At 67.2% G+C, this 113,701-nt stretch carries 105 protein-coding genes and 3 pseudogenes (1 of these 108 running past the window's edge); 55 read left to right on the plus strand and 53 right to left on the minus strand.

Going from position 1 to position 113,701, the window contains the following annotated elements; genetic code table 11:
* Positions 1–77 precede the first annotated feature (77 nt).
* Entirely contained in the window at positions 78–980 is a 903-nt protein-coding gene (locus G3I17_RS08700) for a helix-turn-helix transcriptional regulator (protein ID WP_164595415.1), read from the minus strand.
* 324 nt (positions 981–1,304) lie between these two features.
* Complete coding sequence (locus G3I17_RS08705) at positions 1,305–2,054, minus strand: class F sortase (RefSeq protein ID WP_164595416.1); 750 nt, start codon at positions 2,052–2,054, stop codon at positions 1,305–1,307.
* Between the two features lie 123 nt (positions 2,055–2,177).
* Here G3I17_RS08705 and G3I17_RS40565 point away from each other — a divergent pair, with 123 nt between their 5' ends.
* Together G3I17_RS40565 and G3I17_RS40570 are read left to right on the plus strand one after the other, a co-directional pair.
* Positions 2,178–2,912, plus strand: coding sequence for a hypothetical protein (locus G3I17_RS40565; protein WP_239062323.1), 735 nt, complete (start codon positions 2,178–2,180; stop codon positions 2,910–2,912).
* A 138-nt stretch (positions 2,913–3,050) separates the two neighbouring features.
* The gene (locus G3I17_RS40570) at positions 3,051–3,356 is read left to right on the plus strand and encodes a hypothetical protein (RefSeq protein ID WP_164595161.1); all 306 of its coding nucleotides are present in this window, start codon (positions 3,051–3,053) and stop codon (positions 3,354–3,356) included.
* Between the two features lie 380 nt (positions 3,357–3,736).
* On the opposite strand, the gene G3I17_RS08720 is transcribed toward G3I17_RS40570, so the two are convergent.
* On the minus strand, positions 3,737–4,420 hold the full coding sequence (locus tag G3I17_RS08720; protein WP_164595417.1) for a response regulator transcription factor: 684 nt from the start codon (positions 4,418–4,420) through the stop codon (positions 3,737–3,739).
* Positions 4,417–5,148: a HAMP domain-containing sensor histidine kinase gene (locus G3I17_RS08725; RefSeq protein ID WP_164595418.1), complete on the minus strand. Its 732-nt coding sequence runs from the start codon at positions 5,146–5,148 to the stop codon at positions 4,417–4,419. The genes G3I17_RS08720 and G3I17_RS08725 overlap by 4 nt, the downstream gene beginning before the upstream one ends.
* Positions 5,149–5,312: 164 nt before the next feature.
* On the opposite strand from G3I17_RS08725, the gene G3I17_RS08730 reads away from it, so the two are divergent.
* Positions 5,313–5,708, plus strand: coding sequence for a response regulator (locus G3I17_RS08730; RefSeq protein WP_164595419.1), 396 nt, complete (start codon positions 5,313–5,315; stop codon positions 5,706–5,708).
* Here G3I17_RS08730 and G3I17_RS08735 read toward each other — a convergent pair whose 3' ends face one another.
* The gene (locus tag G3I17_RS08735; RefSeq protein WP_164595420.1) at positions 5,709–6,989 is read right to left on the minus strand and encodes an ATP-binding protein; all 1,281 of its coding nucleotides are present in this window, start codon (positions 6,987–6,989) and stop codon (positions 5,709–5,711) included.
* A 211-nt stretch (positions 6,990–7,200) separates the two neighbouring features.
* Here G3I17_RS08735 and G3I17_RS08740 point away from each other — a divergent pair, with 211 nt between their 5' ends.
* From G3I17_RS08740 to G3I17_RS08765, 6 genes are all read left to right on the plus strand, one after another.
* Positions 7,201–7,749: a hypothetical protein gene (locus tag G3I17_RS08740; RefSeq protein WP_164595421.1), complete on the plus strand. Its 549-nt coding sequence runs from the start codon at positions 7,201–7,203 to the stop codon at positions 7,747–7,749.
* 89 nt (positions 7,750–7,838) lie between these two features.
* Positions 7,839–8,351, plus strand: a complete 513-nt coding sequence (locus tag G3I17_RS08745) for a hypothetical protein (RefSeq protein ID WP_164595422.1) — start codon at positions 7,839–7,841, stop codon at positions 8,349–8,351.
* Positions 8,351–10,747 carry a LamG domain-containing protein gene (locus G3I17_RS08750; protein ID WP_164595423.1) on the plus strand — a complete coding sequence of 799 codons (2,397 nt, stop codon included), beginning with the start codon at positions 8,351–8,353 and terminating at the stop codon, positions 10,745–10,747. The genes G3I17_RS08745 and G3I17_RS08750 overlap by 1 nt, the downstream gene beginning before the upstream one ends.
* Before the next feature lie 292 nt (positions 10,748–11,039).
* Positions 11,040–11,591, plus strand: coding sequence for a hypothetical protein (locus tag G3I17_RS08755; protein ID WP_164595424.1), 552 nt, complete (start codon positions 11,040–11,042; stop codon positions 11,589–11,591).
* 3 nt (positions 11,592–11,594) lie between these two features.
* Positions 11,595–12,617 carry an NAD-dependent epimerase/dehydratase family protein gene (locus G3I17_RS08760; protein ID WP_164595425.1) on the plus strand — a complete coding sequence of 341 codons (1,023 nt, stop codon included), beginning with the start codon at positions 11,595–11,597 and terminating at the stop codon, positions 12,615–12,617.
* Positions 12,617–14,689, plus strand: a complete 2,073-nt coding sequence (locus tag G3I17_RS08765; protein WP_164595426.1) for an SIR2 family protein — start codon at positions 12,617–12,619, stop codon at positions 14,687–14,689. Before G3I17_RS08760 ends, G3I17_RS08765 begins: the two co-directional genes overlap by 1 nt.
* 88 nt (positions 14,690–14,777) lie before the next feature.
* On the opposite strand, the gene G3I17_RS08770 is transcribed toward G3I17_RS08765, so the two are convergent.
* A complete protein-coding gene (locus tag G3I17_RS08770) occupies positions 14,778–15,587 on the minus strand; it encodes a hypothetical protein (RefSeq protein WP_164595427.1) in 810 nt (269 codons plus the stop codon).
* Positions 15,588–16,156: 569 nt separating this feature from the next.
* Here G3I17_RS08770 and G3I17_RS08775 point away from each other — a divergent pair.
* Both G3I17_RS08775 and G3I17_RS08780 read left to right on the plus strand, forming a co-directional pair.
* On the plus strand, positions 16,157–16,846 hold the full coding sequence (locus G3I17_RS08775; protein ID WP_343238241.1) for a response regulator transcription factor: 690 nt from the start codon (positions 16,157–16,159) through the stop codon (positions 16,844–16,846).
* Between the two features lie 301 nt (positions 16,847–17,147).
* Positions 17,148–17,417: an SDR family NAD(P)-dependent oxidoreductase gene (locus G3I17_RS08780; protein ID WP_164595429.1), complete on the plus strand. Its 270-nt coding sequence runs from the start codon at positions 17,148–17,150 to the stop codon at positions 17,415–17,417.
* Here the strand turns inward: G3I17_RS08780 and G3I17_RS08785 are convergent.
* Positions 17,414–17,995, minus strand: a complete 582-nt coding sequence (locus G3I17_RS08785; RefSeq protein ID WP_164595430.1) for a TetR/AcrR family transcriptional regulator — start codon at positions 17,993–17,995, stop codon at positions 17,414–17,416. The two genes, G3I17_RS08780 and G3I17_RS08785, sit on opposite strands and share 4 nt — an antisense overlap.
* An 83-nt stretch (positions 17,996–18,078) precedes the next feature.
* Here G3I17_RS08785 and G3I17_RS08790 point away from each other — a divergent pair, with 83 nt between their 5' ends.
* Positions 18,079–18,963, plus strand: coding sequence for a dienelactone hydrolase family protein (locus tag G3I17_RS08790; RefSeq protein ID WP_164595431.1), 885 nt, complete (start codon positions 18,079–18,081; stop codon positions 18,961–18,963).
* Position 18,964: 1 nt separating this feature from the next.
* On the plus strand, positions 18,965–19,399 hold the full coding sequence (locus tag G3I17_RS08795) for a nitroreductase/quinone reductase family protein (protein ID WP_164595432.1): 435 nt from the start codon (positions 18,965–18,967) through the stop codon (positions 19,397–19,399).
* Between the two features lie 12 nt (positions 19,400–19,411).
* Here the strand turns inward: G3I17_RS08795 and G3I17_RS08800 are convergent, their stop codons facing one another.
* Entirely contained in the window at positions 19,412–20,218 is an 807-nt protein-coding gene (locus tag G3I17_RS08800; RefSeq protein WP_343238250.1) for an EamA family transporter, read from the minus strand.
* Between the two features lie 56 nt (positions 20,219–20,274).
* On the opposite strand from G3I17_RS08800, the pseudogene G3I17_RS40575 reads away from it, so the two are divergent.
* Positions 20,275–20,427 (plus strand): annotated as a pseudogene (locus tag G3I17_RS40575) (LysR family transcriptional regulator); the annotation flags it as partial.
* A 58-nt stretch (positions 20,428–20,485) separates the two neighbouring features.
* On the opposite strand, the gene G3I17_RS08810 reads toward G3I17_RS40575, so the two are convergent.
* Genes G3I17_RS08810 through G3I17_RS08830 form a run of 5 tightly spaced genes read right to left on the minus strand, consistent with a single transcriptional unit; the run spans position 20,486 to position 27,450 of the window.
* Positions 20,486–21,007, minus strand: coding sequence for a gamma carbonic anhydrase family protein (locus tag G3I17_RS08810; RefSeq protein ID WP_164595434.1), 522 nt, complete (start codon positions 21,005–21,007; stop codon positions 20,486–20,488).
* Between the two features lie 10 nt (positions 21,008–21,017).
* Entirely contained in the window at positions 21,018–22,241 is a 1,224-nt protein-coding gene (locus G3I17_RS08815) for an MFS transporter (protein ID WP_164595435.1), read from the minus strand.
* Positions 22,238–23,605, minus strand: a complete 1,368-nt coding sequence (locus tag G3I17_RS08820) for a GH1 family beta-glucosidase (RefSeq protein ID WP_164595436.1) — start codon at positions 23,603–23,605, stop codon at positions 22,238–22,240. Before G3I17_RS08820 ends, G3I17_RS08815 begins: the two co-directional genes overlap by 4 nt.
* Positions 23,595–24,236, minus strand: a complete 642-nt coding sequence (locus G3I17_RS42035; protein WP_164595437.1) for a heavy metal-binding domain-containing protein — start codon at positions 24,234–24,236, stop codon at positions 23,595–23,597. The genes G3I17_RS08820 and G3I17_RS42035 overlap by 11 nt, the downstream gene beginning before the upstream one ends.
* A 7-nt stretch (positions 24,237–24,243) precedes the next feature.
* Complete coding sequence (locus G3I17_RS08830) at positions 24,244–27,450, minus strand: penicillin acylase family protein (RefSeq protein WP_164595438.1); 3,207 nt, start codon at positions 27,448–27,450, stop codon at positions 24,244–24,246.
* Between the two features lie 143 nt (positions 27,451–27,593).
* Between G3I17_RS08830 and G3I17_RS08835 the strand changes: the two genes are divergently transcribed.
* Positions 27,594–28,184 (plus strand): TetR/AcrR family transcriptional regulator, encoded by a 591-nt coding sequence (locus G3I17_RS08835; protein ID WP_164595439.1) that lies wholly within the window; start codon positions 27,594–27,596, stop codon positions 28,182–28,184.
* On the opposite strand, the gene G3I17_RS08840 is transcribed toward G3I17_RS08835, so the two are convergent.
* Complete coding sequence (locus G3I17_RS08840; RefSeq protein ID WP_164595440.1) at positions 28,181–28,894, minus strand: neutral zinc metallopeptidase; 714 nt, start codon at positions 28,892–28,894, stop codon at positions 28,181–28,183. The two genes, G3I17_RS08835 and G3I17_RS08840, sit on opposite strands and share 4 nt — an antisense overlap.
* Positions 28,895–29,284: 390 nt before the next feature.
* On the opposite strand from G3I17_RS08840, the gene G3I17_RS08845 reads away from it, so the two are divergent.
* Complete coding sequence (locus G3I17_RS08845) at positions 29,285–30,400, plus strand: aminotransferase class V-fold PLP-dependent enzyme (protein ID WP_203589909.1); 1,116 nt, start codon at positions 29,285–29,287, stop codon at positions 30,398–30,400.
* A gap of 381 nt (positions 30,401–30,781) precedes the next feature.
* Here the strand turns inward: G3I17_RS08845 and G3I17_RS40580 are convergent.
* Positions 30,782–31,864 (minus strand): annotated as a pseudogene (locus G3I17_RS40580) (DEAD/DEAH box helicase); the annotation flags it as partial.
* Between the two features lie 1,020 nt (positions 31,865–32,884).
* On the opposite strand from G3I17_RS40580, the gene soxR reads away from it, so the two are divergent.
* From soxR to G3I17_RS08870, 4 genes are all read left to right on the plus strand, one after another.
* On the plus strand, positions 32,885–33,361 hold the full coding sequence (gene soxR / locus G3I17_RS08855; RefSeq protein WP_164595442.1) for a redox-sensitive transcriptional activator SoxR: 477 nt from the start codon (positions 32,885–32,887) through the stop codon (positions 33,359–33,361).
* A gap of 153 nt (positions 33,362–33,514) precedes the next feature.
* Entirely contained in the window at positions 33,515–34,174 is a 660-nt protein-coding gene (snpA, locus tag G3I17_RS08860) for a snapalysin (RefSeq protein WP_164595443.1), read from the plus strand.
* A gap of 148 nt (positions 34,175–34,322) precedes the next feature.
* Positions 34,323–35,159, plus strand: a complete 837-nt coding sequence (locus G3I17_RS08865) for an arylamine N-acetyltransferase (protein ID WP_164595444.1) — start codon at positions 34,323–34,325, stop codon at positions 35,157–35,159.
* 164 nt (positions 35,160–35,323) lie between these two features.
* Positions 35,324–37,216 (plus strand): HNH endonuclease signature motif containing protein, encoded by a 1,893-nt coding sequence (locus G3I17_RS08870; RefSeq protein WP_164595445.1) that lies wholly within the window; start codon positions 35,324–35,326, stop codon positions 37,214–37,216.
* Positions 37,217–37,234: 18 nt separating this feature from the next.
* On the opposite strand, the pseudogene G3I17_RS08875 reads toward G3I17_RS08870, so the two are convergent.
* Both G3I17_RS08875 and G3I17_RS08880 read right to left on the minus strand, forming a co-directional pair.
* Positions 37,235–37,529 (minus strand): annotated as a pseudogene (locus G3I17_RS08875) (transposase); the annotation flags it as partial.
* A gap of 153 nt (positions 37,530–37,682) precedes the next feature.
* Positions 37,683–38,705, minus strand: a complete 1,023-nt coding sequence (locus tag G3I17_RS08880; protein ID WP_164595446.1) for a LacI family DNA-binding transcriptional regulator — start codon at positions 38,703–38,705, stop codon at positions 37,683–37,685.
* Between the two features lie 223 nt (positions 38,706–38,928).
* Here G3I17_RS08880 and ugpC point away from each other — a divergent pair, with 223 nt between their 5' ends.
* Positions 38,929–40,008, plus strand: a complete 1,080-nt coding sequence (ugpC, locus tag G3I17_RS08885) for a sn-glycerol-3-phosphate ABC transporter ATP-binding protein UgpC (RefSeq protein WP_164595447.1) — start codon at positions 38,929–38,931, stop codon at positions 40,006–40,008.
* Between the two features lie 71 nt (positions 40,009–40,079).
* Here the strand turns inward: ugpC and G3I17_RS08890 are convergent, their stop codons facing one another.
* Positions 40,080–41,084: a glycosyltransferase family 2 protein gene (locus G3I17_RS08890; protein WP_164595448.1), complete on the minus strand. Its 1,005-nt coding sequence runs from the start codon at positions 41,082–41,084 to the stop codon at positions 40,080–40,082.
* Positions 41,085–41,172: 88 nt separating this feature from the next.
* Between G3I17_RS08890 and G3I17_RS08895 the strand changes: the two genes are divergently transcribed.
* Positions 41,173–43,677, plus strand: coding sequence for a YfhO family protein (locus G3I17_RS08895; RefSeq protein ID WP_164595449.1), 2,505 nt, complete (start codon positions 41,173–41,175; stop codon positions 43,675–43,677).
* Here G3I17_RS08895 and G3I17_RS08900 read toward each other — a convergent pair.
* Together G3I17_RS08900 and G3I17_RS08905 are read right to left on the minus strand one after the other, a co-directional pair.
* A complete protein-coding gene (locus tag G3I17_RS08900) occupies positions 43,670–44,653 on the minus strand; it encodes an ABC transporter permease subunit (RefSeq protein ID WP_164595450.1) in 984 nt (327 codons plus the stop codon). The genes G3I17_RS08895 and G3I17_RS08900 overlap by 8 nt on opposite strands.
* Positions 44,650–45,594 carry an ATP-binding cassette domain-containing protein gene (locus tag G3I17_RS08905; RefSeq protein ID WP_164595451.1) on the minus strand — a complete coding sequence of 315 codons (945 nt, stop codon included), beginning with the start codon at positions 45,592–45,594 and terminating at the stop codon, positions 44,650–44,652. The genes G3I17_RS08900 and G3I17_RS08905 overlap by 4 nt, the downstream gene beginning before the upstream one ends.
* Before the next feature lie 167 nt (positions 45,595–45,761).
* Here G3I17_RS08905 and G3I17_RS08910 point away from each other — a divergent pair, with 167 nt between their 5' ends.
* The 5 genes from G3I17_RS08910 (at position 45,762) to G3I17_RS08930 (ending at position 49,968) form a co-directional block, all read left to right on the plus strand.
* Entirely contained in the window at positions 45,762–46,082 is a 321-nt protein-coding gene (locus tag G3I17_RS08910) for a DUF1348 family protein (RefSeq protein ID WP_164595452.1), read from the plus strand.
* Between the two features lie 143 nt (positions 46,083–46,225).
* Entirely contained in the window at positions 46,226–46,507 is a 282-nt protein-coding gene (locus tag G3I17_RS08915) for a metal-sensitive transcriptional regulator (RefSeq protein ID WP_164595617.1), read from the plus strand.
* A gap of 37 nt (positions 46,508–46,544) precedes the next feature.
* A complete protein-coding gene (locus G3I17_RS08920) occupies positions 46,545–46,763 on the plus strand; it encodes a heavy-metal-associated domain-containing protein (protein WP_164595453.1) in 219 nt (72 codons plus the stop codon).
* On the plus strand, positions 46,760–47,716 hold the full coding sequence (locus G3I17_RS08925; protein WP_164595454.1) for a hypothetical protein: 957 nt from the start codon (positions 46,760–46,762) through the stop codon (positions 47,714–47,716). Before G3I17_RS08920 ends, G3I17_RS08925 begins: the two co-directional genes overlap by 4 nt.
* Positions 47,717–47,730: 14 nt before the next feature.
* The gene (locus tag G3I17_RS08930) at positions 47,731–49,968 is read left to right on the plus strand and encodes a heavy metal translocating P-type ATPase (protein WP_164595455.1); all 2,238 of its coding nucleotides are present in this window, start codon (positions 47,731–47,733) and stop codon (positions 49,966–49,968) included.
* A 133-nt stretch (positions 49,969–50,101) separates the two neighbouring features.
* Here the strand turns inward: G3I17_RS08930 and G3I17_RS08935 are convergent, their stop codons facing one another.
* From G3I17_RS08935 to G3I17_RS08955, 5 genes are all read right to left on the minus strand, one after another.
* Positions 50,102–51,658, minus strand: a complete 1,557-nt coding sequence (locus G3I17_RS08935; protein WP_164595456.1) for a glycoside hydrolase family 13 protein — start codon at positions 51,656–51,658, stop codon at positions 50,102–50,104.
* 28 nt (positions 51,659–51,686) lie between these two features.
* Positions 51,687–52,661: a carbohydrate ABC transporter permease gene (locus G3I17_RS08940; RefSeq protein ID WP_164595457.1), complete on the minus strand. Its 975-nt coding sequence runs from the start codon at positions 52,659–52,661 to the stop codon at positions 51,687–51,689.
* Positions 52,658–53,587, minus strand: coding sequence for a sugar ABC transporter permease (locus G3I17_RS08945; RefSeq protein ID WP_164595458.1), 930 nt, complete (start codon positions 53,585–53,587; stop codon positions 52,658–52,660). Before G3I17_RS08945 ends, G3I17_RS08940 begins: the two co-directional genes overlap by 4 nt.
* Positions 53,587–54,969 carry an extracellular solute-binding protein gene (locus G3I17_RS08950; RefSeq protein WP_164595459.1) on the minus strand — a complete coding sequence of 461 codons (1,383 nt, stop codon included), beginning with the start codon at positions 54,967–54,969 and terminating at the stop codon, positions 53,587–53,589. The genes G3I17_RS08945 and G3I17_RS08950 overlap by 1 nt, the downstream gene beginning before the upstream one ends.
* Before the next feature lie 249 nt (positions 54,970–55,218).
* On the minus strand, positions 55,219–56,223 hold the full coding sequence (locus G3I17_RS08955; RefSeq protein WP_164595460.1) for a LacI family DNA-binding transcriptional regulator: 1,005 nt from the start codon (positions 56,221–56,223) through the stop codon (positions 55,219–55,221).
* Between the two features lie 130 nt (positions 56,224–56,353).
* Between G3I17_RS08955 and G3I17_RS08960 the strand changes: the two genes are divergently transcribed.
* From G3I17_RS08960 to G3I17_RS08970, 3 genes are all read left to right on the plus strand, one after another.
* Positions 56,354–57,598, plus strand: coding sequence for a DUF4032 domain-containing protein (locus tag G3I17_RS08960; RefSeq protein ID WP_164595461.1), 1,245 nt, complete (start codon positions 56,354–56,356; stop codon positions 57,596–57,598).
* 61 nt (positions 57,599–57,659) lie between these two features.
* The gene (locus G3I17_RS08965) at positions 57,660–58,154 is read left to right on the plus strand and encodes a SigE family RNA polymerase sigma factor (protein WP_164595462.1); all 495 of its coding nucleotides are present in this window, start codon (positions 57,660–57,662) and stop codon (positions 58,152–58,154) included.
* Positions 58,151–59,239: a hypothetical protein gene (locus G3I17_RS08970; protein WP_164595463.1), complete on the plus strand. Its 1,089-nt coding sequence runs from the start codon at positions 58,151–58,153 to the stop codon at positions 59,237–59,239. Before G3I17_RS08965 ends, G3I17_RS08970 begins: the two co-directional genes overlap by 4 nt.
* Before the next feature lie 26 nt (positions 59,240–59,265).
* Here G3I17_RS08970 and G3I17_RS08975 read toward each other — a convergent pair whose 3' ends face one another.
* From G3I17_RS08975 to G3I17_RS08990, 4 genes are all read right to left on the minus strand, one after another.
* The gene (locus tag G3I17_RS08975) at positions 59,266–59,664 is read right to left on the minus strand and encodes a type II toxin-antitoxin system VapC family toxin (protein WP_164595464.1); all 399 of its coding nucleotides are present in this window, start codon (positions 59,662–59,664) and stop codon (positions 59,266–59,268) included.
* Positions 59,664–59,936 carry a type II toxin-antitoxin system prevent-host-death family antitoxin gene (locus tag G3I17_RS08980; protein ID WP_203589913.1) on the minus strand — a complete coding sequence of 91 codons (273 nt, stop codon included), beginning with the start codon at positions 59,934–59,936 and terminating at the stop codon, positions 59,664–59,666. Before G3I17_RS08980 ends, G3I17_RS08975 begins: the two co-directional genes overlap by 1 nt.
* Positions 59,937–60,049: 113 nt before the next feature.
* Positions 60,050–60,817, minus strand: coding sequence for an SDR family NAD(P)-dependent oxidoreductase (locus G3I17_RS08985; protein WP_164595466.1), 768 nt, complete (start codon positions 60,815–60,817; stop codon positions 60,050–60,052).
* Positions 60,818–61,966: an acyl-CoA dehydrogenase family protein gene (locus G3I17_RS08990; protein WP_164595467.1), complete on the minus strand. Its 1,149-nt coding sequence runs from the start codon at positions 61,964–61,966 to the stop codon at positions 60,818–60,820.
* Between the two features lie 85 nt (positions 61,967–62,051).
* On the opposite strand from G3I17_RS08990, the gene G3I17_RS08995 reads away from it, so the two are divergent.
* From G3I17_RS08995 to G3I17_RS09015, 5 genes are all read left to right on the plus strand, one after another.
* Positions 62,052–62,636 (plus strand): TetR/AcrR family transcriptional regulator, encoded by a 585-nt coding sequence (locus G3I17_RS08995; RefSeq protein WP_164595468.1) that lies wholly within the window; start codon positions 62,052–62,054, stop codon positions 62,634–62,636.
* A 58-nt stretch (positions 62,637–62,694) separates the two neighbouring features.
* Positions 62,695–63,573 (plus strand): S1 family peptidase, encoded by an 879-nt coding sequence (locus tag G3I17_RS09000; RefSeq protein ID WP_203589914.1) that lies wholly within the window; start codon positions 62,695–62,697, stop codon positions 63,571–63,573.
* Between the two features lie 43 nt (positions 63,574–63,616).
* Positions 63,617–65,275, plus strand: coding sequence for an alkaline phosphatase D family protein (locus G3I17_RS09005; protein WP_164595469.1), 1,659 nt, complete (start codon positions 63,617–63,619; stop codon positions 65,273–65,275).
* A 143-nt stretch (positions 65,276–65,418) separates the two neighbouring features.
* Entirely contained in the window at positions 65,419–66,303 is an 885-nt protein-coding gene (locus G3I17_RS09010) for a S1 family peptidase (RefSeq protein ID WP_343238242.1), read from the plus strand.
* Positions 66,304–66,525: 222 nt separating this feature from the next.
* Positions 66,526–67,392, plus strand: coding sequence for a S1 family peptidase (locus tag G3I17_RS09015; RefSeq protein WP_164595471.1), 867 nt, complete (start codon positions 66,526–66,528; stop codon positions 67,390–67,392).
* A gap of 58 nt (positions 67,393–67,450) precedes the next feature.
* Here the strand turns inward: G3I17_RS09015 and rlmB are convergent, their stop codons facing one another.
* Positions 67,451–68,383, minus strand: a complete 933-nt coding sequence (gene rlmB / locus G3I17_RS09020) for a 23S rRNA (guanosine(2251)-2'-O)-methyltransferase RlmB (protein WP_343238251.1) — start codon at positions 68,381–68,383, stop codon at positions 67,451–67,453.
* A 31-nt stretch (positions 68,384–68,414) separates the two neighbouring features.
* Complete coding sequence (gene cysS / locus G3I17_RS09025; RefSeq protein WP_164595473.1) at positions 68,415–69,848, minus strand: cysteine--tRNA ligase; 1,434 nt, start codon at positions 69,846–69,848, stop codon at positions 68,415–68,417.
* Between the two features lie 174 nt (positions 69,849–70,022).
* On the opposite strand from cysS, the gene G3I17_RS09030 reads away from it, so the two are divergent.
* The 3 genes from G3I17_RS09030 to G3I17_RS09040 all read left to right on the plus strand — a co-directional run bounded on the left by G3I17_RS09030 (position 70,023) and on the right by G3I17_RS09040 (position 72,453).
* On the plus strand, positions 70,023–70,853 hold the full coding sequence (locus G3I17_RS09030; RefSeq protein WP_343238243.1) for a lysozyme: 831 nt from the start codon (positions 70,023–70,025) through the stop codon (positions 70,851–70,853).
* Between the two features lie 32 nt (positions 70,854–70,885).
* Positions 70,886–71,098, plus strand: coding sequence for a GNAT family N-acetyltransferase (locus G3I17_RS09035; RefSeq protein WP_203589916.1), 213 nt, complete (start codon positions 70,886–70,888; stop codon positions 71,096–71,098).
* Positions 71,099–71,166: 68 nt separating this feature from the next.
* Entirely contained in the window at positions 71,167–72,453 is a 1,287-nt protein-coding gene (locus tag G3I17_RS09040) for a peptidase C39 family protein (protein ID WP_164595474.1), read from the plus strand.
* Between the two features lie 71 nt (positions 72,454–72,524).
* Here the strand turns inward: G3I17_RS09040 and G3I17_RS09045 are convergent, their stop codons facing one another.
* Positions 72,525–74,195: a DUF2207 domain-containing protein gene (locus tag G3I17_RS09045; RefSeq protein ID WP_164595475.1), complete on the minus strand. Its 1,671-nt coding sequence runs from the start codon at positions 74,193–74,195 to the stop codon at positions 72,525–72,527.
* A 331-nt stretch (positions 74,196–74,526) separates the two neighbouring features.
* Between G3I17_RS09045 and G3I17_RS42040 the strand changes: the two genes are divergently transcribed.
* On the plus strand, positions 74,527–75,654 hold the full coding sequence (locus G3I17_RS42040; protein WP_164595476.1) for a neutral zinc metallopeptidase: 1,128 nt from the start codon (positions 74,527–74,529) through the stop codon (positions 75,652–75,654).
* Positions 75,655–76,362: 708 nt separating this feature from the next.
* The gene (locus tag G3I17_RS41565; protein WP_164595477.1) at positions 76,363–77,280 is read left to right on the plus strand and encodes a neutral zinc metallopeptidase; all 918 of its coding nucleotides are present in this window, start codon (positions 76,363–76,365) and stop codon (positions 77,278–77,280) included.
* A gap of 63 nt (positions 77,281–77,343) precedes the next feature.
* Here G3I17_RS41565 and G3I17_RS09060 read toward each other — a convergent pair whose 3' ends face one another.
* On the minus strand, positions 77,344–79,029 hold the full coding sequence (locus G3I17_RS09060) for a DUF2207 domain-containing protein (protein WP_164595478.1): 1,686 nt from the start codon (positions 79,027–79,029) through the stop codon (positions 77,344–77,346).
* 67 nt (positions 79,030–79,096) lie between these two features.
* Here G3I17_RS09060 and G3I17_RS09065 point away from each other — a divergent pair, with 67 nt between their 5' ends.
* From G3I17_RS09065 to G3I17_RS09085, 5 genes are all read left to right on the plus strand, one after another.
* Complete coding sequence (locus G3I17_RS09065) at positions 79,097–80,227, plus strand: neutral zinc metallopeptidase (protein ID WP_164595479.1); 1,131 nt, start codon at positions 79,097–79,099, stop codon at positions 80,225–80,227.
* Positions 80,228–80,438: 211 nt separating this feature from the next.
* Positions 80,439–81,188, plus strand: a complete 750-nt coding sequence (locus tag G3I17_RS09070; protein ID WP_203589917.1) for a type IV toxin-antitoxin system AbiEi family antitoxin domain-containing protein — start codon at positions 80,439–80,441, stop codon at positions 81,186–81,188.
* Positions 81,185–82,105 carry a nucleotidyl transferase AbiEii/AbiGii toxin family protein gene (locus G3I17_RS09075; protein ID WP_164595480.1) on the plus strand — a complete coding sequence of 307 codons (921 nt, stop codon included), beginning with the start codon at positions 81,185–81,187 and terminating at the stop codon, positions 82,103–82,105. The genes G3I17_RS09070 and G3I17_RS09075 overlap by 4 nt, the downstream gene beginning before the upstream one ends.
* Positions 82,106–82,280: 175 nt before the next feature.
* Positions 82,281–86,249 carry a Pls/PosA family non-ribosomal peptide synthetase gene (locus G3I17_RS09080; protein ID WP_164595481.1) on the plus strand — a complete coding sequence of 1,323 codons (3,969 nt, stop codon included), beginning with the start codon at positions 82,281–82,283 and terminating at the stop codon, positions 86,247–86,249.
* Complete coding sequence (locus G3I17_RS09085) at positions 86,249–87,595, plus strand: M1 family metallopeptidase (RefSeq protein ID WP_164595482.1); 1,347 nt, start codon at positions 86,249–86,251, stop codon at positions 87,593–87,595. Before G3I17_RS09080 ends, G3I17_RS09085 begins: the two co-directional genes overlap by 1 nt.
* Positions 87,596–87,611: 16 nt before the next feature.
* On the opposite strand, the gene G3I17_RS09090 is transcribed toward G3I17_RS09085, so the two are convergent.
* The 4 genes from G3I17_RS09090 to G3I17_RS09105 all read right to left on the minus strand — a co-directional run bounded on the left by G3I17_RS09090 (position 87,612) and on the right by G3I17_RS09105 (position 90,420).
* Positions 87,612–88,484, minus strand: coding sequence for a LysR family transcriptional regulator (locus G3I17_RS09090; RefSeq protein WP_164595483.1), 873 nt, complete (start codon positions 88,482–88,484; stop codon positions 87,612–87,614).
* 228 nt (positions 88,485–88,712) lie between these two features.
* Positions 88,713–89,183 (minus strand): 2-C-methyl-D-erythritol 2,4-cyclodiphosphate synthase, encoded by a 471-nt coding sequence (gene ispF / locus G3I17_RS09095; protein ID WP_164595484.1) that lies wholly within the window; start codon positions 89,181–89,183, stop codon positions 88,713–88,715.
* A complete protein-coding gene (gene ispD, locus G3I17_RS09100) occupies positions 89,180–89,875 on the minus strand; it encodes a 2-C-methyl-D-erythritol 4-phosphate cytidylyltransferase (protein ID WP_164595485.1) in 696 nt (231 codons plus the stop codon). The genes ispF and ispD overlap by 4 nt, the downstream gene beginning before the upstream one ends.
* Before the next feature lie 59 nt (positions 89,876–89,934).
* Positions 89,935–90,420: a CarD family transcriptional regulator gene (locus tag G3I17_RS09105; protein ID WP_164595486.1), complete on the minus strand. Its 486-nt coding sequence runs from the start codon at positions 90,418–90,420 to the stop codon at positions 89,935–89,937.
* Positions 90,421–90,675: 255 nt separating this feature from the next.
* Between G3I17_RS09105 and G3I17_RS09110 the strand changes: the two genes are divergently transcribed.
* Positions 90,676–91,215: a copper chaperone PCu(A)C gene (locus G3I17_RS09110; RefSeq protein WP_164595487.1), complete on the plus strand. Its 540-nt coding sequence runs from the start codon at positions 90,676–90,678 to the stop codon at positions 91,213–91,215.
* Positions 91,216–91,311: 96 nt separating this feature from the next.
* Here the strand turns inward: G3I17_RS09110 and G3I17_RS09115 are convergent, their stop codons facing one another.
* On the minus strand, positions 91,312–92,319 hold the full coding sequence (locus G3I17_RS09115) for an iron-siderophore ABC transporter substrate-binding protein (RefSeq protein ID WP_164595488.1): 1,008 nt from the start codon (positions 92,317–92,319) through the stop codon (positions 91,312–91,314).
* A gap of 120 nt (positions 92,320–92,439) precedes the next feature.
* Between G3I17_RS09115 and G3I17_RS09120 the strand changes: the two genes are divergently transcribed.
* From G3I17_RS09120 to G3I17_RS09130, 3 genes are all read left to right on the plus strand, one after another.
* A complete protein-coding gene (locus G3I17_RS09120) occupies positions 92,440–93,033 on the plus strand; it encodes a helix-turn-helix domain-containing protein (RefSeq protein ID WP_203589919.1) in 594 nt (197 codons plus the stop codon).
* Positions 93,034–93,104: 71 nt separating this feature from the next.
* Complete coding sequence (locus G3I17_RS09125; protein ID WP_164595489.1) at positions 93,105–93,398, plus strand: metalloregulator ArsR/SmtB family transcription factor; 294 nt, start codon at positions 93,105–93,107, stop codon at positions 93,396–93,398.
* Positions 93,395–93,781, plus strand: coding sequence for a VOC family protein (locus tag G3I17_RS09130; protein WP_164595490.1), 387 nt, complete (start codon positions 93,395–93,397; stop codon positions 93,779–93,781). Before G3I17_RS09125 ends, G3I17_RS09130 begins: the two co-directional genes overlap by 4 nt.
* 53 nt (positions 93,782–93,834) lie before the next feature.
* On the opposite strand, the gene G3I17_RS09135 is transcribed toward G3I17_RS09130, so the two are convergent.
* Together G3I17_RS09135 and G3I17_RS09140 are read right to left on the minus strand one after the other, a co-directional pair.
* The gene (locus G3I17_RS09135) at positions 93,835–94,512 is read right to left on the minus strand and encodes a response regulator transcription factor (RefSeq protein ID WP_132189066.1); all 678 of its coding nucleotides are present in this window, start codon (positions 94,510–94,512) and stop codon (positions 93,835–93,837) included.
* Positions 94,509–95,732, minus strand: a complete 1,224-nt coding sequence (locus tag G3I17_RS09140) for an ATP-binding protein (protein WP_164595491.1) — start codon at positions 95,730–95,732, stop codon at positions 94,509–94,511. Before G3I17_RS09140 ends, G3I17_RS09135 begins: the two co-directional genes overlap by 4 nt.
* A 207-nt stretch (positions 95,733–95,939) precedes the next feature.
* Here G3I17_RS09140 and phoU point away from each other — a divergent pair, with 207 nt between their 5' ends.
* Positions 95,940–96,650 (plus strand): phosphate signaling complex protein PhoU, encoded by a 711-nt coding sequence (phoU, locus tag G3I17_RS09145; protein WP_164595492.1) that lies wholly within the window; start codon positions 95,940–95,942, stop codon positions 96,648–96,650.
* A gap of 59 nt (positions 96,651–96,709) precedes the next feature.
* On the opposite strand, the gene G3I17_RS09150 is transcribed toward phoU, so the two are convergent.
* The 5 genes from G3I17_RS09150 to G3I17_RS09170 are packed head-to-tail and all read right to left on the minus strand — an operon-like array spanning position 96,710 to position 102,543.
* The gene (locus tag G3I17_RS09150) at positions 96,710–99,106 is read right to left on the minus strand and encodes an XRE family transcriptional regulator (protein ID WP_164595493.1); all 2,397 of its coding nucleotides are present in this window, start codon (positions 99,104–99,106) and stop codon (positions 96,710–96,712) included.
* A gap of 5 nt (positions 99,107–99,111) precedes the next feature.
* A complete protein-coding gene (locus G3I17_RS09155) occupies positions 99,112–99,858 on the minus strand; it encodes a phosphoglyceromutase (protein ID WP_164595494.1) in 747 nt (248 codons plus the stop codon).
* A gap of 9 nt (positions 99,859–99,867) precedes the next feature.
* Positions 99,868–100,356 carry a YbjN domain-containing protein gene (locus G3I17_RS09160; RefSeq protein ID WP_164595495.1) on the minus strand — a complete coding sequence of 163 codons (489 nt, stop codon included), beginning with the start codon at positions 100,354–100,356 and terminating at the stop codon, positions 99,868–99,870.
* On the minus strand, positions 100,353–101,603 hold the full coding sequence (gene mshA / locus G3I17_RS09165; RefSeq protein WP_203589968.1) for a D-inositol-3-phosphate glycosyltransferase: 1,251 nt from the start codon (positions 101,601–101,603) through the stop codon (positions 100,353–100,355). Before mshA ends, G3I17_RS09160 begins: the two co-directional genes overlap by 4 nt.
* 46 nt (positions 101,604–101,649) lie before the next feature.
* Positions 101,650–102,543: a helix-turn-helix transcriptional regulator gene (locus G3I17_RS09170; protein ID WP_164595497.1), complete on the minus strand. Its 894-nt coding sequence runs from the start codon at positions 102,541–102,543 to the stop codon at positions 101,650–101,652.
* A 144-nt stretch (positions 102,544–102,687) separates the two neighbouring features.
* Between G3I17_RS09170 and G3I17_RS09175 the strand changes: the two genes are divergently transcribed.
* Positions 102,688–103,464, plus strand: coding sequence for an SDR family oxidoreductase (locus tag G3I17_RS09175; protein ID WP_164595498.1), 777 nt, complete (start codon positions 102,688–102,690; stop codon positions 103,462–103,464).
* Positions 103,465–103,509: 45 nt separating this feature from the next.
* A complete protein-coding gene (locus tag G3I17_RS09180) occupies positions 103,510–104,256 on the plus strand; it encodes an SDR family NAD(P)-dependent oxidoreductase (protein WP_164595499.1) in 747 nt (248 codons plus the stop codon).
* 6 nt (positions 104,257–104,262) lie between these two features.
* Here G3I17_RS09180 and G3I17_RS39745 read toward each other — a convergent pair whose 3' ends face one another.
* The 3 genes from G3I17_RS39745 to G3I17_RS09195 all read right to left on the minus strand — a co-directional run bounded on the left by G3I17_RS39745 (position 104,263) and on the right by G3I17_RS09195 (position 106,260).
* A complete protein-coding gene (locus tag G3I17_RS39745) occupies positions 104,263–104,607 on the minus strand; it encodes a hypothetical protein (RefSeq protein ID WP_343238244.1) in 345 nt (114 codons plus the stop codon).
* A 304-nt stretch (positions 104,608–104,911) separates the two neighbouring features.
* Positions 104,912–105,502 carry a type IV toxin-antitoxin system AbiEi family antitoxin domain-containing protein gene (locus G3I17_RS09190; RefSeq protein WP_164595500.1) on the minus strand — a complete coding sequence of 197 codons (591 nt, stop codon included), beginning with the start codon at positions 105,500–105,502 and terminating at the stop codon, positions 104,912–104,914.
* 122 nt (positions 105,503–105,624) lie between these two features.
* Complete coding sequence (locus G3I17_RS09195) at positions 105,625–106,260, minus strand: TetR/AcrR family transcriptional regulator (protein ID WP_164595501.1); 636 nt, start codon at positions 106,258–106,260, stop codon at positions 105,625–105,627.
* Positions 106,261–106,551: 291 nt separating this feature from the next.
* Between G3I17_RS09195 and typA the strand changes: the two genes are divergently transcribed.
* The 3 genes from typA (at position 106,552) to G3I17_RS09210 (ending at position 110,215) form a co-directional block, all read left to right on the plus strand.
* Positions 106,552–108,414 (plus strand): translational GTPase TypA, encoded by a 1,863-nt coding sequence (gene typA, locus G3I17_RS09200; protein WP_164595502.1) that lies wholly within the window; start codon positions 106,552–106,554, stop codon positions 108,412–108,414.
* Between the two features lie 138 nt (positions 108,415–108,552).
* Complete coding sequence (locus G3I17_RS09205) at positions 108,553–109,131, plus strand: L,D-transpeptidase (protein ID WP_164595503.1); 579 nt, start codon at positions 108,553–108,555, stop codon at positions 109,129–109,131.
* Between the two features lie 223 nt (positions 109,132–109,354).
* Positions 109,355–110,215, plus strand: a complete 861-nt coding sequence (locus G3I17_RS09210) for a L,D-transpeptidase family protein (RefSeq protein ID WP_164595504.1) — start codon at positions 109,355–109,357, stop codon at positions 110,213–110,215.
* An 11-nt stretch (positions 110,216–110,226) separates the two neighbouring features.
* Here the strand turns inward: G3I17_RS09210 and G3I17_RS09215 are convergent, their stop codons facing one another.
* The 5 genes from G3I17_RS09215 to tgmB all read right to left on the minus strand — a co-directional run.
* Positions 110,227–110,580 (minus strand): DUF2516 family protein, encoded by a 354-nt coding sequence (locus G3I17_RS09215; RefSeq protein ID WP_164595505.1) that lies wholly within the window; start codon positions 110,578–110,580, stop codon positions 110,227–110,229.
* A 90-nt stretch (positions 110,581–110,670) separates the two neighbouring features.
* Positions 110,671–111,204, minus strand: a complete 534-nt coding sequence (locus G3I17_RS09220; RefSeq protein WP_164595506.1) for a hypothetical protein — start codon at positions 111,202–111,204, stop codon at positions 110,671–110,673.
* Positions 111,205–111,241: 37 nt separating this feature from the next.
* On the minus strand, positions 111,242–111,712 hold the full coding sequence (locus G3I17_RS09225; RefSeq protein WP_164595507.1) for a helix-turn-helix transcriptional regulator: 471 nt from the start codon (positions 111,710–111,712) through the stop codon (positions 111,242–111,244).
* 193 nt (positions 111,713–111,905) lie between these two features.
* Entirely contained in the window at positions 111,906–113,030 is a 1,125-nt protein-coding gene (locus G3I17_RS09230) for a methyltransferase domain-containing protein (RefSeq protein ID WP_164595508.1), read from the minus strand.
* Positions 113,027–113,701, minus strand: partial view of an ATP-grasp ribosomal peptide maturase gene (tgmB, locus tag G3I17_RS09235; protein WP_164595509.1) — the 3' portion only. It continues 288 nt past the right edge of the window; the window shows 675 of its 963 coding nt (coding positions 289–963); its start codon lies beyond the right edge, outside the window; the stop codon is at positions 113,027–113,029. Before tgmB ends, G3I17_RS09230 begins: the two co-directional genes overlap by 4 nt.

Below are 113,701 nucleotides of genomic sequence, written 5' to 3' on the forward strand. Positions count from 1 at the left end.
GCGGCGCGCCTGAGCTGTTCCGCAGCAGTGGCACCTCCTCGAGCGCCTCGGGCTCGAGGAGGTGCTGCCGTGCCGGCTCAGATCCAGCCCCGACGGCTCGCCTGGATGGCCAGCTGGAATCGGCTGTGGGCGCCGAGCACCTCTTCGAGACGAGCGATCCGCCGGCCGACCGTGCGAGCGCTCACGCACAGGTCGCGAGCGATCGCCTCGTCGGTGAGACCGGCCGCCAGGTAGGACAGCAGTTGCTGCTCATCCGAACCCGGACTCCCGAACGCGTCGACCACCTGAGACTCCGCTGACAGGGGCACGCCCATCTGCCAGAAGACGTCGAAGAGGCCGACCAAGGAGTCGAGCAGGCCGGACTCGTGGACGATGATGAGTGACCGCCGGGCCCCTTTCTGGCCCGGAACCGACAACAACGCACGTTTGTCGTCGTACAGCATGAGGTTGAGCGGCACCTGGGCGAAGACGCGCGCCTGCTCGCCGACCGCGATGCACTGATGAACTGCGGCAAGCCCTTCGAAGTCCTCGAGAACCGATACGCCGTACAGTCCGCGTGCTCGCACGCCGCGTTCCATGGCCGCAAAGAATCCGATCGCCACGCCGGGCCGCGGGATCTCCATCCCGGTCTGGACCTTCCGCGGCGAGACGGGGCCGATGCACAAACCGTCGACGGTCGAGGCGGTGTCATCCATCAGCTTGGCCTCAACCGCCGTGCACCGCGCCTCGTCCGCGATGACCTCCACAAAGCTCGAGCGGTCGCCGGCTTCGCTCCAGATGTCAGCAAAAACCGAGGCGATCTGGCGAGTGGCGTCAGCAGCCCTCGCATGCTCAGCCGCCACCTGCTCCAACGGAATCCGCGGAGCGACTGCCTCGATCCCCCCGTCACTCACTTCGAGTAGACCGATGGCAGCCAGCGCCTTCACCTCGTCCGCAGCAGCGGCGCAGTCCATACCGGCACGCTCGGCCAGGACCTCCAAGCTCGTCCTCCCGCCCACGACGGCCGCACGGTAAAGCGGCTCCGCGGCAGCCGAGAGAAAGGGCGCTGAGGACAATTCCATCTCGCCGTCTTACCACTTCTTGCGCCCACTGCGCGAGCACCAGAAACCCTAACCCCCAAGGGCTCGCCTCGCAGTCACCAAGACCACACGTGCCGTAACCGCAGGTCCCACGAGCGATCCCTCGGCCGAGGGGTTGGTAGTCGCGGGTGGGGTCAAGGGCGAGCTCGCGGAAGAGTTTCTCCGGCGGCTGCGTCTCCTGACCATCGCCTACGGTCAATAGAACGCTCCAGCCTTGGGTAGGGATCAGGTGATCAGGTCGGCGAAGACCACGAGGTTGGCCTCGTATTTGTTTGATGCGTCGTCCAGGCCGCCACAGGTGATCACGCGCAATCCGGCGTGGTCGAGATCGCCGTACACCGCGGCTGTGGGGAAGGCCGACTTGGGAAACTGTCTGACTCTGGTCACCCGGAACACGGCCACCGAACGGTCCTGGCGAGTGATGACGATGCTGTCGCCCGGTCTAACCAACGCCAGCCGGGCGAAGACGCCCGCCCGCCCGGACCAGCGGACGTGTCCGGCGATGACGGCTGGCCCCTTCTCACCTGGCGTGGGGCCGCCGGTGAACCAGCCGGCCGGGAAACCGTTCGGCGGGACCTGCAGGTTGCCGTTGCGCTTGATGCCGAGGCGCATCAGGCCTGAGTCCACCCCGATCGCTGGGATCGCGACCCCGACCGGGGTGGACTTCCGCATCGGTGCCGACGGACCGCGACCCTGGCCAGGGGGTGGCTGGGACGCTTCGTCGGACGGCTCCGAGCGGAGTACTGGGCTGGACTTGCGGGGCGGAGTGGTGGTCTTTGGGGTGAGCACCGTCGACGTGATCACTGTGGTCGGCGCGGCGGTTCCGCTTGGTGCGACGTCGGCCGAGGTCGGTCCGGGCTGAGTCGCCCCCGTGTCCGACCCACTGGTGCACCCGGCCACAGCCAAGGCGGTCGCGACGAGCAGAACCGCTGCGCCGGTCTTCATGGCGTGCCAGCCGCTATCCAGCCGAACCACGGGACGATGGGAGTCTCGATCAGATACATCGAATCACCAGAGGCATCCCCCGTACCCACGGGACCTTCCGGAGTGCGAGTGACCTGCGGAGGTCTGGGCGTTGGTGGCGGCATGGTCGGAGGCGTGGTCGGAGGAGTGGTTGGCGGCGTGGTCGGAGGCGTGGTCGGAGGAGTGGTTGGCGGCGTGGTCGGAGGCGTCGTTGGCGGCGTCGTCGGAGGCGTGGTTGGCGGCGTGGTCGGAGGCGTGGTTGGCGGCGTCGTCGGAGGCGTCGTTGGCGGCGTCGTCGGAGGCGTCGTTGGCGGCGTCGTCGGAGGCGTGGTTGGCGGCGTCGTCGGAGGCGTGGTTGGCGGCGTCGTCGGAGGCGTCGTTGGCGGCGTCGTCGGAGGCGTGGTTGGCGGCGTCGTCGGAGGCGTCGTCGGCGGCGTCGTCGGAGGCGTCGTCGGAGGCGTCGTCGGCGGCGTCGTCGGAGGCGTGGTTGGCGGCGTCGTCGGAGGCGTGGTTGGCGGCGGCGTCGTTGGTGGGGTGGGGCTGCAGGATGGTTTGGTGATGGTGTTGGTGTCGAGGGTGACGGACCCGTTGCGGGCCAGCATCCGGCCGACGGCTGTGGCGCCCGTGTCCATGGTGATGGACGTCAACGCCAGGATGGTCCCGCGGAAGCTGGTCGCCGTACCGATTGTCGCCGAGCTGCCCACCTGCCAGAACACGTTGCAGGATTGGGCTCCGTTGGTCAGCACCACGCTGCTGCTGGTCGCAGTGGTGAGCGTGGATCCTGCCTGGAACACGAAGACCGCTCCCGCGTCGCCTTCAGCGTCCAGGGTCAGTGCTCCGGTCAAGCCGATCGAGGAAGCCGAGTTGTAGACCCCTTGGGTCAACGTCTTGCCGCCCAGGTCGTCGGTGATCGGCGTCGGCGGCTTCTCCCCCGCGGCGACGTTGTAGGCGGTGACCAGATCGTCCTTCGCGCCCTGCGTCACGTTGTCCCCGGCGTGGTTCGTTCCCGTGATCGTCATCGTTGCGGTGCCGGTGATCGCCGGATTCGGAAAACTGCCGATGTCTCCGGTCAGGACGGTGGGTCCGGTGTTGGTGATTCCTGCCCCCGCGAGGACCACGAAGCTCTCGGCGGTACCCAGCGGCACCACCACGGCCGCCGCCGAGGCGGTCTCCCCGGTTGCCAGTAGGCCGGCCGAAGAGACGGCGAATGCAGCCGCCACCGCCAGCATGCTCAGACGTAGTCGAGCGGCTACCGGTGAGGGCCTGGAAGGCTTCATGAGTGACTCATCTTCATCCTTCGATCAAGCCGCGTGACCCAAAACTGATCACCACGACTGGTTGCGCTGCAGTCAGCGCTTTCGCAAAGGAGGCTCTGCGTCACATGTACGACGGTCCTGTCAGTTGGGGCTCGATCGAGAGCCCAGCAGGATTTCGTCGGCAGTCCGCCGCCAGCAGCAGGTCCGTTCCGGCCTACCGCGAGCAGACAGCGTGTTCGCACCTCGTCCGACCGGCGGCGGCTCCGAAGGCCTTTCTACGCCGATCACAATTCGTTACTGACTGTGACGTTAGGTGAGGGATCACCCTCTGTCAATGGCCAGGTGCATGCCGCAGTCAACCAATCCGAACCAGTTGCCGCGGTCAACTACCCGGGGGGCCGATCGGTTCGCGGAGGATCGGCGAGGACACCCGGTTGCTCAAGCAGGGCGGCGGAAGCGGTAGCCGAAGCCGCGGACGGACTCGATCTGCGAAAGCGTCGAATCCTCCGATTCGAGTTTCCGCCGGAGTCGAAGTACTGCGAACTTCACTCGTTCCAGGCCGAGCCCGCTGGGGTCGTCCCACACCTGGGCGAGCAACTGGGTCGGGTTCAGGATCGAGCCCCGGTGCCGGACCAGCACGGCCAGCAGGCGGAACTCCGTCGGTGTCAGTCGCACGTCGTGATCGTCCATCCGTACCGATCGCTGCTGTGGATCGATCCGCAGCCGGCCGTCGTCGTAGACCTCGATCGCCCACGTCGGCGGCGACGTCCGGCGCAGCAGAGCCTCCAGTCGCGCCACCAGTTCGTTGTTGCCGAACGGCTTGGTGAGGTAGTCGTCGGCTCCGGCCCGCAGCCCGCGGACCTTGTCCGCCTCCTGCCCATGTCCGCTGAGGATGAGGATCGGCAGGTCGCTGATGTCGCGGACCCGCTCGAGCACCTGCCAGCCGTCCAAACCCCGTAGCCCGATATCCAGCACCAGGAGGTCAGGGCGCAGGGAGTGCACTGCCCGCAGACCCGCCCGCCCGTCTTCGACGTGGTCGACCTCGTAACCTGACCGGCGAAGTAGGACACAGAGCGCGAGTCCGATGTCGGCATCGTCCTCGATCACCAGAACGTGGTTCATCGCCGCTCAGCCAGTCGCCGCCACGGCAGCCACACGCTGATCGTGGTGCCGCCGCTCGTGTTGTCGGCCTGGATAGTGCCTCCATGACTCTCGGCGATCGCCCGGCTCAGTGCCAGCCCGAGACCAGTCGCGGATGTACCTGTCGCCGGGCGACTGGAGGCTTGATAGAAGGCGGTGAAAAGTTGGTCCAGCTCAACCTCGGAGTATCCGGGGCCGGAGTCGGAGACCTCGACCCGCCAGCCGGTGGCCGCCGGCACGGCGCGGAGTACCACCGTGTCGCCTGGAACGGCGGCCTCGAGCCTGTTGACGACGAGACTGGTCAGAAGTCGGTGCAGGAGGACCCGATCACAGCTGGTGCGCGGTCCATCGACATCCTCGCCCCGCAAGGTGATCGCCGCGGATCGGGAGCGAGGTTGCTGCTCCGCCACGACCGTCCGCACCAACTCAGGGATCGAGACGAGCACCAGGTCCAACTGCGATTCGCCTGACTCAAGCCCGGCGATGAGAGCCAACTCGTCGATGACGGCGAGCATGCGATCACTGGTACGCCGGATGATCTCGGCGAACTGGCGATGCTCCTCGGTCAGCACTCCCTCCTCGGCCTCGGTCAGGAAGCCGGAAAAGGCGATCAACGACGTCAGCGAGCCCCGCAATGCATGGCACACCGCGGCGACGAAGTCGTTTCCAGAAGCCGGGCTGCCGGGGCGTCCCAGCCGCGTTGTCGTCATCTGTCTCACCTGTCCGCTTGCGCCGGGCTGCGGCAGCTTAGATCACCAGGTACGACGCAGCAGGCCAGCGCCTCACTATAGTCGAGCTATCAGCAATGAGTCACCAGGTGCTCACCCTGGGTGAGAACTGTCTTGACAGCAAACCTCTGGATCAGGAGGAGTTCATGGCCGCAGCGGACGTCGTGCTCGTTGTCGACGACGACGCGGACATCCGGGAGGCGATCAGGCGGATCGTCGCCAAGTGCGGCTACTCGGCCCTCACTGCCTCCGACTCCCGGGCTGCCCTGCGCGCCGCGGATGCTGTCGACGGTCCGATCAGGTTGTTGCTCACCGATGTGTGGATGCCCGGAGACATCAGCGCGTCGACGTTGGCCGGACGACTTGCCGGCCGCTACCCGGACCTGCGCGTGGTCTACGTCTCTGGACTGTCGAAGGAGCTCGCGGTCGACAAGGGACTGGTCGGCGCGAACGCAAGCTTTCTGGAGAAACCATTCACCCCAGCTCGGTTGGTGGAAACGATCCGGGCCGCCCTCGGCGACAGCGGGACCGGCATCAGGTAGTCAGTTCGCCGCCGGCGCAGGCGCGTCCAGCACGGCACGGACCATCGTCAGCAATTCCGCCTGTGCGAACGGCTTCTCGATCAGGGCGACACCCGGCTGCAGGGTTCCTCGTGAGGTCAGCATCGGCTGTGCGTAGCCGGACATGTAGAGCACGCGGATGCCGGGCCGCAGGACGGAGACCTTGTCCGCAACGTCTTTGCCCAGCATTTGCGGCATGACGACATCGGTGAGAAGCAACTGGATCGGTTCGTCGGTGGTGCTCAGCAACTCCAGCGCGGTAAGACCGTCGGGAGCGGTCAGCACCCGATAACTGTTCCGCATGAGCACGCGGCGGGTGACCTCGCGCATGGCGTCCTCGTCCTCGATCACCAGGATGGTCTCGCCCCCACCGGAGGATCGGCCTGCGGACCGGGCCGGCGGGTCGGGATCTGCGGCCTCCCCATCGCCGGCCGGGACCGCCGTGGCCGGGACCAGCATGAAGAAGGTGGTGCCCTCCCCGGGCCGGGACATGATCTGCACGAACCCGTCCATCCGCATGATGATCCCGTAGACCGTCGCCAGCCCGAGACCCGAGCCCTCGCCCTTCGGCTTGGTGGTGAAGAACGGTTCGAAGGCGTGCTCGATCACGTCCTCCGACATGCCGCTGCCGTTGTCGCTCAGCCGGAGCCGGACGTACCGGCCCGGACTGAGGCCGGGGTGGTTCACCGCATAGGCCTTGTCCACAACGACATTCGCGGTGTCGATCCGCAGTACCCCACCATTCGGCATAGCGTCCCGGGCGTTGACCGCGAGATTGACCAGGACCTGCTCGATCTGACCGGGATCGGCCATCACCGGCCACAGATCCGGCGCCAGTCCGGCGACCAGGTCGATCTGCTCGTCCAGCGTCCGCTGGAGCAGATGCTCCACGTTGCTCACGACCGCATTGAGGGAGAGCACCCTGGGTCTGACCACCTCCCGGCGACCGAAGGTGAGGAGTTGATGGGTCAACCCTGCACCCCGTTCGGCGGCGCCCTGGATCTGCTGGAGGTCCTTCAAGGCCGCATCCCACCGACCCTGGTCGGTGCCGCGCACAGCCTTGATCTCTTCCTCGACGAAGGAGGCGTAGTTGAGGATCACGGAGAGAAGGTTGTTGAAGTCGTGTGCCACCCCGCCGGCGAGCTGCCCCAGGCTTTCCAGTCGTTGCGACTGGTGCGACCGGTTCTCGGCCTGCTCGCGCTCCGCCTGCGCTCTGAGTAACTCGCGTTCGGTCTGCGGTAGTTGTGTCGGCTGCTCGAGCATCGATATCACCCCCGTGTGACGACCTCTGCACTATAAGCAACCAGGCCGCTGGGGTACGGGCCGGCGCAGAGATGACACCCGTTCTGCAACCTGGCGGCACCGGCGGACGCACCACAGGAGCCGCAGCCTCAGGACCAGGCGGAACCGAGGCGCCTCCGCCCGATTCAGGTCTGCGCGACTCAGCGGCACTACCTGCACGAAGGAGAAACTCATGTTCAAGATCCTCAGGAAGAAGCGCGTTGCCATCCCCCTGGCCGTCTTCTCGGTACTCGCCGTCAGCAGTATCGCCTACGCGTTCTGGACCACCAGCGGCAACGGCGACGCGGCAGGCACCACCGGTACCGGCACCGCGATGACCATCGCCCAGAACGGCGTGGTCAGCGGTCTGACGCCGGGTAGCACGGCGCAGGCCGTCGACTACACGATCACCAACACCGCCGACACACCGCAGTACATCACCTCCGTGACGATCACGAAGACGAGCGTCAACTACCTCAACGCAGCCGGCGCGGGCACCGGAACCACTGCCGCCAACCATCCGGCCGGCGCGGTTGCCGTGGTGTGCACGACTGCCGACTTCACTTTGGTTCAGCCGAGCGCGGTAGGCCTCGATCTCCCCGCTGGCGATACCGCGTTCACCCGGGACGCCGGTACGACGTACCTGGGCAGGCTGAGCGGCACGGTCCAGATGCTCAACACCGCCTCGAACCAGGACGACTGCAAGAACACCACGATCAACCTCACCATCACCGCCGCCTGACGGCGGGAGTACCGCAGCCAGTGGGGGTTACAGGGCCACCCCACTGGCTGCTCGACAGCGACGTACCACCGATGAGACCGGGAGGAACCATGAGCAAGACATCCCAGCGACGGCACACTCGATGGATCGCCCTCCCGCTCGTCGCGCTGCTTGCCGCCATCGTTGCCCTCGGCACCCTCACGGCCGACGCCTTCTGGTCCGGGGCCGGTGCTGGGATTGCCGCCGGCAACGGCGGTACTGCGCTGTCGATGACCATGTCACCCGGTACGCCGGCCACCCAGCTCGCGCCGGGGAGTACTGCCGGGGTGGCGCTGACGATCACCAACCCGAACCTGTTCAGCGTCCGAATCAACCAACTGTCGTTGAACGTCGACGCCGGGACGGGCGGGTTCGCCGTCGACGCCGCGCATGCCGGATGTGCCGTCTCGACCCTCAGCTACACCCAGCAGACGAATGGCGGGGCCGGCTGGACTGTGCCGGCCAAGGTCGGTGCCGTGAACGGTTCGCTGCCGGTGACATTGGCTGCCGCGCTGACGATGAGTGCGGCCGCGGCGAATGCCTGCCAGGGGGCAGGATTCACCGTTTTCCTGCTGGCCGGCTGATGGCGCTCAACCCGGCGGCGCCCCGCACCTCCCGCTTCCGCAGATCAAGGCGGCTGGCCGCCGCCGTTGCGGCCGTCACCGTCCCTCTGGCGCTGGTCGCCGGCAACGCGGCGGCGTATTGGACGAGCAGCTCCAGCGCCGGCGCAGGCGGATCCGCGGCGACAACGGTGAACCAGGGGACTACACCCACCGCGGACGGTGTCGGGAACACGGTCACCGTCAACTGGGCCGCGAGCATCCTCGCGAACGGAACCGCGGTGGCGGACTACCTCGTCACCCGCTATGACATCGCGACCCACACTCCGCAACTCGTCTGCACGGTCACTGGCACGACCTGTACGGATTCAGCGGTACCAGCCGGGCAGTGGGTTTACGCGGTCACACCGCGCGTGGGTATCAACTGGCGCGGCCTCGAGAGTCCGATGAGCAACCAGGTCACCTCAGACCTCGTTGCGCCCACGAACGCCGTTACCGTCACTGTTGCCACGGGCAACGCCGCCCTGAGCGGCAGCTCGGTCTTCTACCGCGGTCTGGCCGCGGGCTCGTTCCGGCTGAGCAACGCGGTAGCCGACGCCGGGTCCGGGCCGGCCTCGAGCACGACGACGCCGCTTACCGCCGGCCCGACCTGGACCCATAGCTCGTCGACCGTTTCCACACCCGCCGGAGGCCCCTATCTCTCCAACCCGTTCGCCTGGCCGATCGCGACGACCAGTTCCCCCACCGAGGCCATCAGCGGTCGCGATGTCGCCGGTAATGCGACCACCCTGACGCTGACCTTCGTCGACGATTCCACCGCACCGACCGGTGGCACCCTCAGCCATCCGGCCGGATACCAGCCGGGCCGGTCCGTTCAGGTGTCGTTCACGTCGGCGACCGACGCTGGCGGGTCTGGCATCGCCAGCCGCCAACTCCAGCGTTCCGAAGCGGCTCTCAGCTCTGGCAGCTGCCCCTCCACGGGCAGCTACAGCGCCTTCGCCAATGTCGGCCCGGCCGACCCTACCTCCCCGTATGTCGACAGCCAGGTGACGGACGACACCTGTTACGCCTACCGCTACGTCAGTACCGACCTGGTGGGAAACCAGCAGACCGCCACGAACGCCAACGTCGCCATCATCAGCTACGCCGGGGCTGTCAGTACGACGGCCGGAGCTCTCAGCCATTGGCGTCTCGGCGAGAACACGACTGCGCTTGTCTCCGCTGACAGGTTCACCGCGACGACAGGTACTGAATTGTCAGCACACACCACCGACGCAACCTGGACCCGGGCGGACCCCAACACCGGAGTCATCACCAATCAAGGCCGGCTCCGGCAGAGCGGCGGCCTCTTCGGGGCGGCCAGCTATCACACCTCGGCCACTCCCTCGAGCCCCGACTACTCAGTGGAGGCCGACATCACCGCGAAGTCGCTGCCAACGGCTGACGACATCGGCATCACTGGCCGCGTCGGCGGCACCTCGGGCAGCACCTTCTACCTCGCCAGCTACCACCTCGGGCTCTTCGGCGCGGACGGGTGGCAGCTGAACCGGAGCGTCAACGGCGTTACCACCTCGTTGGGGAACGTCTCACAGACATTGGTCATCGGGCAGACCTACCGGCTCCGGCTGGACATGGTGGGGTCGACGATCCGCATGTTCGTCAACGGCGTCGTGATCGCCACGGCGACCGATTCGTCCATCACCTCCGCCGGCTGGGCGGGCGTCCGGCTCGGCTCGGGCACGTTCATCGGAGCGAGCGACACGACCGGTCTTCAGCTCGACAACTTCCAGGTGAATCTGTCGACCTATCCCCGCGCCGCGGACAGCCTGGGCACCAACACCGCCGACTACAAGAACGGCGTGAACTTCGGCGTGGCCGGAGCACTTGCCGGGAGCACCAACACTGCCGCCCGGTTCGACGGCCAAAACGACTTCGTGCAAGCGGCCGGGACGACGAACCTGCCGATCGGCGCCTCCGCGCGATCCGTGGAACTCTGGTTCAAGACCACGAGTTCGGCCAAGCAAGTGCTGTTCGACTACGGCACGCTGGCCGTGAACAAGAAGTTCTCCCTGATCCTGAACGCCGGCGGCGCCTCGATGATGGCCTGGGGATGGAGCACAGGCTCGGACAAGACATTCACATTGGCCGCCGCCGTCAACGACGGACTCTGGCACCACGTCGTCAAGACGTACGACGGTACCTCGATCACGCTCTACATCGATGGCGTGGCGCTGCCAGCACAGGCAGCTGTCAGAGCCACGGTGATGGACCCGTACGGCTTCTCCATCGGCGCTGCACTGAACACCTTGGACCCCAACTCTCCCAGCTACTTCGACGGCACGATCGACGAGGTCTCCTTCTACACAACGGCCCTGAACCAGACAACCGTCACCAACCACCACCAATTCGCCACCCCCTGACCGGACCTCTCCCTGCCAGGACACCGCCTGACGAAGCCTCCGGACACGATTCGGGCACTCCTAGGGCTCATGGTCCTCTGACGCTGACCGAACGTCCGGGCGTAGCCGAACGGGTCAGCAATCCTCTGCGGCGCCTACCAGGAGTCTTAAAGAATCATCGCGGCCATTCCCTGGAAACGCGAGCAGTAAACCCGCCGGCTCGTCGGCGAACGATCGCATCCCGGCCGGCATCGGCAGCCTGCTCTCGAATGCCTAGCTCGCATCGGGTCTCGATAGCGACTAGCCTCGACCCGTGGACTGCCTAGTCGCCTTCATTGCCTTGCCCGCCGGAAGTTACTGGGAAAAAAACAAGGATCTACTGGCTTTGGGCGTCTCCCTGCTGGCGCTGATCATTTCAATTGTGACCGCGCGGCAGAACGTCAATACGACCAAGGAGCTTTCCGAGGACGCCGCGTCACACGCCGAGCTGATGGCACGATCGGCGACCTACCAGCGCCTACACGAACTGTTGATAGATCCGATCGCAGCATCTGGGCGACGTAGATTATTCCAAGCCGCGCAGGAGAATCGGTTCCCGAAACTTGGCGAGGAAGGCTGGGATGAAATCAACTACTCGTTGGCGTTATATGACACATTGGCCGGTTACGTCCATCGCGGACATGTGGACCGCGAGCTCGTCCTGGATGCTTGGCATCATCCATTGGCGAATATCGCCGAACCAGTTCGAGCGTTTATGGCATTTCGCACCGATCATGGAATTGATCAACCTTGGGCGTATCTGATGCGATTACTCGGGGACGCCGAGCAGTTTTCTTGCAACTGCCCACCACCAACCAGGAGATGATCCGTGGCAGCGTCACCCCGTCAGGGCCAGCCGGTACGAGGCCACGTCGAACAGAAGGAGCGATCGGATTTGTCCGCCATTCTTATCCACGGCGCGGCCGGCTTCGTGGGAACGCGCCTGGTCCCGCAGTTTCTGGCACAAGACTCGCCTCACCTGATCCTCACCGACCGCCGGCCGATGGAAGGTTTCCCACCCGACTTGTTGGGTGGGAGCGCCGGAGAGATCGAGACCATTCAGGTGGATAGCATTTCTACGCTGAATGTAGGGAAGATCGACACCGCGATCATTCTGGCGGGTGAGACAAACGTCGATGAAGCACTGATCAACCCGAGCAGAGCATTCGAATCGAATGTGGCCATTGCAATAGATGCCGGCGAGTGGCTCCGCGCGAATCCTCACGCCCGGCTGATCTACGTGTCCTCAGATGAGGTATTGGGAGAGAGTTTCAAGCCGCTGGGCGAAGATGAGCCGAACCGGCCGAGCCAACCATATGCCGCATCCAAGGCTTGCGCCGAGACCATCCTGGAATGCTATCGCGACACCTACGGTCTGGATTTGGTGATCCTGCGGTCCTGCAACCTCGTTGGCGGCGAACAACGTGCCCCCAAGCTGATCCCTATCGCGGTCACCTGCATGATGAACAGCCGCGCTGTGCCTGTCTACGGTGCAGGGGATCAACTGCGCGAGTGGATGGCGGTCGACGACCTCTGCCGGGCACTCATCGTTCTTTCCGACCGCGAGAATGCCGACGCTGGTATCTACCAGGCGTCTTCCGGTGTCTGGCTCTCTGTCCTGCAAGTGATCGAACTGGTTGGCCGGGCGCTCGACGTCGAGCCCGGTCTCGACCATGTGGCCGACCGGCTGGTGCACGACCGTTCCTACGCCTCGGACTCGACCCGGTTGCGATCGGTCGGCTGGAAGCCGGAAGTGGAGGTCGCTGAAGCGATCACCGTGGCCGCACGCGAAATGGCGCGAGCCTTGTCTGAGGGAGAGGCGCTCGACCGGCCTGTTCCCACGGTGAGCTGATGCCAGGCACCCCGGCGTGGAATGCAACGCCCCACGGCAGGCGATCGATCAGCGAGGTAGCTGCTGCCATCAAGTCCCGAGATGGGGCATCCCGGCTGGTCCTATTGATAGGCGCCGGCGTCGACCAGGCTCTCAGCAGCCGGCCCGGTTGGACTGATCTGCTCGACGAGGTTGCGGGAGGTCCGGATGGCGCCACATTGGACAGGTCGCATCTGAAAGATGTCGCCAAACAGTGGCCGATGGAGGCCGCTGAGGCGATCCGGCTCACGCTCGGGCCGGTTGGCTACCGAGAGAACATCAGCAGAGCTATTCCAGCGCGCACAAATGAAGCGGTAGCTGAGACCGCGATCGCCCAGGCACTGACCGCGGTCGTATGCTCCGGCGTCCGGCTGATCGTCTCGCTGAACTACACCGACGACCTAGTGGCAGTGCTCCGCCTCAACCTGCCGGCACGGTTGACAGTGCGCGTCATCGACCGGACAGAGTTGCCCGCTTGGCGTCTGGGGCACCTGTTCGAGCCCGCAAGCGGCGAGGTGAATGTTGTCAAACTGCATGGCTCAATCGCCGCCACGGATGGTGTCAGCGGCTCCCCGGTCGTGCTGTCGCGATCGACTTATGACGCGGTTCTCACTTCGGACTCTCCGTATCGCAAGATCTTGTCTCGGCTCTTCGAGGACTACGTCGTCTTGTCGGTCGGCGTCTCTTGGAGCGATGTCGCACTCCGTGATGCCGCTGCGCAAGCGCGACGAGAATTGCCTGTCGCCCGCCCGATGCACTACGCGACTTTGCCACAGGAGGGAACGTCGAGAGACTGGTGGGAGCAGCGCGCGCTCACGGCGTCGTACGGCGTTCGGCCGCTGTACTACGACAAGTACCAGCAAGTCCCGGAGCTCCTCCAGTCGATCGCGGAGGTCGCGAGCGGCAAGCTGACGCCCGCACCAGGCGCGTCGCTGGAGATAGTGGCCTCCTGGCTTCGGCGAGTCGGGGACTACGAGTCCCGTCAGCAATCGATCTGGTTCGCCGAGGAGCCGACCGGCGTGCCGAATTGGAAGATTACGTCCGACGCAATTCTCCGCGCGTGCCGAGCTGAAGTGATCGACCCTGACACTTGGCTCAACTGTGCGCGGGTGGAGGGACATCTACGCCACTTCGTATGGTTCTGGTTACATCCGGCTGAGCGATCGGCGGCCCGGATGCGGGTGTGGAGCGCAATCGCGCGCAGCTGGCGCAGCCTGCCATCCGAGGCGCAGAAGGCATTCTGGGACGAGGAACGCCTGATCGGGTCGCTCGAATGGGACAACCGCGAGAGCGAGACTCCGGACCGCGCTGTGCTGGAATTCGCGTATGGCGCCCATGAAGTCATGGGTGCGGCTTCGCCGGAGCCAGCCGTCAGGGAATGGGCACAGCGGTTGGCCCAACTTGGCCGCCACGCTCCTCAGTCGATCGCTGCGAGGCGATCTCAGCTGGCCGGAATCGTTTGGTCGCAACCTCCGACACAGCGACTGCTCGAGGGGATGCAGGAAGCTTATTGGGAAGGAATGGAAGCAAAAGTCGCGCATGACCTGGCAGAGAACCGAATCAAGCTTGAAATCGTCAACCGGCCGGACACAACCCTCCGCGACTGGCCGGACAGCGTCCGCAGCGCACTTCATGAACAATGCGACCACGTCCGCGAGCTCGCGCGGGTAGCTGGATCGACGCGGAGGGAGGCTGGCGCGATCGTGCTCGGGTCCTTCTTCATCTCCCCCGACCGAGCCCAAAGTGATCTCATCGCTGCTTACCGCCGACTCACGGACCTGGGCGGCGGTCGATCCGAACCCACCGCGTCCTGGTCCGTGATCGTCGGCTTGATCGCCGCCGTATCCGATCAGGCTCGAGATGTGCCTTCAGAGCGGTTGCTGCCCAGCCTGTGCGAGTGGCTGCTGGACAAGTGCGGCAAGGTGCCGCTCGACGGATCGATTCTGACCACAGTTGAGCAAAACTACTCGGTCTTCTGGAGAACGTTCCATCCACGGGCCGCGGATCTCGCTGTCGAGGTCGCGCGTCTTCTGCAGGGGCGGGCGATCAACTGACTCCCCAGTCCGACCACAAGTCCAGCCAGGCTGGAGCGGCGGTCGAGGCGCCGCCCACGAGTGGGCGGCGCCTCAGGGGCTTAGACGATCAGGTGCCGGCGAGCGGGTAGATCAGCGGGAGGAGCTTGTAGTCGTCGGCGTTCGGGACCAGTGAGATGTATGTACCGGAGTACAGGCAACTGGATGTCGAGGTGTTGTGGTTGAGCGCCAGCGCGTGCCCCAGTTCGTGGCAGGCGACCGTGCGGTGTTCGGCGGCGGTCAGGGTGTAGCTGTCGTTGAGTTGGACTGAAACCGGGCCCTGGGTGCTCGGGGTCCATGTCGTCAGGCCGAGCCAGCCGGTACTTCCGTACGCGCCGTTGGCTACCGTGACGCAGTGGACGCCGCTCGGGCAGGCTGACGATCCGGACTTCCAGAACGAGTCGATGCCGGTTGCCCTGTTCCACTCGGTCACCGAAGCCACTACGGGCCAGGCGGATGTCGTGGAGTCCAGGAAGTAGACCTGCGGGTCCTTGTAGCTGCCGTAGTTCCACTGGTGGTCACACCATTGCCGGGCCGTTCCCTCGGTCAGGCAGGCCAGGGCCTTCGGCGGGGTGGACGTGTTGGGCTGACTGGACGGCGGTGTCTGGCCCTTGTTCAGCACTCCGGTGACGCCGTTGCTGCGGAGCTTTTCCCGCAACTGGTCCGGGGTGACGCCTTTGGCTGGGTCGTAGATGGTCACCGTCATGTTGCCCGCCCGGTCCTTGCCGGTGACGTAGACCGTGTCGTGATCGGAGTCCGTCGCCGCGGCGGCGGGGGCCGCGGCAGGTTCTACTGGCTGGGCGTTACTGCTGGTAGTCAGCGCGACGGCGGTCAGAACCCCGATCGCGCCGATGGCAGCAAAGCGTTTCGCTAGCCTCACGATTTCCCTCTCGATAGCGAATTGCGGTTCCCCTGAGTGATCGAACCGCTACCTCACCGCAACAGCGATGCCGGGATTTGGCTAGGTACGAAACGTTTGATCATCACCGTTCAGGCGTGAAATGCATCCACGGATCGAGACGGTCGATGAGACGGCCTGGCAGCGCGGTCACTATCAGTGCCCACCTGGCAAAGACCTAAACAGGCGCAGTCGCCTTGCCCCAGTCATCGGCAGTGACACGAACGACGGATCGACCGAAGCTCGCGCTGAAGTCGACCTCGACCTCGTCGGTGAAACAGCTACGGAAGAGCTCCCCGTCCCGAGAGTCGGTCCCCCGTCGCGTAGCGAAGCTGGGGGTAATGCCGGGAATTGATTCTTTGACTATGCGCCGAGGTGCATACCGCGGACAATTGACTGAAGCGTCAATGATTGTTGTGTTGTGCGTCACTGGGGCCGAGCGGTACGCGGGATGGCGCGCTGAGACGTGCGGCGGTCGGGGGAAAAGGAAGCGATACTCGGAATATGCGACTGCTGATCATGGAGCGGCCGGAGCTGGGGGAGCAGTATCGGTGCGAGTACTGATTGCGGGGGTGGATCCGGAGTTCCTGGCGAGTACTGCTCGCGATTTGCGGAGGTTGTCGATGGCTGTCGACGTCTGCGCGGACGGGGCGGCCGCGATGGAGCGCATCGGGCTGCACTCGTACGACGTGGTTGTGCTCGACAGCGACCTGCCGTCGACGCCGGCTGACGAGGTGGTCAGGAAGGTGGTCGCGTCCGGCGAAGGACCGCGACTGCTTTTGCTCACCCGGTCGGCGGAGGTGTCGGACCGGGTCGACGGGCTGGCGCTCGGCGCGGATGACGTGTTGTCCTGGCCGTTCGCGACCGTGGAGCTGGTGGCGCGGATCCAGGCGCTCGGACGCAGGTCGGCGCGGACGCTTCCACCGGTACGGACGTGGCAGGGCGTCGTTCTCGATCTGCCCAGGCACCAGGCCAGCCGCGAGGGCCGGTTCCTCCAGTTGTCGCCGAAGGAGTTCGCAGTACTGGACGTCCTGATGCGGTCCGCCGGGGTCGTGGTCAGTGCCGAGGAGTTGCTCGAGAAGGCTTGGGACGAGAATGCCGACCCGTTCACGAATGCGGTCCGCGTCACGATGATGACGCTGCGCCGAAAGCTCGGGAAGCCCGGTTTGATCGAGACGATTCCCGGAGTGGGATATCGATTGACGCACACGTCCGGACATTTAACGGCCAAGTTCGGTTAATGCGGGCCGGAGCTCGAACCTTCCGCCCCCGGAGGTCGATCCCCGGCCCGCCGAACGCAGTGACGTCACCACTCCTCAGATTCAACCCGATCACACCTATCGACGGCATCAAGGATTTCCCTTACGCCACCCTTATCCGTGCCATGAGATCCGGACAGGGTTAGCCAAGGCTGCGGGCCGCGCGCTCCGCGGCGTGACCGGACAACGCCTTCGCCATCAGGGCATCAAGTTGCTAAGCTGTCGAAGTACTTGATTTACTCAAGTACTTCGCTGTGCCACGCAGCCCACCCGAGGAGCAGCCATGTACGACCCGACCCTCATCTCCGGCCGAACAGCCCTGGTCACCGGGGCGTCGAGTGGCATCGGCGCGGAGTTCGCACGGCAACTCGCCGCCCGTGGAGCGAACCTCCTGCTCGTCGCGCGGTCGATCGACAAGCTGGACGCCTTGGCCGCAGACCTTCGAGCCCGGCATCAGATCGACACACCGGAGCGTTCCAGCCCGGTCCTTACATGGCGGCTCGGACCGCGAGCGCCGGGGCCGGGGCGTACTCGTGGAGCTGCCGGGAGTTAGTTGCTGAGGGCACCATCAAGGAGGGCGTTGAGATAGCGATCGGGGAGATCCGGGGCGTCGCGGTCGGGAGAGTGCCGGACGGCGAAGCCAACGCCGCAGAGCAGGAGCATCATGTCCGCAGCCGTGAGGGCAGGGTGGAGCCCGCCCTCGGCCGCGGTCCGTGCCAGGAGACCATTGAGCTCCTCCTGCAGTCTGTGCCGCAGGTGCTGGATGTCTGGCGTGGCTGGATCAGGGTCGATGGCAGCGGCAGCGAACGCGTCGTCCTGTAGGTACGCCGCAACAGCAGCTTTCAGGAAGACCCGTAACGCCTGCTCGGCGTCGGGTAGCGCGGCAGCCTCTTCAGCTTGCCGGATCAAGGACTCGAACTGATCTGCCGCCACCGCCTCGACCAGAGCCTCCGGGCTCGGGAAATGGCGGTACACGGTACCGACGCCGACGTCGGCCGCCTTCGCGACCGCGTTGAGCTGAATCGGCTTTCCTTCGTGCGCGAGCGCCCGCGCCGCCTCGACGATGTACCGCCGGTTGCGCGCGGCGTCCTTGCGGAGCACCGGCTGCGGGCTGCTGGGCACGTCCTTCATGAACTCACTCTAACCGGGACCGGTGGATAACCGGATCAGGCATCTATTCGGATAGCTCATCCGGTTATGGCTATAGTGGGGACATGAGTACGACGTCAGAGGTCACGGTGTCACCCGAATCGGTAACGGTCGACGGCCGGACCCGCACGCTGACCGTGGTGCACCAGCAGCACGACCAGCAGGCCGGCGCCGGCAAGGCGCCGATCGTCCTCGTCTTCCACGGCTCCATGCAGAGCGCCGCCACGATTCGCTCGTTCACGGCGAACACCTTCGACCACATCGGGGCGAAGTCCGGGGCGGTGGTCGCCTATCTCGACGGACACAAGAAGCACTGGAACGACGCCCGGATCGTCAACACCTCCGCGGCCCGCGCCGATGGCATGGACGACGTCGCCTTCACCAAGGCCGCCATCGACCTCCTGGTACGCCGGTGCAACGGCGACAGCACCCAGGTCCACGCCATCGGATACTCCAATGGCGGCCAACTGGTGATCCGCCTGATCCACGAGATCCCGGCCGCGCTGGCCGGCGCCGCCATCTTGTCGGCGACCCAGTCCGTCCCGGACAACTTCGCCCCGGACTCCGCGCAGGAGCAGCCTGTGCCGGTCATGTTCGTGCACGGTACAAAAGATCCGATCGTCCCCTATGCCGGCGGGATGGCGAAGATGTACCGGTTCCGGCCTCGAGGACTCGGTTTGTCCGCCCAGGAAACGGCCGCGTACTACGCTCAACGCAACGGCATCACCACGGCACCCACCACGACCCCGGTGAGCACGGCCGGACCGACGCGAGTGGAACGCACCGACTACCGCCAGCCGGGCCACCAGCCAGTGACCCTCTACACCGTGCACGAGGGCGGTCACACCATCCCCGGACCCAGAACAGCCCACCCCCGCTTCCTGCTGGGCCCAACCGACCACACCCTCGACACCGCCCAGGCGATCGACGAGTTCTTCTATCGGAGTTGATATGCCCACCGATTTCGCTTTGAAAGCCATGAACGCAGTTCACCGCAGCCTCCTCAAGCTCACTGGCGGCCGGGCCGGCTGGCGAGCCTCGGACATGCCGGTACTGCAACTCACCACCATCGGCCGCAAGTCCGGCCAGCCGCGCTCGGTCATGCTCACGTCACCAATCCAGGAGGGCTCGACGCTAGTCGTCGTCGCCTCCCGCGGCGGAGACGACCGACACCCGGCATGGTTCCTCAACCTCCGCGACAACCCCCAGGTGGACGTGAGCTACCGGGGCGAACCCATCCGGCAGATGCAGGCCAGGGTGGCCACGGCGGAAGAGCGCGGTCGCTTGTGGCCGCTGGTTGTGGCGGACCACAAGAACTACGCCGGCTACCAGACCAAGACGGCGCGGGAAATTCCGCTCGTACTGCTTGAAGAACCGGCGAACTGAACGCATGACCCATCAGGCGTCGTAGCGCACTGCCACTGCGCTACGGAGGACGCTGAGGGTGTTGGCGGCGACGATCGCGGCGATCGCGAACCACTCGACCAGGCCGACTGTCTGGTCGAGGACGACCCAGCCGACCAGTACTGCGAGCAGCGGGTTGATGCTCATGAAGAGGCCGAAGAAGCCGGCGGGGACCCGGCGGAGGGCGATCAGGTCGACCAGGAAAGGGACGGCTGAGGAGAGGATGCCGGCTGCCACCGCGTAAGCGACGTACCGGAGTGACGGCTGGTGGTGCACCAGGATCCACAGGCCGACCGGGAGGTACGCGATGGCTGAGACCGTCGACGCAGCTGCCGCGCCCTGGGCAGATGGCAGGCGGGTGCCGAGGGTGCGGTTGAGCAGGATGTACGCCGCCCAGCAGGCGGCCGCGACGAGCCCGAACGCGATGCCGAGGTAGTCGGTGGTCGGTTGCGGCCTCATCAGTACGACGACGGCCGCGCCCGCGACGATCGCGCAGAACAGGTCGAGCTTTCGGCGCGAGACGGTCAAGGCAGCGGTCAGGGCGATGGCCAGCGGGCCCAGGAATTCCAGCGTGACCGCGAGGCCGAGCCCGATTCGGTCGATCGCCGTGTAGAGGGTGAGATTCATGACCGCGCAGACGGCAGCCAGCGCGACGACGGGCAACCACTCGCGACGGGTGAACGTCCGGAACCGTGGCCGGGTGATCCCCACCAGCAGGACCGCCGCCACCCACTGCCGCACGGCGACCACGCCGGCCGGTCCCAGCACCGGGAAGGCGAGTGATCCGGTGGCTGCACCCATCTGGCTCGACAAGGCGCTGCTCAACATCATCAACACCCCACCGGTACGTGACGGGGCTGCTGCATCGGACCAGCCGTACGATCGCGCTCACTCCGACGGGTGCCCAGCTCGTACCGCGGGCCAGGCGCCTGCTCGCCGAGATGGACGAACTGGTCCGCGAGGCGACCTCGGGGCACGCCCGGTTGCGGGTCGGCCATGCCTGGTCCGCGCGCTGGCCGAGGGCGTCTGCGATCTCGCCGTCGTCCGGATCACCGAGGTCTACCAGGCTTAGCCGACCTGCTCGATCGACGCTGCATGGCGGCGGGCCAGGTGGTGGTAGACGGTGGCGTTGTGGTCGACGAAGAGCTTGGCGGTGCCCTCCAGCGGGATGATCTTCTTGGCCGGGCTGCCCAGCGCAACGGATTCCGGCGGGATGACCGAGCCGGGCGTGACGGTGGCGCCGGCGGCGACCAGCGTGCGGGCGCCGATGACGGCACCGTCGAGCACGATCGCGCCGTTGCCGATCAGCGCCTGCTCGCCGACCGTGCAGTCGTGGACGAGGCATTGATGGCCGACGGTCGCGTTCTTGCCGACCTCGCAGATCCCGCTGCCGACGTGGATGACCGAGTTGTCCTGGATGTTGGCGCCCTCGCGGATGATCACCTGCCCGAGGTCGGCGCGGATCACCACGCCGTACCAGATCGAGGCGTCCTTCTCGACGATCACGTTGCCGACCAGGGTGGCGGTCGGCGCGATCCAGGCTTCCGGGTGCACGGTCGGGCTGACGCCCTCAAAGGAAAACAGCGGCATGGTCGCCAGACTAGGCGACGCCTCTGACCTTCTTCACCAGCACTGCGCCCGCGAGCGTCACCACTGCGGCCAGCGTATAGAGGACTGGATAGCCACCGAGCACCTTGACGACGGGCGCGGCGATGGCGGGGGCGATCACCTGGGGCAGGGAGTTGGCGATGTTGATGACGCCGAGGTCCTTCGCGCGGTCGCGGGCGCTCGGCAGCACCTCGGTGAGCAGCGCGAAATCGACGGACAGATAGACGCCGAAGCCGACGCCCAGGATCACCGCGCCGATGATGGCGGCGGTCCAGGTCGGCCAGATCCCGAGCACCATCGCGCCGACGGCCATCACCACGCCGGCCCAGGTGACGAAGACCTTCCGCTGGCCGAGACGGTCGGACCAGCTGCCGGACGAGACCGCGGTGAGGATCACGCACAGGCTGTAGATCGCGGTCAGAACCAGTACGCCGGTGTCGGGATCGCCGTAGCCGACCGCGTCCTGGAGGTAGAAGAACAGGTAGAGCGTGCCGAGCGCGTTGCCCAGGTTGAGCAGGAACCGGGTCAGCCAGGCCCAACCGAAGTCCGGGTACCTCCGTGGGCTGACCCAGAAGCTTTTCAGGAACTCCCGCCAGACGAGTGGGGGCTTCGACGGCAGGCGCTCGTCACCGCTGCGAACGACGTACGGGATGACCGAGAGCAGCAGGAACACCGCACACGCGAGGTAGCCAACGCCGACCCCTCCGACGACGGTGGCGAGCCCCACTCCGACCAGCGCGCCGAGCGTCTGGGCCAGCGCGACCCAACCGCCGACGGCGCCCCGCTGAACCTTCGGCACCCGATCCGGCACTACGGCGGTGATTGCCGCCAGCAACGCGTTGCAGAACAGTTGCACCAGGCACCAACCGACCACCATCACCGCGACGGTCGACGCCCCCGAAAGCACCAGCAACCCGGCCGCGCCACCCAGTGCGCCGCCGAACACCCAAGGCACCCGCCGCCCGAACCGCGAGCTGGTCCGATCCGACATGGCGCCCGCGACCGGGTTGGCCACCACCGAGACCGCGGCCCCGATCCCGGTCACCAACCCGAACACGAACTCCTTGTTGCCTCCAGCAACATTATCCGATTGCTTGGCCAGCAAGACCTGGATCGGCCCGAGAAACGTGGCGAACACGCCCACGTTGGCGAGCACGACCGCCGCAGTCCACCGCCCCCGGACCAGAACGGAAGGCTCACCAAGCGCGAGAGTCATGGCCGGTGCTTGGCGATCAGGTCGCGGTACCAGTGGTACGAGGCCTTGGGGGTGCGTTCGAGGGTCTCGTAGTCGACGTGGATCAGGCCGAAGCGCTGGGTGTAGCCGACCGACCATTCGAAGTTGTCGAGGAGGGACCACTGGAAGTAGCCGCGGACGTCCACTCCGTCGTCGATCGCCGACTTCAGTGAACGCAGGTAGCCGTCCAGATAGTCGATCCGGCGTTGGTCGGTGACCACTCCGTCGATCGGGCCGTCGTTGATCGCACAGCCGTTCTCGGTGATGTAGATGGGCGGCAACCGGTCGCCGTACCGGGCCTTGAGGGTGCGGAGGATCTCGCCGAAGGCATCCGGTACGACCGGCCAGCCGAAGTCCGTCTTGGTGAACTCGTCCATCGCGCGCGGCTCGAACGGCAGCCCCTCGGGGATCGGGATACCGTCCGTTGCCGCCGTGTCGGGGTTGCCCGTCGGAGCGCCGACCCGGGCCGGCGCATAGTGGTTGAGCCCGAACCAGTCGATCGGCGTGGAAATGATCTCCAGGTCCTCGGCGACCGGCCCGGGCATCCCGTCACCGATCCCCGACGGATACTCACCGAGCAGGATCGGGTCGACGAACATCCAGTTGATCAGGTTGTCGTAGAGCCCGGCCGCCTCGACATCCTCGGCACTGTCGCTGGCCGGCCAGGTCGGCGCGTGGTTCGACGCGATCCCGATGTTCGACGCGCCACCCGCCCGCAGAGCCTGTACTGCCCGGCCATGCGCCAGCAGCTGATGATGCGCCACCGGCAACGCCTCGAATCCGAGCTGCTTGCCCGGCGCATGCCCGCCCACGGCGTACCCGATCAGCGTGAGCACCATCGGCTCGTTGATCGTCATCCACAGCGGCACCCGATCCGCGAACCGCTCGGCCAGGATCGTCGCGTAGTCGGCGAACCGGTAGGTGATGTCCCGATTCAGCCAGCCACCCGCGTCCTCCAGCTCCTGCGGGGTGTCCCAGTGGAACAGGGTCGGCGCGGGCTTGATGCCAGCGGCAAGCAACTCGTCGATCAGCCGGTCGTAGAAGCCCAGCCCGGCCCCGTTCGCGAGCCCCTTGCCGGTCGGCTGCACGCGCGGCCAGGAGAACGAGAACCGGTAGACGTCGACCCCGAGCTCCTTCATCAGCCCGACGTCCTCGGCGTACCGGTGGTAGTGGTCGCACGCGACCGCCCCGGTGTCGCCGTTCACGATCCGGCCGGGCTCGGCGCAGAAGGTGTCCCAGGTCGAGGGCCCGCGACCACCTTCGGTCACGGCCCCTTCGATCTGGTACGCCGACGTCGACACGCCCCACAGGAAGTCGGGGCCGAAGGCAAGCGGCTCAGCTGTCATTGGCATCATCCTCATCGTCGGCGACTGTGTCCTGCGGTCGCGGCTTCTCCACCGGCCGGACGATGACGGCCGTCCCGTACGCCGCCACCTCGCTCATCGTCTGGGCGATCTCGTTGCAGTCGAAACGCATCGCCAGGATCGCGTTCGCGCCCATCTGCTGGGCCATCTGGCACATCCGCATCACCGCGACGTGCCGCGACTCGGCCAGCATCTGGGTGTACTCCGGCACCTCACCGCCACCCAGCGACCGGAAGCTGGCGGTGAAGTTCGACCCGAAGTCGCGGCTCCGCACGGTCAGCCCGAACACCTCGCCGAACACCTGCTCCGCCGTGTACCCGGGCAGGTCGTTCATCGTCGACACCAGCACCGGGTACGGCGAACCCTGCGGCGCCACCCGCGGCACGTTCTGCGGCTGCGGCGGCTGAGGTGGCTGCTGGTAGCCACCCTGCGGAGGCTGCCCATAGCCCTGCTGCGGCCCAGGCCCGGGGCCGTACCCCTGCGGCGGAGGCCCCTGCTGGTAACCGGGCTGCGGGGCATACCCCGGCGGCGGTCCCTGCTGGTACCCCTGCTGCGGGGGCGGCCCCTGCGGCGGGTAAGGCTGGTTCGGGTTCGGGGGATAATTCTGGCTCATGCGGTAATCATTGCCTGTAGACCTGCAGCTCATAAAGCGAGTACCCGTACGACGTCGCCCGCTTCGTCCCGGTGAGCCGCACATACCGCGCCTGCACCGGCGCGAACCGCGCCACGTCCTCCCCACCGTTCCCGGTGGCAGTCGCGTAGACCTGCTGCCAGTTCACGTTGTCCCGCGACACCTCGATCCGGTACGCCGACCCGTACGCCGCCTCCCACTGGAGCACCACCCGGCGTACCGTCTGCTCGTTACCCAGGTCGACCTTGAGCCACTGTGGATCCGACCAGTCGCTCGCCCACCGCGACCCCGGGTCCCCGTCGACAGCCTTGGCCGGCGGTGAGTTGTACGCCCCACGCTCGTAGCTGCTCGCGGTCGCCGTCTTCCCCACCGCCTGGTTGCTGACGTCATCCCCACGCCGCGCCGGGAACTCGATCACCTGCTGGTAGGTCGGCCGGTTGACCCACGCCATCCGGTCCTGGGTGATGCCACCCATCGGCTGATGCACGATCTGGTCCGCGCAGAACTGGTCACCCGCGGCGCAGTCGCCCGTCGCCGGGTACGTCGTCGCGGCCGGTACCTTTGTTGCTGCCAGCAAGGAATCCGCCAGCACCGACCGGCAGGTCGCCAGCGATCCGCCACCGCAGTACGTCACCGGCTGGGCCGTCTTCACCGGCTGAGCCCCCTTCATCGGGCCGAGCACCTTGCGCAGGTCCCGCTGGACGAATCCCCACCAGCCGTTCTGGAAGGCAGAGCCCTGGGCACTCGGCCGCTCGTCGATCTTCTGGGCATGGACGAGCGCGTTGTAGAGATCAGGCCCGAGCCCCTGGAACTCGGCCGGCACCAGCAACGGCCACCAGGCATCGAGAATCCGGATCGCCTCGGCATTGTCGTATGTCTTCGATGCCGCGTTGGGCGTCTTCCGATGGCTGCCGGCCGTCTGCCATGCCTGCAGTTTAGCGACCGCGTCAGCCACCACCGGATCCGTGATCGGCGCGCTCTTCAGCACCCGCAGCAGATACGGCAGTACCTGGTCGGCCCGCAGGTCGACCGTTGCGGCAGACTCCATCGCCTCGACCAGCTTGCCCCGGGTGAACTTCTGCCCGGAACCGATGACCGCCTTGATCCGATCGTCCAGCGGCTGACTGCGATAGACCGAGTTGTAGCCGAAGTTCCCATCAGCAGCCGAGAAACCCGGTGCCTGCTTGTTGTTCCAGCTCGTCAGGTAGTCCTGGTTGACCACCTGCGGATGCTGTGCCGCCGGCGTGTAGGTCGCCCGGTTGGTGTCCGGGTTCCAGCCCTGCCACTCGTAGGAGCTCCAGGTCGGCAGGTTCGGGTCAGCGCCGGCCGCGCGGACCGGGTTGTCGCCGGAGTTGAAGTACGCGATGTCGGTCTTGTCCGTGTAGAACCAGTTGAACGTGTAGCCGATGTTGCTCGCCGCGCTCTTGAAGTCCGCGGACGAGTGGATCTGATCCGGGTCGTTGAGCAACATGAACCCGAGCGCCGACCCCGCCTCGTTCCCGTACGTCGACCGGTTGCTGGTGAACAGTACGGGCTTACCTGCCACCGTGCCCCGATGCGTCACGATCCCGTACTTCGTTCGCTGGGCGACCAAGGTGTAAGAGCCCGCCGGTTCCGACGACCCCAGACTGGAGTACCACGCGTTGTGCCGTTCGAGCTTCTCGATCGGCGTGCACTGCCCCCGGAAGAGGTAGTGCGTCGAGGTCTTGCTCGGCGTACTCCCATCGGTTTCACACAGCGGTACGGCGTACGTGTCGGTGATGTCCTGGCCGGCCGACGTCGCGCTCCACGAGTAGTCGGCGCCGCGACCGATCAGCGTGTAGAAGTTGATGCCGGCGAAGGCGACACCGCGCGAGCTGATGCCCGGGCCTTGGAGTTCCTGGCGCATCAGGAGCTGCGGTGCGAAGTACGAGGTCTGCGGTCCGTAGACGGCGACCGGGTTGCCGCTCTCGGTGTACTGCCCGGAGACCATCAGGGCGTTCGACATGCCCTTGGGGCCGAAGCCTTCGGGGAAGACGCCGCCGTCGAAGATGCCCTTGAGCGCTTGCTGACCCTGAGCCTTGTTCGGTGGCTTGACGCCCGTACTGCTCTTGGGCTTCAGCGTCTTGGACGCGGCCGATCCGGTCTGGTCGACGACCTCCGGCTCCGGCGTCACCGACCCACGATCGGGCATCGCCCGGCCGGCCGGGTTCGCGCCGACAACCCCATAGGGGAAGGACGTCCCGTTGTGCACGGTGGTGTTCGCCTCGGGGTCGTTCTGGGAGCGGAACGACTCCCAGACCTTGGTGCCCTGGGCAACTCCGTACTTCGCCTGCGCCTCCAGCAACGCCAGCGCGGAAGCCATCTCGCCGCCACCACCGTTGCCGAAGATGCCGGCCACCACGGCTGCCGTGGCGACGACGTCGGTCACCTTCCAGGGTTGCGGTGTCGGTAGCCCGAGCGCGACATACTCCCCTGGATAAGCGATTCCGACCGTGTTGATGTAGTAGTTGACGCCGTCCACCCAGGCCTGGATGTCCTTCTGCATCTTCAGTCCGTTGGCGCCGTACAGTTCGTCGGCGTCGTCGAACTGCCTCTGCAGATCGGCCTCGGTGTACGGCGCCGTCCGCCAGAACTCCTGCTCGAACGCACGGTTCCCCGCCGCGCCGCCCGCGAACGGGGTCAGCTGGCCGCGGCCGAGGTGGCGGAAGACGTCCATCACGAAGAGCCGGTCCTGCGCACCGGCGTACCCGGCGCCGAACATCGTGCCCTCACGCGTGGTCCCGGTGATGTGCGGGATGCCGCGGGACTTGTCGCGCACGATCGTGACGTCGGCGCGTGGCTTGTAGGTGCTGGCGACATCGCCCGGCGCGACCCCGAAGGACGAGTCGTCGTAGTACGGGTCGAGGCCGTCGTCGGTGATGCCCTGGGAGTTCCAGACCAGCGACTCATAGGGTTTGACGGTGTCGCTGAAATGCGCGGGTCTGGTCCCGAAACCCTTGAACAGAAGGAGATCCGTGAAGGTCGCATTGCCGTTCTGTCCCGGTGGGACGATGTCGGCACACTGCCCGACGCAATAGTCGACCGGTGCGGCGGCAGCAGCAGCCGCCGGTTTTGCCTGACTGCTGCTGGACAGGCCTGCGGCCAGTACTGCGCTGACGGCGAGCGCGGCTGTCGTGGTACGGACAACGCGGGTGAGCTGTGCGGGGCGGCGCATCACGGGGTCCTCCCTAGTGCATCTTCTGAGTGATGACGGCAGGGATCGTCAAAAACTGAGAATGACTCACGAGTAGCATCAGGTCAAGGGTCTTGGACACTTGACCTACTCCACGTACCGTGAGAGCGATCGAAAGGAGTCCGATGGCCCGGGTACCAGCACAGGAGCGGCGTGCCGACCTCGTCCAGGCGGCGATCCAGGTCGCGACGCGGGAGGGGCTGGCCGCGACCACCACGCGCCGGATCGCGCAGGAACTCGGCATCTCGGTCGGGATCGTGCACTACTGCTTCCGGTCCAAGGAGGAGCTGCTGCACGAGGTGATCCGGGTGATCGCGGATGCCCAGGTGCTGGCGGCACGCTCGGCGATCATGCCTGGCGGCGATCTGGCGGCCAGCGTGCGGAATGCGTTCCTCGGCTTCTGGCATTTGGTCGAATCGACGCCTGAGGCGCAACTGCTGACGTACGAGCTGACGAGCTGGGCTTTGCGCAACGCGGAGACCGAGCCGCTGGCACGGGAGCAACGGGCGAGTCAGCTGGCCGGGATCGAGGCGATCCTGGCGGAGATCTCGGCGGCGACCGAGGTGGAGTGGAGAGTCCCGGCGGAGCGGCTGGCGCGGATGACGCTGGCGGTGACCGACGGGGTGACGCTCGGGTGGCTCGTCGATCGCGATACGGCGTCCGCAGTACAGACGCTGGAGACGTTCGCCGATCAGCTGCTGACGCTGGCGGTCTAGGCGACGACTGCCGGTTTGGCGGCGAAGGTGTTGCAGGCGGCGGGGTCGGCGGCGTCGAAGCCGGCCCGGGACCAGCGGCTGTGGTTGGTCTTGCTGCCGTGGGTGCGTTGCGGGTTCCACTCGTCGCCGCGGTTGCGGACGGTCCACTTCCACTTGAGCAGCCAGGAACCGCGAGCGGGGAAGAACTTCTTGTCGCCGCCCAGGTAGACGCCGCTCAGGCAGGACGCCTGCAGTTCACGCCGGCGACTCTCCTGCAACGCCAGGGCACTGTTGCTGAGGATCCCTTCCCGGGTGTGCGATGCCTGCAGGATGCCGACCATCGCCTGGACGTGATGCCCGTACTCGTGGGCGATCAGGAACGCCATCGTCGTCCGGGTCCACAGTGGGTCGTACGTCTTTTGGTTCTTCAGGTCGTAGTCGGCGCTCATGTAGATCGTGCCGTCGCAATAGACGGCGGTGCTGGTCAGATCGCAGTACGTGTTGGCGGAGCGGCCCGCGTACACGACCAGCTTGGGCGCCCGGAACGGGAACCCGGCCTTGAGGATCACCGGCTCCCAGGCCTTGTTGAGGCAGTCGAGGGTTTGGCTGTAGTACTGCTTGACTTTGGCCAGCGAGGTCGCCCGAGCCGTCGGCTCCTTGCAACGCGACGCAGGGATGGGGCCGACCTTGTAGAGCCTGCTCTGCAGAACGGTACGATTCTCGGTCGCCATCGGCGCCACGGTGGCAGTCGGCCCGGACGGCTCCGGCACTCCGGGGGGCGCGCTCGCTTCCGTACGACCAGTTGGCCCAGTAGTCGGAGTCCTGCCAGCGAGCCGACTCGGATCCTGATCAGCCAACCGCGCAGCAACCACCCCCGAAGCCGCAGCCAACACAAGCCCCAAGCAGATCACCACCACCCGCCCCCACCGCCGACTCCCCATCGCCAGACCATAGCCCGCCCACCCACCCCAAACCACCCATCACAACAACCTCCCTCCCCTCAAGCGCAACTCCCCCACCCCGCTTTCCTTCCCTTGAGTGGCACTTCCACAGAGGGTCGCAACTTTTAGTGACGAAGTCATGGCAGATCGATGCTGTGAGCCACTATGGTGAATCGCACCATGGGCACACATGAGCGGCATCGGTTGACCGAAGTCATCAACGCCAGGGGAACTTTCACACCGCTCGGGGTCTCCCGCAGCTCGGCCGGCGTGGCCGCCGCCGTCGCGGAGGCGCTCCCCGAGTTCTTCGTGATGGACGAGCTAGCCGACCGGGCCAGCGAGGCCCTCGCCCACGCGACCGGAGCTCAAGCCGGCACAGTCACCCACTGCACCTCAGCGGCGATCACACTGTCCGTCGCGGCCGCCATGGCCGGCACCAATCCCGAGCGGATCGCCGCGCTGCCCGATACCAGCGACATGCACAACCGCGTCGTACTACCAGCAGGCCACGTGGTCAGCTACGGCCAATCCATCCTGCAAGCCGTCCGCCTTGCGGGCGCCAGCGTCACGATCGCAGGCGATGAAACCCGTTGCGGCATTGACGATCTGGACGATGAGCTCGCCGGAGCCGACGTTGCCTGCCTACTCCTCGTCTCCTCGAGACTCGTCACCGGTGAGCCGCTCGACCTGACCGCCGCAGTACGGGCCGCGCACCGGCGAGGCGTCCCCGCGATCATCGACGGAGCAGCGCAGTTCCCCCGGACCGCGGACCTGCTCGCGACGGGAGCGGACGCAGTACTGGTCAGCGCGCAGAAGTATCTGGCCGCACCGACCGCCGGCCTGGTGGTCGGAACGCATCGGCTCGTACGGGCGGTTCGCGCGCAGGAGAAGGGAATCGGGCGCGCGATGAAGCCGACGAAGGAAGCGATCGTCGGCGTGCTCGCGGCACTCGAGGAGTGGCACGCGATGGACCGGGCCAAGTGGGAGGCCGACCAGGCCGCCAAGGTGACCGCGTTCGTCAGCGCGGCGAACGAGCTACCCGGGCTGACTGCCGAAGTACTGGTTGATCCCACTGGTCTGCCGTTGTCGCGGGCGCTGCTGAACGTCTCCGGCGGAATCGATGCCACAACCTTGGCCGGCGCCCTGGAGAACGGCATCCCGGCGATCTACGTCAGTACCGCGCAAAGCCTTGAAGGACAGCTCATCCTGGAGCTCGTCCCGCTCGATACCGACGACCTGGAGATCATCCTGACCCGGCTGGCAATGGAGCTACAAGCAACAGACAAGGCCGACTGACAACAAAACCCCCGGTGACCATGACGGCCACCGGGGGCTTGTCTTGGAACATCAGCGCTGGAAGGTCTTGCCACCCTCGTAGCGGTTGCCATCGGTACGGCGCGGGGCGCTGCTGGAGCGCTCCGGACGACGGCTGCCGCCGCTGCCACCGGTGCTGCTACTGCTGCTGCGGCCTTCGTAGCCGCCACGGCTGCCTTCGTAGCCACGGCCACCCGAAGAACGGCCGCCACCGCCGCCACCGAACCGCTTGCCACCCTTGTTGAAGCCACCGCTACCGCGGGTCGGCTTCGGGGCGGGCAGCTTGACCGGGTAGCCCGACGGCTTGGTGCCACCGGTCAGCTCGGTCATCAGGCCGTCACCCGGACGGGCGCGGACCGGCTCGGCCTCGACACCGGCCGACTCGGCCATCCGCATCATGCCCCGACGCTGGTGCGGCAGGAGAAGCGTGACGACGGCACCCTTGCCACCGGCGCGCGCAGTACGGCCGGCGCGGTGCAGGTAGTCCTTGTGCTCGGCCGGCGGGTCAGCCTGGACGACCAGGCCGACGTCGTCGACGTGGATACCGCGAGCCGCGACATCCGTGGCCACCAACACCGGTACCGAACCGTCCTTGAACTGGTCCAGGGTGCGGTTACGCGCGCCCTGGGTCAGGCCACCGTGCAGCGCCGCGGCCATCACGCCACGGTCGCGCAGCTGGGTGGCGACGCGGTCGGCGCCCAGCTTGGTGCGAACGAAGACGATGGTGCGGCCGTCGCGGCTGGCCAGCTCGGCCGTCAGCGACTGCTTGTGGCCGGGCTCGATCACGAGCAGGTGGTGCTCCATCGTGGAGACCGTGGCCTGGCCGGACTCGGTCGAGTGCGTGACCGGGTCCTTCAGGTAGGTCTTCACGATCTTGTCGACGTCGTTGTCCAGCGTCGCCGAGAACAGCAGCCGCTGACCGGAGGTCGGCGTCATGTCGAGCAGCGTGGTGACGGCGGGCATGAAGCCCATGTCGCACATGTGGTCGGCCTCGTCGAGGACGGCGATCTCGACCGCGCCCAGGTCGGCAGCGCCCTGCTCACACAGGTCGATCAACCGGCCGGGGGTGGCGATCAGCAGGTCGACGCCACGGCGCAGCGACTCGATCTGCTTCGGGTAGGGCAGCCCACCCGCGATCAGCTTGATGGTGACACCCATGACGTGGGCGAGCGGCTCGAGCGCGTCGTGCACCTGCATGGCGAGCTCACGGGTCGGCACCAGCACCATGCCACGCGGACGGCGCGACTCGGTGTGGCCACCGGCCAGCCGCATCAGCGTCGGCAGACCGAAGCCGAGCGTCTTGCCCGAACCGGTCTGACCGCGACCGAGCACGTCCTTACCGGCCAGCGCGTCCGGGATGGTCGCTTCCTGGATCGGGAACGGCGCGGTGATGCCGTCCTTGGCCATCCGCTGAACCAGGCGCGGCGCGAGGCCGAGCGCGGCGAAGCCATTGCCCTCGGCAACCTCGCCGAGGTCCTCCATCGGGTCGAACTTCCGCTCGGGGCGGTCGTAGGCACGGTCGCCACGGTCGTAGCTGCGGGCCGGACGGTCGCGGTCGAAACCACGGCTGTCCCGATCGCCACGATCGAAGCTACGCGCCGGACGGTCGTCGCGGGCCGGACGGTCGAAACCGCGGCTGTCCCGGTCGTTGCTCCGGAAGGCCGGCTTGTCCGACGAGCCCTGGTAGCTGCTCTTCGGGTACGACGACGTGCTGCGGCTGTCTGTGCCACGGCTGTCGGTGCTGCGGTTCTGCGAGTACGGCGCGCGCTCCGGGCGGGAGCTGCTCGTGCTCGTGCGCTCCGCGGCGCGGTAACCCTTCACCGGCGCGTCACGACGCTCGCCGCGGCTGCCGCGGTCGGAGTACTGGGAGGGGCCGCCGCGACGCTCGGGAGCGGGGGCAACCTTCTCCACCCGGGCTGAGCTGCGCTCGGTACCGGGGGTGTTCGGGGCGTCCAGCTCAGCGGCCATCCGCTCGCCGTACGACTGGGTCTGGAACTTCTTGTGCCGCGGCTTCTTCTGGCCATCGGCCTCGGAGCCTTCGGCGGGGACAAACTGGTCCTGGTGGTGCTGGGACACGCAATCTCTCTCTCAACGTCACGGACTGATGCCGGATCGGACCCGCACGCGAGCGCCGGCCAAATAATTTGGCCGGACTGAACCGTGCTGGGCAGGAGATAGGCATCGACCTGCGGGTGCTATCGCGGATTGCACCCATGTCGCCGGTGGTCCATCAGCGGGATGCTGAAACCGACGGGTCGGAGCGCCTGGGAAATGCTCTGGTGACGCGACTCGCGCACCGACGCCGAAAAGTATACCCCGAAACCAGCCCACCTCTTGACACGGCCGCCAGAACAGCCGTCGAGGCCGGCATCCACCCGCTCACCCAACGCCTGCGAAGACCCCCGTACGGGCCGCCCGAGCCTCAAGTGTCCTTCAGCTCTTGTGTGGCCGATCTAGGGTGAAGGTATGGCGGAGGACACCATTCCCAGCAAGGATCACTGGCTCGCTATCGGGGAGATCGCACATCGTTCCGGTGTCGCCGCGTCGGCCTTGCGGTTCTACGAGGACCAGGGCCTGATCGCCTCCCGGCGGACCGCCGGGAACCAGCGGCAGTACCTGCGCAGCACCTTGCGGCGGATCGCCTTCGTCCAGGCCGCGCAACGCGTCGGCCTCGCACTGGCCGAGATCAAGTCCGCACTGGATTCGTTGCCCGGCGACCGGACCCCGACCCGCGCCGACTGGAGCCGGCTGTCGAAGACCTGGCGCAGCCGCCTCGACGAGCGGATCTCCGAACTCGAGCGACTCCGCGACGACCTCGACGGCTGTATCGGCTGTGGCTGCCTGAGCCTGCAGCGCTGCAACCTCTACAACAAGGCCGACCGGCTGGCCGAGCGTGGACCGGGTGCCCGCATTCTGAACGTCGGCATACCCGGCGAGTTATGACTGACATACCGCCGGCATCGGTGAACGAGGGTTAACCCCTACCTTTTTCCCGATTTGGTGTGGATTTCCCGATCCCTTGGCAAGCTCCCGATCTGTAGCGATCAGTAATCCGCCGGTCGCTTTCCGCCACAGATCACGGAGTGAGGCCCTCCAATGTCGCATCGCCGTATCCTGACTTCCCTGGCCGGGCTGGCCGCAGCCGCCCTGGCCGTCCCTGCCTACGCCGCTGCTGCACCAGCCCCAGAGCCGGCCCAGGCAAGCCACGTTTCGACGTACACCGGCTCACCGCAGGACGAGGCCGCCACCAAGGCGTTCTACGACGCGGTGATGAAGTCGGCCCAGGCCAAGCAGGCCAAGGCCGGCAACAAGCTCGCCGCCGTCACCGTCACCTACGCGGTCGACGCCCCGACCTTCGCCTCCCAGATCTCCTCCAGTACGTCGATCTGGAACTCCTCGGTCAGCAACGTGACCCTGGTCGAAGGAAGCAACTACGACTTCTACTACACCGAGGGCAACGACTCGCGCGGCTCGTACGCGTCGACGGACGGCCACGGCAGCGGCTACATCTTCCTGGACTACGCCCAGGCGCAGCAGTACGACCCGACCCGGATCACGGCCCACGAGACCGGCCACGTACTCGGCCTGCCGGACCATTACTCGGGCCCCTGCACCGAACTGATGTCCGGCGGCGGCCCCGGCCCGTCCTGCACCAACCCCAACCCGGACGCCAACGAACGCGCCCAGGTCAACAACCTCTGGGCCAACGGCCTCACGAGCCTTGGCGAGAAGGCCGCGTTCCACACCTCCAAGTGAGATAACCCCCAGAGCCTCCGGCTCGGATTCGCCCGGCAGGGGACGAATCCGGGCCGGAGATCTTTGCGTAGTACGAGTCACCGCTCGACTGGACGCGTCCTACGATGAGTCCGGTCGGCCTCCGGGCAGGGACGACGGAGGAGGTCGAATGGAGATCGAGGCGGCGTTGGAGCGGCTCGGAGTCAGCGGACCGATGAGACCTGACCTGGCCAGTCTGCGGAAGCTGCATCACGCCTGGGCAACCGTCGTGCCTTACGAGAACCTCGACATCCAGCTGGGCCGGCCGCTGCCCCTGGCGCCCGAGGCGCTGGCCGACAAGATCATCAGCCGCCGCCGGGGTGGCTTCTGTTACGAGCTGAACCACGCGTTCGCGCTGCTGCTGGGCGCCATCGGTTTCGAGGTCTCGATCATCGAGGGCGCGGTCGACCGGGAACTCCGCGGTGAGTCGGCTTGGCGTAATCACATGCCACTGCTGGTGACCGCCGACGGTGAACAGTGGCTCACCGACGTGGGCCTCATGGACGGCTTCCTGCTACCGATCCGGCTACGGCCCGGAGCACACGTCGAGGGTCGCATGACCTATTCCCTGGAATACCTCGACGACGAGGTGTGGCGCCTGCACCACCGGCCGGACGGCGCCTTCACCACCTGCGACCTACGTTCGCGGCCGCTGGCAATCGAGGACTTCACCGAGGCATGCGACTGGCGAGCCACCGCACCGGAGTCCATGTTCGTCCAGACCCTGCTGGTAGCTCGCACAGCCGTCGACGAGGCCGCGATCCTGCGCTCCCGCACCCTCACCCGCACCGGGCCGGCGATTCCCGGCGGCAAGCAACACCGAGTGCTCGCCGACGCCGACGAGTTCGCCGCAGTACTGGCCGAGGAATTCACCCTGCCACTGACCGACCTCGACGTCCCCGCACTCTGGGACCGCGCCCTTCACCAGCACGAGCAGTGGCTCGCCGATCGCTCCATCGGCAGCTGACCTGCGTCCTACCGAACCCGTGCGCCGCCTCGGCGATCGGCGCATAGAAGTCGGAAGTGGCATATGCTCTGGCGACGTTTCAGGTGAATTTCTCCTTATAGGTAAGCGATATACCCCTGTCGCCGATTTGCGTCACCTGATCACGCTGCGTTAGAATCGAAGACATGTTCGAGGATGGCGTGACCGGGTTGGATGCGGCGGAGACGCTGGCCGCGACCGCGCGGGCGCAGGCCGAGGAGAACGAGGCCGGTGTCCAGCGGCTGCTGCTCGGGGTGCATTACGCCGATCTTCATCCGGACCCGGCGATGATCTCTGGCGACCAGTCCTGCCCTGGCGGGGAACGCGGCCTGTACTACGGCGGGCCGGGCTGCCCCGGCGTCGCCGAGTTCGCCGTCGCCGAGTTCGGTGTCGTGCTCGGGGTATCGACGGAATCGGCGGCGAAGAACATCGGCCAGGCGCTCGCCTTGCGTCATCGTCTGCCGCTGGTCTGGGACCGGGTCGTCAACCGCGAAGCCACACCGTGGAAAGCCCGCCAGGTCGCCACCGCCTGCGTAGAGCTGTCCGTGGACGCGGCGGCCATCGTCGACCAGCGCGTCGCCTCGATCGTCGACACTGTCGGGCCCGTCCAGCTCCGCAACATCATCAAGGCCGCCCTATGGGAAGCCGATCCTGAAGCAGCCCGCGAAGCCGCCGAACAGAAAGCCCGCGAACGCGGCGTCTGGACCGGCCGCAGCGACGACCACGGCACCACCACCGTGTTCGTGAAAGCCGCCACCGGCGACGTCATCCACTTCGACGCCACCCTCACCCAAATCGCCGACGCCCTCACCACCCTCGACGGCCCCGCCCCGCGCCAGCTCCAGCGAGCCAAAGCCTTCGGCATCCTCGCCGACCCCTCCCAGGCCCACCAACTCCTCCGCGTGATGCAGCACCTGGCCACAACCCAGCCCACAACCACCCCAGGCCACGAGCCCACCGACACACCCACCGACACCCCTGCAGCCTCGTCACCGGCCGGCCATCAGCCCCCGAACGACACTCCCGCAAGCGACGTACCGGCAAACCGGCACGCCTCAACCACGCCGCCCGCCCCCGCGGAACGTCCGGCGACTCCGCCCACTCCTGACCAGGTCCTGGACGATGATCTCCTCGACTGGCTCCGCGCCACCGCCCCGACCCCGACCGACGAGCCGCTCACGACCGACCTCCCCACCGATCCGGACTGGGCACCCGAACGCGACGCGACAGATCCAACGACCCCAGACGAGACCGAGACCGAGAATGCGGCCCCAGTCGACGAAACCACCCAGCACCACCGGCCGGCCGGCAACCCGCTCACGGCCAACAGACCCGACACAAACGCAAATGCTGGTGCTGACCACGATTGGCCACACCGCGATTTCCCGGCCGAACCACCATTCACGGGTGCCGGGGAAGCCGCGGCCGACCTCCACACCGGGACATACACCGGTATGGACGCTGCCGCGCGGAGTGATCTGACCGCGAAGCTGTCCGCGATCAAAGCGGCCGCCGATCGTTCTGACCGCGTCAACGGCATCAGACCGGCACAAACCAAGCTGTACGTCCACCTCACCGACGAGACCCTGCTCGCCGGTGGAGGAACCATGCGCGTCGAAGGATTCGGCCCCGTCTACGGCAAGCTCGCCGAACTCGTCGGCCACGACCGGATCATCATCCAGCCCGTCATCGATCTGCACGACCAGCTCAACACCAACGCCTACGAAATCCCCCGCCGACTCCGCGAACACATCAAACTCGCTTACCCAGTCGAACAGTTCCCCTACGGCCCCGCCGAAACAACTGATAGCACCGACCTCGACCACGTCATCCCCTACAACCCGTCCGGACCACCCGGGCAGACCAGCACCACCAACCTCAGACCCTTGCGCCGCCGAAGCCACCGCATCAAAACTCACGCCGGCTGGAAAGTCCACGCCCTCAACAGCAACGCCCTCGAATGGACCACCCCCCCACGGCTACAAATTCCACGTCGACCACACCGGAACCCACCCAGCACCTGTGATCTAGCCACATGAGTCGTGCGCTCGGAGGACGGCTCCGTAAATCTCGGCGAAATACCCGGAAATCTCATCAACCTCACCGAGACGCCGCTGCCGCTTCTTCACAAGCTGCGGCTCGAACGTGCTCTCGCGATCCCGAGGGACCGCGATCTCCACCTCGCCGGCCGCGTCCGAAACAACTGTCTTCATCCGGGTTCCGTGCCGCACATTCGCCGAATCACGATCCGGATCGGCCTGATTATTCTCATGCCCGAGATGCTCGGTCATTTCCTCGTTCAAGGCCGCCATCCGGGCCGGTCAGGGCCAAGCCCTGCTTCGGCGACAACTTCTGCCCCTGATTCTTGTCGCTCCTGCGTGCACTCACAGCATCGAATGTCATCACTCACAGCACCCATCCCGCCGGACCGGACTCGCGGCACCCACTCGGCCAGAGCGGACCTGGCGCACTATCTCTTCTGTTCTTGTAGTTGCCTTGCTCTTGCTACCGGTGGTGGGGGCCGGTGGTGTTGCGGACTACCAGTTCTGGGCGGAAGAGGAATTCTGTGTGGGGGGTGGTGTGGCCGCGGACTTCTTCCAGGAGGGCTTGTACTGCGGCCAGGCCCATGGCGTGGACGGGTTGGCGGACCGTGGTCATGGGTGGGTCGGTGAACTCCATCATGGGGGCGTCGTCGTAGCCGACTATCGAGATGTCGGTGGGGACGGAGAGGCCGCGTTGGCGGGCGGCCCGGATTACGCCTAGGGCCATCATGTCGGAGCCGCAGACGACCGCGCTGACGTCTACGTCGAGAAGGCGTTGGGCTGCTGCGTGGCCGCCTTCTACGCCGAACATGCTGAGTTGGACGAGGTCTTCCAGGTCGGCATCGGTCAAGCCCAGTTGGGCTTTCATCGCCGTGCGGTAGCCGGCCAGTTTGCGTTGGACGACGATGAAACGCTCCGGCCCGGAGGCGAAGCCGATGCGGCGGTGGCCGAGGGCAACCAAGTGCGAGACGGCCAGCTCCATCGCGGCGTACTCGTCGGAGGAGACGAAGGGCGCCTCCACCCCCGGCAGCCAGCCGTTCACGAAGACCACCGGCAGGTTGCGGTCGACCAGCGACTGGTACCGGGCGTGATCCGCGCCGGTGTCCGCGTGCAGGCCCGAGACGAAGATGATGCCGGAGACGCCGCGCTCGAGCAGCATCTCGACGTACTCCTCCTCGGTGGCACCCGAAGGTGACTGCGTGCACAGCACCGGGGTGAAACCGCGTTGGGACAGCGCCGACTCGATCACCTGGGCGAAGGCGGGGAAGATCGGGTTGATCAGCTCCGGCATCACCAGCCCGATCAGCCCGGCGGAGCGTCGCCGCAGCCGGGTCGGCCGTTCGAAGCCGAGTACGTCGAGGGCGGTCAGTACCGCCTGTCTGGTCTCCTCCGCGACCCCCGGTTTGCCGTTCAGCACCCGGGACACCGTCGCCTCGCTGACGCCGGCCTTGACCGCGATGTCCGCCAGCCTCGCTCTACTGCTCACCGCGGCACCATACCCACCGGTCGCTGAACTTGCAGCAAGATGTTGCAAGAAATTGCAGACGGAACCTGCGTGGAAGTGTCCACAAGGTGAACAGAACGGACAAGTCACACCCAGTACACCTTGTCAGGAGCTGCCTGCCAGGTGAGGATGGGCGCACCCCCGACTGGGGGCCTTTACTCGGATCGTCCGGCACGTTCCTGCCGGTGAAGGAAGGTACACAGTCATGGCTACTGTCTCGTTCAAGGCGGCGACCCGGGTCTACCCCGGTTCTGAGACGCCCGCCGTCGACAAGCTCAACCTCGAGATCGAGGACGGCGAGTTCATGGTCCTCGTCGGCCCGTCGGGTTGCGGCAAGTCGACCTCGCTCCGGATGCTCGCCGGCCTCGAAGAGGTCAACGAGGGTTCCATCTACATCGGTGACCGCGACGTCACCCACCGCCCGCCGAAAGAGCGGGACATCGCGATGGTGTTCCAGAACTACGCGCTGTACCCGCACATGTCGGTTGCGGACAACATGGGCTTCGCGCTGAAGATGCAGGGTGTCTCCAAGGAGGACCGCGCCAAGCGCGTGATGGAGGCCGCCAAGCTGCTCGGCCTGGAGGAGTACCTCGACCGCAAGCCGAAGGCCCTGTCCGGTGGACAGCGTCAGCGCGTCGCGATGGGCCGCGCCATCGTGCGTAACCCGCAGGTCTTCCTGATGGACGAGCCGCTGTCGAACCTCGACGCCAAGCTCCGGGTCCAGACCCGCACCCAGATCGCCGAGCTGCAGCAGCGCCTCGGCGTCACCACCGTCTACGTCACCCACGACCAGGTCGAGGCCATGACGATGGGCGACCGGGTCGCGGTGCTCAAGGACGGTCTGCTCCAGCAGGTCGACACCCCGCTGAACCTGTACGACAACCCGAAGAACCTGTTCGTAGCCGGCTTCATCGGCTCCCCGGCGATGAACCTGCTGACCGGCGACGTGGTCGACGGCGGCGTCAAGCTGGGCGACTACACGATCCCGGTCGGCCGCGACATCCTGGGCAAGGCCGGTAGCGACAAGACCGTCTCGATCGGCGTCCGCCCGGAGGCCTTCAAGGTCTCCGACAACGGCCTGCCGGTGAAGGTGGCCGTGATCGAGGAGCTCGGCGCTGACGCGTTCCTCTACGGCACCGCCGAGCACGACGGCAACCACCAGCAGATCGTGGCCAAGATCGGCGCTCGGATGAACGTCGAGAAGGGCTCGCTGATCCACCTGGAGGCCCAGACCGACAAGCTGCACCTCTTCTCGACCTCCACCGAGGAGCGCCTCACCGCCTGACCAGTACTACGTACGCCGGCCCCGGAGTGGTTCATCCACTCCGGGGCCGGCGTTTGTCTGTCAGAGGAGGCTCAGCCCCGGTCGAGCCGTACTTCGTCCGGGTGGCTCTGCAGGCGGTAGGTCGAGCTGGCCGCCCCACCCAGTACTACGCCTGGCGGAGTCAGGTTGCTCTCCTTGACCAGGTAGTGCGGGCGCTTCTTGGTCTCGTAGTAGATCCGCCCGATGTACTCGCCGATCACCCCGAGCATCACCATCTGCAGCCCACCGAGCCCGGTGATCGCGGCGATCAGCGTCACGTACCCGGGCATCTCCACGCCCTGCGTCGCCGCCACCACGATCACCCAGATCGCGTAGACCACGGCGACCGTGGTCAGCAGCATGCCGACGTAGATCGCGGCCCGCAACGGCTTGTTGTTGAACGACAGCAGGCCGTCCAGCCCGTACTCGAAGAGCTTGCGGAACGACCACCGGCTCCGGCCGCCCTCGCGCTGGACGTTCTCGTACTCGAAGATGATCGAGTCGAACCCGATCCATGCGAACAGCCCCTTGGAGAACCGGTTGTTCTCCTCCAGCTTCAGCAAACCGTCGACCGCGCGCCGCGAGATCAGCCGGAAGTCGCCGACGCCGTCCATCAGCTCGACATCGGCCCAGCGGTTGATCAGCCAGTAGTAGGTCCGGGCCAGAAACGTCCTGGTCGCGGGGTCGCCGGACCTGGTCCGGCGGGCGATCACCTGGTCGAAGCCGCGCGCGTGCAACTCGAGCATCCGGCCGATCAGCTCGGGCGGATGTTGGAGGTCGGCGTCCATCAGGATCACCGCGTCGCCACCGGCGTGCCGCAGACCGGCGAGCATCGCTGCTTCCTTGCCGAAGTTCCGGCTGAAGGACAGATAGCGCACGGCCGGATCCGCGATAGCGATCTCGGTCAGCGCGGCGAGCGTGCCGTCGTTACTGCCGTCGTCGACGTAGATGATCTCGTACGGCTCGTCGGTGCCGGCCAGCTCCCGGCTGACGGCCTGGTGGAACCGGGCGATCACGTCAGCCTCGTTGAAACAGGGGACCACCAGCGTCAACCGCATTGCACTCCAAGGAAGATCTGTGACCTGGCCAGGAGTGTAGCCTGGCCAGCGGTAGGGGGTGGGTACCATCATTTCCGGAGGGCGATCCTTGACGTCGGACAACCCGGCACCCAAGGTGCCCGAGGCAAGCAACACCGAGCCAAGCAGCACCGCGAGAAGGCCGGTACCAGCGCCGGAAGCCCTGGTCGCCGGAGCCGTGGCCGCGCTCGGCTTCATCGTCGCCGGGATGTTCCGGGGGACGTTCCCGTTCGGGGGCGCATCGCGCAGCACCAACGACCTCGGCGCCCAGTATGTCCCGTTCTTCGCGCACCTGTGGGACGTCCTGACCGGGAACGCCCAGGGCGACCTGCTGTTCAACTGGCAGAGCGGCTTCGGGGTCGGGTTCCTGGCCGACTACGGCATCGATCTCGGCAGCCCGCTGTCGCTCCTGGTGGTGTTGTTCCCGCGCGACGACATCGACCTCGCCGTCTTCGTCATCACCACGCTGAAGCTCGCGCTGGCGGCTGCGGCGATGGCCGCGCTCCTTCGCCGGATGCGGCCGGGTCCCTGGTGGCTGGCCGCGGTGCTCGGCGCGTCGTACGGGCTGTGTGGCTGGGCGATCGACGACGGCGCCTACGTCCCGATGTGGCTCGACGGGCTGATCGCGCTGCCGATGTTCTGCCTCGTCGGCGAATGGTCACTGAAACGCAAGCACCGGATCCTCAGCGTCGCGGTGATCGCCGTGTTCTGGGTGTCCAACTTCTACACCGCCTATATGGCGACGATCGCGGCCGGCCTCATCGTGCTGGTCCGCGTGCTGACCAGCGAGACCAGCTGGCTGGACCGGCTGCGCGGTCTGCTGCGCTACGCCCTCGCGTCCGTCCTCGGCCTCGCCCTGTCGGCGCCGATCCTGATCCCTCTCTTCAAGGCGAACAGCCTCGCCACCCCGTCCCCCTCGGGCACCTTCACCCCCGTCCCGCTGGAGAACTTCTTCTCACGCTTACTCCCGCTGTCCGAGGGCGTCGGCCGGGGCGCCAGCCTGTACGTCGGTACTGCGGCCCTGCTGCTGGCCGCGACGCTACCGTTCAACGGATCGGTCAGAGCCGTCACCCGGATCGCCTGGACGCTACTGGCCGTGCTCGTCGGCGCCTCGTTCCTGTGGAAGCCGACGCACGAGCTCTGGCACGGTTTCGATATCCCCAATGGCAGCCAGTACCGGCAGGGATTCGTGCTCTGCGCGATCCTGGTGATCGCCGCGTGGCTCTCGGTCGCCGACCGCGCGCCGAGCTGGATCGCGTTGACCGGTGGCACCGCACTCGTGGTCACGCTGGCGATCTACACGCAGCACAGCCCGTTGCTGACCAACGGCAGCATCATCGTCCTCAGCTGCTCAGGCGCCCTGATTCTCCTTGTCCTCCTGGCGATGCGGTACGCCGGGCGTCCGCGACTGGTCTCGCTCGTCGCCGCGGTGGTGGTGATCGGCGCAGTGGGCGTGGAGCTGGCCTGGACGGCGATCGTGGTCGACCAGCAACGCAACAAGTTCCTGACCGCATCGGCGCCGGCCTGGGGTGCCGAGCAGACCGACCGGGCCGACAAGGTGCACGCGGCAGCCGGTTGGCCGCAGTACCGGACCAATCCCGGGACAGCGCTGACGCCGAACGACCCGATCCTGCTGGGCGGGCAAGGGCCTGGGTACTACAGCAGCATTCTGCCGGCGAGCCTCAACCACACGCTGACTGATCTCGGCTTCGGCTGGGTGGGGTACGGCCGCGCCTCGCACGACCTCGACAACCCGGTCACGGATGCCATCTTCGCCATCGGCGCCAGGTTCGAGGACGGCACGATCAAGCGCACCGAGGTGCCCCCACTCGTCACCGTCCACCCCAAGCCGGCCGACGGCGCAGCGCAGCCGGACAGCGTTTTCGCCTTCCAGGAAAGGCTTCTGGGCGCCGACGTGTACGAGGTACCGGAGTACAAGGGGCGCCGGACGGCCGAGCCAGGTGTGGTCACGATGACCGCGCGGTGTGCGCCGGGCTCGACCGTCTATCTGAATCTTCCGCGAGCCTCCGGTGAGGCACGGGTCGGCCAAGACGCCGAGTGGCAGCCGCTGACGGCGTCGCGACGGCCGGGGATCACTACGAGCAGCGGGCTGTTGAAGATCGGGCAGACGCCGGCGAGTGGAGTAGCGGTCGCGGAGATCAAGATCCTCGCCGCCACCGGGCGGCTGCCGGTGACCGGCGCGATGGGTTGCCTCGACTCCGAGAAGCTGACGAAGGCCGTCGCCGCTCTGCGCGAGGCCGGTGCCACCGAGGTGAAGACCGGTGGGCATTCGATCGACGCGACGCTGAAGCCCGGTAGTACAGGGCTCGCGGTGGTCTCGGTACCGCGGATCGAAGGCTGGAGCTGCTCGGTCGATGGCGGCAAGAAGCAGGAGCCCACCGAGCTGGGCGGGCTCCTTGCCGTGCAGTTGCCCGGGCCGAGCCAGAAGATCAGCTGCAGCTTCCAGCCGCCAGGCCTGGGTATCGGCCTGGCAGCTGGTGGCGGCGCCTTCCTTATCACGCTCGGCCTCGCGCTGATTTCACTGCGGAGGCGCCGCAAAGCCTCGGCTAGTTGACATCGCGGCGCCGGAAGACCAGCGCGCCGAGCAGGACCAGCGCCACCGCGACGATGCTGAGGTACCAGGCGCCGTGCTCGAAGGACAGCGTCTTCGTGACCTGGTCGCAGGTGTAGCTGCCCCCGGAGCTGTTGCACTCATTGATGTAGTACAGGGCGTCGTGCTTGATGAAGGCGTCGAAGTTGAGTCGCACCAGCCAGGGCTGCGCCTTCTCGAGGAAGCCGCCGAACACTCCCTCGACGATGATGAGGTAGCCCATCACGAAGCCGATCGCGGCGGCCGTGTGCCGCAGCAGCGCCCCGACCACACAGCCCAGCGCGGCCCCGATCGCCGTCATCAAGACGATCCGGCCGGACATCTCGGTGAGGTTGCCCCAGACCTTGCCCGTCGTACCGGCGGTGATCCCGAGGTTGTCCACAATCAGGAACGTGCCCAGTAGCAACAGGCCGGTGATCACCACGGCGACCGGGACGAACCCGATCGCGGCGCCCAGCAGCTTGCTGCCGAAGACCCGCAATCGGCGGGGCTCGAAGGTGAGCCAGTTGCCGATCGCCCCACTGCTGAACTCGGCACCGAAGAAGCTGGCGCCGATCAGGAACGCCACGAACACCAGCAGGTACGACGACCCGAGCAGCACGTCCGGCATGACCTCGGCGAACACCGTCTTCGGCTTGGCGTACTGCTCGAGCGACGGCGGGCCCGGGCAGAAGTCCTTCAGCGCCGGCTTCGGTTCTTCCGCCGTCGCGTAGGCAGCCTCGCAGTCCTTCTGGTACTGCTCGCCGTGCAGCGCCCAGTCCTTCTGCTGTTCCTCCAGGAAGACCTGGTTCTGCCGCTGCTCGGCCTCCGACAGCGGCTGGGCCTGGCGCCAGATGGCGAACAACAGAAAGGCGCTGATGATCAGCACGGCGACGACGCCGATGATCGCGATCCGGCGCGACGCCAGCCGGCGGAGCTCGACTCCGGTGAGGCGGATCACTGCTCGCCCCCCAGACCCTCGTCGGCGGTCAGTTCGAGGAAGACGGACTCCAGGTCGGCGCGGACCGGGATCAGTTCGGACACGTACAACTCCTGCTGGGCAAGCCTTCTGGTCACTTCTGCGGAGTGCTCGGCGCCGTCGACGAACAGATAGTTGCCTTCGGCCCGAACTGTCATCCCGGCGGCGGTCAGGATCGAGGCGGCGCGTTCCTGGTGGGCCGCGTGCTCACCGATCGCCACTTTCACGGTGGACTTGCCGCTGCCGCCGATCACCTCGGCGACGGTGCCGGAGGCGAGCAACCGGCCGTGGCCGATGATCGAGACGGTGTCGGCGACCTGCTCGACCTCGGCCAGGATGTGGCTGCTGACCAGGACCGTCCGGCCCTGCTCCCCCAGGCTGCGCATGGTCTCGCGGATCTCCCGGATACCGGCCGGGTCGAGGCCGTTGGTCGGCTCGTCGAAGATCAGCAGGTCGGGTTGCTTCAGCAGCGTGGCGGCGATCGCCAGCCGCTGCTTCATCCCCAGCGAGTAGCTCTTGAACTTGTCCTTGCCTCGCTCGTTCAGCGAGGTCTCGGCGAGCACCTCGCCGACCCGCGTGCGCGGTGCGCCGATCGCGTCGGCGAGCAGCTCCAGGTTCTTGCGGCCGCTGAAGGTGGGGAAGAACTTCGGCGACTCGACGATCGCGCCGATCCGGCCGACCACGTCCTGCAGCCGGTCGGGCACCACCTGGTCGAACACGGTCATCGTGCCGGCATCGGCCCGGACCAGGCCGAGCAGCATCCGGATCGAGGTCGTCTTGCCGGAACCGTTCGGCCCGAGGAAGCCATGCACCCCGCCGATCGGCACCTCCAGGTCCAGGCCCTGCACCGCGACCACCCGCTTGCCCCGCCGGGTCCGATACGTCTTCCGCAGCGCTTGCGTGCGGATCGCCAGGTCTGGCATGCCGCCCCTCTCCCTCTGAAACCCCCTCGGCGAGGAGGACGCTCATCCTTGCAGAGGATGACGTCCACCTCGCCGGGAATGTTGCTCAGTTGCCACAACTGACATCCGGGCGGCGTTCGCGCTAGTACAACCTTGAATGGATACAGTCAACAGTCAGGGAGAAGCTAGTGAATGCTCGACCCCCACTGCCTCCGTTCACCGAGGAGACGGCGATCCTGAAGGTCCGCGCCGCGGAGAACGCCTGGAACAAGCAGGACCCGGAAGCCGTCTCGCTCGCCTACACGCCGGATACCTACTGGCGGAACCGGGACACCTTCGTCACCGGCCGCGCCGAGGTGGTGGAGTTCCTGACCCAGAAGTGGGCCCGCGAGCTGGACTACCGGCTGATCAAGGAGCTGTGGGCCTCCACCGGCGACCGGCTCTTCCACTGGGACGCGCCCGGGCCGCGCCCTGAGGACCACCCGGGACTGACCGAGCTCGGACTCTAATTCTTCCGTACCCCCTATGGGTATTCGGAGCGGACTTGCTTTGGATACCCATAGGGGGTACTTTTTTGCCTGTCGACATACCCCGCAGGGGTAGCAGTTGGGAGATGAGGACCGCCATGACCACCGAAGAGAACGCCGAGCACGTGCACGGGTACACCTCGGAGAAGTCCAGCCACCTGAAGCGGCTGCGCCGGATCGAGGGGCAGGTGCGCGGCCTGCAACGGATGGTCGAGGAGGACAAGTACTGCATCGACATCCTCACCCAGGTCTCGGCGGCCACCAAGGCGCTGCAGTCCTTCTCCCTCGAGCTACTGGACGAGCACCTGTCGCACTGCGTGGTCGAGGCCGCGCAGCGAGGCGGGGCGGAGGCCGAGGAGAAAGTCCGCGAGGCCTCCGACGCGATCGCCCGGCTCGTCCGCAGCTGACCCCTTTCTGAAGATCTTTCGAGCTAGGAGCACTCTTATGACCACCACCACGTACTCCGTCAACGGCATGACCTGCGGTCACTGCAGCGCCGCCGTCACCGAGGAGCTCGGCAAGCTGCCGGGCGTCCAGGAGGTCAGCATCGACCTCAACGCGGGCGGTACGTCCGCAGTGCACGTGACGAGCGAGTCGGCGCTCGACGAGACCGCCGTTCGCGAAGCGGTCGACGAGGCCGGGTACAAGCTGGCGAACGCATGACCAAGGCTGTCGCGGTCCGGCTCGGCGCGTTCGCTGGTGCAGTGGCGCTGGCCTTCGCCGGCGCGTTCGCACTCGGCTCCGCGGTCGACCCGGTCGCGGCAGCCGATCCGGCACCCAGCGCCGGTGAGCACGCCGACGGCGGCATGGCTGGGATGCACAGTGATCCGGGCGCTCAGCCTCCTGGGCTCGCGGTGTCCCAGTCCGGCTATACGTTGGTACCGGAGGCCACTTTCTTCCAGCCGGGTAAGGCGCAGACGCTGGCCTTCACGATTCAAGGGCCGGATGGCAAGGCGGTTACGCAGTACACACAGACGCATGAGAAGGATCTGCATCTGATCGTCGTACGGCGGGATCTGTCGGGCTTCCGTCACGTGCACCCGACGCGGGCCGCGGATGGGACGTGGAGCATTCCGTTCACGTTCACCGCTGGTGGTCAGTGGCGCATCTTCACGGACTTCCAGCCGACCGCGCTCGGTAAGACGCTGACCTTGGGTGCCGACGTCAACGTCTCCGGGCTCTACATCCCGGTCCCGCTGAACGAGCCCGCGAGCGCCTACTCCATCGACGGGTACGACGTCACGCTGGCCGGCAGTCCTGTCGCCGGCAAGGAGTCAGAGCTGACGTTCAGCGTCAGCAAGGCGGGCAAGCCGGTCACCGACCTGCAGCCGTATCTCGGGGCTTTCGGGCACCTGGTGTCATTGCGTGGTGGCGATCTCGCCTACCTGCACACGCATCCGTCCGCCGAGGCGAAGGCGGGGATGAAGGGCGGGCCGGCGATCAAGTTCGGCACGACGTTCCCGACCGCCGGCACGTACAGCCTGTTCCTGGACTTCCAGCACGCCGGCAAGGTGCGCACCGCCGAGTTCACCGTGACCGTCGGCAGCGACGGTACGGCGATCGTGCCGCCGAGCGAACTGCCCGGCGCCGAAGAAGAAACTCCGCACGGCCACTGAAAGGAGGCCCAGCAATGACCACACCGGACAACTCCGTCGAGCTCCTCATCGGTGGCATGACGTGCGCCTCCTGCGCCAACCGGGTCGAGAAAAAACTCAACCGGATGGACGGCGTCACCGCGACCGTCAACTACGCCACCGAGAAGGCGAAGGTGACGTTTGCCGAAGGCATCAGTACCGAAGATCTCGTCGCCACCGTCGAGGCAACCGGCTATTCCGCCTCGTTGCCAACTCCCCCTGTTGCTGACGGCCCCGAACCGGTCGACGAGCTGCGGCCGTTGCGTGAGCGGCTGATCGCCAGCATCGCGCTCGCCGTGCCGGTGATTGCCCTGGGCATGATTCCCGCGCTGCAGTTCGACTTCTGGCAGTGGGCCTCGTTGACCCTGGCCGCACCGGTGGTCACGTGGGCGGCCTGGCCGTTCCACAAGGCCGCCTGGACGAATCTGCGGCACGGTGCCGCGACGATGGACACGTTGATCTCGGTCGGCGTGCTGAGCTCCTTCGTCTGGTCGCTTTACGCGTTGTTCCTCGGCGAGGCGGGCGCGCCGGGGATGAAGATGCCGTTCACGCTGATCCCCTCGCGGGGTAGCGGCGCCGAGGAGATCTACCTCGAGGTCGCCGCCGGCGTCACGACCTTCATCCTTGCAGGCCGGTACTTCGAGGCGCGCGCCAAGCGGCAGTCGGGTGCTGCGCTGAAGGCCCTGCTGGAGTTGGGCGCCAAGGACGTCGCCGTACTGCGTGATGGCGCCGAGTTCCGGATCCCGGCCGATCAGCTTGCAGTGGGCAACGAGTTTGTCGTGCGGCCGGGCGAGAAGATCGCTACCGACGGCGTCATCGTCACCGGCAGCAGCGCGGTGGACGCGTCGATGCTGACTGGCGAGTCGGTGCCGGTGGAGGTCGGCGAAGGGGATGCCGTCGTCGGCGCGACCGTGAACGCCGGCGGGCGGCTGGTAGTACGGGCTACTCGGGTCGGGTCTGATACTCAGCTGGCGCAGATGGCTCGGTTGGTGGAGGACGCGCAGAACGGTAAGGCGGCCGTGCAGCGGTTGGCCGACCGGGTTTCCGGGATCTTCGTGCCGATCGTGATCGGGCTTTCGCTGGCCACGTTGGGATTCTGGCTCGGGAACGGGTCGCCGACCGAGGTGGCGTTCACCGCGGCGGTCGCAGTACTGATCATTGCTTGCCCTTGTGCGCTCGGGCTGGCGACTCCGACCGCGTTGATGGTCGGGACGGGGCGCGGGGCGCAGCTGGGCATCCTGATCAAGGGGCCCGAGGTGCTGGAGTCCACGCATCGGGTCGACACCGTCGTACTGGACAAGACCGGGACCGTGACGACCGGGCGGATGGCGCTGGTCGATGTACTGCTGGCCGAGGGTGAAGAGCGGGCCGAGGTACTGCGGCTGGCGGGGGCGCTCGAGCATTCGAGTGAGCACCCGATTGCGCAGGCGATCGCCCGCGGTGCTGCCGACGAGGTGGGCAAGCTTGCGGCGGTCGAGGACTTCGGCAACGTGGAAGGTCTCGGCGTCCAGGGGATCGTCGACGGGCACGCCGTACTGGTCGGGCGGACACGGTTGCTGGAGGAGTGGAGCCAGCACCTGCCGGCTGGGCTGGCTCATGCGAAGGAGCATGCCGAGGCCGAGGGCAGTACTGCGGTTGCCGTCGGCTGGGATGGCAAGGCGCGCGCTGTGCTGGTCGTCGCCGACACCGTGAAGCCAAGCTCAGCCGAAGCAATCCGCCAGTTGAAAGCACTCGGCTTGAGGCCGGTGCTGCTCACTGGTGACAACGAGGCAGTCGCTCAGAAGGTGGCAGCCGAGGTAGGCATCGACGAGGTGATCGCCGAGGTCCTCCCGGCCGGCAAGGTAGACGTGGTGAAGAAGCTGCAGTCCGAAGGTCGCTCGGTAGCAATGGTCGGCGACGGCGTGAACGACGCAGCCGCCCTGGCCCAAGCCGACCTGGGCCTGAGCATGGGCACCGGCACCGACGTAGCCATCGAAGCCAGCGACCTAACCCTCGTCCGAGGCGACCTTCGCTCAGCAGCCGACGCGATCCGCCTCTCCAGAACCACCCTCCGAACCATCAAGGGGAACCTCTTCTGGGCCTTCGCCTACAACGTAGCCGGCCTCCCCTTAGCCGCCGCCGGCCTCCTCAACCCCATGCTGGCAGGAGCCGCCATGGCCTTCAGCTCAGTCTTCGTAGTAACCAACAGCCTCAGACTCCGCCGCTTCCAACCCCTCACTACCCACGACCGCTAGGAACTCGGACCACCACAAGCCGCCAGGAGTAAGCTCTCACCGCCAGAGTCGATGTGACCGTACGGCAACGGGCTGATTGGCCCGTGGAGCCCTGGTCTGTGGTCCAGGGCTCCACGTGGTCGGGGAGGGATGGTCAGCGGAGCCAGGCTGTGGTGTCTGGGGGGAGTTTGCCTTCTTCTAAGGGGGTGCTGCTCAGGAGGACTTCTGAGTGGTCCGGAAGGTCGACCGGCTGCGGGGTCAGGTTGACGATGCAGGTGAGGGACTCTCGGGTGAAGGCTAGGACGCCTTCCGCGGAGTCGAGCCAGGTGAGGGTGCCGTCGCCTAGCGCGGTGCGGCGGAGTTTCAGGCCGTTGCGGTAGAGGGCGAGCATGGAGTTCTGGTCGGCTTGCTGGGACTCGACGGTGAGGTTTTTCCAGTCGGCCGGCTGCGGGAGCCAGGGGGTGCCGGCCCCGAAGCCGAAGGGGGGTTCCTTGCCGGACCACGGCATGGGGACTCGGCAGCCGTCTCGGCCTCGGTCGGTGCCGTTCGAGCGTTCCCAGAGGGGGTCTTGGAGGAGGTGGTCGGGGAGGTCTTCCACCTCCGGCAGGCCTAGTTCTTCGCCTTGGTAGACGTAGAGGCCGCCGGGGAGAGCCATCGCCAGCAACGCAGCGGCTCGGGCGCGGCGTTCGCCTAGTACGGGGTCGGTCTCCATACCGTGTTTGCGGTCCTGGTGGGAGAAGGACGTGTCCGGACGCCCGTACTTCGTCACCGGGCGGGTGACGTCGTGGTTCGAGAGCACCCAGGTGGGTGGTGCTCCGATCGGGACGTGCGTCGTCAGCGTCAGGTCGATCGACGCGCGCAACTCGGCCGCATCCCACGGACGCGACAGGAAGTCGAAGTTGAAGGCGGTCTGCATCTCGTCCGGCCGCAGGTAGAGCGCGAACCGCTCCTGGTCCGGCATCCACATCTCGCCGACCAGGAAACGCCCCTCGTACTGGTCGGTGATCTCCCGCCAGCCGCGGTACACGTCGTGCACCTCGTCGTGGTCGGTGTACGACTCCTCGATGCTGTCCAGATCCTTGAACAGCACCGCGGCGCTGTCGATCCGGATCCCGTCCACCCCGCGATCCAGCCAGAACCGCAGGATGGCGTGGAACTCCTCCACCACCTCGGGATTGCGCCAGTTGAAGTCCGGCTGTTCCGGTGCGAAGAGATGCAGGTACCACTGACCGTCGGCGGCCTGTGTCCAGGCCGGCCCGTTGAAGATCGACTGCCAGTCGTTCGGCGCCAACCCACCGTCGCGGCCGTCGCGGAACAGGAACCGCTCCCGCTCGACCGACCCCGGCCCGGCTGCCAGCGCCTGGACGAACCAGTCCTGCTGGTCCGACCCGTGGTTCGGCACGATGTCGATGATGGTCCGGATCCCCAGCGCGTGCGCCTCGTCGATATAGGCCTCGGCCTCCGCCAGGGTGCCGAAGCTCGGGTCGATCGCGCGGTAGTCGGCCACGTCGTAGCCGCCGTCGGCCATCGGCGACGGGTACCACGGGTTCAGCCAGATCGCGTCGACGCCGAGTTCCGCGAGATAGGGCAGCTTGGCGCGCAGCCCGGCGAGGTCGCCGATCCCGTCACCGTTGCCATCGGCGAAGCTGCGCAGATAGACCTGGTAGATCGCCGCTCCGCGCCACCACGTGCCGGTATCGGTAAGAGGCATTGCTACTCCTTGGGGGGTAGGGAGGGGATCAGCCTTTGAGGCTTCCGGCGGTGAGACCCGCCATGATGCTGCGCTGGAACACGAAGAAGACCAGGATCGTCGGCAGCGACGCGATCACCAGCGAGGCGATCAGGACGTTCTGCGGCATCTGCGCGGACAGCGACGCGATCCCGACGCTGATCGACATCTTGTCCGTCTCCGGCAGCACCAGCAGCGGCCAGACGAAGTCCTTCCAGACCGTCACCACCGACAGGATCGAGACCACGCCGAGGATCGGCCGCGAGACCGGCAGCACGATCGACCACAGGATCCGCATCGGCGACGCGCCGTCGATCTCGGCCGCCTCCAGCAGCTCCCGCGGGATCGAGTCGAAGAACCGCTTGAGCAGGAAGATGAAGAACCCGTTCGCCGCCGCCGGCAACCAGATCGCCCACGGAGTGTTGAGCAGGTTGAAGTGGAACAGCGGTACGTCCTTGGCGACCAGGTACGTCGGCAGCAGCAGCACCATCGGCGGGATCATCAAGGTGGCCAGCATCAGCCCGAGGATCACCTTGCCGAAGAACGGCCGCAGCTTCGACAACGCGTACGCCGCCGTCACATCGACCGCCAACGTGAACAGCCACGCGCCACCGGCGTACAGGGCGGTGTTCTTCAGGAAGACGCCGAGCTGGAGCTGGTTCCAGGCGTCGGCGTAGACGTGGAAGTCGAAGTGCTTCGGGAAGAAGCTCGGCGGGATCTGGGCGATCTCCTCCGGTGACTTCAGCGCGCCGGTCACCATCCAGTACAGCGGGAAGACGAAGGCCAGCGTGAAGCCGATCACCACCACGACCAGCACGGTCCAGTAGGTCGTCTTGCCGCGCCAGGACCGCAACGCCAACGGCGACACCAGGCTCCTGGTCTCGTACTCGCGGCCCTTGTCCTTCTTCCTTTTCTTCGGACTGCGCGGGGCCGGCGCCGGCGTGGTTGCCTCGAGCACCGATTGCGGTTGCAGGGTCGTTGTCATCGGCCACCTTCGTTGTCTCGCGAGACGCGCAGGTAGATCGTGGAGAACACCATCAGGACGACCATCAGCATCAGGCCGAGTGCGCCACCGCCACCGAAGTCGCCGAAGTTGAAGGCGTACTGGTACATCAGGTAGGCCACCGTCACGGTCGCGTTCTCGGGCCCGCCGCCGGTCAGCAGGTAGGGCTCGATGAAGACCTGCATGGTCGCCACCACCTGGAGCAGCAGCATCACCAGCAGGATCAGCTTGGTCTGCGGGATCGTCACGTGCCAGACGCGCTTGAACAGACCGGCGCCGTCGAGCTCAGCCGACTCGTAGAGCTCACCGGGGATGCTCTGCAACGCGGCCAGGTAGATCAGCGTGCCGGTACCGAGGTTCATCCAGGTGGAGACCAGGACGAGCGAGATCAGCGCGGTACTGGAGGAGTCGAGCCAGGCCAGCGGCGGGATCCCGAACACATCGAGGATCTGGTTGAACAGCCCTGCGCCCGGATCGTAGAACCACTTGAACAACAGCACGCCGACGGCCGGCGGCAGCATCACCGGCAGGTAGACGACGAAGCGCAGGTACGCCCGCGCGTGCTTCAGTTCGTTCAGTACCACCGCGAGCACGAACGGGACCGCGTAGCCGACGATCAGCGCGAGACCGCTGAAGGCGGCCGTGTTCAGCCAGGCGGACCGGAAGGCCGGGTCGTCGATCACGCTGCGGAAGTTGTCGAAGCCGACCCACTTGGCCGGGTCGACGAAGTTGTTCTCCTGGAAGCTGAGGACGACCTCGCGGATCATCGGGTACCAGGAGAAGAAGGCGAAACAGATCAACGCCCCGCAGAGGAACCCGTACGCCGTCAGGTTCCTGCCCACCGCGCGGCGCGCCGCTCCCTGGGGAAGGGAACGGCGCACCGGCGACTTCGCGGTCAGAACTGCCATCAGGTGTTCTTGGCGAGGATCTTGTTGGCCTTGCCCTCGGCATCCGAGAGCAGCTTGTCGATGTCAGCATCCTTCCGGGTGAGTACCGCGGACATCGCGACGTCCAGGACGGCGTACAGCTCCTGCGCCTTCGGCGGCTCGAGCTTGTTGGTGATGTCGGCCTGTGCGTCGACGTACGGGGTGAAGTGGTCCACCGGCACCGTCGCGAACTGCTTGCGCAGAGCAACGATTTCCTTACCGGGGGCCGAGGTGCCGTACAGGTCGGGGATCGGCAGGCCGACCGGGCGGCCCTGGGTCTTGGCGCGCTCGTAGTTGAACTGGCCCTGGCCCGGCGTCAACTCGTGGAACTCCAGCCAGGCGAGCCCGGCCTTGATCTTCTCCGGCGACGCCTTCGGGTTGAACATGTACCCGTCGCCACCGCTGAGCGAGGACTTGCCCTCGGACTCCGGTACGGCGGTCACCCCGTAGTCGTCGAACTTGCCCTGGAAGTCGTTGTTGACCGACTGGACGACGTCCGGCGCGCCGATCATCATGCCGAGCTTGCCCGAGCCCATCATCCGCATCAGGTCTTCCCACTGCAGCAGTTGCTTGGTGCCCATGCTGTTGTCGTCCCAGCGCATCTTCTTCAGGTTCTCCAGCACAGCCTTGCCCTCGCCGCTGTTGAACGCGGCGGTCTTGCCGTCGTCGCTCACCATCGAGCCACCCCGGGCGTACAGCGAGGCGGCGAAGTGCCAACCGCCGGTGTTGCCCGCGCTGTACTCACCAAAGCCCGTGTAGCCCGCACCGAGACCGGCGATCTTCTTGGCCGCTTCCTGGACCTCGCCCCACGTCTTGGGCGGCGAGTCCGGGTTGAGCCCGGCCTGGGTGAAGAGCTTGCGGTTGTAGACCAGGCCCATGTTGTAGTTGTTGCGCGGCAGGCCGTAGGACTTGTCGCCGTCCTTGAACACGCCCTGGACGTCCGGGCGGATGTCCTTGAGCGCCTTCACGTCGCCGATGTACTGGCTGATGTCGGCGGCCTGCTTGGCCTTGATGATCTTCTGGACGTCGGTGTAGTAGACGTAGAAGACGTCCTCCTGGGTGCCGCCGGCCAGCTTCGCCTGGAAGGTGTCCGGGTTGATGCAGGGGAACGCGTCCTTGCTCTGGATCGTGATGTTCGGGTGCAGCTTCTGGAACGCCGTGACGTCCTCGTCCCAGCCGGTGCGTTCCTTCGGGTTGCTCTTCGGCGGCTGGCATCCCACGGTGATCGTGACCGGGGCGTTCGCGTCGCCCGACCCCTGAGCAGCCGGCTTGTCCCCGTCCCCGGAACCACAGGACGCGGCCGCCAGGCCGAGCCCTGCCACGAGCAACAGGCTGAGCGCCTTGCGGTGGCTCGTTGTCCTCATCGATGTGCCCTTCTGCTGGCGAGGGCGCTTTCCGTCCCGCCCCTCGGATGTGGTCCGTACCGTAGGCAACCTGACCGGATCAGCGCAATACTTCGATCGCAAGTTGCAAAAACGTGACTACGAATCGGAACTCCTGGGTATAGCAAAGGGGCGAAGCGGGTTCGCACCCACTTCGCCCCTCAGTGATCAGCTGGTTACAGAACGTCCCGTACTACGAATTGGCGGTTGACCGTCGTTGTCAGGCTGGTGTCAGACCTTGACCGTCGCCCGCGCCCGGGCCGTCGACGCGCGCACCACGAGCTCGGGCTCGAAGAGCAGCTCGTCGGCCGGTACCGCGGCGCGCTCGATCAGCGCGACCAGCATGTCGACCGCGGCCCGCCCCATCGCGTCGATCGGCTGCCGGACCGTGGTCAGCGGCGGGTCGGTGCAGTTCATCATCGCGGAATCGTCGTACCCGATCACCGAAACGTCGTCGGGCACCGTCAGTCCGGCCCGGCGGACGGCGCGGATGGCGCCGAGCGCCAGGATGTCGCTCGCGCAGACGATGCCGGTGACGCCCTGCTTCACCAGTCGGGTCGCCGCCGCGTGACCGCCCTCGAGCGAGAACATGGTGTGCTCGACGAGCTCCGGGTCGGCCTCCGGCGAGGAGAGGAACGCATCCAGCTTGCGGCGCGAAGGGATGTGGTCGCGCGGGCCGAGCACCATGCCGATCTTCGTATGGCCGAGCGCGCGCAGGTGTCCGATCGCCATCTCCGCGGCGACGACGTCATCCGACGACACCTGCGGGAAGCCGAGGTGGTCGACGGCGGCATTAACCAGTACGGTCGGCAGCCGGCGCTCCTGGATCAGCTTGTAGTGCGCGTGCGGCGCGTCCGCCTGGGCGTAGAAGCCACCGGCGAAGACGACACCCGAGACCTGCTGCTGCAAGAGAAGATCTACATAGTCGGCCTCGGAGACGCCACCGACCGTCCTGGTGCACAGCAACGACGTGAACCCCTGCTGCGCCAGCGCTCCACCGACGACCTCGGCGAAGGCGGGGAAGATCGGGTTCTGCAACTCCGGCAGCACCAGGCCGACCAGCCGGGCCCGGTCGCCACGCAGCTGGGTCGGGCGCTCGTAGCCCAGCACGTCGAGGGCGGTCAGCACCGCCTCCCGGGTCGCCTCCGAGACCCCCGGTTTGCCGTTGAGCACCCGGCTCACAGTGGCCTCGCTGACCCCGACCTTCTTCGCAACCTCAGCAAGTCGTCGCGTCATAGCGCAAACACTACGCCACATTTCGCAAATTCTTGCGGCCACTTGCGTCGTACTGCGCCTGATGCCCTTTCTGATAAGCAATGCCTGAAGTCTCAACCTTCCACGGCGTGGAACTGCCACACTGGTGTGCGTGCCTCGTTTCGTAGCCACTCGCCCGGACACCGGACTGCTCTCGCTCCCGTGGGACATCCCGCTGGAGGACTGGCCGGAGGACCAGCTGGTCGCGCTCCCCCGCGGAATCTCCCGCCACGTCGTCCGGTTCGTCCGGGTGAGCGGCACCGTCTACGCGATCAAAGAGGTGATGGAACACCTCGCGATGCACGAGTACCGGCTGCTGCGCGACCTGGAACGCCTCGACTCCCCCTCGGTCGAGCCCGTCGGCGTCATCACCGACCGGCTGGACAAGAACGGCGAGCCGCTCGACTCGATCCTGGTCACCAAGCACCTGCAGTTCTCACTCCCGTACCGGGCGCTGTTCTCCAGCACGCTGCGGCCGGACACGGTCAACCGGCTGATCGACGCGCTGGTCGCGCTGATCGTCCGGATGCACCTGCTCGGCTTCTTCTGGGGCGACTGCTCGCTGTCGAATACCTTGTTCCGGCGCGATGCGGGCGCCTTCGCGGCGTACCTGGTGGACGCCGAGACCGGCGAGCTGCACCAGGCGATCTCCGACGGGCAGCGCGCGCACGACCTGTACACCGCCGAGATCAACCTGTTCGGCGAGCTGTCCGACCTGGAGGAGGGCGGCCTGCTCGACCCGGACATCGACCCGCTGGAGACGATCCACTCGATCACGGCCCGGTACGAGGCGCTCTGGAAGGAGCTGACCGCGCCGGAGGAGTTCCACTCCGACGAGATGCACCGGCTGGACTCGCGGATCCGGCGGCTGAACGAGCTCGGCTTCGACGTCGCCGAGATCGACATCATCACCGACTGGGACGGCAGCCAGGTCCGGATCCAGCCGAAGGTCGTGGACGCCGGCCACCACTCGCGCCGGCTGCTGCGCCTCACCGGGCTGGACGTCGAGGAGAACCAGGCGCGCCGGCTGCTGAACGACCTCGACTCCTACTCCGCCGCGACCGACCAGCAGAACGAGGACGAGGAGATCGTCGCGCACCAGTGGCTGACCGAGGTGTTCGAGCCGGTCGTCCGGTCGGTCCCGCGCAACCTCAACCGCAAGCTGGAGCCGGCCGAGGTGTTCCACGAAGTGCTGGAACACCGCTGGTTCCTGTCCGAGCAGGCCGGCTACGAGGTGGACACGATGGAGGCGGCCCGCTCGTACGTCGCCGAAGTCCTGGCCGCCAAGCCCGACGAGAAGCTGACGCTCCCGCCGCCACCCCCACCCGGCGCGACGCTCGACCCCGATCTGGACTGAGCTGCCGAACCGGTGCAACGTCTGAGCAGTTAGGAGCGTGGTATCGGGTAGGAGGTGACGGATGGACTTCGACGAATGGGTCCAGCTGCGGGGGGCCGCGCTACTGCGCTTCGCGTACCTGATCACGCGCGACCACAGCCGCGCCGAAGAGGCGGTCCAGGACGCCCTCGTAGGGGCCTACTCGCGCTGGCCGAAGATCATCCGCGACGGCGAACCGGAGGCCTATCTACGCCGGTCCATCATCAACGCCGACATCTCAGGCTGGCGCAAGTTCTTCCGCCGCGAGACACCGGTCGGCGAGGCGACGACGTTCGACTCGGCCACCGCGGACCACGCCGGCCCTTACGCCGAACAGGACGCGGTCTGGCGTCTCTGCGCCTCCCTTCCCACCAAACAACGCGCCGCCGTGGTCCTCCGGTACTACGAGGGTCTGCCCGACGCCGAGATCGCCGAGATCCTCAACTGCTCCGCCCCCACCGTCCGCTCCCAGATCCACCGGGCTCTCGCGTCCTTGCGAACGACCTTGAGCGCACCCGAGGAGGTCGCGCGTCGATGACGAGTCGCGAAGAAGTCCTGCTGAAGGAGAGTCTTGATCGCCAGGCCGCCCAGGCACCAGGCGACTACGAGTTGCTCGATCAAGTCCACGCACGGCTGCGGCGCCGCCGGTCCGGCCGCACGACCGGAGCACTGGTGCTGGCCTGTGCAGCGGTGGCAGCGAGCGCCCTGGGCGTCCATTCGGTGCTGGACTCCGGCCGCACCCCGCCGGTTGCTCAACACTCTGCTGACACGGTCAGTGGTCCGGAGTGGCGGTGGGAGTCGTACAAAACGATCCAATTCCAGGTTCCGGCCAGCTGGACGACCTACGTGTCCGGGCCGTCCCCCTGCGTCGGCTTCAGCCGCAGCGGCAAACCGACGATCGGCCGGGTCGACGATTGGTCCGATCGGGAGATGACGGATTGCCCCTTCGCCGCGCTCCCGGTGGCGCAACGGCACGAGTACGTGTGGCTCGGCGGCAGCCAGCCGGATATGAGCGGCCGCTACGAGGCCGGCTGGGTCGAGGAGACGCGGCTGGTGAACGGGATCAAGATCAGCGTGCTCTCCAAAGACGCCGGCCTTCGGGCCAGGATCCTCGACTCCGCCGTAGCGATCGGCGACACCGATCAGTACGGGTGCAAGACGGGCCAACCTGTCGCTCCGGCGGCGGGCAGCTTTGGCGACCTCGGCACGATCGAGTCGGTGGATGTCTGCGAGTACCTGGCTCCGGGTTCGCTGATCGCGTCCTCCCGGCTGACCGGAAAGCAGGCCCTCGACCTGGCGACTGCCTTGTCCAGCGCCCCCGCGGGCGAGCCACCCGCGATAAAGCCGGATTGCGCGGCGGCCGCCCTGAGGCCAGGACATGGCTACAACAACAGGCGCCTGGAGACCTATCTACTGACGGTCAAAGGGACTAACGGCGACTGGCAGGGCAGGCTCACCTACACGACCTGCTACACCGGCGGCCGCTTCCCCTTCGACGACGGTGTGACCAAACGCCTGGTCCCGACCAGCGCCATCTCCCTGTTCCGCACCGGCCCGCACCGGCCCTACCAGACCGTACTCACCCGCGCAGACATCAACACCGCCCAACCACCCCAGCGCTAACCGGGGGCAGTCAGCACGACTGTTGGTCAGCCAGAAGGCGCTGCGACTGGCATGCCAAGATCCTCCGCGGCAGCACGCAGGCGGCGGTCGTACGTGACGAACGCCGTGAGGTCGTCACCTAGCACGGCGTCAGCGGTGGCGAGGTGGATCGCATCGAGCGAGCGGACGGCTGTGTTGTCGTAGGCCGCTGCGGTGGTTCGCACCAGTTCGTCGATCTCATAGACCGCGATCCGGCCGAGCACGCCCGGTACTGCGGCGAGCAGGGCCGGCTCGGTCCGTCGTAGGGCGCGTGGAAGCTCGACCTCGGCAAGCACCGAGGAGACCAGTAGTTCGTCCGGCTGGCCCGCGATCCAGTCGACAAGGGCGTCCGACTCCACCTCGCGGCGGACGAGTTTCACCAGGGCTGCCGTGTCGAGGTAGATCATCAGTACCGTTCCTCGTCCCGCAGTTCCTCCAGCAGTTCGCCTGCCTGCCGGTCCGTACGTATCTCGCCCCGGGGATGTGACATCGGGCCGGTGGCCCGCGGCAGCCGGAGCTTGCCCGTCTCCAGCAGGCGCGCCACCGGTGACGGTTTGGCGGGCACCAGCCGGGCGATCACCGCGCCTCGCTCGGTGATCTCGATCTCCTCGCCCTGCTTCACCCGGGCCAGCACCTTCGCCGTCTCCTGATTCAGCACCCGTACCGGGATCTCAGCCATGACGACACTGTAGTACATATTTGTCAGACACCTCCTCCGCTGCGAATCGCCAGTCGATTCAGCAGAGAAGTTATCCGCGTCTCACCCCAGATCAGCGGCTGTCCACAGGGCAATCAGCGGGGCGGCATCCGGAGGGCGCCGTCGAGGCGGATTACCTCGCCGTTGAGCAGCTGGTTGCTGACGATGTGGTCGACGAGGGCGGCGTACTCCGACGGGCGGCCCAGGCGGGCGGGGTGGGGGACCTGTTGTTCCAGGACCTTGCGGGCATCTTCGGGGAGGCCGGCGAGCATCGGGGTTTCCATGGTGCCGGGGGCGATCGTTACCACCCGGATGCCCTTGTCGGCGAGGTCGCGGGCGGCCGTCAAGGTGAGGGCTACGATCGCGCCCTTGCTGGAGGCATAGGCAGCCTGGCCGATCTGGCCGTCGTAGGCGGCGATGGAGGCGGTCATCACCACTACGCCGCGGTCGCCGTCCTCGTCGGGCTCGAGGGCGATCATCCGCTCGGCGGCCAGCCGGAGCACGTTGAAGGTGCCGATCAGGTTGACCTCGATCACCTGCCGGAAGGTTGCCAAGGGCAACGGACCCTTGCGGCCGACGACCCGGCCGGGGGTGGCGATGCCGGCGCAGGTGACGACCAGGCGCAGCGAGCCCAGCTCGGCCGCGGCGTCGAGGGCGGCAGCCACAGCGGCCTCGTCGGTGACATCGGTGGGCACGAAGACGACGCGCTCCCCCAGCTCGTCCGCGATCGCCTTGCCCGCCGACGACGGCAGGTCGCAGATCACGACGGCGGCGCCGGCCGTGGCGAACCGGCGTACGGTCGCCTCACCGAGCCCCGAACCACCACCGGTGACGAGAGCGACGTCGGACGGGCCAAGCTTCATCTAAACGCTCCTGAGGAGATCGCGGCTGATCACCAGTCGCTGGATCTGGTTGGTGCCTTCGAAGATCTGGGTCACCTTGGCCTCGCGCATGTAGCGCTCGGCCGGGAACTCGCGGGTGTAACCGTAGCCACCGAGCACCTGGACCGCGTCGGTGGTCACCTTCATCGCGTTGTCCGTGCAGACCAGCTTGGCGATCGCGGCCTGCTGGGTGAACGGCCGGCCGAGATCGCGCCGCCGGGCAGCCTGGATGTACGTCGCTCGCGCGGACTCGGTCGCCGCCGCCATGTCGGCCAGCAGGAACTGCATCCCCTGGAAGTCGGAGATCGGGTGGCCGAACTGCTCCCGGCCCAGCGCGTACGACGCGGCGAGGTCGAGCGCGGCCTGCGCAAGGCCGACCGCACAGGCGGCGATGCCGAGCCGGCCCGAGTCGAGCGCCGACAGCGCGATCCGCATCCCGTCGCCCTCGGCGCCGATCAGGTTGGCGACCGGCACCCGGACGCGATCGAAGTTGACCAGCGTCGTGGTCGAGCCGGTCAGGCCCATCTTCCGCTCGGGCGCGCCGAAGCTGAGCCCCTCGGCGGAGGCCGGCACGTGGAAGGCCGAGATGCCGTGTTTCGGGTCGGCCGACGTCCGCGCGAAGGTGGTGTAGAAGTCTGCGTGCGAGCCGTGCGTGATCCACGACTTGGTCCCGGTCAGCACGTAGTGGTCGCCGTCGCGAACTGCCTTCGTTGTCATCGCACTGATATCCGAACCGGCCTGCGGCTCCGACAGCGCATAGGCGCCGAGCAGCTCGCCGCCGACCATGTCGGGAAGCAGCAGCTCGCGCTGGTCCGGCGTACCGAAGGTCGCGATCGCGTAGCTGGTCATCGTGTGCACGGACAGGCCGACGCCGACCGACATCCAGGCCGCGGCGACCTCCTCGAGCATCTGCAGGTAGACCTCGTACGGCTGCTCGGCGCCGCCGTACTGCTCCGGGTAGGGCAGGCCCAGCAGGCCGGCCTTGCCGAGCGTGCGGAACGCCTCCCGGGGGAAGCTCTCGGTCTCCTCCGCCTTGGCGGCGTACGGTGCGAGCTCGTGCTCGCACAGGTCCCGGACCAGGCTCAGCAGCTCGCCGGCCTCCTCGGTCGGGAGCAAGCGGTCGACAGCCATCAGGCACCCCTCTCAGTGGCTGACGAAATGATACTCCGATTGATACTGAAGACCAAAGTTGCGTATCGTTCTATGCTGTCTCGATATGACAACAGTCGTCCCCGGGCGCCGTACCCGCAGGCAGTCGGAGCTGCTCGACCGGCTCCTGTCCCTGTTTCTCACGCAAGGCTTCAGCCGGTTCACCCTGGACGACCTGGCGGCCGAGCTGCGCTGCAGCAAAACGACCCTGTACGCCCTGGCGCCGAGCAAGGAACAGCTCGCCGTCGAGGTGGTCAAGCACTACTTCAAGAACGCCACCGCCGAGGTGGAGTCGGCGGTCGCCAAGCAGACCCGGCCGGACCGCCGGATCGCGGCGTACCTGAACGCCGTCGCCGACGCGCTGCGGCCGGCCAGCCGGACCTTCCTGGACGACGTCGCGACGTTCGCGCCGGCCCGCTCGGTGTACGAGCGCAACACCCGGATCGCGGCCGACCGGGTCCGGACGCTGATCGAGGAGGGCATCGCCGCCCGCGCGTTCCGCCAGCTCGACATCGGCTTCGCCGCGGAGATGGTCGCGCACACCATGCAGGCGATCCAGCGCGGCGACATCGCCCGGCGGACCGGCCTGAGCGACGCCGAGGCCTACCGCGAGCTCTCCTCCTTCGTCCTGCACTCTTTGCGCCAAGATTGACGTCAGGTTGTTGCCAACCTTCACCAGCTGAACCGAAAGCGATGAAAGGCTGTCCTCCATGACGACAGCCTCCCTCCGCCGCGCCGTGGCGATGTTGGTCACCGGTGCGCTCGCCCTGACCGCCCTCCCCACGGCCTCGGCCGTCCCGCAGCGTCCCGAGCCGCCGCGCACCGCGGCAGCGATCACCGCCGCCCTGAACGAAGACGTCACGATCCCCGGTACCGCCTGGATGACCAGGCCGGACGGCAAGATCCTCGTCTCCTACGACTCGACCGTGAGCGGCGCCAAGCTCAAGTCGCTGACCAGCACGACCCAGAAGTTCGGTAGCCAGATCGTGCTGGAGAAGCTCCCCGGCAAGCTCACCACGAAGCTCAGCGGCGGTAGCCCGATCCACGGCGGCGGCTACACCTGCTCGCTCGGCTTCAACGTCCAGCGCAAGGGCCGGTACTACTTCCTGACCGCCGGCCACTGCGGGCTGGACGCCGAGAACTGGTTCCAGGACGAGAACGAGAGGATCCCGGTCGGGTGGGTCCACCACGCCAGCTTCCCGTGGAACGACTACGCCCTGGTCGTCTACCACAAGGGGATCAGGCCTGGCGGCAGCGTGAACCTCTACAACGGCAAGTCCCAGGACATCGCCAAGGCCGTCAACCCCGGCCTCAACCAACTGGTCTACCGCACCGGCGCCACCACTGGCCTGCACAGCGGCCGGGTCACCGGCCTGAACGCCACGGTGAACTACCAGGAGGGCCGCGTCGCCGGCCTGATCCGGACCAACGTCTGCGTGGAGGCCGGCGACTCCGGCGGCCCGCTGTTCTACCGCACCTTCGCCTTCGGCCTCACCTCCGGCGGCAACGGTGACTGCAGCTCGGGCGGGACGACCTACTTCCAGCCGGTCGTCGAGGCGCTCAAAGTTTACGGCGTCAGCGTCTACTAACTGGCACGGGCGCTACCTTGGCCCGCGCGGTAGCGTCGTCTGAATGCAACTGAAGTTGGGCCCGCTGCTCCGATACGTCGACGAGACGCGGGCAACCGTATGGGTGGAGACCACCGAGGCGGGTGAGGTCGAAGTACTCGGGCACCGGACCCAGACCTGGTCGGTGCACGGGCACCACTACGCGCTGGTACTGGTCGAAGGGCTTCAACCGGCCAGCGCGACGCAGTACGAGGTGCATCTGGACGGCGTGAAGGCATGGCCGTTGGCGGAGAGTCCGTACGGCCCGAGCGTGATTCGCACCCCTCGGGCCGACGGGACCTTCCGGCTCACCTTCGGGTCGTGCCGGCGCTCGGCGCCCTTCGATGAGCAGGGGTTGAAGGATTTCGGGCCGGACGCGTTGGTGGCGCTGGCCGAGCGAATGGCCACCGGCGGCATCGATGGCGGGACCGGGTGGCCCGACGCGGTGCTGCTGCTGGGCGATCAGGTTTACGCGGACGACCCGTCAGACGCAGTACTGGAGAAGCTCCGTGCGGTCCACGGTGACCGGCAGGGGTCCGAGGTGGCCGATGAGATCGGCAACTTCGAGGAGTACACCTGGCTGTACGACGACGCCTGGCGGAACCCCGCCGTCCGGTGGCTGTTCTCGACCGTGCCGCTGTGCATGTTGCTCGACGACCACGATCTGCGCGACGACTGGAACACCTCGCTGACCTGGCGGCGGCAGGTCACCGCGCAACCGTGGTGGCACGATCGAGTGGTCGGCGCCTACGCGTCGTACTGGGTCTACCAGCACCTCGGCAACCTGTCGCCGGAGCAGCTCGACAAGGACCCGACGTACGCGGCGATGCGCGGGCTGGACGACGAGGACGAACGCAGCTCCTATCTCGACGCGTTCGCCTGGGAGGCCGACGAGGATCCGGCCTCGACCCGGTGGAGCTTCTATCGCGACTTCGGCGCGCGCTCCCGCGGCGTCCGGCTGGTCGCGATCGATTCCCGGTGCTCGAGGCAGCTGCAACCCGGCGAGCGGGCGATGGTCGACGCACACGAGTGGGAATGGGTCCGGCGGCACACGGTCGATGCGACGGAGCCGATCAACCACCTGCTGCTCGCGTCGACGCTGCCGTTCCTGCTCGCGCCCGGGCTGCATCACCTGGAGGGCTGGGACGAGGCGATCTCGTCGGGCGCCTGGGGTGCGCGCGGCTCGCGGCTCGGCGAGAAGATCCGGCAGGGGATGGACCTGGAGCACTGGGCGTCGTTCCGCAAGTCGTTCGACGACGTGACCGACCTGCTCGCCGACCTGGTTCGGTCGGACGCTCCGCCGAACTCGATCCTGATGCTGTCGGGCGATGTGCACTGCAGCTACCTGACCGAGGCGTCGCTGACCAAGGTCGACCACCCGCGGACGGCGATCCGGCAGCTGACGATGTCGCCGTTCCGCAACCCGGTCGGTTGGCATATCAGGCTGGCCAACAAGCTGCTCGACAGCAGGGGGATGACGAAGGTTCTGCACGCGCTGTCGCGATCGGCGGGAGTACGCGACGTCGCGGCCAGCTGGCGTACGGCGTACGGGCCGTGGTTCGAAAACGGCGTCATGACGGTGACCGTGGACGGCGACGACGCGGCCGTCGCCGTCGATCATGCGCGGATGGTGGCCGGCCGGCAGGAGTTGCGGAGCACGCTGCGTTACGAACTCAAGGCCTGAGGGTCTTCGCGGGGTGAACGGAGGGAAACCCTTACGCTCCGAGTTCGTCCGCGTACTTTGTGACAGTTTCGGGTAGAACAGATCACGGTTGAGTCAAGGACGCACCCGCCCCGAGCGCGTCCTCACCGATGAGGAGGCTGACCGTGAAGTTCACCCCCGCCCGTCGCATCACCGCTGTACTCGGTGCCCTTGGTCTGGCAGCAACTGGAATGCTCGCCACCCAGGCATCCGCCGCCCCCGCTCCGATCCCGACGCTGTCGGCAGCAGCGATCACATCCACGCTGAGCCAGCAGGCGTCGATCCCGGGCACCGCCTGGGAGACCGCGCCCGACGGCCGGATCATCGTCTCGTACGACGACACCGTCGCCGGCTCGAAACTGCAGTCCCTGACCGGCGTCACGAAGCAGTTCGGCAGCCGGATCACGCTGCAGAAGATCCCCGGCGTGCTCTCCAAGAAGATCAGCGGTGGTGACGCCATCTACGGCGGCCAGTACCGCTGCTCGCTGGGCTTCAACGTCCGCAGCGGCACCACGTACTACTTCCTGACCGCCGGCCACTGCGGCAACATCGCGTCCACCTGGTACTCGAACTCCGCCAAGACCGTCTCGGTCGGCACCGTCCAGGGTTCGAGCTTCCCGGGCAACGACTACGCCCTGGTCAAGTACCCGGCCGGCGCCCCCACCCCTCCCGGGAACGTCGACCTCTACAACGGCACCTTCCAGGACATCACCACATCTGGCAACCCCACGGTCGGTCTGGCCGTCAAGCGCAGCGGTAGCACCACCCGGGTTCGCAGCGGCACAGTGCTGGGCCTGAACGCCACGGTGAACTACGCCGAGGGCACTGTCACCGGCCTGATCCGCACCAACGTCTGCGCCGAGGGCGGCGACTCCGGTGGCGCCCTGTTCGCCGGCACCAAGGCCCTGGGCCTGACCTCCGGCGGCAGCGGCAACTGCACCTCCGGCGGTACGACGTACTTCCAGCCGGTCCAGGAGGCGCTGAACGTCTACGGCGTGAGCGTCTACTGAGCTGTCTGACTTCCCGAACGCCCTCTGCCACGCGTGTGGCAGGGGGCGTTTGTCATAACTCGCGAGTTAGGTACGGGCATAATACCAGCTCGGCCAGATGAGGGATGACCCTTACCTTGTGCAGTCATCCGAGTACGGACAGATAGTCCGGGTAGGTCTCTCTTCAGTTAGGTCTAGGACGCGTCCGCCCCCGAATGCGTCCTCATCGTGAGGAGACTGACTATGCGTATTTCCCGTGCAGCAGCAATTCTGGCAACCGCCGGGCTCGCCGCTACCACCTCTCTGCTGGCCACCCAGGCCATCGCCGCGCCACCTGGCCCGGCGGCCATCAGCGCCACTCTGACGCGCGACGCGTCGATCCCGGGCACCGCCTGGGTCACCGACGCGAAGACCGGGGTCGTCACCGTCTCGTACGACGACACCGTCACCGGCTCGAAGCTGACGGCGCTGACCGGCGTCACCAAGCAACTCGGCAGCAAGGTCAAGGTCGAGAAGATCTCCGGCAAGCTCTCCAAGAAGATCAGCGGTGGTGACGCCATCTACGGCGGCCAGTACCGCTGCTCGCTCGGCTTCAACGTCACCGACGGCAGCTCGTACTACTTCCTGACCGCCGGCCACTGCGGCAACATCGCGGCCACCTGGTACGCCGATGGCGCCCACACCCAGTCGGTCGGCGATACCCAGGGATCGAGCTTCCCGGGTAACGACTATGCCCTGGTGAAGTACCCGGCCGGTACGCCGGAGCCGGCTGGCAACGTCGACCTCTACAACGGGTCGTTCCAGGAGATCACCTCGGCCGCTGCCGCCACCGTCGGTCAGTCGGTCCAGCGCAGCGGCAGCACCACCCAGGTCCACGGCGGCACCGTCACCGGCGTCAACGCCACGGTCAACTACGCCGAAGGCACCGTCACCGGCCTGATCCAGACCAACGTCTGCGCCGAAGGCGGCGACTCCGGCGGCGCCCTCTTCGCCGGCACCACAGCCCTGGGCCTGACCTCAGGCGGCTCCGGCAACTGCACCTCCGGCGGCACCACCTACTTCCAGCCCGTCCCCGAAGCCCTCTCCACCTACAACGTCAACGTCTACTGACCCCACTTTCTGCGGAGCGGCAAGCCCACATCTGGTGGGCTTGCCGCCACGAGGGAGATCAGCCGCGGCGGCGGGAGATTTCGTAGAGGGCTACGCCGGTGGCGATGCCGGCGTTGAGGGATTCGGTGATGCTGGTCATCGGGATGGAGACGATGAGGTCGCAGTTCTCGCGGACCAGGCGGGCCAGGCCTTTGCCTTCGGAGCCGACGACCAGGACGATCGGCTCGGTGGCGGCTTCGAGGTCGGGGAGTTCCACCTCGCCGCCCATGTCGAGGCCGATGATCATCAGGCCGGCCTCTTTGTAGGACTTCAGCGCGCGGTTGAGGTTGGTGGCGCGGGCCACCGGGATGCGGGCCGCGGCGCCGGCCGAGGTCTTCCAGGCCGAGGCGGTCATGGAGGCGGTACGACGCTCCGGAACCAGTACGCCGTGCGCGCCGAATGCAGCCGCTGAGCGGGTGATGGCGCCCAGGTTGCGCGGGTCCGTGACGCCGTCGAGCGCGACGATCAGCGGCACCTGGCCGGCGTCGTACGCACGGGACAGCAGGTCGTCCGGGTGGGCGTACTCGTACGGCGGGATCTGCACCGCGAGGCCCTGGTGGGCGCCGTGGCTGGTCAGCCGGTCCATCTCGGGCCGCGGCACCTCGAGCAGCGAGATGCCGTGCTCGGTGGCGATCAGCAGCGCCTCGCGCAGCCGGGCGTCGCGTTCGGTGCCCTCGGCAACATACAGCGCGTTGATCGGGACGCCGGCGCGGAGCGCCTCGACGACCGGGTTGCGGCCGTAGACCCACTCGACGGTCGCCTCGGTGTCCTTGCGGTCCGGACGGCGGCCACCGGGCGTGCGCTTCTCGGCGCGCTCCTTGGCCTTCGCCCGCTTGTGCGCGGGGTGCTTGGTGCGGTCCACCGCCTTCGGCGTCGGGCCGCGGCCCTCGAGACCCTGGCGGACCCGGCCACCGGAACCGGCGGTCGGGTTGCCCTTCGGCTTCCTGCGGATGGCGCCCTTGCGCTGACTACTGCCTGGCACTTCAGTTTCCTTCGGTTGATTCGGGCTGGGCGATCGTCCAGCGGGCACCCTGTGGGGTGTCCTCGACGATGACGCCGAGCGCCTTGAGCCCGTCGCGGATGTCGTCCGACGCGGCATAGTCCTTACGTTCGCGGGCGGCCTGCCGCTGCTGCAGCAGCGCCTTCACCAAGCCGTCCACCACCTCGGTGAGCTCCTCGGCGCCACCGGCACGCGAGGCCCACGGCTCGGCCAGCGGGTCCAGGCCCAGTACGCCGAGCATGGCCCGTACCGCGGCCAGATTCTCTTGCAGGGCAGGGGAATCGCCATCGACGACCAGCTTGTTGCCGTCCCGCACCGTGTTGTGCAGCACCGCGACGGCGGCCGGCGTCCCGAGGTCGTCGTCCATCGCGTCGGCGAACGCCTGCGGCACATCGGCGGCCGGCTTGACGCCACCAGTCACCTCGGTCGCGCGCCCGACGTACCCCTCGATCCGCTGGAAGCTCGTCGCGGAATCCTCGAGCGCGCCCATCGAGAACTCGACCACCGAGCGGTAGTGCGAGCTGACCAGGTAGTACCGCAGCTCGATCGGCCGGACGTGCTCGACCACCGTGCGCACGACGGCGCCGTTGCCGAGCGACTTCGACATCTTCTCGCCGGCCGCGGTGACGAGCGCGCTGTGCATCCAGAACCGGGCGAACTTCTGCCCGACCGCCCTGGACTGGGCCAGCTCGTTCTCGTGGTGCGGGAAGCGCAGGTCGAGGCCGCCGCCGTGGATGTCGAACTCGTTGCCCAGGTACTTGCCCGCCATCGCCGAGCACTCCAGGTGCCAGCCCGGACGGCCGGCGCCCCACGGGGTCGGCCAGGAGGCCGTCCGCGGGGTGCCCTCGGCGTAGCCCTTCCAGAGCGCGAAGTCGCGGGGGTCGCGCTTGCCGCGCGGGTCCGCGTCCTCGGCGGGCTCCATGTCGTCGATCCGCTGGTTGGACAGCTCGCCGTACGACGGCCAGGACTTCACGTCGAAGTACACGTCGCCGGAGCCGTCGGTCGCGACGTAGGCGTGCCCGCGCTCGATCAGCTCGCCGATCATCACCAGCATCTCCGGGATGTGCCCGGTGGCGCGCGGCTCGTACGTCGGCGGACGGCAGCCCAGTACTTCGTACGCCCAGTGCAGTTCGCGCTCGAACTCGTAGGCGTGCGCCCACCAGGGCACACCCCGCTCGGCCGACTTGGCCAGGATCTTGTCGTCGATGTCGGTGACGTTCGCGATCACGGTGACGTCGTACCCGGAGCGCTCGAGCCAGCGGCGCAGGACGTCGAACACGATCTCCTTGTAGATGTGCCCGACATGCGGGGCACCCTGCACCGTCAGCCCACAGTGGTAGATCCCGACCTTGCCCGGCTGGACCGGCTCGAAATCCCTCACTGCTGCTGTCGCGGTGTCATACAAGCGAAGTGTCACCGATCAAGGGTAACGGTGATCGGGGAGTGCTCTTGACAATTCTCCACAGGCAGTCAATTCGATCGTCGTGAAATAGTCACGCGGATATCACGAGATTCGTTGCTTTCCGCCAGCCGAGGCGTAACGTCCCACCCTGAGCGCTCTGCCCGCCCCATCGCCCCGTGGAGGTTCCTCGTGAGATCCCTCGTCACGGGCGCCGCCGCCACCCTCGGCCTGTTCCTGGCCCCGCTTGGCGCCGCCGCCCAACCCGTCACAGCTGATCAGCCAACTGCTGCTCACCAGCCGACACCCACCGCCCGCCAGCACGGCATCACCAAAGCCGGTGACGCCTACATGGGCTGGCTCGCCCCCACCACCGCGAGCCACGCCCTCCAGGCCGCGCCCGCTGCAACAGTGGAAGGTATCGACGTCTCCAGCCACCAGGGCAACGTCGACTGGGCCGGCCAGTGGAACGCCGGCAAGCGGTTCGCCTACGCCAAGGCCAGCGAAGGCAACTACTACGTGAACCCGTACTTCGGCCAGCAGTACGGCGGTTCCTACAACGTCGGGATGATCCGAGGCGCCTACCACTTCGGCACCCCGAACGACTCCAGCGGAGCGAACCAGGCCAACTACTTCGTGGACCACGGCGGAGGCTGGTCCCCCGACGGCAAGACGCTGCCCGGTGCTCTCGACATCGAGTACAACCCGTACGGCGCCACTTGCTACGGGCTGAGCCAGGCCGCGATGGTCGACTGGGTCCGCGACTTCCTCAACACCTACAAGGGCCGCACCGGTCGCGACGCGGTCATCTACACCAACCTGGACTGGTGGACCCAGTGCACCGGCAACAGCGGGGCCTTCAACGCCACCAACCCGCTCTGGGTCGCGCGCTACAACACCGCACCGGGCACCCTCCCGGGCGGCTGGCCATACCAAACCATCTGGCAGTACAGCGACTCCCCGATCGACCAGGACCGCTTCAACGGCGACCAGTCCCGCTTGGTGGCCCTCGCCAACGGCTAAACCTGGTTGCGGCGGTCTCATAGTCTCGATCGGTGACCTATTCACTGCCGATCGAGACTGACCGCCTCACACTTCGCCGCTACCTCGAGACCGACTACGACGACCTGCTGAAGCTGCAGTCCAGCCCTGACGTCGCCAGATTCCTGCTGTACGGCCCGAAGACGCCCGAGCAGGTCAAGGAATCCCTCGCCGGCCGGCTGGCCGATGGTGCTCGGCGACGAGTGGGCGGCTCGGTAATAAATTAACTGAATGGCGACACTTCGCGGCATGCGTTCACCGCGACAGCGGGGGCAGGCGGGGCTACGGTCGAAAGATGACCGCCGCCCGCCCCTTCGCCGCGCTGATCACCGGCGTGGTCACGCTCAGCCTGCTGGTCGTCCCGAGTGTGGCCGCCCCGCCGCAGCAGCGTGAGATCACCTACCGCACGTGGACGTCGTCCGCCGACTTCCTCAAAGGCACCCGCTCCGGTACCACCGTCGTCGGCGGCTCCCTGAGATTCGGCTCCGCCACCGGCAGTACGTCGTACGTCGACCCCTTCGGCGACGGCACGGCCAAAACGTACGAGCAGGCCAGCTGGACCTCCCCCGAGGTGAGACCCGGCTACGGACTCACCGAGCTGGTCGCCTCCTGGAACGCGACCACCCCGGCCGGCACCTGGATCGAGGTCGCCATGTCGGGCCACTCGGACCAGGGCACCACCACCAAGTGGTACGTGCTCGGCCGCTGGAACCGTGGCGACGACACTGCCTCCGGAGACATCCACCGCACCTCGGTGAACGGCCAGAAGGACGACACCGGGACAGTCTCCGTCGACACCTTCGTCGCCGGAGCCGGCCGCTCACTGGACCGCTGGCGCCTCAAGGTGACCCTCTACCGCCTCGCCGGTACTACGAAGATCCCGGTACTCCGCTCCGTCGGCGCAATGGCGTCGCGGCTGCCCGCCGACGAGACCGTCCCGGTCAGCCGGGGTGGGGGCGCCTGGGGACGCGTGCTCGACGTACCGACGTACTCGCAAGAGACACACATCGGCCACTACCCGCAGTGGGACGGTGGCGGCGAGGCCTGGTGCTCGGCGGCCTCTACTGCGATGGTGCTCGACTACTACCGCCGTGGACCGACTCCTGCCGAGGCAGCATGGGTGGACCCGGCCGATGCCGATCCGCAGGTCGATCACTCGGCCCGGTCGGTCTTCGACTACAAGTACGACGGCGCGGGCAACTGGCCCTTCAACACCGCGTACGCCGGGACCCGCGGGCTCGACGCGTTCGTCACCCGGCTGCGCTCGCTGACCGAGGCCGAGCAGTTCATCAAGGCCGGCATCCCGCTGGTCGCGTCGCTGTCCTTCGAGAAGGACGAGCTACCGGGCGCTGGGTACGGCACGAACGGCCATCTGATGGTCATCGTCGGCTTCGCCAGGAACGGCGACGTGGTGGTCAACGACCCGGCGTCGCACCTGATCAAGAGCAATGAGGAGGTCCGGACTGTTTACAACCGGGCCGCCTTCGAGAACGCTTGGATCCCGCACTCGGGTGGACTCGTCTACGTGATCCACCCAACGACGAAACGGCTGCCTCCGAAGACCCACCAGGCCAACTGGTAGCCACCACGAACAGGAACCGCCCATATGCCGGGGGCGGCGTATGGGCGGTTCCGAAGTTCCTCTCGACGGGCTCAGCGGGTGAAGAGCGCCCCGGTGAGGTTCGTGGTGAGGTTGCGCAGCGAGTCCGGCAGGTACTGCAGGTGCCAGCCGCGCGGACCGCGGTACCAATGGAAGCCCTCGTCTTCGTCCTGGTCCGAGTCCGTCGCGACCAAGGCGTCGATCCAGCGCTCCGAGCCGCCCAGCACGACGGCGTACGGGAGAGCGCGGGAGCAGAGCTCGGCGTGCTGGTCGGAGGGCAGCTCGCTGACGTCCATCTCCAGCAGCTCGCCGCGGATGGCGGCAACCTGGCCGAGCACGCGGCCGGCGGCAGGCGCCTTGGCCGGCATGTGGCGTCCGATGACCAGCAGGCCGACACCGACCGCGGTGATGGCGATGCCGAGCAGACCCCAGGTCGAGACGAGAGCCAGTACGACGGTCAGCACCACGCCGAGCACGGTGACGGCGATACCGATCGTGGCCCACAGCGACCGCGTACGGTCCGGGCGCTCGGTGAACCAGCCGCGCTTCACGACCCCGTCGTACAGGGCGTCCTGGACCAGGCCGAGGTTCGCACGGACCTGGCGACCGAGCTCGGAGACGAGCACCGAGTCGTTGTCGCCGAAGATCGCGCGGACCAGGACGTTCTCGTACCGCTGGAGCTCCTCGGCCGGAGCGTTCGGGACCCGGCGCAGTTCCCAGTCGGGACGGGCGAACTCGGTCTCGTGCTCCAGCTCGGTGATCGTGAGGTGCCCACGGACGGCCAGGTCGATGATCGTGGCAGTGACGTCGACCGGGTCGATCCGCTCGTCGATCAGGGTGCCGACCTCACCGGGCCGCAGGTCGGACGGCGGCGTGAAGTCGATCCGGGTGTCCTGGCCGAGGCTGAACAGCGACGCCGGTACGACGCGGCGCGGGTCCACCTGGTCACGACCGCGGAGCCGGTAGAGGACCAGCAACGCGAGCGCGCCGAGCAGCAGTACCGCGAGTGCCGCGATCAGCTGCGCGGTGTCGGTCGAGAACGCCCGCTTGAACGTCTTGCGGTACTCGACGATCGAGTTCGCGGCGATCTGGCCCTTCGGGAAGCCGACCGTCATCCGGACCGTGTTGCCCGGCGGCAGGCCCTGCTGCTTGAAGGTCGGACCGGCCGTCTCGCCGATCTGCGCCAGCGTGCATGGGGTGTTGCTGTCGATCGCACCGGCGAAGCAGGAGACGTGGGTGACCTCGGGGGTGCTGTAGACGATGTTCGCGTCCTGCACCGTCAGGCCCAGCCCGGTCAGCGGGGAGAACCGCACCTCGGTGCCGTTCAGCGTCTCCGCGACCGCGCCCTTGACCGTGTAGGTGAACTCGAGCTGGGTGTCACCCTTGAGGTCCGCGACGGCGATCGAGCTGATGTCGCCGGTGGTGGTGAGTTCCTTGTTCTTCTCCGCGCCGCCGGACTTGACCTGCAGATCCTCGATCTTCTGCACGTGGTCGACGTCGTCGGGCAGGTGCTCACGGGTGACCACGAACCGGGTGAAGGTCCCGGTCACGTTGCTCAGCTTCCAGGTCTCCACGACCTTCAGCGAACCGTCCCGTTCGACCCGGACCGTACTGTCGAAATTGGTGACCACCGGGTCAGCGGTCGTGGTCGCGCCGGCCGGGACGCCGGTCAGGGCCAGGAAACCAAGGGCACACAGAGGTACCCCGAGCAGACGTCTACGCATCGCCCAATCACACCGTATCGAGAGGGTCAGTCGGAATCGGCCCATTGACCCGGGCCCCTGCCCTGCGGCCGGGCGGCCGGGGCAGGTGGAACTCACTCGTTGCAGACCGCACCATACCGCGACTCATGCCGCCCGCAACGACGCAAGATCTTCCTCCCCAGAGGAGTAGACCAGTACCCCGAGCCGGAGCCGAGCGACCTCTTCACCGCGTCCCCGGCGGAAGTGTCGTAGAGAACTCCACAGACTCGGAATGGAGACGGATCGCGGTATTGGTGGTTAGCCTGTTGCCCCGGATCACGCACTGTGTGTCCCGGGGGGATGAGGGACGACCGTGTCTGACCAGGAATGGAGCGAGCCACCAGGGCCGCATCAGCCGCCGGCCGCGTTGCCCGACGGCTCCATACCGTTGTATGGCAGCTACCCGCCGCCAGGTACGCCGGGCGACGGTCTGGCACAGCCGCCGGTGGGCTGGGGGCCCGAGTTCGGCGGCGATCACCTTCAGGGCGGCTGGCACTTCCGGCGTGGGGGGCCACAGCCGCGAAGACGCCAGACCGGGCTGCTCTTCAGCCTGCTGCTGCTCGGGGGCGTGGCAGCGCTCGTGGTGACCGTCGCTCTCGCACTCCGCGAGAGCGACTCGTCTGCCGCCGCCCCTGAGCCCGGCGTGGGCCAGGCCACACCTCTCGGTACGCCGGACGACGGCAACGCCGGTACTCCGCAGTCACAGGCTGCGACGAGGACGGTGACAGCCGATGCTCTCTATGCCACCGGGCCCCAGGCCAGCGTCGGCTGCCGGGAGGCGCGGGTCCCGTTGTCCAAGCAGGCGAACGTACAGGTGTATTACTCCAACCTGGTCGCCTGCATGGGCAAGGGGTGGGCGCCGAAGGTCCAGGCGGCCAAGGACACCTTCACGCCGCCGCGGCTGGTCCTCTGGAGTGGTGTGATCCAGTCGCCGTGTGCAGGGGGCTCGTCGGTGTCGTTCTACTGTGGGGCGAGCCAGACGCTCTACCTGAAGTACACGGATGACATCAAGCTCTGGAGTCGCTCGCCGGACGCCGCGAACCGGGCGTTCGCGCGGATGTGGGCGACGTACACGGCTGGGCACGAGTACGCCCACCACCTGCAGCAGCTCACCGGGATCCTGCCGGCCGCGCGGCAGCTCCAGTACGACGCTCGAGACCAGGACGCGCGGCTGGAACTGAGCCGACGGCTCGAACTCCAGGCATCCTGTCTGAGTGCAGTCTTCACCGGCGCCAACCAAAGCAGTTACGGAATCACCGGGCTGGACCTGACGATCTACCACAATTACGTCCAGGCTCAGACCGGCGATGAGAACAACCGCGGCGGGCCGCGGGACCACGGCGCCCGGGCCAATCATCTTTACTGGACCGGACGCGGTTTCACCACGCTCGACAGCGTCAGCTGCAACACGTTCACGGCTGCGGCCGGCAAGGTTTCGTGAGGAGTATCGATGTCGGACCACTGGAATCCACCCCCTGGGCGGAACCCCGACGAGCCGGAGCCGGAGGGCGAGCAGCCCACCGAGCCGGCTGAGGGGTCTGCGCGCGGGGATGGCCAGTCGCCCTTGTGGTGGACCGAGTCCGCCGAGAAGCAGAAGGAGTACCTGCAGCCTCCTCCTCCCGGCGAGCAAACCCCACTGGTAGGCCCACCCGGCCAACCCAACCTCAGCTGGAACCTCCCCCCGTACTCCCAACCAGGCACCAAGCCCCGCCCTCCCGCCGGCAACCCCGGCCCTGGTCAGAACAGGCCCAGCCAGCCACCCCCAGAGCGAGCAAGTGACCCCCGCTCCGGCGCAGGCCAAGGTGGGACAGGCCAACCGGCCACCGGGTCTGGCGGAGCCGGCCAAGCTGGCGCAGGGGGTCGCCGTGCGCGGCACGCGGGTCCGCCGCCGACGGGTCGCGGCGCACAGCGTCCCGGTGGCCAGCCCGGCGCCTCATCGGCACCACCTGCGGGCGGTGCGGGAGTACCAGCTGGTGAAGCCGGTTCCTGGTCCATGGGTAGCGGCGATGGTTGGCAGACCGGGCCTGCGCCTGCAGCGGGTGAGTTCCAGGGGTTGGGGCAGCCAGTGCCGCAGCCGCAGACCTGGCAGTACCCGCCGATTCCGATTCCGCAGCCGCCTGGTCCGGGCCGGCGGCGGAAGCCTCGGCAGGTGTCCAAGGGGTTGTTGATCGTGCTCGTCGTGCTCGCCGTGCTGGTGGTCGGCTCGGGCGTCACCCTCGCCCTGCGGAACACCGGTGGCGACAAGGTCCCCGCCGCGAGCGACACACCCACCACAGCGCCTTCGGAGACGCCCTCGCAGACCCCGTCGGCCACGCCGTCGGAGTCGAGCACTCCGGGAGCGCCGCCGTCCGTCGACGAGATCGTCACCACCAGCAGGCTCTACACGGTCGGCGTCCTCAGCCCCACGCAGTGCCTGGAGCCGAAGGCGATCCCGACCACCATCACCGGCACCAAGGCGTACTACGGCCTGATCCTGCCGTGCCTGAACCGCACCTGGTGGCTGGCGATGAAAAAGGCGAGCCTGCCGTACCGCGCGCCGAAGCTGGTCGTGTTCACCGGCCCGATGAAAACCATCTGCGGCGCCGAGAAGGGCAACCGCGCCTTCTACTGCGGCACCAACGAGACCATCTACATGCCGTACGCGCTCGGAGCCGCCTACTACGCGCGCAACCCGATCTCCGGCCGGGTGTGGATGATGAACACGCTCGCCCACGAGTACGGGCACCACGTGCAGAAGCTGTCCGGCATCTACGCCGCCTCGCTCTCCCGGCAGATCAACGCCGCCACCCCGGCCGATCAGCTGACGGAGAGCCGTCGCCGCGAGCTCCAGGCATCCTGCTTCGGCTCGGCCTACCTCGGCGCAGCAGGCCCGTACATCCCGCTCCGCGGCCCGTTGCTCACCACCTGGACCCAGCTGGTCGCCAACACCGGCGACGAGTTCTCCCGTCCGCGGGTCCACGACCACGGCAACCGGGCGAACCACAGCCGCTGGTCGCTGGCCGGCTTCAACACCAAGAGCCCGAACGTGTGCAACACCTTCGTCGCCTCGCGGCTCCGCACCAACTGAGTACGAGAAAAGGCCCGGGAACCCCTGTAGTACAAGGGTTTCCGGGCCTTTGGCTGTGGCAGCTCAGAACAACCGGCGGGCCGACGACAGGTGGCCACCGAAGGCGGTGATGAAGTTCGACAGCGACTCGCCGATGTCGGACAGGTGCCAGTTCTCCGGACCTGAGTACCAGCCGATGCCCGCGTCCGGGTCGTCGTCGTCATCCGTGGCCGCGATCTCCAGCGCCCACTTCTCCGTCAGCCCCAGTACGGCGGCGTACGGCAGGCAGCGGGACGCGAACTCGAGCCGGTGACTCTGGGGCAGATCCGCCGACGTCTCGTCGGTCAGGTACCGCTGGAGGCCGGCGACTCGACCCAGTACTGCCGCACCGCGGGCCGTGCGAGCCGGAGCAATCTGCCCGGCCAGCGTCAGTACCAACCCGGCGAGCATGACCGCGAACCCGACCAGCCCGAACTTGGTCACGATCGCAAGCACGATCGTCAGCACCACGCCGGCACCCAGCAGGACTAGACCAGCTGTCGTCCAGCGGTTGCGCACCGCGTCGGGCCGGCTCGCGAACCAGCCCTGCGTGACCACGTCGGCGTACAGCTGCTCGCGGACCAGGTTGAGTCGCGACCGCAGCCCGTGTCCGAGCGCGGACACCTGAACGGTCTCCCCGTCGGCGAACACCGCGTCCAGCAAGGCCTTCTCGTACAGCAGCAGCTCCGGGCCGCCCGCGTTCAGCCGGCGCAACTCCCAGTCCAGCCGGCCGAAGTGGGTCTCGCGCGGCAGCTCCACGATCGTCAAGTAGTTGCGCACGGCAAGGTCCAGCAGCGTCGCGGTGATGTCGACGACGTCGGCGACCTCGTCCACCACGGTGCCGACCTGGCCCGGCCGGATCCCGTCCGGCGCCGCGAACTGCGGCCCGTCGGCGCCGTCCAGCACCGGCCGCTCGGGCGCACCCGGGCCGACCTTGCCCGCGTCCCGGCCGCGGAGGAACCACAGCGCCGCGGCACCGAGGACGCCGAGGCCGAGCAGCAGCACGCTCAGCCCGACCGTCGAGGAGTCGACCGTGAACGCGTTGCCCAGGCTCCAACGGGTCTTGAACTCCGCGTTGGGTTTGACCGTCGCCTGGTCGCTCAGCCCGGTCAGGAAGGTCAGCCGGCCACCCGCCGGTACGCCGTTCTGCTCGATCTCCAGCGCCGCCGACTCGGCCAGCTGCGAGGTGGTACAGGGCATGCTCGAGCCGACCCGGCCGGCGATGCAGGTCACCCAGGTCGCGAACGGCACAGTCACCGACACCGAGGCCTTCGGGATGCCGACGCCGAAGCCCTGGACGATCGGCCAGCTCACCTCGCGACCCTCGATCGAGTCGGCGACGACGTTGCCGACCTCGTAGCTGTAGACGATCTTGGCCGGGCCGGACACCTTGAGGCTGAGCCGGCGGCCGTTCTCGATGCTCTTGTCCTCGAAGTTCTGCGCGGGCTGCCCGTTCACCGTGGCCGACACATTGCGGATCTCGTAGGTGCGATCCTCGTTCGCGTCCGACCGGACCCGGGTGGTCAGGGTCCGCGCGAAGGTGTCGCCGCCGGCGGTCAGATCGACCGTCTCCTTGACCCGGAGGACCCCGTCACCGGTCAGCGACGCCTCGGCGGCGTACGCAGTGATCTGGTCGTCCGCGGCCTGCGCAGGCAACGTGCCGAGGGCAACCAAGGGGACCGTCGCAGACACGAGCAGGGCGGCCGGCAACAGGCGGCTCTTCAGTGACATGGGTCGAGAGTAGTCTCGTGGCGGTTCGTCCAGCGAACCCCACATCGAGCTGAAAGGCCGACTACACGTGAGCAACCCGTACGGGTACGACGGCCGCCCCCAGGACCGCGTGGCACCGCCTCCTGGCGTGCTGCCGCCGCCTCAACAGGGCCAGTGGCCGCCGGCTCAGTACGGGCAGCAGGTGCCGCCGCAGTACGGGGGTCAGCAGCCGCAGTACCAGGGGCAGTGGGGGCAGCAGCAGTACTACGGTCCTGGTGGGCCGACCCAGTTCAACGGCTTCCAGCCACCACGGCGGCGGGGTGGCGCGATCCGGCTGGTACTGCTCGGGTTCTTCACCGTCGCGTTCCTAGGGATCGCGTTGAGTGTCGTCGGCGTGATGCTGGCCGGTGGCAACTCATCTACTGCGGAGGGCGCTGACCCGCAGGTGAAGGGCGGGCCTGCGGTAGTACCGACTCCTACTCGCAACGCACCCAAGGGGTCTGCCGAGGACTACCTGCTGAACGCTCCGATCTACCAGGCCGGTGGTCTGGGTGAGCTGAACTGCCCGGCCGAGAACCTCGGCGACGGCAGCCTCGCGTCGCAGAAGGTCTACTACGAGAAGCTCTTCAAGTGTTTGAACGACGCCTGGCGCCCGGCCTTCGAGAAGATCGGCAAGACGGAGCCCGACCCCGGGCTGGTCGTCTTCGATCAGCCCATCCACTCGCCGTGCGGCGACTTCGCGCCGCTGTCCGGGCGGGTGCTGGCGTTCTACTGCTTCGGCAACCACGTGATGTACACCGACGTGAAGCAGATGAACAAGGCGTTCGGCCCGAAGCAGGACCTGGCGTACCTGATGACGATCGCGCACGAGTACGGCCACCACGTGCAGAGCGTGTCCGACCTCTTCTACGCGCGCTCCGCCTACCTGCAGGAACACCCGGACCAGAAGCTGGACAGCTCCCGCCGCAACGAACTCCAGGCCTCCTGCTTCGCCGGCGTCTTCAGCCGCGCGATAGAGAAGTCCTACCCCTTCACCTCCCGCCTGAAAGAATTCGAGTTCCAGGCCAGCAACAGCTTCGGCGAAACCCCCAACACCCCCGAATCCGAAAGAACCCACGGCCTCGCCACCAGCCAAGGCTTCTGGATAGTCAACGGCCTCAACATCGGCGAAACCAAAGCCTGCAACACCTACGCCGCCTCCAAAGACCAAGTGAAATAGCCGCGCAGGAAACTCCCCCACGCCCCTCCCCCCACCCATCACGCACTCCTTCGTCACGTGGGCGCCGTGGCCCGCCTAGCCCCGAGCACGACCGCGTTGCCGGTGCTCCACATCGAAGCCGTAATTTGGCGCGCGGACCGCGAAAGCGTTGGCGGATGCAGCAAAACTAAAGCCTGATGCTAGTATTGCTGCATCGGTCGAGAGGTGTGCTGTGGTTCATCAGATTGCGGTCGCGGAGCTTGCTGCTGAGCAATGGGGGCTTCTGACCGCCGCGCAGGCGGCTGAGCATGGGGTGTCCAACCAGGTGCTTGCCCACTTCTATCGCGCCGGAGCACTGGAGCGGCTTGCTCATGGGATCTACCGCTTGGCCGGCGCCCCGGGCGATGAGCTCGACGAACTCCGTGGAGCCTGGCTGGGCCTCGCGCCGAAGCTGACAGCGAACGATCGGCTCCGCCATCCCGATGCGGTCGTCTCCTTCCGCTCGGCTGCCCGTGTCCATGAGCTCGGGGACCTGGAGGCGGACCGGCATGAGTTCACGGTCGACCGGCGTCGCACCTCGCGCCGGACCGATATCCGATTTCATCGTGGCCCCCTTGCCGACCGGGACTGGCGGCCGGTCAACGGTCTGCCGACGACCACCATCACCAAGACGATCGCGGACCTGGCCTCGGTGAACACCGACGGCGGCCATCTGGCCGGGGTCGTCCGGGACGCGATCACGGCGAAGGGCATCGATGCCGACCTGATCGCCGAGGTACTTCGGCCGTACGCGCACCGGTACAGCGTCAAGCTCGGCGACGGGACAGGTCTGGTCGCGAGATTCCTCGAAGAGGCCGGCATTCCGAAGGCAACTCGCCAAGCCGTTGACCTCATCGCCAGGGATGGTGCCGGTCGAATGATGTACATCGAGGCCAAGACCCATGCTGAGACGGCCCACTCGACAGCCGGGGATCACCAGTGAAGCAGCCTTACCCCACCGCGCAGTCATTCCGGGCCGGGGTCAGCGATCAGCTGAAGAACGTTGCTCAGAAGTCTGGGCGAGCCCCCGACGAGGTGCGGCGCGAGTTCCTGTTCGACCGCTTCCTCGCCCGGCTGTTCGCCGAACCGGGACGACCGTGGCTGGTCAAAGGCGGTACCAACCTGTTGATTCGCCTGCCCTCCGCACGATTCAGCAAGGACATCGACCTGCTGTACCGCGGCCATGCCGCCGACGATGTCAATGAGGCAGCCGATGAGCTGCGCCGCTTGGTTGCTAACGGCAACGATGGCGACCACGTCCGGTTCGAGATCGGCGACCCCAAACCGATCGCCGGCCAGACCGAACACCAGCCCGGAGCCAACCTCAAGGTCGACGGCTTCGTCGGATCTCGCCTGTTCGGCACCTTTCCTGTCGACCTGTCGATGAAGCTCAGGCCGATCGCTCGCCCCGATCTGGTCCGACTCGAACCGATCATCACCCTTCCCGGTGACCCCGAGCCGCCGCAGGTCTCGCTCTATCCGTTGCCAGACCAGATCGCCGACAAGGTCTGCGCCATGTACAGCACCTACCGCACGACCAACGAGGTTTCCTCGCGCTACCACGACCTGGTCGACCTCGTCCTGATCATCACCACTACCGGCCTGGATGGTGCGGAGACGACGGTCGCGCTTCATGAAGAGGCGGCCCGCCGGACGGGGCTCAGGCTGCCCGGCCGAATGGCCTCACCAGGACCTACCTGGGCGGCCGGTTACGGCGGTACGGCGCGACAGTCACCGCTCGATCCTCGGATGCATGACCTCAAGACAGCCCTGACCATAGTCGGGCGCTGCCTCGATCCACTGCTCGCACGCCAACCGGTAACAACGTGGGATCCGGTGTCAGCCGAGTGGAGACGCTGATCTGCATTCACGAACCTGGCTTGCGCCCACGCTTCGCGAAGCGCGCGACGGAGGAGCTTTCACGCCGGGTGGGTGGGAGCGGTCGAACGAGCATGCGACGTAGGAGAGTGCGTGGGGGTTCGTCTGTTGGCGTGGAGTTGGGGTTCAGGTCGCTTGGGCGGCGTATCCTTCGGCCGTGACTTTGCGACGGGGGGACAGCGCTCCGCCCGAGCGGACTTTGGTCGATGTCTTGCAGGCGGCGGCTGTGAGTTTTCCGGATGAACCGGCTCTGGACGACGGCCATGTCAGTCTGAGTTATCACGAGCTGCTCGGCCAGGTGACCAAGTTCGCGCGGCGGTTGACCGACCTCGGCATCGGGCCCGGCGACCGCGTCGGCGTGCGGATCTCCTCAGGGCACAACGATCTGTACATCGCGATCCTCGGCAGCCTGCAGGCGGGCGCCGCCTACGTGCCCGTCGATGCCGACGACCCGGAGGAGCGCGCCGAGCTGGTGTTCGGTGAGGCGGCGGTCGCCGCGATCGTCACCGACGACCTCGAGATCGCCTCGACCCGGCCTGCCCCACTACCGGACGCCAACGACGCGGACGCCGCCGACGGCTACTACGACTTCCCGTACTCCGCCCTGATGGATTCCCCCGGTACTACGCCCGCCACGGCGGGGCCGGGCTCAGGGCCGAGGCCGGGCCCGGGCTCCCAAGGCGACGGCCCGTCCCCCGATGACGACGCGTGGATCATCTTCACGTCGGGCTCGACCGGCGTTCCCAAGGGTGTCGCCGTCACGCACCGGTCGGCGGCGGCGTTCGTCGACGCCGAGGCGCGGATGTTCTTGCAGCAGGAGCCGATCGGCCCCGAGGACCGGGTGCTGGCCGGCCTCTCCGTCGCGTTCGACGCGTCCTGCGAGGAGATGTGGCTCGCCTGGCGGTACGGCGCGTGCCTCGTCCCCGCGCCCCGTTCGCTGGTTCGCAGTGGCATGGACCTCGGGCCGTGGCTGGTCGCGCAGGGCATCACCATCGTGTCGACCGTGCCGACGCTCGCCGCGCTCTGGCCGTCCGATGCACTCGACAACGTGCGGCTGCTGATCTTCGGTGGCGAGGCCTGCCCGCCCGAGCTGGCCGAGCGGCTGGCTGTGGACGGCCGCGAGGTCTGGAACACGTACGGCCCGACCGAGGCGACCGTCGTCGCGTGTGGCGCGCAGCTGACCGGCGAAGGCCCGGTACGAATCGGCCTGCCGCTCGACGGCTGGGACCTCGCCGTCGTCGACTCCGAAGGAAACGAAGTACCGGAGGGCGGGACCGGTGAGCTGATCATCGGTGGCGTCGGGCTCGCCCGGTACCTCGATCCGGCGAAGGACGCGGAGAAGTTCGCGCCGATGCCGTCGCTCGGCTGGGACCGCGCCTACCGCAGCGGCGACCTGGTCCGAAACGAGGCCGAGGGCCTGGTGTTCATGGGCCGCGCCGACGAGCAGATCAAGCTCGGTGGCCGACGCATCGAGCTGGGCGAGGTCGACGCCGCACTGCAGGCTCTGCCCGGCGTCAGCGGCGCGGCAGCCGCAGTACGGGTCAGTGCGGCCGGCAATCAGCTACTCGTCGGGTACGTCGTACCGGACGACGCGGAAGCTTTCGACCAGAAAGCTGCAACCGAGCGGCTCAGGGAAGCGCTCCCGGCTGCACTGGTTCCTCTGCTGGCCGTCACGGACACACTGCCGACCAGGACCTCCGGCAAGGTCGACCGCAACGCCCTGCCTTGGCCACTGCCCGGTATGGACACGGACGGCCCTGCTGCAGCACTAGATGGCACGGCAGGCTGGCTGGCGGAGCGCTGGACGCAGGTACTGGGAGCGAAGGTCACCGACGCCGACAACGACTTCTTCATGCACGGCGGTGGCAGTCTCGCCGCAGCACAGCTGGTCTCGAAGCTAAGAGAGCGCTACACCGAGGTCACTGTCGGAGACATCTACGAGTACCCGCGACTAGGCGCTCTTGCCGACCGGCTCGACGACTTCAAGACCTCGACAATCCCGGTGGAGATCCGCGAGGTGCGGCTGACCCCGCCGGCTACGCAGCTTCTCCAGACCGCACTGACGCTACTGCTGCAGACAGTGGTCGGCGTGCGCTGGCTGGTCTGGCTCTTCACCCTCAACAACCTGCTGGCGCTGACCGACGGCCCGCACCCGTGGATGCGCACGGTGTCGTGGTGGTGGATCCTGGCCGGCTGGCTGATCCTGATCACGCCCGCTGGTCGAATGAGCATCGCTGTCGTCGGCGCTCGACTGCTACTCAGAGGACTCAAGCCCGGCGTCTACCCCCGCGGCGGCAACGTGCACGTCCGTCTGTGGGCAGCAGAGAACCTGGCAGACGCGGCAGGCGCCGCCAACCTCGCCGGAGCGCCCTGGATCGCCTACTACGCAAGGGCTCTCGGCGCAAAGATCGGCAAGGGTGTCGACCTCCACACGCTTCCGCCCGTCACCGGCATGTTCACGATGGGACGTGGCGCCTCCATCGAGCCAGAGGTCGACCTGTCCGGCTACTGGATCGACGGCGACCGGCTGCTCGTCGGCACTGTCACCGTCGGCGCCGAGGCGGTCGTCGGCTCCCGCAGTACTCTCCTGCCCGGCGCAGAGGTCGGCCGCAACGCGGAGATCGCCGCCGGCTCCGCTGTCTCCGGCAGGATCCCGCCCAGCGAGCGCTGGTCCGGCTCCCCGGCTGCACGGGTCGGCCGGGCCCGGCACCCCTGGCCAGAGGAGCGCCCAGCCCGCGCCCCCTGGTGGGTGCTCGCCTACGGCGCCGCCTCCGCGTTCATGTCTCTCCTGCCGCTGGGTGCGGCGATCACTGCGATCCTCGTACTGCGCCACGCCGTCGCCGGCACCACGTCGCTCGGAGACGCCGCACTTCACGCCTTGTACGCCATCCCACTGATGACCCTGGTCGGCTTCGTCACGCTCGCCTTGCTGACGCTGATCATCGTCAGGTTGCTCGGTATCGGCATCAAGGCCGGTCACTACCCCGTACGGAGCCGGATCGGCTGGCAGGTGTGGGCGACCGAGCGGCTGCTCGACTCGGCCCGCACGCTGCTCTTCCCGCTGTACGCGAGCCTGCTGACCCCGTGGTGGCTGCGGGCGCTCGGGGCGAAGATCGGCCGCGATGTAGAGGCCTCGACCGTACTGCTGCTGCCGAAGATGACCACTGTCGGTGAGGGCGCGTTCCTGGCCGACGACACCATGATCGCGTCGTACGAGCTCGGCGGCGGCTGGCTGCACGTGGCCGGCGCGAAGGTCGGCAAGCGCGCCTTCCTCGGCAACTCGGGGATGACCGCGCCCGGTCGCTCGGTACCGAAGAACGGCCTTGTCGCCGTGCTGTCGGCGGCGCCGAAGAAGTCCAAGGCCGGTACGTCGTGGCTCGGCAGCCCGCCGGTGAAGCTGCGCCGGCAGACCGTCGACGGCGACCAGAGCCGTACGTTCAACCCGCCGTTGCGGCTGAAGTTCGCCCGGGCCGCGGTCGAACTCTGCCGGTTCGTACCGATGATGTGCTCGGTCCTGATCGCGCTCGGTGTGCTCTTCGCTCTCCAGGGACTCGATCTGTGGCTCGGGCCGTGGCCGACGTTCCTGCTGTCCGGTGCGGTGATCCTGGTCGCGGGTGCGGTGGCCGGCACGATGGCCACCATCTCCAAGTGGGTCATCGTCGGCAGGACCCGCGCGGTCGAGTACCCGCTGTGGTCGAGTTTCGTCTGGCGGAACGAGGTCGTCGACACCTTCGTCGAGATGGTCGCCGCTCCCTGGTTCGCGAACGCGGCCGCCGGTACGCCGGTACTGGCGCTCTGGCTGCGTACCCTGGGCGCCAAGATCGGCAAGGGCGTCTGGTGCGAGACGTACTGGTTCCCCGAGGCCGATCTGATCACGCTCGGCGACGGTGTCTCGGTGAATCGCGGCTGCGTTCTTCAGACGCACCTGTTCCATGACAGGGTGATGTCCATGAGCACCGTCACCTTCGGGCCTGGATCGACCCTCGGGCCGCACGGCATCATCCTGCCGGCCGCCTCCCTCGGCGAAGGGGCCACAGTCGGCCCGGTGTCGCTGGTGATGCGTGGTGAGAGTGTTCCCGCCGGGTCCCGCTGGGCCGGCAACCCGATCGCGCCCTGGCAGGGTTGATGGTTGCCCGTGACAAGGGCCAGCCGGGTGAGGACAGCTCTGGTGACCCCTATGTACCGACGCACGGCAATGGCGGTTACAAGGTCGACTCGTACGAGCTGGACATCGACTACCGGGTCAGCAGCAACCGGCTGAGTGGCAAGGCCACCGTCACGGCGGTCGCGACCCAGGCACTGTCCCGGGTGAGCCTCGACCTGGTCGGCCTGCGCGTGGCCAAGGTACTCGTCAACGGCCGCCGGGCGGGCCGGTACGCGCATCGCAACGGCAAACTGCACGTCTGGCCGTCGCCGGCCATCGCCGACGGTGCCGAGTTCGTAGTGGACGTCCAGTACTCCGGCAACCCGGCTCCGATGGACAGCCCGTGGGGCGAGCTCGGCTGGGAGGAGCTGACCGAGGGCGTCATCGTCGCGAGCCAGCCGAGCGGCGCGGCCACCTGGTTCCCCTGCAACGACCACCCCAGCGACAAGGCGCACTACCGGATCACGATCACCACCGATTCGCCGTACCACGTGGTCGCCAACGGGCGACTCGTCTCGCGCCGGACGAAGGCCAGCCGCACCAGTTGGGTCTTCGACCAGGCCGCACCGATGGCGACGTACCTGGCGACCGTACAGATCGGCCGGTACGACGTACTGGAGCTGGCCACGTCGCCGGTGACCATGCGTGGCGTGCTGCCCGCTGCGCAGATGCGCGACTTCCGCTCCGATTTCGGGCGCCAGCAGGACATGATGCGGCTGTTCACCAAACTCTTCGGGCCGTACCCGTTCGGCAGCTACACCGTCGTCGTCACGGACGACCCCCTGGAGATCCCGCTGGAGGCCCAGGGCATCTCCGTCTTCGGCAGCAACCACGTCGACGGCCGCCGCGGCGCCGAGCGGCTGGTTGCCCACGAACTCGCCCACCAATGGTTCGGCAACAGCCTGACCCCCTCCCGCTGGCAAGACATCTGGCTGAACGAAGGCTTCGCCTGCTACGCCGAATGGCTCTGGTCAGAAGAATCCGGCGGCCTGACAGCCTCCCAACAGGTCTCCAAGGCCTACAGCCGCCTACGCGGCCTCGACCAAGACCTCCTGCTGTCCGACCCAGGCCCAGACCTGATGTTCGACGACCGCCTCTACAAACGCGGCGCAATCACCTTGCACGTCCTACGCCTACAACTAGGCGACGATGCATTCTTCGACCTACTACGCAGCTGGACCCGAACCCACCGCCACGGCTCAGTAACCACCGAAGACTTCACCACCCTGGCCGCCACCTTCGCACCAGACCCAAACGCAGTACAGGACCTATTCACAGCCTGGCTGGACACCCTAGAACTCCCCGCCCTCCCCCGCCGCCGCCGCTAACGCCAGGCCAAGTAGGTCAGGCTCGGTCGGCGACCTGGCTGGCGGCGGTGAGGAAGTGGGAGACAAGTGGCGAGGGGAACGCCGGATTCCAGGCCGCACCCGTCCACCAGGTCGCCGCTTCGCCCGGGAACGGGATGAAGCGCACGGCAGCCGAGGCGATCGACGCGCTAGTAGCCGGTACTACGGCCGGCCCGACGCCTGCGGCGACCAGTGCGAGCACGGTCTGTAGGTCGGCGGCTTCCTGGAGGATCAGCGGGCGGCAGCCGAGTTCGGCGTACAGAGCGGTGAGCTGGGCGGTCAGGCCCGGGCCACGCTCGGGCAGGAGGCGTACGAGCGGGCGACCATCGAGCCAGGCCGCTAGCCCGGCTGGAACGGCTTGACCGACCGGTACTGCGAGTGACAACCGGTCCTTCTGCAGCCGGAGGTGCTTGAGGCCGGGTGGGGCGGGGAGCCGGACCAGGCCGACCTGGAGACTGCCAGCCAGTAGGCGCTCGTACTGGACCGCGGACGACAGGTCGCCGAGCGTCACCTGGACCTGCGGGTAGCGGCTGCGGAACAACGCGACGGCCCGTGGCGCCAGCTCGATCCCGGACATGCCGAAGCCGACGGTCAGCGAGCCCTCGACGCCCAGGGCGATCTGCGCGGCCCGCCGCTCGAACCCTTCGACCCGGGCCAGCACGTCCAAGGCGTCAGGGAGGAGCAGCTCGCCGGCGGCTGTCAGGCGAGCGCCGTGGCGGCCGCGATCGAAGAGCGTCGACGCCAGCCTGCGTTCGAGCTGCTGGATCTGCTTGGTGAGGGCGGGCTGGCTGGTCGCCAGCTCGGCGGCCGCGGAACCGAAGCTCCCACAGCGTGCCAGCGTCACGAACGCTCGTAGCAGCCGGAGATCCATAACCTCAGGATATGGAATGCTCCCTAATGGCTAGTCGACGGCATGGAAAATCGAGCGCTTCGATGACACCTGGCAGGCCCGGGGGCGGCGTGCTGAGCTGCTGGGATAACGATTTGGTCGAGAATGTTCGTAACTACCGCATTGCTAAGAGCAACCGTCCGGCCGGCGCCGAGGCCGCAGTACTGGCCGAGCTGGATCTGATGCCCCAGGCAACGGGACCGCTCTTGGTCAGTAGACGAGTGCGGTGGCGATCGCGGCGATGCCTTCGCCTCGGCCGGTCAGGCCCAGGCCGTCGGTGGTTTTGGCCGCGACGGAGACCTCGGCGCCGCAGACGTCGCTCAGGACCTTCTCGGCCTCCAGGCGGCGGGCGGCGAAGCGGGGGCGGTTGCAGATCACCTGGACCGAGACGTTGCCGATCTCGAACCCCGCCGCGCGAACCCGGCGAGCGACCTCACCCAGCAGCGCGGCGCCGGACGCGCCGGCCCACTCCGGCTCCGACGTACCGAAGTTGGAGCCGAGGTCGCCGAGGCGGGCCGCCGCCAGCAACGCGTCGCAGACCGCGTGAGCGGCGACATCGCCGTCCGAATGCCCGGACGGTCCGGCTGGCTCGTCGGGCCAGTGCAATCCGGCCAGCCACATCGGCCGGCCTTCCTCGATCGGGTGCACGTCAACGCCGGTGCCCACGCGCGGCAACTTCACGAAGTACGCCTTTCGGTCAGGATCGATTCGGCCAGGACGAGGTCGCGCGGACGGGTCACCTTGAAGGCGTCCTGGGACCCCTCGACCGTCTGCACCGGTACGCCGAGGCGCTCGCAGAGCATCGCGTCGTCGGTCGCGCCGCTCGGGTCGCCACTATGGGCCCGACGCAACAAAGAAGGCTCGAACCCCTGCGGAGTCTGTACTGCGACGAGCGTCGACCGGTCGGGCGTGTCGACCACCAGACCATTGGCGTCGACGCGTTTGATCGTGTCTGTCACGGGCACCACCGGAATCACCGCAGGCGCGCCGGCGAGAACCGCGGCGACAACTCGCTCGATCACCTCGGCCGGGACGAAGGGCCGGGCAGCGTCATGGACGAGCACACAGTCGATGCCGTCCGCGGGGACCAGCTCCAGCGCCAGCCGGACCGAGTCGGCTCGCTCGGCGCCCCCGGCAACGATCAGGAGCGCCACCGGACCGGAGTACGGCTCGAGGAGTTTGCGGACGTCATCCTCGGTGCCGGGCGGTACGGCGACCACAAAGCAAGCGAGGTCGGCGGCGGTCGCTGCCCGCAGTCCACGAATGGCGTGGACCAGCAGCGATTCGCCACCGACCTCTCGCAATGCCTTTGGTGCCTCACCACCGAGCCTGAGCCCGAGACCGGCCGCCGGAATGATCGCCGCAGTACTCACGACCACATCATGCCGGACGGTTCAGTCGCGCGACCCCGACTCCACTGCTGACCAGTAGGTCAGGAGGCGAGGACCTCGTCGAGGATGGCTTCCGCCTTGTCCTCGTTGGTGTGTTCGGCCAGGGCCAGCTCGGAGACCAGAATCTGGCGAGCCTTCGCCAGCATCCGCTTCTCACCGGCGGAGAGACCGCGGTCACGCTCACGGCGCCACAGGTCGCGGACGACCTCTGCCACCTTCATCACGTCACCGGAGTGCAGCTTCTCCAGGTTCGCCTTGTAACGACGAGACCAGTTGGTCGGCTCCTCCGTGTGCGGCGCCCGCAGCACGTCGAAGACGCGCTCCAGACCGGCCTGATCCACGACGTCACGCACGCCGACAAGATCGAGGTTGCACGCGGGGACCCGGACGACCAGGTCGTTCTGAGCGACGATCCTCAAGACCAGATAGGTCTTGTCCTCACCTTTGATCTGACGGGTCTCGATGTCCTCGATAACGGCCGCACCGTGGTTGGGGTAAACAACCGTTTCGCCGACGTTGAAAGTCATATGTCACGTGCCCCTTTCCGACCTCTATCCTACCACGCAGTCGCTGGTCCGGTCCGGGCGTTTGCGCTGGTCAGAGGCCACTTCCCGCCTTGACAAACGCTGTCCGCCGTGCCTCGCACGCGGGTGAATGGTTGCCCGGGACACCACTCAAAGGGGTGGTCGCCGTCAGCTCCACCCACCATGCTCGCTACGCTGTGCTCCGCCGGAGGCTTCAGCCCGACGGCATCCACCCGGGTTGTAGGAGAGGGAATTCCAGTGGCCATCACGTTGTCCTCGCAGGCTGTTCGGCGCACCGCGCTGGCCGGAGCCACCGTCGCTCTGAGCATCACGGTCGCAGCCTGTGGCGCCAGCTTCAACGCCCAGACCTCCAAGCCGTACCAGCCTGCCGAGGGCACCAACGCGCAGTCCGGCGGGATCGCCGTCCGGAACCTGCTGGTGCTCGCCTCCGAGGACGGCAAGGGCGAGCTGCACGGCGTCATCGTGAACAGCGGCCAGTCCGACGACAAGCTGGTCAGCATCGCCTCGGCCCCCGCCGACGCCCAGGTCGCCAGCACCGAGCAGCCGGCCACGGTGACGATCGGTGGTCTCAAGGAGGCCGACCTCAAGGCCGGCGACGCGTTCACGATCCCGCCGAGCAGCAACCAGCCGGTCACCGTCACGGGCGGCAAGCCCGGCCAGATGATCAAGGTGACGATCACCTTCGGCAAGGCCGGCCCGATCACCACCTCGATCCCGGTGCTGACCACCGACCACTACTCCCCGTCGCCGCGGCCGGACGCCGAATCGCACAGCTGATCAGTCGGCGGCAGTCGGCGGGCGGTTACCCGCAGCACGTAGTACGGGCGGTGCCTTTCCTTTGTTCTGAAGGGAAGGCGCCGCCCGCAGTCGTTGTCAGGAAGCTGCTTGAGCGGCCTTGGCGAGGCCGGGGAGGATCTTGTCCAGCACCCAGGGCACGCTCAGCACGCTGACCGCGCTCATGCCCGAGATGACCTGCTGGTCGGTCATCAGGTACGTACTGCCCTTCTTGAACGACCCGAGCGACGCGTAGACCTTGTCGGCGGCGAACTTCTCCGGCGTCATCCCGTCGATGTAGCCGACCACGACATCCGCGTCCAGGTCGTTCAGCCGCTCCTTGCTGACGGTGAGCGCGAACTCCTTCTTGGCGTTCGTCTTCTCCAGCGCCTCGACGCCCGGGGAGTTGACGAAGCCCAGCTCGTTCATGATCTGCACCCGCGGATCACCCGGCGTGTAGACGTAGTTCTCCGCGCCGTACGACAGGATCGACAGCGTCTTGCCCTTGAACTCGGGGTGCTCCGCGGCCGCCTTGTCCGTCAGCTCCTTGATCCCGGCCACCAGCTTGTCCGCCTCGGCCGACTTGCCGAGTGCCTTGCCGATGATCGTCGTCTGGTCCTGCCAGGTGGTCTGCCAAGGAGCGCCCGGATAGGCGACGGTCGGCGCGATCTCCGAAAGCTTCGTGTACGTCGCCTTGTCGAACCCCTCGTACGGCGCCAGGATCACGTCCGGCCGCAACGCCGCCACCTTCTCGAACGGAACGCTGTCGGTGGTGTCCAGCAACGTCGTCTTACTCGCGTCGAACTTGTCCACATCCCAGGCAGTCGTCCCGGCCGGCGTCGGCCCGTACGTCACCTTCGGCATCCCGACAGGCGTCTCCCCCAACGCGTAGACGACGTCCTGCGCGTTCCACCCCAGCGTGACGATCCGCTCCGGCTTCTTCTGGATCGTCGTCTCCCCGAAGGTGTTCTTCAACGTCACCGGAAACCCAGCAGAAGCCGCCGGCGCAGCCGCCTGGCCTTCGTCGTCACCACTCCCACACGCAACCAACGCGCTGGAAGCAACAAGCGCAACAACCGCCAACCCAGCGGAACGGGACCAGGACATCAGCTTTTCTCCTTAGGCTAGAAACTTAGGGCAGCCTAAGCTAATCAGTACTCCGCCCACGCACTCGCCGCCGGATTGGCATTTTGCGAGGCCTGGAGAACTTGTTGAGCAGTGCGGGACATGCGACCATATTCGAACGTTGCGAAAGGGAGTTCGTTTCGTTCGATACTGGAGGATGTCATGGATACCGAGCTTCTCGAGTCGCAGACCTACCTACCCGAAGAGCAGGAGCAGTTGGCGACCGTCGCCAGCTTCCTTGACGCCCATCACAGCAAGACGGGTGAGCGACCTGAGCGGCGCTACTTCCTCGCTGGCGCCGAGGAGCATGATCAGATCGAGGTACCCGAGGCACTGCACCGGGTGCTGGTCCAGGCCGTAGCGGCATTGGCAGCAGGCAAGGCGATCACGATTTCGCCTGCCATGCCGAAACTGACGACCCAACAGGCAGCGGATCTCCTCGGCGTAAGTCGGCCAACGGTGGTCCGCTTGATCGAAGCCGGTGAACTCGCCGGCGAGCGGATAGGCACACGCCGGAAGGTATTGCTGAAGGACCTTTTGGACTACCGCGAGACTCGCCGCCAACGGCAGTACCAGGCGATCGCCGATACGGCGGTCGAGATGAGCGAGGACGAAGATCCCGCGGTTGTGAACGAGAGGCTCAAGCGGATCCGCAAGCAGCGAGCCGAGCAGAGGCGCCGAACCACCGATCACTGACAGTGGGCGCGAATCCAGTACGACTGCAGCAGGACTTGATAGGCAAGTGGCTACTTGCCTATTGTGGGGGTATGGCCGAGGATGTTTTCAAGGCGTTGGCTGATTCCACTCGGCGGCACATTCTCGATGAGTTGGTGGAGCGGGACGGGCAGACGCTGTTCGAGATCTGCGCGCGGCTGGTGACCAAGCACGGGGTGGGATTGACCCGGCAGGCGATCAGTCAGCATCTGGCTGTCCTGGAGGGCGCGGAGCTGATCCGCACGCGGCGCCAGGGGCGGTACAAGTTCCATCACCTGAACACCGAACCGCTGGAGCGCATCGCCACCCGATGGCTCAGGCGCGAGGCAACCGGAGGTACTCCATGAGGATCCATCTGACCAGCGTCTTCGTCGACGACCAGGACAAGGCGTTGCGCTTCTACACCGAGGTGCTCGGCTTCGTGAAGAAGAACGAGGTCCCACTGGGCCAGGACCGTTGGCTCACCGTGGTATCACCGGACGACCTCGACGGCACCGAGCTCCTGCTGGAGCCGGACAGCCACCCTGCCGTGAAGCCCTACCAGCAGGCCCTCGCCGAAGACGGCATCCCAGCCGCCTCATTCGCCGTCGACGACGTGGCCGCGGAGTTCAAGCGTCTCGGTGACCTGGGCGTCCAGTTCACCCAAGCCCCGTTGGCGATGGGCCCAGTCACCACAGCAGTCCTGGACGACACCTGCGGCAACCTGATCCAGATCGCACAACACAAGTAGGAGCGCCCGTACGCCGGAGGATGTAGCCCCCCACGCGCCGGGCGCGTGGGGGTTCAGGCCTCGAACTTGTAGCCCAGGCCTCGTACCGTTACCAGGTGGGACGGGTTGGATGGGTCCTTCTCCAGTTTGGAGCGCAGGCGCTTCACGTGGACGTCGAGCGTCTTGGTGTCGCCGACGTAGTCCGCGCCCCAGATGCGGTCTATCAGCTGGCCGCGGGTGAGGACGCGGCCGGTGTTCCGGAGCAGCATCTCGAGGAGTTCGAACTCCTTCAGTGGCAACCGGATCTCGGTTCCCGACACCGTGACGACGTGCCGCTCGACGTCCATCCGTACCGGTCCCGCCTCGAGCGTGTCCGGGAGGAGTTCGACGTCCTGGCCGCGGCGCAGGACGGCGCGGATGCGGGCGAGTAGCTCGCGGGGGCTGTAGGGCTTGGTGACGTAGTCGTCCGCGCCCAGTTCGAGGCCGACGACCTTGTCGACCTCGGTGTCCTTGGCCGACACGATGATCACCGGGACGTTGCCCCGGCTGCGCAGCGCGCGGCAGACCTCGGTACCGGACAGGCCGGGCAGCATCAGGTCCAGCAGGACGATGTCGGCGCCGGCCCGGTCGTACTCGTCCAGCGCGTCGGGCCCGGTCTCCGCAACGGCGACCTCGAACCCTTCCTTGCGCAGAACGTACGACAACGCGTCGCTGTAGCTCTCTTCATCTTCGACGACCAGCACTCGGGTCACGAAGCTGCCTCCTTGGTTTTCTGATCCTCCGACGGGGTCGGCGTCAGGGGTGTGTCGAACTCCTCCTGGATGGTGGAGTCCGTCGGTTGCCCGGTCGCGGGATCGAGCCGCAGCGGGAGTCGGACGGTGAAGGTGGAGCCCTGGCCCTCGACGCTCCAGACTCGCACGTCGCCACCGTGGATCGAGGCGATGTGCTTGACGATGGACAGGCCGAGTCCGGTACCACCGGTCTCGCGGCTGCGGGCCCGGTCGACCCGGTAGAACCGCTCGAAGATGCGTTCCAGGTCGCTGCTCGGGATCCCGACGCCCTGGTCGCTGACGGTGATCTCGACCAGGTCCCCGATCGGGTGGGCGGCGACCGCCACCCTGGTCCCGTCCGGGCTGTAGTTGACGGCGTTCTCGACCAGGTTTCCGATCGCGATCGCCAGCTGGTCCACGCTGCCCATCACCTCGAGCGCGGGGTCGGTCTTCACCACCAGGTTGATGTCGCGGTCCTCGGCGTCGACCCGGCAGCGGTCGACCGCGGCCTCGATCACGCCGTTGATGTCGACCGGGCCGGGATTCTCCAGCGGGTCGTCACCCTGCAGCCGGGACAGCTCGATGATCTCCTTGACCAGCCGGCTCAGCCGCGAGGCCTCGATCCGCATCCGGCCGGAGAACCTCTGCACGGCCTCGGGGTCGTCGGCGGCCTCGGCGACCGCATCGGCGAGCAGGATGATCGCGCCGATCGGGGTCTTCAGCTCGTGGCTGACGTTGACGGTGAAGTCGCGACGGATCGCGTCCAGCCGGCGTTCCCTGGTCCGGTCCTCGACCAGTACCAGCACCAGTTGACTGCCCAGCGGGGCGACCCGGGCGCTCACGTACTGCGTGGCGCCGAGCCGGCCGCGGACGATCTCCAGGTCCTGCTGGCGGATCTCGCCGTCGCGGCGGACCGCCCGGACCATGGTCAGCAGGTCGTCCACGACGAGCCGTTCGCCTCGTACGATGCCGAGAACGTGGGCCGGGGCGCTCGCCTGGAGCACCTGGTCCTCGGGGCCCATCACGACGGCGGAGGAGCGCAGTACGGACAGAACGGTGGCGACGCCGTTGGGCACGATCGGGTCCGGGGAGACCGGTACTTTGGTCTGGGATCGCTCGCTCAGCATCATCGCACCGAGTGAAAGCAGAGCCAGAGCCGCGCCGATGACGCCGCCCAGCACCGCAGCCAGCGTGGGGTCCACAGCACCGATGCTACGCGGGCAACCAGGAGGGAAAGACCGTATGAGCACCCGATGACCGGAACGCGTCTCAACTGTTCATCGGGCGTTCACCACTCGTCGCCGCCCGGCAACCTGGCTGGCATACCTTCCACGGTGGGCGGGTACTGAACCGTGCCCGCGGTAACCGCCCACCGCAGTACCGGACACCACAGATCGGAAGCAGACACGATGCGCGACACCTATCACGAGCAGCTCGACGACATCCTCGCCGAGCTCGAACGGATGACCCGGACGGTGTCGACCGCCGTACGCCGCTCCACCACGGCACTGCTGACCGCCGACATCCGGCAGGCCGAGGAAGTGATTGCCGCCGACATCCAGCTGGACGCGGCCGGCGAGGGCGTCGAGGAGAAGGTCTTCGAGCTGATGGCCCGCCAGTCCCCGGTCGCCAACGAGCTGCGGATGCTGGTCGCCGCGCTGCGGATGGTCGCCGACCTGGAGCGGATGGGCGACCTGGCCGCGCACGTGTCGAAGATCGCCCGGCTGCGCTACCCGGCGTCCGCGATCCCGGCCGAGCTGCACTCGGTGATCGAGGAGATGGGCGCCGTGGCCGGCCGGATGGTCGACGGCGCCGGTGACGTGATCAAGACCCGCGACGTCGAGGCGGCGGCCAAGCTGGAGTCGGTCGACGACGAGATGGACAAGCTGCGCACCAACCAGTTCCGGCTGATGATGGACGAGTCCTGGCCGCACGGCGTCGAGGTCGCGGTCGACATCGCGCTGCTCGGCCGGTACTACGAGCGGATCGCCGACCACGCGGTCTCGATGGCCCGCCGGGTCGTCTACCTGGTCACCGGCGAGCTCCCGGTCGCCATCGGCGGCACCGCCGCCGGCTCGGGCGCCGGCGCCTCCGCCCCGAGCCCCAACGGCAACGACTGATCCAGCACCAAAAGTAGCCCCCAGCAACCATCTGGTTGCCGGGGGCTACTTCTTTGTATTCACTTCGTCGCGGTCGCGCCGGTGAGTTCGGTCATTCGGTGGCGGAGGTCGACGGAGTCGGGCATGCCGAGGTCGTCGAAGAGGGTGGCGGCTGAGGTCAGGTGGTTGATGGCGGCGGCGGGATTGCCGCGGACTACCTGGAGTTCTGCCAGTTGGGCGAGGATTTTGGCCTGTTCCTTGAGGTCTGCGCTCTCGCGGGCCAGGTCGAGGCCGACGTCGAAGGCGCCGGCCGCTTCGTCGGTACTACCGCTGGCGAGCAGGCTCGTACCCAGCCGCCGGTGGACGAATGCGAGGCAGGCTGGTCCCGGTGCGGTCGCGTAGATCTCCAGGGCCGCCCTGAAATGGGGGATGGCACGGGAATGGGTACCGGCCGCCGCGTAGGCGTCACCGGCCACACCGTGGCGTCGAGCGGCCGCCTGAAGGTCGCCGGCCCCCCGGGCGAGCTCAACGGACGAGCTGAGGCACGACTCGGCTTCGTCCATCCGGCCGCAGCGCGCATAGAGCGCCCCCAAAGCCATCTGGCCGGCTCCCAGCGCATACAGGTAGTCGGACTCCTGGCTGGCGCTGATGGCGCGCTCGGCCGAGACGATCGCTTCCTCGAACCGGTCGAGCCCCTCGAGCGTGCGGGCCACCGCGAGCGCGCATCTGGCCACGGCTTTGAGGTCGCCGCTCTGTTCGGCCAGCGCCAGCCCCTCGGTGAAATGGTCCAGCGCCGTTTCGAAGTGTTCCTGTTCCCAGTCGGCGATCCCGGCCAGGTACATGAAGTAGGACTGGTCTGCCCGGGCGGGCGCGGCCCGCCGGCAGAGGAGGGCGACCTCGCGCAGCTCCGGCCAGCGAGCGCGGAACTCGAAGTACCCGAACATGGCCCAGCCGAGTTCGATCAGCGGCGCGGTGAAGTCGCCGGCCAGAACCGCGAGCTGATTGGCCAGGGCGATGACCGACGCACGCTCGAAGTCGAACCACTCCAGCCGGGCGGGCAGCAAGTCGTTGGAAATAGGCTCCATACCTGGCCGGGCCTTCTTGACCCGCTCACTCGACGGGTGGGTCCCCGACTGGCACTCCCAGGCGGCGGCGAGGTACAGGTCGATCACCCGCCAGAGGGCCGACTGCCGCTCCTCGGGGGCGAGATTTCGCAACGCTCGCTCGCCGGCGACCGAGCGGAGGAGATCGTGGAGCCGGTAGACCCCTGGCCGCGGCGATCCGACCAGATGGAGGTCGAGCAGCTGTGCCATCACGGCTTGCGTGGTCTCGGCCGGCAGATCGAGCAGAGCGCCGACAGCCGTCTGGGTGAGCTCAGCCGCGTCGATCAGGCCGAGGAAGTCGAAGGCCGACGCCGCCTGCGCCCCGGTACCGCCCGGAAGGTTCTCGAGATACTCCAGTGAGCTGGACACAGTGGCGTGTACCGCCGCGGTGACCCCGAGGTGGTCGATCCGCCGGTTCGAAGGCCTGGCCTGGTGCGCGACCTCCGCCAATGCCCAGTCCTGGCGACGGTCCAGCCGCGCTCCGACCAGCCGGACGATCAGCGGCAGCCCGTGGGAGGTTCTGATGATGGTCCGGGCCGCCTCGGTCTCGGCGCTCACCCGCTCCGAGCCGATGATCCTGCCCAGCATCGACAGCGCGTCGTCATCGTCGAGCGGCGCCACCTGGAGACTTGTGGATCCGGTCGACAGCGCGCGGCGGCCGGTCACGATCGCGGCACACCGCGGACCGTCCGGAAGAAGGCGTTTCAGTACTTCGCGATCAGACGCGTTGTCGAGGACCACGAGCGTCCTGGTCCCGGTCAGCAGTGATCGGTACAGCTGCGAGGCGGCATCGAGATCGACCGGAACGGCCTGCTCACGCAAGCCCAGACTCACCAGCAGAACCCGCAGCGCGGCCGACGCGGTCAATGCGCCGCCCGGCCCGTACCCCTGCAGGTCGATGTAGAGCTGGCCGTCCGGAAAGCTCTCCGCGGCCAGGTGGGCCGCATGGGTCGCCAGCGTGGTCTTCCCGACCCCCGCCAGGCCATGGAGGGCCAGGACGGTCGTACCGGGCTGATCCCCACCCGCCCTCAGAGCGTCGGCGATCCAGCGCAGTTCGGTGGATCGGCCTGCGAAGTCGGCTACGTCGGGAGGCAGCTGCCGCGGAGCCCGGTCCGGGGCAGCTACCGATGGGGATACGCCAGCCTCTTGCCCACCAGCAGCGGACAAGAGGGCGGCGGTCGTTTCGGGGCCGAGGTCCATCGCGGCCGCCAGCGCCAGAACGGTTCCCCGGTAGGGCCGTTTCCGGACGCCGCGCTCGAGCAGGCCGATCGCCTGCTCGCTCAGCCCGGCCGCCTCGGCCAGTGCTGCCTGCGTCAGCTTCGCGGCCAGGCGGCACCGGCGCAGCAGCTCACCGAACTCCCCGCGGTCACTCACATCGGTCAGCGACCTTGGTTCTTGACCGCTTCGATCGCGGCTGCGGCGGCGGCCGGGTCGAGATACTCACCGCCGGGCTTCAGCGGGTTGAAGTCCTCGTCGAGCTCGTAGTACAGCGGGACGCCGGTCGGGATGTTCAGGCCGACGACGGTCTGCTCGTCCAGGTTGTCGAGGTGCTTGACCAGGGCGCGCAGCGAGTTACCGTGCGCGGTGACCAGGACGGTCTTGCCGGCCCGCAGGTCGGGCACGATCGCGTCGTACCAGTACGGCAGCATCCGCTCGACGACGTCCTTGAGGCATTCGGTTGCCGGCAGCAACTCAGAGGGCAGCCCGGCGTACCGCGGGTCGCCGGCCTGGTCGAACTCCGAGCCGCGCTCGATCGCCGGCGGCGGGGTGTCGTAGGAGCGGCGGAACAGCATGAACTGCTCCTCGCCGAGCTCCTCCAGGGTCTGCTTCTTGTCCTTGCCCTGCAGACCCCCGTAGTGGCGCTCGTTCAGCCGCCAGGACCGGCGGACGTCGATCCACTGCCGGCCGGCCTCCTCGAGGGCGATGTTCGCGGTCCGGATGGCGCGGCGCAGGACCGAGGTGTGCAGGACGTCGGGCAGCAGCCCGCGCTCCAGCAGCAGTTGGCCGCCGCGGTGCGCCTCCTCCACGCCCTGGGCGTTCAGGTCGACGTCGACCCAGCCGGTGAACAGGTTCTTCGCGTTCCAGTCGCTGTGGCCGTGGCGCAGCAGGATCAGGCGGTAAGTCATGCCCACAGACTAGCGAGGCTCCAGCCAGCCCATGAAAGCGTCCAGATTCCGGGTGGATTCGCCGCGCTTCAGGCGCCACTCGTACTCCTTGCGGATCGACGACCCGAAGCCGAGCTCGAGGATGGTGTTGAACGACGTATCGGAGTACTCCAGGACCGCGCCGAGCAGCCGGTCCACCTCGACCGGGGTGATCGCGTGCAGCGGGACCCGGCCGTCCAGGTGGATGTCGCCCAGGTGGTCGACGGCGAAGGCGACGCCGTACATCTTCAGGTTCCGCTCGAGCAGCCAGCGGTAGACGGCTTCGTGGTTCTCGTCCGGCCGGCGCGCCACGAACGCGTGCACCTGGACCGCCTGGCTGCCGACCGTCAGCGACACCGTCGTCTTCAGCTTGCGCTCACCGGGCAGGTCCGCGCTGAACGCGCCCGGCTCGGCCTCGGTGAAGTCGAGCTCGTTCTCGGTCAGCACCTGCCGGATCACGTCCGCCGCGGACACCCTCATCGATCGACCTCCTGGGCCAGCTCGGCCACCATCGTCTGCTGCGCGGTCCGGTACGCCGCGAGCGTCTTCTCCGCGGTCAGTTCCCAGCCGAAACCACCGGCATGCTTGACCGCCGCGCGGCTCATCGTCTCGCGCAGCAGCGGATCCGTCGCGATCCGGCTCAGCGCGTCGGCGAAGTCGCCGATGTCGTGCCCGGGCACGAGCAGCCCGGTCTCACCGTCCGCGACCGCCGTCGTCAGCCCACCGACGGCCGCCGCGACCACCGGCGTACCGCAGGCCTGTGCTTCCAGCGCGACGAGTCCGAAGGATTCCGAGTACGACGGTACGCAGACCACCGAGGCAGCCCGATACCAGTCGGCCAGCGCCGCCCGGGCCATCGGCTTCACGAACCAGGTCGCCTCGTAGACGCCGAGCTCACGCGCGAGCTGGGCGTGCGATTCGGGGTGTTCCATCCCGTTGCCGGACGGCCCGCCGATGATCGCGACCACCAGCCGCCCCCGCAGGGACGGATCAGCGGCGAGCATCCTGGCCGCCGCCCGGATCAGGATGTCCGGCGCCTTCAACGGCTGGATCCGGCCGACGAAGGCCAGCACGATCGCGTCCGGCCGCAACCCGAGCGCCTTGCGCGCCACGAGCTGGTCCCCCGGGCTGAAGACCTCCAGGTCGACGCCCGGATTGACCACCCCGACCTTCGCCGGCTGGGCGCCGTACAGGTTGATCAGCTCGTTCGCCTCGTCGCCGGTGTTGGCGAGCAGCCGGTCCGCGGCCTCGACGACCTGCTCCTCACCGAGCAGACGGGCCGGCGGCTCCGGTACGTCGTCCTCGGCCAGGCTGGCGTTCTTGACCTTCGCCATCGTGTGCATGGTGTGTACCAGCGGCACGGCCCAACGGTCGCGGGCGAGCAGGCCGACCTGGCCGGACAACCAGTAGTGCGAGTGGATCACGTCGTAGTACCCGGGTTCGCGGATCGCCTCGGCCCGCAGTACGGCGCGGGCGAACGTGCACAGCTGCGCGGGCAGCTCGTGCTTCGACAGGCCCTCGTACGGGCCGGCCGCGACGTTCCGCACGGTCACGCCGGGGAGCAGCTCGACCTTCGCGGGCATCGCGGACGTGGTCGCGCGGGTGAAGACGTCCACCTCGATACCGAGGGTGGCCAGCCGCTTGGACAGCTCGACCACGTAGACGTTCATCCCGCCCGCGTCCCCGGTCCCTGGCTGGTCCAGTGGCGAGGTGTGCAGGCTGATCATCGCGACCCGCCGGAGAGGACGGTCTGCCGAGGGTTGGGTCACCCGGTCAGGGTAACTCCGGGGCCGGCTGGGGAAATCGGGACTTCTCCCTATCGGCGGGCTCCGGTGCTGGTGAGGTCCAGCTGGCCAGCAGCCGCAGCGCCGCCTCGGACTCGGAACCGGGCACTGCGGAGAAGGTGAGGATCGTCTGGTCCGGGTCACCGGGCAGCAGGAGCGTCTCGTACTGCAGGCTGAGTGGGCCGACCAAGGGGTGCTGCAGCTCCTTCACCCCGAAGGACTTGTCCCTGACGTCGTGCCGCGCCCATTGCTTGCGGAACTCGGCGCTGTGGATCGACAGCTCACCCACGAGCTCGGCCAGCTCGGGATCATCCGGGTAGCGGCCGGCGTACAAGCGCAGGTAGCCGACACTCTCCACCGCCATCGCCTCCCACTGCGGGTACAGGTCGCGCGCCGACTCGTCCAGGAACACCCGCCTCGGCAGGTTCCGCTCTCTGGGCGGAAGCTGGGCGAAGTCGCCGACCACGGCGGCGGCCAACCGGTTCCAGGCCAGTACGTCCATCCGGTGACCGAGGAGGAAGGCCGGCACCGTTTCGAGCGAGTTGAGCAGCTGGCGGACGCCGGGCCGCACGCGTTGCGTAGTACGGCGTGCCTTCGGGCGGCGGGCAGGTCGCGCCAGCCGGGTCAGGTGTTCCCGCTCGGCTTCGTCCAGGCCGAGTACTTCCGCTACGGCGTCGAGGATCTCCTGCGAGACGTTCTCGGTACGGCCCTGTTCGAGCCGGACGTAGTAGTCCGCGCTCACCCCGGCGACCTGGGCGAGCTCCTCCCGGCGCAGCCCGGGCACCCGCCGGCGTCCCGGGAACACCTTGAGCCCGAGGTCCTCGGGACGGACCCGCGCCCTTCTGGACTTCAGGAATTCCGTCAGCTCGTCACGGCGATCCATACCGCCAGTATCCGCGCAGTCCGAAAATCCAGCGTGGTTCTGTCAGACCCAGGATCCGTGGACCCCAGGCACGAGGGACGACTGGGTAGGCCGTCGCAGCCGCAGGAGGCTGGATTCATCAACCTTTTCGGCTAGGAGATTCCGATGACCAGCACCACCCAGCAGCACCCACTCCCGCTCACCGGCCGGATCGCGGTCGTCACCGGCGCCGCCAGCGGGATGGGGGCGGCCATCGCCGAGCGGCTGGCGGCCGACGGCGCCTCCGTCGCGCTGCTCGCCCGCCGGACCGAGCGGCTCGACGACCTCGCCCTCAAGATCAAGGCCGCGGGCGGCGAAGCCTTCGGCGTCAGCGTGGACGTGACCGACCAGTCCTCGGTCGATCGTGGCGCCGAGGAGGTCCGGCAGCGCCTCGGCCGGGTGGATCTGGTGGTGAACGCGGCGGGCGTGATGCTCGGGGCACCGGTCCAGGAAGCCCGGATCGATGACTGGACCAAGATGATCGACACCAACCTGACCGGCGCGCTCCGGCTGGCCCACGCGTTCGTCGGCGACCTGGTCAAGGCCGCCGCGGAAGGTCGTACAGCTGATCTGGTGAACATCTCCTCGGTCGGCTCACGCGGCGCCTTCCCGACCCATGGCGTCTACAGCGCGACCAAAGCGGCACTCACCCAGTTCTCCGAGGCGATCCGGGCGGACCTGTCACCGGCGGACGTCCGGGTCAGCAGCGTGGAGCCCGGTATGACCGCGACCGAGCTGGGCGCGAACCTGTCCGACGAGCAGCTCGAGCTGCTGGGCAGTACCTTCGCGGGGATCCCTCCGCTCGCTCCGGCCGATATCGCCGACGTGGTCGCCTTCGTCGTCTCCCGGCGCCGCGAGCTCAATCTCAGCTATCTCGTCGCGGTCCCCACGCGCCAAGTCTGAGACGCCGTTCCGGGCCCGGATCCCGCTGGTGAAACACTTGGCGACATGACTTCCAGCCGTCCTGTCGCCGTCGTCACCGGAGCCAGCAGCGGGATCGGGGCCGCCTCGGCCCGGTATCTCGCCCGGGAAGGGTTCGAGGTGGTCTGTGCCGCCCGCCGGCTGGACCGGATCGAAGCCCTGGCCAAGGAGATCGACGGCCGCGCCGTGCAGTGCGACGTCACCTCCGCCGAGGATGTCGCCGCGCTCGCCGCCGCCGTCGGTGACCGGGTCGACCTGCTGCTGAACAACGCCGGTGGCGCGTTCGGGCTCGAGCCCGTCGCCGAGGCCGATCTGGAGGCCTGGCGGCAGATGTTCGAGGTGAACGTGATCGGCGTCGCCGCCGTCACCAAGTCGTTGCTCCCGGCATTGATCGCCAGCGAAGGCCAGATCATTGTGATGGGCTCGACGGCCGGCCAGGTCGCCTACGAGGGCGGCGGCGGCTACGCGGCCGCCAAGCACGCGGCCAAGGCAGTCGTCGACACCCTCCGCCTGGAACTGTTCGACCAGCCGGTCCGCGTCTGCGAGATCGCCCCCGGCATGGTCAAGAGCGAAGGCTTCGCCCTAACCCGCTTCGAAGGCGACCAGGCCAAAGCCGACGCGGTGTACGCCGGAGTCGCCGAACCCCTCCTGGCCGAAGACATCGCCGACATCGTCACCTGGATAGCCACCCGCCCCAAACACGTCAACATCGACCGCCTGACCGTCCGCCCCCGCGCCCAAGCCGCCCAGCACAAGGTCCACCGGGTGCTCTGAATCGGATCAGTTCCGAAGGTGTGCTTGCCTGACGGGACTCGTCCAGCTCCGCAGGTCCGGATCCCAGTCGCCTGCCGCAGGGTCATCGATCACCAGTGGGTCGGCGAACGCAATGACTGCGGCGAGCACCTCATCCAGTTTCGGCGGCAGACGCTCACCATCTCGTCCAAGACTGCGGCGATACGCCCGGTAAGTGCCGGCTCGGAGCTCGACCAGGTCCCCCACTGCCTCGGACAACGGCCGCAAGGCGGTGCCACGGAATCGCGCGGTGGCCAGCAATGCGGCCCGGACCGAGCCATGGTTCAGTTTCTGCGTCGACGCCAAGGTGTAGATATCGGTGTAGTCCCGCACCCTCGTACTGGCCGCGCCAAGCGTGACGGCTGTGGTGAGCTTCTCTGCACAGCTGTACCGTCACGCGCCAGGTTGCGCGCCAGCGCGTCCGCGTCAGCTGTCGGCCGCCGCTGACCGAACGCTGCCAGCAACATCCCGCCCTTCAGGACGAAGTCTTCGACGTACTCCGACCTGGCGAGCCGGGCAAGCCAGCGTTCGACCACGTACAAGGTGAGGAGTTCCTGGGTCCCCCGCTTCTCGCGGCGCGCCCGGTTCTGCAGATCGAGGTAGACGCGACCACCTTGGCTCTGCCTCGTCGGGCGGCTCACTCGGCGCTCGCGACGTCGAGAGCCCGCCGGACCGGACCGTAGACATCCAGCTTTCCCGCGAAGTCCAGGAGCAGCCCGGGCTTGGCCGCCCGTGAACGCAGGTACCGCTGGAGGACCGAGTATGCCAACGGCTCACCCAACCGGCCCCGAAGGCGCATCAGATCGACCACGGTGCGGGTCGGGCTGTAGACACGCACCGATTCACCGGGTGCTGCCTCGATCTGGGACAGCCCGAGTTTGAAGGTGTCCTCGTCGAAGCGGAAAGCCGTCGTGGGCGGATACTCGATCCGCGGTGTCCTGGACCGCCTGGGCACAGCGATCTGGACCGCCACAGGCAGTTCGTCGGTCAGGTCATGGACTGCCGCGGCCGAGATACAGCAGGTGACGGCGCCAGGCGAGCGGTGGGCGACCGCCAGCAGGTCGGGATAGGTGGCCGCCGGCGCGTCCGCGCGACGGAAAACACCTCTGGAAAGCTCCACGATCCGGCCGTCGTCCCGCCAGGCGTAAAGGTCGCGCGAATGCACGCCGAGGCCCGCGGCCGTCCGCGTGGTGAACGTGTTCGGCAACGCCTTCTCGACCTCCTTCATGGATGAAAGTGTTACACGATCTATCTAACCGTGCGACATATTGATCCACTCTCGGCGGCGTGTCCAATCCGTCATCCACAACCTCTGGCAACAGATCGGCCGCAAACCCCTGCTCCGTGCTGTCATCTGGCGCGGAGACGGTCGACCGGTGGTGAGGCGATCGGCAGTGGCGTGGCTGGCACCGGCAGCTCGTACGACGCGTGCAGGCGGCGGCGTACTGCTTCTACCGGGAAAGTCTCCGGGTAGATCGCCAGTTTCACTGTGACGCCTTCGAGTGTTGCTCTGAGCAACATCTCCTCGACGGCTGGGTCGGTGGCGCCGCGGGCGGTGAAGATCGCGCGGATGGCGTCCTCGATCTCGACCACCCTTGCTGCCTTGGCCTGCTCCACGGCGGCGAAGACGTCGTGGGTGGTGGGTTGCATCATCAGGGTGATGGCGAGGCGCTGGGTCGGGAGTGTGGTGGCCGCGGCCATCAGGGTGCCGTCGATGATGCCGGCGAGCTTTTCGTTCGCGGTGCCTTGCAGGGTGAGGATCGCGCCGATGCCGTCCAGCCAGCGGTCCAGGAGTTCGGCGGCGAGTAGCTGCTTGCTGGCGAAGTAGTAGGTGACCAGGCCGCGGGACACCTCGGCACGCTGGGTCACATCCGAGATCGAGGCGGCCTCGTAGCCCTTCTCGGCGAACACCTCGAGGGCAGCGCCGAGGATGCGCTCCCGCGACTTTTCGCGGAGCTCACGGTTCGTACTGGCCGATCGTGGCAAGTTCTCTTTCCCTTGGCCGGAGCCTCGGGAGCCGAGTCCACCCCCCACGGGTCACTCGGCCCCCGGTGACTCGACCCCCCGAGGTGGACCCCTCCCCAGGCGCCCAGATATAGACTGTACGTCCAGCGAACGAATGTCAAAGGCTCAACCGGATTCGGCGCTACCCCGGGTGACAGGTAGGATGAGATGGCTGCGCACTGCGTCTCGCAGTGGCCCCTGACGGAATCCGACACAGGGAACCCGCCGTAGCCACCGCCTGACCTCAATCCGACTTGCTTGGAGCGCTTCCGCATGCCCCTCCGTAATGATCTGCGCAACGTGGCCATCGTGGCCCACGTCGACCACGGGAAGACCACCCTGGTCGACGCGATGCTGTGGCAGTCCGGTGCCTTCGGAGCCCACCAGCACGTCGACGAACGAGCGATGGACTCGGGTGACCTGGAGCGTGAGAAGGGCATCACGATCCTCGCCAAGAACACCGCCGTCCGGCACAAGATGGCCAACGGCGAGCAGATGACGCTGAACATCATCGACACCCCCGGCCACGCCGACTTCGGTGGTGAGGTCGAGCGCGGCCTGTCGATGGTCGACGCGATCGTCTTGCTGGTCGACGCTTCCGAGGGCCCGCTGCCGCAGACCCGGTTCGTACTGCGGAAGGCACTGGCGCGCAACATGCCGGTGATCCTCGTGGTGAACAAGGTCGACCGTCCCGACGCCCGGATCTCCGAGGTCGTCGACGAGACGTACGAGCTCTTCCTGGACCTGCTCGACCACGACGCCGACCAGTCCGCGCTGGACTTCCCGGTCGTCTACGCCTCGGCCCGCGCCGGTCGCGCCTCGCTGACCCAGCCGGCCGACGGCGGGATGCCCGACTCCGAGGACCTCGAGCCGCTGTTCGAGACGATCCTGGCGAACGTGCCGGCCCCGGAGTACACCGAGGGCGCGCCGCTGCAGGCGCACGTCACCAACCTCGACGCCTCGCCGTTCCTCGGCCGCCTCGCCCTGGTCCGGGTGCACGAAGGCACCCTGAAGAAGGGCTCGCAGGTCGCCTGGTGCAAGCACGACGGCACCATCCAGAAGGTCAAGATCACCGAACTGCTGATCACCGAGGCGCTCGAGCGCGTCCCCGGCGAGTCGGCCGGCCCCGGTGACATCGTCGCGATCGCCGGCATCCCGGAGATCATGATCGGCGACACCCTGGCCGACGCGGAGAACCCGGTGGCGCTGCCGTTCATCACGGTGGACGAGCCGGCCATCTCGATGACCATCGGAACCAACAGCTCGCCGCTGGCCGGCCGGGTCAAGGGCACCAAGGTCACCGCGCGGCTGGTGAAGGACCGGCTCGACCGCGAACTCGTCGGCAACGTGTCGATCAAGGTGCTGCCGACCGAGCGTCCCGACACCTGGGAGGTGCAGGGCCGTGGTGAGCTGGCGCTGGCCATCCTGGTCGAGCAGATGCGCCGCGAGGGCTACGAGCTGACCGTCGGCAAGCCGCAGGTGGTCACCCGCGAGATCGACGGCAAGCGGCACGAGCCGGTCGAGCGCCTGACCATCGACTGCCCCGAGGAGTACCTCGGCACCGTCACCCAGCTGCTCGCGGTCCGCAAGGGCCGGATGGAGCAGATGACCAACCACGGCACCGGCTGGGTCCGGATGGAGTTCCTGGTCCCGGCGCGTGGCCTGATCGGCTTCCGGACCGAGTTCCTCACCGACACCCGCGGTACCGGGATCGCGCACCACGTGTTCGAGGGCTACGAGCTCTGGTTCGGCGAGCTGCGTACCCGCCCGTCCGGCTCGCTGGTCTCGGACCGTACCGGCGTCACGACGTCGTACGCGATGGTGAACCTGCAGGAGCGCGGCACGATGTTCTGCGAGCCCGGCACCGATGTCTACGAGGGCATGGTGGTCGGCGAGAACTCGCGCGCCGACGACATGGACGTGAACATCACCCGTGAGAAGAAGATGACCAACGTCCGGTCCAACGCGGACGAGTTCGAGAAGCTGGTACCGGCGCGGAAGCTCTCGCTCGAGCAGTCGCTGGAATTCTGCCGCGAGGACGAGTGTGTCGAAGTCACCCCGGACGCCATCCGGATCCGTAAACTCGCGCTGACTCAGATCGAGCGCGCGAAGCTCGGCCGCAAGAACAAGGCCTGAGCAACAAGCTTGACCACGTAGCCCGTTCACCTGGTTAGGCGATCCGGCGGGGAGAAATTTCCGGATCATTACCAACCAGGTGGCGGGCTGCGGCGTCTGACATATCGGAAGCAAATACGTTGGGGGAAGGAAAGAGACATGAGCATTCTGCGTAAGCTCGGCGCCACCACCACGGCGGTCGCGGTGCTGGGAGCTGGGGTCCTCACCGCTGCGACGACGGCGCAGGCGGCCGCTCCGGCGGCCAAGACCGTGGCGGCACCGAAGGTTGCGCCCAAGACCGTCGTCACCACCGCCAAGGCCAAGCCGAAGGCGAAGAAGACGGTCATCGTCCCGGGTCGCCGGCATGTCGCCCTGCAGTGCATGTCGGGTCGCTACCTGTGCATCAACAAGAAGACCCGCAAGGTGATGTTCTTCGTCAACGGCAAGCTGATCGCCGAGGGCGATGCCCGCTTCGGCGCGGCCCGCACGCCCACCAAGAACGGCACCTTCAAGGTCTACCGCAAGTCGAAGAACCACGTCTCGTCGATCTACCACTCGCCGATGCCGTACGCGATGTTCTTCGTCGGCGGCCAGGCCGTGCACTACTCGTCGGACTTCAAGGCCCGCGGTTACAACGGCGCCTCGCACGGTTGCGTGAACATGCGCGACAAGAAGAAGATCGCCCTCATCTTCAGCAAGGTGAAGATCGGCGACAAGGTTCTGGTCTACAGCGCCTGACCCACACTCTTCACAGCGGCGGCTCACCCTCTCGGGGGTGGGCCGCCGCTTCGCGTCGGGGCAGGTCACGAGTTACTCACAAGAGGTGACCTGGTTGCGGTCTGCAACTTAGGCTGGAGCGTTGCCGGGTTTCGCCCCGGTGCCGGCGTCCGCCCGATGCCAACCAACTGATCCGTGTGGGCGTCCCACTAGTACTGGGACGGATCGACTCGAGGGGTTCGCGATGCGCTGGATTCGTAGTGGATTGACGACACGCAAGGTACTGGCGGCTGTTGCGGCCGCTGCGCTGGCCGGGACTGCTGTCACGGCGGTGGTCGTCAACGCTTCAGCAGCCCCGAAGCAGCAGGCCGGGCAGACGCAGCAGCAGGTCAGTACGGCGCAGCAGAAGGCCTCGCAGGACAAGACCGTGCCGTTCGAGGTCAAGGGCGAGTTGCCGATCTACCCGAAGGCCCTGTGGAGCAACGGTTCCAGCGGTGTCGCGGTGCTGAAGGTCGAGGCGCGGCTCGTGCAGCTCAAGCTGCTCGACAAGCAGTGGATGGACAACTCCTTCGGCACGATGACCCGGACCGCGGTGAAGAAGTTCCAGACCGCCAAGGGAATCCCCCCGATCGGGTACGTCGACCAGAACACCTGGACCAAGCTGACCGCGGCGACCCACGAGCCGACCCAGGCCGAGCTCTACCCGCCGGCGCCCGTGGTGAACGGCAAGAAGCTCGACCAGCGGTGCGCGACCGGCGTCGCGCTGTGCATCGACAAGACCACCCGCAAACTGCGCTACGTGGTGGACGGCGTCGTGAAGATGCAGCTGGACGTCCGGTTCGGCGCCCAGAAGACGGCGACCCGCGAGGGTGGCTTCACGGTCGGCTGGAAGAGCCGCGACCACGTCTCCAAGCTGTACGACTCGAAGATGCCGTTCGCGATGTTCTTCAGCGGCGGCCAGGCGGTGCACTACTCGTCGGACTTCGCGGCCCGCGGCTACAACGGCGCCTCGCACGGCTGCGTCAACGTCCGCGACCTGGCCAAGATCAAGGTGCTGTTCGACCAGGTGAAGGTCGGCGACAAGGTGATCGTCTACCGGTCGTAGTACTAGCTGGTTCAGAGCGGGCGCGGGCCCCGGCGGCGGCGGATACCCCAGCCGCCGCGGCCCCGGCCGGAAGCCGCCCGGAGTGCGGGACGGGCGTCCACCAGGTAGACACCGGCGGCGACGATGCCGATCAGGCCGAAGAAGCTCAGCCAGCCGCCCTGGAAGATCTGCGACAGCGTGAAGGCCGACAAGATCAGCACCCAGCCGGGCTTGGTCAGCTTGTCGGCGGCGACGAACACCGCGCGCGGGCGGAAGGCCGCATCGACCAGCGCGACCAGCTTCAGACCGAGCACTACCCACCAGATCACGCTGATGGGATCAGCGAACCCGGGAAACAGGTTCTGGAACGTGGCGAGTGCGAGCATGCAACGAGCCTAACGTAGGCACGGGTGGCCCACGATCCGTCGTGCCTCGGATCGGGACCACCCGTACTACGCAGAGCCGGCAGGCTACTCTCAGTCGCCGATCTTCTCGGCGGCCGTGGTGGCCGCCTTGGTGGCGCTCTTCGCGGTCTTGCGGGCGCTGGTCGCGGTCGCCTTGACGTTGCTCGTCGCGGTGTCGGCGGTCTTCTTCGCGGTGGTGCGGGTGGCCTTGGCCTTGCTCACCGTGGTCTTGGCCTGGGCGACCAGGTCCTCGGTAGCCTTCTGGCTGCGGATCCGGGTGACCAGGTCCTTGCCACGGCCGGCCAGGTCCTCGTAGGTCTCCTCGGCCTGGCCGAGCACGGTGGTCAGCCCGGCCTGCGCGACCGACGGCAGCTCACGCAGCGTGGCCGGAACCGTCTTGGCGTTGGCGACGAGCGTCTCGAGGCGCTCGCTCAGCTCGGCCTGACGCTTGGTCAGCTCGGTCTGCAGGGACGACTGCAGGGTCTTCTGGTCCAGCTTCGCGAACCGGGTGGTGACGTCGTCGCTGACCGCGCGGAACTTCTCCACGGCCAGGTCGCCGGCGCCGGCGATCGCGTACAGGGGCGTGACGGGGGTACGGGTTGCCATCAGGCATCTCCTCGTGAGGTTTTTTCTTCAGCGGGGTCTAGACGGTGGTGCGTTTTGTTGCAGGGGTCTTTTTGGCCGCCGCGGGCTTCTTCGCCGGCGCGGGTGCCGTTGTGGGCTCTTCAGAGCCTTCGGTCGTGTTCTCACGGACGAACGAGGCGTACACATCGAGCAGTACGCGCTTCTGCCGCTCGTTCAGCGCAGGGTCGAGCAGTACCGCGTCGACCACGCCCGGCGTACGCCGCGTGCCGTCCGGGCTCTCGTCCGGATCGAGGATGCCGGCCCGTACGTACAGGGTCTCCGCGGAGATCCGCAACGCCTTCGCGAGCTGCTGCAGCACATCGGCCGACGGTTTGCGCAGGCCACGCTCGATCTGGCTCAAGTACGGGTTCGACACACCGGCCAGGTCGGACAACTGCCGCAGCGACAGCTGCGCGTGCCGGCGCTGCTCGGCGAGATACTCCCCCACCGAACCGACAGCACCCGCTGCACGATCACCCAATCTGGCCATGCGCCTAGTCTGCTAGCACGTGCTTGCAATTGCAAGCAGACTGAACGTGAGGCCGCTCACAGAGCGCAACAGCTCAGGACGGCAGGACCGACAAAAGGAGCCAGGAACAAGCAAAGACAAAACCAATTGAAAGTTAATACATAAAAGAAGGAGGAGAATTAATATATTGTTCGGGCTGGCCAGGCACGAAGGATCAGTTTGTCTGACGAACTGTCGGCACCAACTGTTGCTGGAACAGGCTGAAGGACACAGAGAGTTGATGCGGTGCCGGATGGCCGGCCTCAACCCAAGCGAGGTAAGCGCCTTCAAGCTGACGCCACAGATCGGTCGGGCCACCGATACATACCGTCTGGTCGGGCTGAAGATGTGCCCAGGAGCCGTCCGCACGGTGTGCGAGGTAAAGTCCCCGCCCTTCAGTGGACTGCATCCCGAACGCGGCGACATCGGGTAGCTGGAGTCCGACAGCGAAGCGTGCCTCGTTGGATTCGAGATCCTCGGCTCGAATGGCCGTGGTGAGAAGCTGGTCCTTTCGCGGCAGAGCAACTGCCCTCAACTCTCTGAAGAGTGGGTCTGCCTGCGAGCGCATCGGCATGAACGAGGCAGCATCAGGCAGAATGCAACCGCTGACCCGACGCTCGTCATCGACGGTTAGCAGCGCGAGTCCGTAACCGTGCAGGCTGGTTTCGACAGTGACGAGGATCTTGCCGCCAGCCTTGGTCTGTTCGAGCCACGCCGTCGGGATACGCCGTACGGCGCACGTCGCGATGATTCGGTCGTACGGCGCCCTGCCGGGATGTCCGGCAGCCCCGTCGGCGGTGACGACCGTGGGGTGGAGATCCAATTCGGCGAGCCGCTCGCGTGCCGGGCCGGTCAAAGCGCCGTCGACGTCGACCGTGGTGACGTTGCAGTCACCGAGATAGGCGCTGAGCAGGGCCGCGTTGTAGCCGGTTCCGGTACCGATCTCCAGCACGGTGTCCCGAGGGTGGAGATCGAGCAACTCGAGCATGGTGACCATGAGACTCGGCGCCGTTGAGGAGGAGGTCGGGATACCACTGGTGTCACCCGGCTTGCCGTTGAACTGCGTCGCCAGCGGCTGATCCGAATAGACAACCTCCAGCCAGTCAGCGTCTTGCGAGGTCGTCCGGCGTAGCTCACCCGTCATGGGATCCGGATGGAAGAACCGTGGAACGAAGATGTGCCGCGGCGTCGCCGCGAACGCCGCTCGCCACCTGGTCGACCGCAGCACTCCGGCGACCACGAGCTTGTCCACCAGCGTATTCAGGTACCGCCCGAACCGGCTGTCGTCGTCGAGGGTCATCTGATTCCTTCAATGAGCTGCTCGGCGATCGCCGCGCTGATCGGCAGATCGGTACGGTCCTGGATCCAGCCCCACTGACCGGCCGGGTTGCATTCGAACATCACCCACTCGCCGTCCGGTGTGACAGCGAAGTCGAATGCGCCAAAGGTCAGCCCGAACCGCCGCATCCACGCCGCGACGGAACGACGCACCTGGTCCGGCACGGTCGTGACGTCATAGGTGAGTGCGTCATAGTCGGTCCGCCAGTCGATCCCTGCCGCGACGCTGCCGGCGTGGATGACAGCGGGGAAGAACTTGTCGCCGACCACGATGAGCCTGACCTCGTGACGTTTCGGGATCCACTCCTGCAGATAGTGAGCCGTCAAGGTGATCGATTCATCGAGATCGTCCGCCTGGATCAGATGTGTGGGAACAGCAGTGCGATGGCCCTCGGCATGCTGGAGCTGGGCACCCGCCAGCGGCTTGCAGATCACCTGCTCGAACCCGGACGCGAAGGCATTCGCAGCATCGAGGTCGTTGGTGATCAGGCTTTGCGGGACACGCAATCCACAAGCCGACGCCGCAGGCAACTGAACTGCCTTGCGGGAGGCCAGGTGGTTGTTCTCCGGCGGATTCATCCACACCGCACCGACCGCCTGCAGGATCCCGACCAGTCCAGCGACGGCTTCCTG

Source organism: Streptomyces sp. SID13031, from assembly GCF_010548305.1.
Taxonomy (GTDB): Bacteria; Actinomycetota; Actinomycetes; order Propionibacteriales; family Kribbellaceae; genus Kribbella.

Bases quoted from the DNA above. Each gene is read 5' to 3' on its own strand.
- G3I17_RS08720 (WP_164595417.1), bottom strand. From the start codon at position 4,420: ATGAACCACGTTCTGGTGATCGAGGACGATGCCGACATCGGACTCGCG.
- G3I17_RS08725 (WP_164595418.1), bottom strand. From the start codon at position 5,148: ATGACGACAACGCGGCTGGGACGCCCCGGCAGCCCGGCTTCTGGAAAC.
- G3I17_RS08730 (WP_164595419.1), top strand. From the start codon at position 5,313: ATGGCCGCAGCGGACGTCGTGCTCGTTGTCGACGACGACGCGGACATC.
- G3I17_RS08735 (WP_164595420.1), bottom strand. From the start codon at position 6,989: ATGCTCGAGCAGCCGACACAACTACCGCAGACCGAACGCGAGTTACTC.
- G3I17_RS08740 (WP_164595421.1), top strand. From the start codon at position 7,201: ATGTTCAAGATCCTCAGGAAGAAGCGCGTTGCCATCCCCCTGGCCGTC.
- G3I17_RS08745 (WP_164595422.1), top strand. From the start codon at position 7,839: ATGAGCAAGACATCCCAGCGACGGCACACTCGATGGATCGCCCTCCCG.
- G3I17_RS08750 (WP_164595423.1), top strand. From the start codon at position 8,351: ATGGCGCTCAACCCGGCGGCGCCCCGCACCTCCCGCTTCCGCAGATCA.
- G3I17_RS08765 (WP_164595426.1), top strand. From the start codon at position 12,617: ATGCCAGGCACCCCGGCGTGGAATGCAACGCCCCACGGCAGGCGATCG.
- G3I17_RS08780 (WP_164595429.1), top strand. From the start codon at position 17,148: ATGTACGACCCGACCCTCATCTCCGGCCGAACAGCCCTGGTCACCGGG.
- G3I17_RS08785 (WP_164595430.1), bottom strand. From the start codon at position 17,995: ATGAAGGACGTGCCCAGCAGCCCGCAGCCGGTGCTCCGCAAGGACGCC.
- G3I17_RS08790 (WP_164595431.1), top strand. From the start codon at position 18,079: ATGAGTACGACGTCAGAGGTCACGGTGTCACCCGAATCGGTAACGGTC.
- G3I17_RS08795 (WP_164595432.1), top strand. From the start codon at position 18,965: ATGCCCACCGATTTCGCTTTGAAAGCCATGAACGCAGTTCACCGCAGC.
- G3I17_RS08800 (WP_343238250.1), bottom strand. From the start codon at position 20,218: ATGGGTGCAGCCACCGGATCACTCGCCTTCCCGGTGCTGGGACCGGCC.
- G3I17_RS08810 (WP_164595434.1), bottom strand. From the start codon at position 21,007: ATGCCGCTGTTTTCCTTTGAGGGCGTCAGCCCGACCGTGCACCCGGAA.
- G3I17_RS08815 (WP_164595435.1), bottom strand. From the start codon at position 22,241: ATGACTCTCGCGCTTGGTGAGCCTTCCGTTCTGGTCCGGGGGCGGTGG.
- G3I17_RS08820 (WP_164595436.1), bottom strand. From the start codon at position 23,605: ATGACAGCTGAGCCGCTTGCCTTCGGCCCCGACTTCCTGTGGGGCGTG.
- G3I17_RS42035 (WP_164595437.1), bottom strand. From the start codon at position 24,236: ATGAGCCAGAATTATCCCCCGAACCCGAACCAGCCTTACCCGCCGCAG.
- G3I17_RS08830 (WP_164595438.1), bottom strand. From the start codon at position 27,450: ATGCGCCGCCCCGCACAGCTCACCCGCGTTGTCCGTACCACGACAGCC.
- G3I17_RS08835 (WP_164595439.1), top strand. From the start codon at position 27,594: ATGGCCCGGGTACCAGCACAGGAGCGGCGTGCCGACCTCGTCCAGGCG.
- G3I17_RS08840 (WP_164595440.1), bottom strand. From the start codon at position 28,894: ATGGCGACCGAGAATCGTACCGTTCTGCAGAGCAGGCTCTACAAGGTC.
- G3I17_RS08845 (WP_203589909.1), top strand. From the start codon at position 29,285: ATGGGCACACATGAGCGGCATCGGTTGACCGAAGTCATCAACGCCAGG.
- soxR (WP_164595442.1), top strand. From the start codon at position 32,885: ATGGCGGAGGACACCATTCCCAGCAAGGATCACTGGCTCGCTATCGGG.
- snpA (WP_164595443.1), top strand. From the start codon at position 33,515: ATGTCGCATCGCCGTATCCTGACTTCCCTGGCCGGGCTGGCCGCAGCC.
- G3I17_RS08865 (WP_164595444.1), top strand. From the start codon at position 34,323: ATGGAGATCGAGGCGGCGTTGGAGCGGCTCGGAGTCAGCGGACCGATG.
- G3I17_RS08870 (WP_164595445.1), top strand. From the start codon at position 35,324: ATGTTCGAGGATGGCGTGACCGGGTTGGATGCGGCGGAGACGCTGGCC.
- ugpC (WP_164595447.1), top strand. From the start codon at position 38,929: ATGGCTACTGTCTCGTTCAAGGCGGCGACCCGGGTCTACCCCGGTTCT.
- G3I17_RS08890 (WP_164595448.1), bottom strand. From the start codon at position 41,084: ATGCGGTTGACGCTGGTGGTCCCCTGTTTCAACGAGGCTGACGTGATC.
- G3I17_RS08905 (WP_164595451.1), bottom strand. From the start codon at position 45,594: ATGCCAGACCTGGCGATCCGCACGCAAGCGCTGCGGAAGACGTATCGG.
- G3I17_RS08920 (WP_164595453.1), top strand. From the start codon at position 46,545: ATGACCACCACCACGTACTCCGTCAACGGCATGACCTGCGGTCACTGC.
- G3I17_RS08925 (WP_164595454.1), top strand. From the start codon at position 46,760: ATGACCAAGGCTGTCGCGGTCCGGCTCGGCGCGTTCGCTGGTGCAGTG.
- G3I17_RS08930 (WP_164595455.1), top strand. From the start codon at position 47,731: ATGACCACACCGGACAACTCCGTCGAGCTCCTCATCGGTGGCATGACG.
- G3I17_RS08935 (WP_164595456.1), bottom strand. From the start codon at position 51,658: ATGCCTCTTACCGATACCGGCACGTGGTGGCGCGGAGCGGCGATCTAC.
- G3I17_RS08940 (WP_164595457.1), bottom strand. From the start codon at position 52,661: ATGACAACGACCCTGCAACCGCAATCGGTGCTCGAGGCAACCACGCCG.
- G3I17_RS08945 (WP_164595458.1), bottom strand. From the start codon at position 53,587: ATGGCAGTTCTGACCGCGAAGTCGCCGGTGCGCCGTTCCCTTCCCCAG.
- G3I17_RS08950 (WP_164595459.1), bottom strand. From the start codon at position 54,969: ATGAGGACAACGAGCCACCGCAAGGCGCTCAGCCTGTTGCTCGTGGCA.
- G3I17_RS08955 (WP_164595460.1), bottom strand. From the start codon at position 56,223: ATGACGCGACGACTTGCTGAGGTTGCGAAGAAGGTCGGGGTCAGCGAG.
- G3I17_RS08965 (WP_164595462.1), top strand. From the start codon at position 57,660: ATGGACTTCGACGAATGGGTCCAGCTGCGGGGGGCCGCGCTACTGCGC.
- G3I17_RS08970 (WP_164595463.1), top strand. From the start codon at position 58,151: ATGACGAGTCGCGAAGAAGTCCTGCTGAAGGAGAGTCTTGATCGCCAG.
- G3I17_RS08975 (WP_164595464.1), bottom strand. From the start codon at position 59,664: ATGATCTACCTCGACACGGCAGCCCTGGTGAAACTCGTCCGCCGCGAG.
- G3I17_RS08980 (WP_203589913.1), bottom strand. From the start codon at position 59,936: ATGGCTGAGATCCCGGTACGGGTGCTGAATCAGGAGACGGCGAAGGTG.
- G3I17_RS08985 (WP_164595466.1), bottom strand. From the start codon at position 60,817: ATGAAGCTTGGCCCGTCCGACGTCGCTCTCGTCACCGGTGGTGGTTCG.
- G3I17_RS08990 (WP_164595467.1), bottom strand. From the start codon at position 61,966: ATGGCTGTCGACCGCTTGCTCCCGACCGAGGAGGCCGGCGAGCTGCTG.
- G3I17_RS08995 (WP_164595468.1), top strand. From the start codon at position 62,052: ATGACAACAGTCGTCCCCGGGCGCCGTACCCGCAGGCAGTCGGAGCTG.
- G3I17_RS09000 (WP_203589914.1), top strand. From the start codon at position 62,695: ATGACGACAGCCTCCCTCCGCCGCGCCGTGGCGATGTTGGTCACCGGT.
- G3I17_RS09005 (WP_164595469.1), top strand. From the start codon at position 63,617: ATGCAACTGAAGTTGGGCCCGCTGCTCCGATACGTCGACGAGACGCGG.
- G3I17_RS09015 (WP_164595471.1), top strand. From the start codon at position 66,526: ATGCGTATTTCCCGTGCAGCAGCAATTCTGGCAACCGCCGGGCTCGCC.
- G3I17_RS09040 (WP_164595474.1), top strand. From the start codon at position 71,167: ATGACCGCCGCCCGCCCCTTCGCCGCGCTGATCACCGGCGTGGTCACG.
- G3I17_RS09045 (WP_164595475.1), bottom strand. From the start codon at position 74,195: ATGCGTAGACGTCTGCTCGGGGTACCTCTGTGTGCCCTTGGTTTCCTG.
- G3I17_RS09060 (WP_164595478.1), bottom strand. From the start codon at position 79,029: ATGTCACTGAAGAGCCGCCTGTTGCCGGCCGCCCTGCTCGTGTCTGCG.
- G3I17_RS09085 (WP_164595482.1), top strand. From the start codon at position 86,249: ATGGTTGCCCGTGACAAGGGCCAGCCGGGTGAGGACAGCTCTGGTGAC.
- G3I17_RS09090 (WP_164595483.1), bottom strand. From the start codon at position 88,484: ATGGATCTCCGGCTGCTACGAGCGTTCGTGACGCTGGCACGCTGTGGG.
- G3I17_RS09105 (WP_164595486.1), bottom strand. From the start codon at position 90,420: ATGACTTTCAACGTCGGCGAAACGGTTGTTTACCCCAACCACGGTGCG.
- G3I17_RS09115 (WP_164595488.1), bottom strand. From the start codon at position 92,319: ATGTCCTGGTCCCGTTCCGCTGGGTTGGCGGTTGTTGCGCTTGTTGCT.
- G3I17_RS09120 (WP_203589919.1), top strand. From the start codon at position 92,440: ATGCGACCATATTCGAACGTTGCGAAAGGGAGTTCGTTTCGTTCGATA.
- G3I17_RS09125 (WP_164595489.1), top strand. From the start codon at position 93,105: ATGGCCGAGGATGTTTTCAAGGCGTTGGCTGATTCCACTCGGCGGCAC.
- G3I17_RS09130 (WP_164595490.1), top strand. From the start codon at position 93,395: ATGAGGATCCATCTGACCAGCGTCTTCGTCGACGACCAGGACAAGGCG.
- phoU (WP_164595492.1), top strand. From the start codon at position 95,940: ATGCGCGACACCTATCACGAGCAGCTCGACGACATCCTCGCCGAGCTC.
- G3I17_RS09155 (WP_164595494.1), bottom strand. From the start codon at position 99,858: ATGACTTACCGCCTGATCCTGCTGCGCCACGGCCACAGCGACTGGAAC.
- G3I17_RS09160 (WP_164595495.1), bottom strand. From the start codon at position 100,356: ATGAGGGTGTCCGCGGCGGACGTGATCCGGCAGGTGCTGACCGAGAAC.
- mshA (WP_203589968.1), bottom strand. From the start codon at position 101,603: ATGATCAGCCTGCACACCTCGCCACTGGACCAGCCAGGGACCGGGGAC.
- G3I17_RS09170 (WP_164595497.1), bottom strand. From the start codon at position 102,543: ATGGATCGCCGTGACGAGCTGACGGAATTCCTGAAGTCCAGAAGGGCG.
- G3I17_RS09175 (WP_164595498.1), top strand. From the start codon at position 102,688: ATGACCAGCACCACCCAGCAGCACCCACTCCCGCTCACCGGCCGGATC.
- G3I17_RS09180 (WP_164595499.1), top strand. From the start codon at position 103,510: ATGACTTCCAGCCGTCCTGTCGCCGTCGTCACCGGAGCCAGCAGCGGG.
- G3I17_RS09190 (WP_164595500.1), bottom strand. From the start codon at position 105,502: ATGAAGGAGGTCGAGAAGGCGTTGCCGAACACGTTCACCACGCGGACG.
- typA (WP_164595502.1), top strand. From the start codon at position 106,552: ATGCCCCTCCGTAATGATCTGCGCAACGTGGCCATCGTGGCCCACGTC.
- G3I17_RS09205 (WP_164595503.1), top strand. From the start codon at position 108,553: ATGAGCATTCTGCGTAAGCTCGGCGCCACCACCACGGCGGTCGCGGTG.
- G3I17_RS09210 (WP_164595504.1), top strand. From the start codon at position 109,355: ATGCGCTGGATTCGTAGTGGATTGACGACACGCAAGGTACTGGCGGCT.
- G3I17_RS09215 (WP_164595505.1), bottom strand. From the start codon at position 110,580: ATGCTCGCACTCGCCACGTTCCAGAACCTGTTTCCCGGGTTCGCTGAT.
- G3I17_RS09220 (WP_164595506.1), bottom strand. From the start codon at position 111,204: ATGGCAACCCGTACCCCCGTCACGCCCCTGTACGCGATCGCCGGCGCC.
- G3I17_RS09225 (WP_164595507.1), bottom strand. From the start codon at position 111,712: ATGGCCAGATTGGGTGATCGTGCAGCGGGTGCTGTCGGTTCGGTGGGG.
- G3I17_RS09230 (WP_164595508.1), bottom strand. From the start codon at position 113,030: ATGACCCTCGACGACGACAGCCGGTTCGGGCGGTACCTGAATACGCTG.